General features: G+C 72.9%; 113 protein-coding genes, 3 pseudogenes and 1 riboswitch (2 of these 117 running past the window's edge). Of the genes and pseudogenes, 61 read left to right on the plus strand and 55 right to left on the minus strand.

Annotated features, from left to right (window positions below):
* The 3 genes from ABGB11_RS05360 to ABGB11_RS05370 form a co-directional block, all read right to left on the minus strand.
* Window positions 1-471, minus strand: the start of a protein-coding gene (locus tag ABGB11_RS05360; protein ID WP_347629361.1) for a ferritin-like domain-containing protein. The gene continues 636 nt to the left of window position 1, outside the view; the window shows 471 of its 1,107 coding nt (coding positions 1-471); the start codon lies at window positions 469-471; the stop codon falls past the left edge of the window.
* Between the two features lie 175 nt (window positions 472-646).
* Complete coding sequence (locus ABGB11_RS05365; RefSeq protein ID WP_347629363.1) at window positions 647-1,255, minus strand: hypothetical protein; 609 nt, start codon at window positions 1,253-1,255, stop codon at window positions 647-649.
* 115 nt (window positions 1,256-1,370) lie between these two features.
* Window positions 1,371-1,994, minus strand: coding sequence for a TetR/AcrR family transcriptional regulator (locus ABGB11_RS05370; RefSeq protein ID WP_347629365.1), 624 nt, complete (start codon window positions 1,992-1,994; stop codon window positions 1,371-1,373).
* Between the two features lie 153 nt (window positions 1,995-2,147).
* On the opposite strand from ABGB11_RS05370, the gene ABGB11_RS05375 reads away from it, so the two are divergent.
* The 3 genes and pseudogenes from ABGB11_RS05375 to ABGB11_RS05385 form a co-directional block, all read left to right on the plus strand.
* A complete protein-coding gene (locus tag ABGB11_RS05375; protein ID WP_347629367.1) occupies window positions 2,148-3,455 on the plus strand; it encodes a GH1 family beta-glucosidase in 1,308 nt (435 codons plus the stop codon).
* A gap of 65 nt (window positions 3,456-3,520) precedes the next feature.
* On the plus strand, window positions 3,521-5,269 hold the full coding sequence (locus ABGB11_RS05380; protein ID WP_347629369.1) for a peptidylprolyl isomerase: 1,749 nt from the start codon (window positions 3,521-3,523) through the stop codon (window positions 5,267-5,269).
* A gap of 99 nt (window positions 5,270-5,368) precedes the next feature.
* A pseudogene (locus tag ABGB11_RS05385) lies at window positions 5,369-5,515 on the plus strand (GNAT family N-acetyltransferase); the annotation flags it as partial.
* Here ABGB11_RS05385 and ABGB11_RS05390 read toward each other — a convergent pair.
* Both ABGB11_RS05390 and ABGB11_RS05395 read right to left on the minus strand, forming a co-directional pair.
* A complete protein-coding gene (locus ABGB11_RS05390; protein WP_347629371.1) occupies window positions 5,495-6,727 on the minus strand; it encodes an ROK family protein in 1,233 nt (410 codons plus the stop codon). The pseudogene ABGB11_RS05385 and the gene ABGB11_RS05390 sit on opposite strands and share 21 nt — an antisense overlap.
* Window positions 6,728-6,777: 50 nt before the next feature.
* Complete coding sequence (locus ABGB11_RS05395; protein ID WP_347629373.1) at window positions 6,778-7,728, minus strand: WYL domain-containing protein; 951 nt, start codon at window positions 7,726-7,728, stop codon at window positions 6,778-6,780.
* 83 nt (window positions 7,729-7,811) lie between these two features.
* Here ABGB11_RS05395 and ABGB11_RS05400 point away from each other — a divergent pair, with 83 nt between their 5' ends.
* On the plus strand, window positions 7,812-8,363 hold the full coding sequence (locus ABGB11_RS05400) for a YdeI/OmpD-associated family protein (protein ID WP_347629375.1): 552 nt from the start codon (window positions 7,812-7,814) through the stop codon (window positions 8,361-8,363).
* Here the strand turns inward: ABGB11_RS05400 and ABGB11_RS05405 are convergent.
* Both ABGB11_RS05405 and ABGB11_RS05410 read right to left on the minus strand, forming a co-directional pair.
* Entirely contained in the window at window positions 8,348-8,872 is a 525-nt protein-coding gene (locus ABGB11_RS05405; protein ID WP_347629377.1) for a DUF488 domain-containing protein, read from the minus strand. The genes ABGB11_RS05400 and ABGB11_RS05405 overlap by 16 nt on opposite strands.
* Before the next feature lie 29 nt (window positions 8,873-8,901).
* Window positions 8,902-9,957 (minus strand): MBL fold metallo-hydrolase, encoded by a 1,056-nt coding sequence (locus ABGB11_RS05410; RefSeq protein ID WP_347629379.1) that lies wholly within the window; start codon window positions 9,955-9,957, stop codon window positions 8,902-8,904.
* 66 nt (window positions 9,958-10,023) lie between these two features.
* On the opposite strand from ABGB11_RS05410, the gene ABGB11_RS05415 reads away from it, so the two are divergent.
* Window positions 10,024-10,839, plus strand: coding sequence for an SAM-dependent methyltransferase (locus ABGB11_RS05415; RefSeq protein WP_347629381.1), 816 nt, complete (start codon window positions 10,024-10,026; stop codon window positions 10,837-10,839).
* 13 nt (window positions 10,840-10,852) lie between these two features.
* Here ABGB11_RS05415 and ABGB11_RS05420 read toward each other — a convergent pair whose 3' ends face one another.
* Both ABGB11_RS05420 and ABGB11_RS05425 read right to left on the minus strand, forming a co-directional pair.
* A complete protein-coding gene (locus ABGB11_RS05420) occupies window positions 10,853-11,536 on the minus strand; it encodes a zf-HC2 domain-containing protein (protein WP_347629383.1) in 684 nt (227 codons plus the stop codon).
* The gene (locus tag ABGB11_RS05425; RefSeq protein ID WP_347629384.1) at window positions 11,529-12,074 is read right to left on the minus strand and encodes a sigma-70 family RNA polymerase sigma factor; all 546 of its coding nucleotides are present in this window, start codon (window positions 12,072-12,074) and stop codon (window positions 11,529-11,531) included. Before ABGB11_RS05425 ends, ABGB11_RS05420 begins: the two co-directional genes overlap by 8 nt.
* A gap of 106 nt (window positions 12,075-12,180) precedes the next feature.
* On the opposite strand from ABGB11_RS05425, the gene ABGB11_RS05430 reads away from it, so the two are divergent.
* The 3 genes from ABGB11_RS05430 to ABGB11_RS05440 are packed head-to-tail and all read left to right on the plus strand — an operon-like array spanning window position 12,181 to window position 13,602.
* Entirely contained in the window at window positions 12,181-12,636 is a 456-nt protein-coding gene (locus ABGB11_RS05430; RefSeq protein ID WP_347629385.1) for a hypothetical protein, read from the plus strand.
* A complete protein-coding gene (locus ABGB11_RS05435) occupies window positions 12,626-13,324 on the plus strand; it encodes a cytochrome b/b6 domain-containing protein (protein WP_347629387.1) in 699 nt (232 codons plus the stop codon). Before ABGB11_RS05430 ends, ABGB11_RS05435 begins: the two co-directional genes overlap by 11 nt.
* Entirely contained in the window at window positions 13,321-13,602 is a 282-nt protein-coding gene (locus ABGB11_RS05440; protein ID WP_347629389.1) for a zf-HC2 domain-containing protein, read from the plus strand. Before ABGB11_RS05435 ends, ABGB11_RS05440 begins: the two co-directional genes overlap by 4 nt.
* Here ABGB11_RS05440 and ABGB11_RS05445 read toward each other — a convergent pair.
* The gene (locus tag ABGB11_RS05445) at window positions 13,523-15,145 is read right to left on the minus strand and encodes a ubiquinol-cytochrome c reductase cytochrome b subunit (RefSeq protein WP_347629391.1); all 1,623 of its coding nucleotides are present in this window, start codon (window positions 15,143-15,145) and stop codon (window positions 13,523-13,525) included. The genes ABGB11_RS05440 and ABGB11_RS05445 overlap by 80 nt on opposite strands.
* A 310-nt stretch (window positions 15,146-15,455) precedes the next feature.
* On the opposite strand from ABGB11_RS05445, the gene ABGB11_RS05450 reads away from it, so the two are divergent.
* Complete coding sequence (locus ABGB11_RS05450; protein ID WP_347629393.1) at window positions 15,456-16,664, plus strand: helix-turn-helix domain-containing protein; 1,209 nt, start codon at window positions 15,456-15,458, stop codon at window positions 16,662-16,664.
* On the opposite strand, the gene ABGB11_RS05455 is transcribed toward ABGB11_RS05450, so the two are convergent.
* The gene (locus ABGB11_RS05455; RefSeq protein ID WP_347629395.1) at window positions 16,651-16,905 is read right to left on the minus strand and encodes a hypothetical protein; all 255 of its coding nucleotides are present in this window, start codon (window positions 16,903-16,905) and stop codon (window positions 16,651-16,653) included. The two genes, ABGB11_RS05450 and ABGB11_RS05455, sit on opposite strands and share 14 nt — an antisense overlap.
* A gap of 154 nt (window positions 16,906-17,059) precedes the next feature.
* On the opposite strand from ABGB11_RS05455, the gene ABGB11_RS05460 reads away from it, so the two are divergent.
* The gene (locus ABGB11_RS05460) at window positions 17,060-17,809 is read left to right on the plus strand and encodes a GntR family transcriptional regulator (protein WP_347629397.1); all 750 of its coding nucleotides are present in this window, start codon (window positions 17,060-17,062) and stop codon (window positions 17,807-17,809) included.
* A gap of 7 nt (window positions 17,810-17,816) precedes the next feature.
* Window positions 17,817-18,371 carry an NUDIX hydrolase gene (locus ABGB11_RS05465; RefSeq protein WP_347629399.1) on the plus strand — a complete coding sequence of 185 codons (555 nt, stop codon included), beginning with the start codon at window positions 17,817-17,819 and terminating at the stop codon, window positions 18,369-18,371.
* Here the strand turns inward: ABGB11_RS05465 and ABGB11_RS05470 are convergent.
* The 4 genes from ABGB11_RS05470 to ABGB11_RS05485 form a co-directional block, all read right to left on the minus strand.
* Entirely contained in the window at window positions 18,349-20,202 is a 1,854-nt protein-coding gene (locus ABGB11_RS05470; protein WP_347629401.1) for a DUF4173 domain-containing protein, read from the minus strand. The two genes, ABGB11_RS05465 and ABGB11_RS05470, sit on opposite strands and share 23 nt — an antisense overlap.
* Window positions 20,199-21,248 (minus strand): HAMP domain-containing sensor histidine kinase, encoded by a 1,050-nt coding sequence (locus tag ABGB11_RS05475; protein ID WP_347629403.1) that lies wholly within the window; start codon window positions 21,246-21,248, stop codon window positions 20,199-20,201. Before ABGB11_RS05475 ends, ABGB11_RS05470 begins: the two co-directional genes overlap by 4 nt.
* Entirely contained in the window at window positions 21,245-21,931 is a 687-nt protein-coding gene (locus ABGB11_RS05480; RefSeq protein ID WP_347629405.1) for a response regulator transcription factor, read from the minus strand. The genes ABGB11_RS05475 and ABGB11_RS05480 overlap by 4 nt, the downstream gene beginning before the upstream one ends.
* A gap of 72 nt (window positions 21,932-22,003) precedes the next feature.
* Window positions 22,004-23,479 carry a glutamate--cysteine ligase gene (locus tag ABGB11_RS05485; protein ID WP_347629407.1) on the minus strand — a complete coding sequence of 492 codons (1,476 nt, stop codon included), beginning with the start codon at window positions 23,477-23,479 and terminating at the stop codon, window positions 22,004-22,006.
* A gap of 158 nt (window positions 23,480-23,637) precedes the next feature.
* Here ABGB11_RS05485 and ABGB11_RS05490 point away from each other — a divergent pair, with 158 nt between their 5' ends.
* A complete protein-coding gene (locus ABGB11_RS05490; RefSeq protein WP_347629409.1) occupies window positions 23,638-24,981 on the plus strand; it encodes a HAMP domain-containing sensor histidine kinase in 1,344 nt (447 codons plus the stop codon).
* A 46-nt stretch (window positions 24,982-25,027) separates the two neighbouring features.
* Here ABGB11_RS05490 and ABGB11_RS05495 read toward each other — a convergent pair whose 3' ends face one another.
* Window positions 25,028-25,576: a YceI family protein gene (locus ABGB11_RS05495; RefSeq protein ID WP_347629411.1), complete on the minus strand. Its 549-nt coding sequence runs from the start codon at window positions 25,574-25,576 to the stop codon at window positions 25,028-25,030.
* Window positions 25,577-25,803: 227 nt separating this feature from the next.
* Here ABGB11_RS05495 and ABGB11_RS05500 point away from each other — a divergent pair, with 227 nt between their 5' ends.
* The gene (locus ABGB11_RS05500) at window positions 25,804-26,589 is read left to right on the plus strand and encodes a L,D-transpeptidase (protein ID WP_347629413.1); all 786 of its coding nucleotides are present in this window, start codon (window positions 25,804-25,806) and stop codon (window positions 26,587-26,589) included.
* 67 nt (window positions 26,590-26,656) lie between these two features.
* Window positions 26,657-27,361 carry a hypothetical protein gene (locus tag ABGB11_RS05505; protein WP_347629415.1) on the plus strand — a complete coding sequence of 235 codons (705 nt, stop codon included), beginning with the start codon at window positions 26,657-26,659 and terminating at the stop codon, window positions 27,359-27,361.
* 78 nt (window positions 27,362-27,439) lie between these two features.
* Here the strand turns inward: ABGB11_RS05505 and ABGB11_RS05510 are convergent, their stop codons facing one another.
* The gene (locus ABGB11_RS05510) at window positions 27,440-28,435 is read right to left on the minus strand and encodes a helix-turn-helix domain-containing protein (RefSeq protein WP_347629417.1); all 996 of its coding nucleotides are present in this window, start codon (window positions 28,433-28,435) and stop codon (window positions 27,440-27,442) included.
* Between the two features lie 95 nt (window positions 28,436-28,530).
* Between ABGB11_RS05510 and ABGB11_RS05515 the strand changes: the two genes are divergently transcribed.
* Window positions 28,531-29,337: a dienelactone hydrolase family protein gene (locus tag ABGB11_RS05515; RefSeq protein WP_347629419.1), complete on the plus strand. Its 807-nt coding sequence runs from the start codon at window positions 28,531-28,533 to the stop codon at window positions 29,335-29,337.
* On the opposite strand, the gene ABGB11_RS05520 is transcribed toward ABGB11_RS05515, so the two are convergent.
* Complete coding sequence (locus tag ABGB11_RS05520; protein WP_347629422.1) at window positions 29,334-30,149, minus strand: alpha/beta fold hydrolase; 816 nt, start codon at window positions 30,147-30,149, stop codon at window positions 29,334-29,336. The two genes, ABGB11_RS05515 and ABGB11_RS05520, sit on opposite strands and share 4 nt — an antisense overlap.
* 48 nt (window positions 30,150-30,197) lie before the next feature.
* Window positions 30,198-30,725: an RNA polymerase sigma factor SigE gene (sigE, locus tag ABGB11_RS05525; RefSeq protein WP_347629659.1), complete on the minus strand. Its 528-nt coding sequence runs from the start codon at window positions 30,723-30,725 to the stop codon at window positions 30,198-30,200.
* Window positions 30,726-30,945: 220 nt separating this feature from the next.
* On the opposite strand from sigE, the gene ABGB11_RS05530 reads away from it, so the two are divergent.
* On the plus strand, window positions 30,946-32,520 hold the full coding sequence (locus ABGB11_RS05530) for an acyl-CoA synthetase (protein ID WP_347629424.1): 1,575 nt from the start codon (window positions 30,946-30,948) through the stop codon (window positions 32,518-32,520).
* A gap of 117 nt (window positions 32,521-32,637) precedes the next feature.
* Entirely contained in the window at window positions 32,638-34,242 is a 1,605-nt protein-coding gene (locus ABGB11_RS05535; RefSeq protein WP_347629426.1) for a serine/threonine-protein kinase, read from the plus strand.
* Between the two features lie 41 nt (window positions 34,243-34,283).
* On the opposite strand, the pseudogene rho reads toward ABGB11_RS05535, so the two are convergent.
* A pseudogene (rho, locus tag ABGB11_RS05540) lies at window positions 34,284-35,381 on the minus strand (transcription termination factor Rho); the annotation flags it as partial.
* Window positions 35,382-35,870: 489 nt separating this feature from the next.
* On the opposite strand from rho, the gene ABGB11_RS05545 reads away from it, so the two are divergent.
* On the plus strand, window positions 35,871-36,644 hold the full coding sequence (locus ABGB11_RS05545; RefSeq protein ID WP_347629428.1) for an enoyl-CoA hydratase-related protein: 774 nt from the start codon (window positions 35,871-35,873) through the stop codon (window positions 36,642-36,644).
* On the opposite strand, the gene ABGB11_RS05550 is transcribed toward ABGB11_RS05545, so the two are convergent.
* The 3 genes from ABGB11_RS05550 to ABGB11_RS05560 form a co-directional block, all read right to left on the minus strand.
* A complete protein-coding gene (locus tag ABGB11_RS05550) occupies window positions 36,641-37,507 on the minus strand; it encodes a hypothetical protein (RefSeq protein ID WP_347629430.1) in 867 nt (288 codons plus the stop codon). The genes ABGB11_RS05545 and ABGB11_RS05550 overlap by 4 nt on opposite strands.
* Window positions 37,508-37,607: 100 nt before the next feature.
* A complete protein-coding gene (locus ABGB11_RS05555) occupies window positions 37,608-38,252 on the minus strand; it encodes a response regulator transcription factor (RefSeq protein WP_347629432.1) in 645 nt (214 codons plus the stop codon).
* The gene (locus ABGB11_RS05560) at window positions 38,216-39,514 is read right to left on the minus strand and encodes a histidine kinase (protein ID WP_347629434.1); all 1,299 of its coding nucleotides are present in this window, start codon (window positions 39,512-39,514) and stop codon (window positions 38,216-38,218) included. The genes ABGB11_RS05555 and ABGB11_RS05560 overlap by 37 nt, the downstream gene beginning before the upstream one ends.
* A gap of 224 nt (window positions 39,515-39,738) precedes the next feature.
* Between ABGB11_RS05560 and ABGB11_RS05565 the strand changes: the two genes are divergently transcribed.
* Window positions 39,739-41,970, plus strand: a complete 2,232-nt coding sequence (locus ABGB11_RS05565; RefSeq protein ID WP_347629436.1) for an MMPL family transporter — start codon at window positions 39,739-39,741, stop codon at window positions 41,968-41,970.
* Here ABGB11_RS05565 and ABGB11_RS05570 read toward each other — a convergent pair.
* From ABGB11_RS05570 to ABGB11_RS05595, 6 genes are all read right to left on the minus strand, one after another.
* Window positions 41,924-42,760 carry a polysaccharide deacetylase family protein gene (locus ABGB11_RS05570; protein WP_347629438.1) on the minus strand — a complete coding sequence of 279 codons (837 nt, stop codon included), beginning with the start codon at window positions 42,758-42,760 and terminating at the stop codon, window positions 41,924-41,926. The two genes, ABGB11_RS05565 and ABGB11_RS05570, sit on opposite strands and share 47 nt — an antisense overlap.
* Before the next feature lie 506 nt (window positions 42,761-43,266).
* A complete protein-coding gene (locus ABGB11_RS05575) occupies window positions 43,267-44,088 on the minus strand; it encodes a LuxR C-terminal-related transcriptional regulator (protein WP_347629440.1) in 822 nt (273 codons plus the stop codon).
* A gap of 56 nt (window positions 44,089-44,144) precedes the next feature.
* Window positions 44,145-45,788, minus strand: a complete 1,644-nt coding sequence (locus ABGB11_RS05580) for an AMP-binding protein (protein ID WP_347629442.1) — start codon at window positions 45,786-45,788, stop codon at window positions 44,145-44,147.
* Window positions 45,785-47,467 carry an AMP-binding protein gene (locus tag ABGB11_RS05585; RefSeq protein WP_347629444.1) on the minus strand — a complete coding sequence of 561 codons (1,683 nt, stop codon included), beginning with the start codon at window positions 47,465-47,467 and terminating at the stop codon, window positions 45,785-45,787. The genes ABGB11_RS05580 and ABGB11_RS05585 overlap by 4 nt, the downstream gene beginning before the upstream one ends.
* 307 nt (window positions 47,468-47,774) lie before the next feature.
* On the minus strand, window positions 47,775-48,089 hold the full coding sequence (locus ABGB11_RS05590; protein ID WP_347629446.1) for a hypothetical protein: 315 nt from the start codon (window positions 48,087-48,089) through the stop codon (window positions 47,775-47,777).
* A gap of 298 nt (window positions 48,090-48,387) precedes the next feature.
* Window positions 48,388-49,209: an SDR family NAD(P)-dependent oxidoreductase gene (locus tag ABGB11_RS05595; protein ID WP_347629448.1), complete on the minus strand. Its 822-nt coding sequence runs from the start codon at window positions 49,207-49,209 to the stop codon at window positions 48,388-48,390.
* Window positions 49,210-49,332: 123 nt separating this feature from the next.
* On the opposite strand from ABGB11_RS05595, the gene ABGB11_RS05600 reads away from it, so the two are divergent.
* On the plus strand, window positions 49,333-49,926 hold the full coding sequence (locus ABGB11_RS05600; protein WP_347629450.1) for a TetR/AcrR family transcriptional regulator: 594 nt from the start codon (window positions 49,333-49,335) through the stop codon (window positions 49,924-49,926).
* A 20-nt stretch (window positions 49,927-49,946) separates the two neighbouring features.
* Here ABGB11_RS05600 and ABGB11_RS05605 read toward each other — a convergent pair whose 3' ends face one another.
* From ABGB11_RS05605 to ABGB11_RS05635, 7 genes are all read right to left on the minus strand, one after another.
* Entirely contained in the window at window positions 49,947-50,522 is a 576-nt protein-coding gene (locus ABGB11_RS05605) for a TetR family transcriptional regulator (RefSeq protein ID WP_347629452.1), read from the minus strand.
* A 14-nt stretch (window positions 50,523-50,536) separates the two neighbouring features.
* Window positions 50,537-52,669 carry an MMPL family transporter gene (locus ABGB11_RS05610; protein ID WP_347629453.1) on the minus strand — a complete coding sequence of 711 codons (2,133 nt, stop codon included), beginning with the start codon at window positions 52,667-52,669 and terminating at the stop codon, window positions 50,537-50,539.
* 129 nt (window positions 52,670-52,798) lie between these two features.
* The gene (locus ABGB11_RS05615; RefSeq protein ID WP_347629455.1) at window positions 52,799-53,275 is read right to left on the minus strand and encodes a GNAT family N-acetyltransferase; all 477 of its coding nucleotides are present in this window, start codon (window positions 53,273-53,275) and stop codon (window positions 52,799-52,801) included.
* Between the two features lie 135 nt (window positions 53,276-53,410).
* Complete coding sequence (locus ABGB11_RS05620) at window positions 53,411-53,590, minus strand: hypothetical protein (RefSeq protein ID WP_347629457.1); 180 nt, start codon at window positions 53,588-53,590, stop codon at window positions 53,411-53,413.
* A 101-nt stretch (window positions 53,591-53,691) separates the two neighbouring features.
* Window positions 53,692-54,228 carry a copper resistance CopC family protein gene (locus ABGB11_RS05625; protein ID WP_347629459.1) on the minus strand — a complete coding sequence of 179 codons (537 nt, stop codon included), beginning with the start codon at window positions 54,226-54,228 and terminating at the stop codon, window positions 53,692-53,694.
* Window positions 54,225-54,938: a YcnI family protein gene (locus ABGB11_RS05630; protein WP_347629461.1), complete on the minus strand. Its 714-nt coding sequence runs from the start codon at window positions 54,936-54,938 to the stop codon at window positions 54,225-54,227. Before ABGB11_RS05630 ends, ABGB11_RS05625 begins: the two co-directional genes overlap by 4 nt.
* 78 nt (window positions 54,939-55,016) lie before the next feature.
* Window positions 55,017-55,637 (minus strand): hypothetical protein, encoded by a 621-nt coding sequence (locus ABGB11_RS05635; protein WP_347629463.1) that lies wholly within the window; start codon window positions 55,635-55,637, stop codon window positions 55,017-55,019.
* 104 nt (window positions 55,638-55,741) lie between these two features.
* Window positions 55,742-55,959: riboswitch (cobalamin riboswitch) on the plus strand.
* Window positions 55,960-56,081: 122 nt separating this feature from the next.
* Here ABGB11_RS05635 and ABGB11_RS05640 point away from each other — a divergent pair.
* The 7 genes from ABGB11_RS05640 (at window position 56,082) to ABGB11_RS05670 (ending at window position 64,817) form a co-directional block, all read left to right on the plus strand.
* Window positions 56,082-58,352, plus strand: coding sequence for a ribonucleoside-diphosphate reductase subunit alpha (locus ABGB11_RS05640; protein ID WP_347629465.1), 2,271 nt, complete (start codon window positions 56,082-56,084; stop codon window positions 58,350-58,352).
* Window positions 58,349-59,359 carry a ribonucleotide-diphosphate reductase subunit beta gene (locus ABGB11_RS05645; RefSeq protein WP_347629467.1) on the plus strand — a complete coding sequence of 337 codons (1,011 nt, stop codon included), beginning with the start codon at window positions 58,349-58,351 and terminating at the stop codon, window positions 59,357-59,359. Before ABGB11_RS05640 ends, ABGB11_RS05645 begins: the two co-directional genes overlap by 4 nt.
* Window positions 59,360-59,418: 59 nt before the next feature.
* Window positions 59,419-59,715 carry a hypothetical protein gene (locus ABGB11_RS05650; RefSeq protein WP_347629469.1) on the plus strand — a complete coding sequence of 99 codons (297 nt, stop codon included), beginning with the start codon at window positions 59,419-59,421 and terminating at the stop codon, window positions 59,713-59,715.
* Between the two features lie 96 nt (window positions 59,716-59,811).
* Entirely contained in the window at window positions 59,812-63,204 is a 3,393-nt protein-coding gene (locus ABGB11_RS05655; protein WP_347629471.1) for a DUF4132 domain-containing protein, read from the plus strand.
* A gap of 103 nt (window positions 63,205-63,307) precedes the next feature.
* On the plus strand, window positions 63,308-63,460 hold the full coding sequence (locus tag ABGB11_RS05660; protein ID WP_347629473.1) for a hypothetical protein: 153 nt from the start codon (window positions 63,308-63,310) through the stop codon (window positions 63,458-63,460).
* Window positions 63,461-63,669: 209 nt separating this feature from the next.
* Window positions 63,670-64,272, plus strand: a complete 603-nt coding sequence (locus ABGB11_RS05665) for a superoxide dismutase (RefSeq protein ID WP_347629475.1) — start codon at window positions 63,670-63,672, stop codon at window positions 64,270-64,272.
* A gap of 122 nt (window positions 64,273-64,394) precedes the next feature.
* On the plus strand, window positions 64,395-64,817 hold the full coding sequence (locus tag ABGB11_RS05670) for a thioesterase family protein (RefSeq protein WP_347629477.1): 423 nt from the start codon (window positions 64,395-64,397) through the stop codon (window positions 64,815-64,817).
* Window positions 64,818-64,821: 4 nt separating this feature from the next.
* Here the strand turns inward: ABGB11_RS05670 and ABGB11_RS05675 are convergent, their stop codons facing one another.
* The gene (locus ABGB11_RS05675; protein ID WP_347629479.1) at window positions 64,822-65,112 is read right to left on the minus strand and encodes a hypothetical protein; all 291 of its coding nucleotides are present in this window, start codon (window positions 65,110-65,112) and stop codon (window positions 64,822-64,824) included.
* A gap of 72 nt (window positions 65,113-65,184) precedes the next feature.
* Between ABGB11_RS05675 and ABGB11_RS05680 the strand changes: the two genes are divergently transcribed.
* Window positions 65,185-65,796 (plus strand): TetR/AcrR family transcriptional regulator, encoded by a 612-nt coding sequence (locus ABGB11_RS05680; protein ID WP_347629481.1) that lies wholly within the window; start codon window positions 65,185-65,187, stop codon window positions 65,794-65,796.
* Between the two features lie 7 nt (window positions 65,797-65,803).
* Here ABGB11_RS05680 and ABGB11_RS05685 read toward each other — a convergent pair whose 3' ends face one another.
* Window positions 65,804-66,535 carry a PaaX family transcriptional regulator C-terminal domain-containing protein gene (locus ABGB11_RS05685; RefSeq protein ID WP_347629483.1) on the minus strand — a complete coding sequence of 244 codons (732 nt, stop codon included), beginning with the start codon at window positions 66,533-66,535 and terminating at the stop codon, window positions 65,804-65,806.
* Between the two features lie 86 nt (window positions 66,536-66,621).
* On the opposite strand from ABGB11_RS05685, the gene ABGB11_RS05690 reads away from it, so the two are divergent.
* The 4 genes from ABGB11_RS05690 to ABGB11_RS05705 all read left to right on the plus strand — a co-directional run bounded on the left by ABGB11_RS05690 (window position 66,622) and on the right by ABGB11_RS05705 (window position 71,611).
* A complete protein-coding gene (locus ABGB11_RS05690) occupies window positions 66,622-68,382 on the plus strand; it encodes an acyl-CoA dehydrogenase family protein (protein ID WP_347629485.1) in 1,761 nt (586 codons plus the stop codon).
* A 15-nt stretch (window positions 68,383-68,397) separates the two neighbouring features.
* On the plus strand, window positions 68,398-69,174 hold the full coding sequence (locus ABGB11_RS05695; protein ID WP_347629661.1) for a crotonase/enoyl-CoA hydratase family protein: 777 nt from the start codon (window positions 68,398-68,400) through the stop codon (window positions 69,172-69,174).
* A gap of 81 nt (window positions 69,175-69,255) precedes the next feature.
* The gene (locus ABGB11_RS05700; RefSeq protein WP_347629487.1) at window positions 69,256-70,506 is read left to right on the plus strand and encodes a cytochrome P450; all 1,251 of its coding nucleotides are present in this window, start codon (window positions 69,256-69,258) and stop codon (window positions 70,504-70,506) included.
* Between the two features lie 10 nt (window positions 70,507-70,516).
* On the plus strand, window positions 70,517-71,611 hold the full coding sequence (locus ABGB11_RS05705) for an NAD(P)-dependent alcohol dehydrogenase (RefSeq protein ID WP_347629489.1): 1,095 nt from the start codon (window positions 70,517-70,519) through the stop codon (window positions 71,609-71,611).
* Here the strand turns inward: ABGB11_RS05705 and ABGB11_RS05710 are convergent.
* The gene (locus ABGB11_RS05710; protein ID WP_347629491.1) at window positions 71,608-72,516 is read right to left on the minus strand and encodes a 2-hydroxyacid dehydrogenase; all 909 of its coding nucleotides are present in this window, start codon (window positions 72,514-72,516) and stop codon (window positions 71,608-71,610) included. The genes ABGB11_RS05705 and ABGB11_RS05710 overlap by 4 nt on opposite strands.
* A 189-nt stretch (window positions 72,517-72,705) precedes the next feature.
* Between ABGB11_RS05710 and ABGB11_RS05715 the strand changes: the two genes are divergently transcribed.
* Window positions 72,706-73,446: a tRNA(His) guanylyltransferase Thg1 family protein gene (locus ABGB11_RS05715; protein ID WP_347629493.1), complete on the plus strand. Its 741-nt coding sequence runs from the start codon at window positions 72,706-72,708 to the stop codon at window positions 73,444-73,446.
* Between the two features lie 5 nt (window positions 73,447-73,451).
* On the opposite strand, the gene ABGB11_RS05720 is transcribed toward ABGB11_RS05715, so the two are convergent.
* Window positions 73,452-73,580, minus strand: a complete 129-nt coding sequence (locus ABGB11_RS05720; protein ID WP_347629495.1) for a winged helix-turn-helix transcriptional regulator — start codon at window positions 73,578-73,580, stop codon at window positions 73,452-73,454.
* A 20-nt stretch (window positions 73,581-73,600) separates the two neighbouring features.
* Here ABGB11_RS05720 and ABGB11_RS05725 point away from each other — a divergent pair.
* The 6 genes and pseudogenes from ABGB11_RS05725 to ABGB11_RS05750 form a co-directional block, all read left to right on the plus strand.
* Window positions 73,601-73,912, plus strand: a pseudogene (locus tag ABGB11_RS05725) (RNA polymerase subunit sigma-24); the annotation flags it as partial.
* Window positions 73,913-74,053: 141 nt separating this feature from the next.
* On the plus strand, window positions 74,054-74,743 hold the full coding sequence (locus ABGB11_RS05730) for a maleylpyruvate isomerase family mycothiol-dependent enzyme (RefSeq protein ID WP_347629497.1): 690 nt from the start codon (window positions 74,054-74,056) through the stop codon (window positions 74,741-74,743).
* A gap of 152 nt (window positions 74,744-74,895) precedes the next feature.
* A complete protein-coding gene (locus ABGB11_RS05735; RefSeq protein WP_347629499.1) occupies window positions 74,896-76,188 on the plus strand; it encodes a glycosyl hydrolase family 18 protein in 1,293 nt (430 codons plus the stop codon).
* Window positions 76,189-76,289: 101 nt separating this feature from the next.
* Window positions 76,290-76,787, plus strand: a complete 498-nt coding sequence (locus ABGB11_RS05740; RefSeq protein ID WP_347629501.1) for a MerR family transcriptional regulator — start codon at window positions 76,290-76,292, stop codon at window positions 76,785-76,787.
* The gene (trxA, locus tag ABGB11_RS05745) at window positions 76,669-76,983 is read left to right on the plus strand and encodes a thioredoxin (protein WP_347629503.1); all 315 of its coding nucleotides are present in this window, start codon (window positions 76,669-76,671) and stop codon (window positions 76,981-76,983) included. The genes ABGB11_RS05740 and trxA overlap by 119 nt, the downstream gene beginning before the upstream one ends.
* A gap of 71 nt (window positions 76,984-77,054) precedes the next feature.
* Window positions 77,055-77,444: a YccF domain-containing protein gene (locus ABGB11_RS05750; RefSeq protein WP_347629505.1), complete on the plus strand. Its 390-nt coding sequence runs from the start codon at window positions 77,055-77,057 to the stop codon at window positions 77,442-77,444.
* Between the two features lie 16 nt (window positions 77,445-77,460).
* Here ABGB11_RS05750 and ABGB11_RS05755 read toward each other — a convergent pair whose 3' ends face one another.
* On the minus strand, window positions 77,461-78,294 hold the full coding sequence (locus tag ABGB11_RS05755) for a phosphoribosylaminoimidazolesuccinocarboxamide synthase (RefSeq protein WP_347629507.1): 834 nt from the start codon (window positions 78,292-78,294) through the stop codon (window positions 77,461-77,463).
* A 467-nt stretch (window positions 78,295-78,761) separates the two neighbouring features.
* On the opposite strand from ABGB11_RS05755, the gene ABGB11_RS05760 reads away from it, so the two are divergent.
* The gene (locus ABGB11_RS05760; RefSeq protein WP_347629509.1) at window positions 78,762-79,121 is read left to right on the plus strand and encodes a DUF3140 domain-containing protein; all 360 of its coding nucleotides are present in this window, start codon (window positions 78,762-78,764) and stop codon (window positions 79,119-79,121) included.
* Between the two features lie 75 nt (window positions 79,122-79,196).
* Here ABGB11_RS05760 and ABGB11_RS05765 read toward each other — a convergent pair whose 3' ends face one another.
* Together ABGB11_RS05765 and ABGB11_RS05770 are read right to left on the minus strand one after the other, a co-directional pair.
* Entirely contained in the window at window positions 79,197-79,385 is a 189-nt protein-coding gene (locus ABGB11_RS05765) for a hypothetical protein (protein WP_347629511.1), read from the minus strand.
* Complete coding sequence (locus ABGB11_RS05770) at window positions 79,385-79,936, minus strand: hemerythrin domain-containing protein (RefSeq protein ID WP_347629513.1); 552 nt, start codon at window positions 79,934-79,936, stop codon at window positions 79,385-79,387. Before ABGB11_RS05770 ends, ABGB11_RS05765 begins: the two co-directional genes overlap by 1 nt.
* Window positions 79,937-80,029: 93 nt before the next feature.
* On the opposite strand from ABGB11_RS05770, the gene ABGB11_RS05775 reads away from it, so the two are divergent.
* Window positions 80,030-82,711 carry a LuxR family transcriptional regulator gene (locus tag ABGB11_RS05775; RefSeq protein WP_347629515.1) on the plus strand — a complete coding sequence of 894 codons (2,682 nt, stop codon included), beginning with the start codon at window positions 80,030-80,032 and terminating at the stop codon, window positions 82,709-82,711.
* Here the strand turns inward: ABGB11_RS05775 and ABGB11_RS05780 are convergent.
* The gene (locus ABGB11_RS05780; protein WP_347629517.1) at window positions 82,708-83,583 is read right to left on the minus strand and encodes an arylamine N-acetyltransferase; all 876 of its coding nucleotides are present in this window, start codon (window positions 83,581-83,583) and stop codon (window positions 82,708-82,710) included. The two genes, ABGB11_RS05775 and ABGB11_RS05780, sit on opposite strands and share 4 nt — an antisense overlap.
* Window positions 83,584-83,764: 181 nt before the next feature.
* On the opposite strand from ABGB11_RS05780, the gene ABGB11_RS05785 reads away from it, so the two are divergent.
* The 3 genes from ABGB11_RS05785 (at window position 83,765) to ABGB11_RS05795 (ending at window position 85,863) form a co-directional block, all read left to right on the plus strand.
* Window positions 83,765-84,574, plus strand: coding sequence for a hypothetical protein (locus ABGB11_RS05785; RefSeq protein ID WP_347629519.1), 810 nt, complete (start codon window positions 83,765-83,767; stop codon window positions 84,572-84,574).
* Window positions 84,571-85,203: a class F sortase gene (locus ABGB11_RS05790; RefSeq protein WP_347629521.1), complete on the plus strand. Its 633-nt coding sequence runs from the start codon at window positions 84,571-84,573 to the stop codon at window positions 85,201-85,203. The genes ABGB11_RS05785 and ABGB11_RS05790 overlap by 4 nt, the downstream gene beginning before the upstream one ends.
* Window positions 85,204-85,299: 96 nt before the next feature.
* Window positions 85,300-85,863, plus strand: a complete 564-nt coding sequence (locus tag ABGB11_RS05795) for an ATP-binding protein (protein WP_347629523.1) — start codon at window positions 85,300-85,302, stop codon at window positions 85,861-85,863.
* Here ABGB11_RS05795 and ABGB11_RS05800 read toward each other — a convergent pair.
* Window positions 85,847-85,993 (minus strand): hypothetical protein, encoded by a 147-nt coding sequence (locus tag ABGB11_RS05800; RefSeq protein ID WP_347629525.1) that lies wholly within the window; start codon window positions 85,991-85,993, stop codon window positions 85,847-85,849. The genes ABGB11_RS05795 and ABGB11_RS05800 overlap by 17 nt on opposite strands.
* 591 nt (window positions 85,994-86,584) lie before the next feature.
* Between ABGB11_RS05800 and ABGB11_RS05805 the strand changes: the two genes are divergently transcribed.
* The 4 genes from ABGB11_RS05805 to ABGB11_RS05820 all read left to right on the plus strand — a co-directional run bounded on the left by ABGB11_RS05805 (window position 86,585) and on the right by ABGB11_RS05820 (window position 90,948).
* Window positions 86,585-87,700: a hypothetical protein gene (locus ABGB11_RS05805; RefSeq protein ID WP_347629527.1), complete on the plus strand. Its 1,116-nt coding sequence runs from the start codon at window positions 86,585-86,587 to the stop codon at window positions 87,698-87,700.
* 40 nt (window positions 87,701-87,740) lie between these two features.
* Complete coding sequence (locus ABGB11_RS05810) at window positions 87,741-89,333, plus strand: CocE/NonD family hydrolase (protein WP_347629529.1); 1,593 nt, start codon at window positions 87,741-87,743, stop codon at window positions 89,331-89,333.
* 559 nt (window positions 89,334-89,892) lie between these two features.
* A complete protein-coding gene (locus ABGB11_RS05815; RefSeq protein ID WP_347629531.1) occupies window positions 89,893-90,141 on the plus strand; it encodes a hypothetical protein in 249 nt (82 codons plus the stop codon).
* 12 nt (window positions 90,142-90,153) lie between these two features.
* A complete protein-coding gene (locus ABGB11_RS05820; RefSeq protein ID WP_347629533.1) occupies window positions 90,154-90,948 on the plus strand; it encodes a hypothetical protein in 795 nt (264 codons plus the stop codon).
* Window positions 90,949-91,010: 62 nt separating this feature from the next.
* Here the strand turns inward: ABGB11_RS05820 and ABGB11_RS05825 are convergent, their stop codons facing one another.
* A complete protein-coding gene (locus ABGB11_RS05825) occupies window positions 91,011-91,208 on the minus strand; it encodes a hypothetical protein (protein WP_347629535.1) in 198 nt (65 codons plus the stop codon).
* Window positions 91,209-91,309: 101 nt separating this feature from the next.
* On the opposite strand from ABGB11_RS05825, the gene ABGB11_RS05830 reads away from it, so the two are divergent.
* From ABGB11_RS05830 to ABGB11_RS05855, 6 genes are all read left to right on the plus strand, one after another.
* Window positions 91,310-91,525, plus strand: a complete 216-nt coding sequence (locus ABGB11_RS05830; protein ID WP_347629537.1) for a hypothetical protein — start codon at window positions 91,310-91,312, stop codon at window positions 91,523-91,525.
* Between the two features lie 105 nt (window positions 91,526-91,630).
* The gene (locus ABGB11_RS05835) at window positions 91,631-91,987 is read left to right on the plus strand and encodes a DUF488 family protein (RefSeq protein WP_347629539.1); all 357 of its coding nucleotides are present in this window, start codon (window positions 91,631-91,633) and stop codon (window positions 91,985-91,987) included.
* A gap of 263 nt (window positions 91,988-92,250) precedes the next feature.
* The gene (locus tag ABGB11_RS05840; RefSeq protein WP_347629541.1) at window positions 92,251-92,901 is read left to right on the plus strand and encodes a DUF4360 domain-containing protein; all 651 of its coding nucleotides are present in this window, start codon (window positions 92,251-92,253) and stop codon (window positions 92,899-92,901) included.
* Window positions 92,902-92,943: 42 nt separating this feature from the next.
* Window positions 92,944-93,591 carry a DUF4360 domain-containing protein gene (locus ABGB11_RS05845; protein WP_347629543.1) on the plus strand — a complete coding sequence of 216 codons (648 nt, stop codon included), beginning with the start codon at window positions 92,944-92,946 and terminating at the stop codon, window positions 93,589-93,591.
* Between the two features lie 141 nt (window positions 93,592-93,732).
* Complete coding sequence (gene gdhA, locus ABGB11_RS05850; RefSeq protein WP_347629545.1) at window positions 93,733-95,109, plus strand: NADP-specific glutamate dehydrogenase; 1,377 nt, start codon at window positions 93,733-93,735, stop codon at window positions 95,107-95,109.
* Window positions 95,110-95,134: 25 nt separating this feature from the next.
* Window positions 95,135-95,287 carry a helix-turn-helix domain-containing protein gene (locus ABGB11_RS05855; RefSeq protein ID WP_347629547.1) on the plus strand — a complete coding sequence of 51 codons (153 nt, stop codon included), beginning with the start codon at window positions 95,135-95,137 and terminating at the stop codon, window positions 95,285-95,287.
* On the opposite strand, the gene ABGB11_RS05860 is transcribed toward ABGB11_RS05855, so the two are convergent.
* Window positions 95,259-96,281: a methyltransferase gene (locus ABGB11_RS05860; RefSeq protein ID WP_347629549.1), complete on the minus strand. Its 1,023-nt coding sequence runs from the start codon at window positions 96,279-96,281 to the stop codon at window positions 95,259-95,261. The genes ABGB11_RS05855 and ABGB11_RS05860 overlap by 29 nt on opposite strands.
* A 79-nt stretch (window positions 96,282-96,360) precedes the next feature.
* Between ABGB11_RS05860 and ABGB11_RS05865 the strand changes: the two genes are divergently transcribed.
* The 4 genes from ABGB11_RS05865 to ABGB11_RS05880 all read left to right on the plus strand — a co-directional run bounded on the left by ABGB11_RS05865 (window position 96,361) and on the right by ABGB11_RS05880 (window position 100,664).
* Complete coding sequence (locus ABGB11_RS05865) at window positions 96,361-96,990, plus strand: helix-turn-helix domain-containing protein (RefSeq protein WP_347629551.1); 630 nt, start codon at window positions 96,361-96,363, stop codon at window positions 96,988-96,990.
* 139 nt (window positions 96,991-97,129) lie between these two features.
* Window positions 97,130-99,640: an ATP-dependent Clp protease ATP-binding subunit gene (locus ABGB11_RS05870; protein WP_347629553.1), complete on the plus strand. Its 2,511-nt coding sequence runs from the start codon at window positions 97,130-97,132 to the stop codon at window positions 99,638-99,640.
* A gap of 38 nt (window positions 99,641-99,678) precedes the next feature.
* The gene (locus ABGB11_RS05875) at window positions 99,679-100,230 is read left to right on the plus strand and encodes a CGNR zinc finger domain-containing protein (protein ID WP_347629555.1); all 552 of its coding nucleotides are present in this window, start codon (window positions 99,679-99,681) and stop codon (window positions 100,228-100,230) included.
* Window positions 100,227-100,664, plus strand: coding sequence for a protein-tyrosine phosphatase family protein (locus ABGB11_RS05880; RefSeq protein ID WP_347629557.1), 438 nt, complete (start codon window positions 100,227-100,229; stop codon window positions 100,662-100,664). Before ABGB11_RS05875 ends, ABGB11_RS05880 begins: the two co-directional genes overlap by 4 nt.
* Here the strand turns inward: ABGB11_RS05880 and ABGB11_RS05885 are convergent.
* Complete coding sequence (locus ABGB11_RS05885; RefSeq protein WP_347629559.1) at window positions 100,661-102,262, minus strand: GMC family oxidoreductase N-terminal domain-containing protein; 1,602 nt, start codon at window positions 102,260-102,262, stop codon at window positions 100,661-100,663. The genes ABGB11_RS05880 and ABGB11_RS05885 overlap by 4 nt on opposite strands.
* 463 nt (window positions 102,263-102,725) lie before the next feature.
* Here ABGB11_RS05885 and ABGB11_RS05890 point away from each other — a divergent pair, with 463 nt between their 5' ends.
* Together ABGB11_RS05890 and ABGB11_RS05895 are read left to right on the plus strand one after the other, a co-directional pair.
* Window positions 102,726-103,247 carry a lytic polysaccharide monooxygenase auxiliary activity family 9 protein gene (locus tag ABGB11_RS05890; RefSeq protein ID WP_347629561.1) on the plus strand — a complete coding sequence of 174 codons (522 nt, stop codon included), beginning with the start codon at window positions 102,726-102,728 and terminating at the stop codon, window positions 103,245-103,247.
* Window positions 103,247-103,966: a chitinase gene (locus tag ABGB11_RS05895; protein ID WP_347629563.1), complete on the plus strand. Its 720-nt coding sequence runs from the start codon at window positions 103,247-103,249 to the stop codon at window positions 103,964-103,966. The genes ABGB11_RS05890 and ABGB11_RS05895 overlap by 1 nt, the downstream gene beginning before the upstream one ends.
* A 70-nt stretch (window positions 103,967-104,036) precedes the next feature.
* On the opposite strand, the gene paaE is transcribed toward ABGB11_RS05895, so the two are convergent.
* From paaE to ABGB11_RS05925, 6 genes are all read right to left on the minus strand, one after another.
* Window positions 104,037-105,116, minus strand: a complete 1,080-nt coding sequence (paaE, locus tag ABGB11_RS05900; protein ID WP_347629565.1) for a 1,2-phenylacetyl-CoA epoxidase subunit PaaE — start codon at window positions 105,114-105,116, stop codon at window positions 104,037-104,039.
* A gap of 3 nt (window positions 105,117-105,119) precedes the next feature.
* Window positions 105,120-105,605, minus strand: a complete 486-nt coding sequence (paaD, locus tag ABGB11_RS05905; RefSeq protein ID WP_347629567.1) for a 1,2-phenylacetyl-CoA epoxidase subunit PaaD — start codon at window positions 105,603-105,605, stop codon at window positions 105,120-105,122.
* Window positions 105,602-106,489, minus strand: coding sequence for a 1,2-phenylacetyl-CoA epoxidase subunit PaaC (paaC, locus tag ABGB11_RS05910; protein ID WP_347629569.1), 888 nt, complete (start codon window positions 106,487-106,489; stop codon window positions 105,602-105,604). The genes paaD and paaC overlap by 4 nt, the downstream gene beginning before the upstream one ends.
* Before the next feature lie 7 nt (window positions 106,490-106,496).
* Window positions 106,497-106,781 carry a 1,2-phenylacetyl-CoA epoxidase subunit PaaB gene (gene paaB, locus ABGB11_RS05915; protein ID WP_021596849.1) on the minus strand — a complete coding sequence of 95 codons (285 nt, stop codon included), beginning with the start codon at window positions 106,779-106,781 and terminating at the stop codon, window positions 106,497-106,499.
* Window positions 106,781-107,731, minus strand: coding sequence for a 1,2-phenylacetyl-CoA epoxidase subunit PaaA (paaA, locus tag ABGB11_RS05920; RefSeq protein WP_347629570.1), 951 nt, complete (start codon window positions 107,729-107,731; stop codon window positions 106,781-106,783). Before paaA ends, paaB begins: the two co-directional genes overlap by 1 nt.
* 152 nt (window positions 107,732-107,883) lie before the next feature.
* Window positions 107,884-109,083, minus strand: coding sequence for a transposase (locus ABGB11_RS05925; protein WP_347629572.1), 1,200 nt, complete (start codon window positions 109,081-109,083; stop codon window positions 107,884-107,886).
* Between the two features lie 110 nt (window positions 109,084-109,193).
* Between ABGB11_RS05925 and ABGB11_RS05930 the strand changes: the two genes are divergently transcribed.
* The gene (locus ABGB11_RS05930) at window positions 109,194-109,826 is read left to right on the plus strand and encodes a TetR/AcrR family transcriptional regulator (protein WP_347629574.1); all 633 of its coding nucleotides are present in this window, start codon (window positions 109,194-109,196) and stop codon (window positions 109,824-109,826) included.
* On the opposite strand, the gene ABGB11_RS05935 is transcribed toward ABGB11_RS05930, so the two are convergent.
* A protein-coding gene (locus tag ABGB11_RS05935) for a dihydrolipoamide acetyltransferase family protein (protein ID WP_347629576.1) crosses the window boundary here: on the minus strand, window positions 109,813-110,181 show its 3' portion. It continues 876 nt past the right edge of the window; 369 of the gene's 1,245 nt are visible here — the last part of the coding sequence; its start codon lies beyond the right edge, outside the window; it ends in the stop codon at window positions 109,813-109,815. The two genes, ABGB11_RS05930 and ABGB11_RS05935, sit on opposite strands and share 14 nt — an antisense overlap.

Raw genomic sequence — 110,181 nt, forward strand, 5'->3', positions numbered from 1 at the left:
GTACATGCCGATCTTCTCGTGCACGAACCTCGTGTACAGCTCGACGTGCCGCGCCTCGTCCATGGTCTGCGTGGCGGCGTAGAACTTCGAGTCCAGGTCGGGGACGGACTGGACGATGCGCGCCGACACGTTCAGCGCGCCCTGCTCGCCGTGCAGGAACTGGCTGAACAGCCACGAGCCCTGGTGGCGGCCGAACTCGTCCCGCTCCTTCTGCGACATCTTCTCCCAGATGTCGGACCCGAACAGCGGGTTGAAGTTCTCGGGCAGCCCGGCGACGTTGACCGGATCGACCTCAAGGTCCCAGTCGATGCGCTTCTGCGCGTCCCACTGCTTGTCCTTGCCCTTCTGGTACAGGTTCAGCAGCCGGTCGCGGCCCTCGTCGTACTCCCAGGTGAAGCGGGCGTCGCCCGCCATCGGTACGTTCCACGTCTCGGTCGGCACCGGCGTGGTGTAGAGGTCGTAGGAACTCACGGGGGATCCTCCTCCGGGCAGGACGCCGCGCGATCGCGACGCGGGTGTGCTCCGCCCACGGCTTTACATACCTTCGTAACATGTAAAGCGCGCGGAGGCCAGGGAGTCACGGGAACCGGCACCGCTCGGCCTGACCGGAGGGGCTTCGACGCGACGCGCGTCAGCACGACGCGCGTCAGCGCGACTGGAGCGCGTCCAGGCCGACCGCCTGCGCGATGACCAGGCGGCGGTCGAGCCGCGGGTCGTTGATCTCGACCACGTAGCGGTCGCGGAACCCGAACTTCTTGTCGACGGAGAAGACCACCTGGTCACCGGCGTAGAAGTCGAAGTGGTACGGCCAGGCGAACGGCAGGCTCTCCACGTACGGGATGATCTGCCAGACGCGCCGCAGCACCGCGACGAACTTGTTGCGCTCGCTGCCCGTCGTCACGCCGAGGCCGGGCTGCTCCAGATGCCAGGTCGAGGCGAGCAGCGACTTCTTGAAGTCCTTGCGGAAGACGCCGATCGGCTGCCCGTGCGCGTCGGTGACGTCGTACGCCGACGCCAGGTCGATGCGCTTGCGCGCCTTGAACCCGAGGATCGGGCGGGTCTTGGTGTCGTCGGAGTACAGGGTGACCTGTTCCTTGAACGCCAGCCGCTTCTGCTGCGCGAAGGCGAGCAGCTCGCCCTCCTGGCCGCCGCTGCCCTCGGCGTGCACCTCGTACTGGTTCACCATCAGGCGCAGACGTTGCCGGATCAGCAGCTTGCGCTGCGCCTGCAGTCTCTCTTCGTCCAGCGAACTCACCCGTTCTATTGCGTTTTGCCGTGGGAGTCTGCCACAGCGGCGCCGGATCTTGCGGTGTTTGCGCGGGCGCGCCGGGCCGCGGCGGCCCGGGCCCGCCCACCGCCGGGGGCCGCGCTCAGGACTCCTGGATGTGCGCGGCCAGGTACCCGTGGATCAGCCGTTCCGCCTCGGCCACGATCTCGGGGTCGCCGTCCGGGCTGCGGCGGAACGCCATCTTCAGCACGGCGTCGCCGGCCTCGACCGCGATCGCGAGCGCGGTGGCGAGGCCGGGGGTGTCCTGGACGCCGAACGTGTCCACCACCAGCCTGCGGAGCCGGTCGGCGACCACCGCGTTGTTGTCGGCCTCGTCGTCGAGCAGGTTGACGTCCGCGACGTCCCCGAAGCGCAGCACCCGGAAGCCGGGCACGGTCCGGTGCATCTCCACGAAGATCTCGATGATCGCGCCGACCGTGTCGGACCAGTCGCCGAACTCGCCGGCGGCCAGCCGCGCGGCGACCCGGTCGCCGAACTCCTCCAGGTTGCGCAGCGCGAGCGCCTGCGCCACCGCGCGCTTGTCGGGGAAGAACTGGTAGACCGACCCGATCGCCACCTCGGCCCGCTGCGCGATGCGCGTCGTGGTCAGGCCGTCGTAGCCGTCCTCGTCCAGGATGGCCGCGCAGGCGTCGAGCATCCGCTGGACGCGTTCGGCGCTGCGACGCTGGGCGGGACGGCGGCGGAGCGGGGTGCGGATCTCGGTCACGCTGCCATTCTCCCCCGAACGCACCGGTGCCCGGCATGCTCGGCGGGCCGTTCACCACCCGCGGGCCACGGGAGTCTTCCGCGCACACCACCCCCGCACTAATATCCGAAGGCTATTCGCATTTCGCTGGGGCACGCTGGGGAGGGAAACGCGATGGGGCTACCGGAACGCTTCCGCTGGGGCGTCGCCACCGCCGCCTACCAGATCGAGGGCGCGGCAGGTGAGGACGGGCGGGGACCGTCCACCTGGGACGTCTTCTCCCACACCCCCGGACGCGTCCGGGACGGCCACACCGGCGACGTCGCCTGCGACCACTACCACCGCTGGCCCGAGGACATCGCGCTGATGGCGGGCCTCGGCGTCGACGCGTACCGGTTCTCGATCGCGTGGCCCCGCGTGCAGCCCGCCGGGAGGGGACCGGTGAACGCGAAGGGCCTCGACTTCTACGACCGCCTGGTGGACGGCCTGCTCGCCGCCGGCATCTCGCCCGTCGCCACCCTCTACCACTGGGACCTCCCGCAGCCGCTCGAAGACGCAGGCGGCTGGATGGAACGCGACACCGCCTACCGGTTCGCCGAATTCTCCTACCTGGCCGCGACGCGGCTCGCGGACCGCGTGGACATGTGGATAACTCTGAACGAGCCCGTGGTCGTCACGGCCTACGGGTATGCGTTCGGCGTCTACGCGCCGGGCAGGACGCTCATGCTGGACGCGCTCCCCACCGCGCACTACCAGCTCCTCGGCCACGGCCTCGCCATCCAGACCCTGCGCAGCCGCGGCGCCCGCAAGATCGGGCTGACCAACCACTACTCCCCGGCCTGGGCGGCGACCCCCGGCGACCAGCCCGCCGCGGACGCCTTCGACGGGTTCATGAACCGGCTGTTCACCGATCCCGTCCTGCTGGGCCGCTACCCGGACCTGATGGCGGACGCGCCGTTCGTGCGTCCCGAGGACATGACGCTCATCTCCGCGCCCATCGACTTCCTGGGCGTGAACTACTACAACCCCACCCGGGTGACGACGCCCGCGGAGGGGCCGCTGCCCTTCGACATCACCGACATCACCGAGTACCCCGTGACCGGGATGGGCTGGCCCATCGTCCCGGACGCGTTCCTGTCGCTGCTCCGCATGCTCGACGCGCGCTACGACCTGCCGCCGCTCTACATCACCGAGAACGGCTGCTCGTTCCCCGACGAGCCCGGCCCGGACGGCGCCGTGGACGACACGTCCCGCATCGAGTTCCTGGACGCCCACATCAACGCCATGCGCACCGCCGTCGACGAGGGCGTCGACATCCGCGGCTACTTCGCGTGGTCGCTCCTGGACAATTTCGAATGGGCGGAGGGCTACCGCCCGCGCTTCGGGCTCGTCCACGTGGACTACGAGACGCAGAGGCGCACGCCGAAGAAGTCCTACGGCTGGTACCGCGACCTCATCGCCTCGTCCAGGAACCGGCTGTGACCGCCGCCTGACCGTCCGGCGAGACGCGGATAGTCTGCCCTTCCGGACCGTCGTGGAGGTGGTGAATGCCGGAGACCCGTCCGCTGCGCGTGACCGATCCCCGCGAGCTCGGCGGATACCGGCTGACGGCCCGCATCGGGGAGGGCGCGCAGGGGGTCGTCTTCCTCGGCGAGTCGGACACGGGGGAGCGGGTCGCGGCGAAGGTCCTGCACGCCGACATCGGACGGGACGAGCGGGCCCGCACCCTCTTCGAGCGTGAACTGGCCGCCGCCCGGCGCGTCGCCCCGTTCTGCACGGCCCGCGTCCTCGCCGCCGAGGCGGACGGCGACATCCCCTACATCGTCAGCGAGTACATCGACGGCCCCTCGCTGCGGGACCGGATCGCGGACGGCGGCCCGGCCTCCCCGGACGAGCTGGTGCGGCTCGCCGTCGGCACCGCCACCGCGCTGGCCGCGATCCACGAGGCGGGTGTCGTGCACCGCGACTTCAAGCCCGCCAACGTGCTGCTCGGGCCGGACGGCCCGAAGGTCATCGACTTCGGCATCGCCCGGCCGCTGGAGGCCACGTCCGCCACCCTGACCGGCGCCGTCGGCACGCCCGCCTACATGGCCCCGGAACAGGTGGCGGGGGCCACCGGCGGGGCGCCCCTGGACATGTTCGCGTGGGGCTGCACGATGGCGTTCGCCGCGAACGGCGCCCCGCCCTTCGGCGGCGCCTCGGTGCCGGTCATCATGCAGCAGGTCCTGTACGGGGAGCCCGACCTCGGCGCCCTGACCGGCGACCTGCGCGCGCTCGTCGCGTCCTGCCTGGCCAAGGACCCGGCGGGACGCCCGACCGCGGTCCAGGTGCTGCGGCGGCTACTGGGCGTCGGCGCGGACGCGAACCTGCTCGCGGAGGGCACCTCGGCCGCCACGCGCCCGGCACCGGACGCCACGGCGCCGGGCACGCCCCCGGCCACGGCGCCGGCCGCCGCCTCGCCATCGTCCGCCCCCGCGCCGCCGTTCGCCGCGCCGCCGTTCGCCGCGCCGGCGTTCCCGCCCGCACCGCCCGCGCCGCCACCGGGCTTCCCGCGGCCGGGCGGCCCGCCGCCGGCCCGGGGCCGCACCGCCCGTCCGCTGCTGATCGCCGGGGCGGCCGCCGCCACCGCCGTGGTCCTGGCCGGCGCGCTCGTCACCGCCGTCCTGCTCATGGACGGGGACGGGGAGAGGGCGAAGGGCGGGATCGGCACCCGGTCGCCGGTGGCGGGATCGGGATCGTCCGGCCCGTGCCGGTACCTTCCGGCGACCACCGCGAAGATCAAGCAGTCCGGGACCCCGCCCGCCACGCCGCCCGCGAAGCGCGCGACCCGCGCCGACGTCCACACCAACCTCGGCACGATCGTGATGGAGTTGGACCCGGCGAAGGCGCCGTGCACGGTCAACTCCCTCGCCCACCTCGCGGGCCGGAAGTTCTACGACGGCTCCCGATGCCACCGGCTCACGACGGACTCGTCTCTCAAGGTCCTCCAGTGCGGCGATCCGAGCGGGTCGGGAACGGGCGGCCCGTCCTACCGGTTCGACGACGAGAGCCTGTCGTCCGCGAAGTACACGCGCGGAACCGTGGCCATGGCCAACTCGGGGCCGGACACCAACGGCAGCCAGTTCTTCATCCTCTACGCGGACACCAGGGCGCTGCCGCCCAGCTACACGGTCTTCGGGCGGGTCACCACCGGCATGGAGGTCATCGACCAGGTGGCCGAGTATGGCGTGAAGGACGGCGGCACGGACGGCGAACCGGAGCGGAAGCTCACCATCACCGAATTCCGCACGACTTAGTCCGGCTTGGTGGAGACATGCTGGTCGATCACTTCCCGCTCCTCGGACTGCGGCTGACGAGGTGAGGGCCGCCGTCCTGCACCTGGCGTTCGCCGCGTCGTCCGCGGCGAACTGAGGGTCGAACACCGTATGCGGCTCACCCGGGAGGACGGGGAACGGCACCGCACCGTCCCCGTCACCATGGAGGGGCTCGCCCCGTGCCTCCCCATGTTCGGGCTCCCGGGATCAGGCGCCGAGGACGCCTAGAGGGTCGGCCAGCAGGGCGGCGAAGCCCAGCTCGGCGGCGCCGACCAGGGTGGACTCGTAGCCGAGCGCGGCCGTGCGGAGCTCGACGTGCTCCCGGGAGACGGGCAGGCCGCTCGCCGCCACGCGAGCGCGGACCTGGGACGCCGCGCCCCGGTAGATCTCCTGGAGCATGCCGCCGAAGACGACGACACCCGGGTTGAACAGGTTGATCAGGTTGGTGACGCCGATGCCGAGCCAGTCGCCGACCCGGTCCAGGGCCCGCCGGGCGGCCTCGTCCCCGGCCTCCGCCGCGTCCACCACGGCCCGCACGCCCTCCCGGCCGACCGGGCCGCCGGCGCGCCCGGCCGCCTCCAGCAGTGCCGCCTCGCCCACCTCCGCCTCCAGGCAGCCGCGCGAGCCGCAGTTGCAGGGGCGCCCGTCGTACGGGTTGACGATCATGTGGCCGAGCTCGGCGGCGTAGCCGTCGTCGCCGTGCAGCGGCTTGCCGCCGACGATGATGCCGCCGCCGACGCCGATGTCCCCGTGCAGGTAGACGAGGTTCCGGCTGCCCGCGCCCGCGCCGCGTTCGAGCTCGGCGAACGCCCCCAGATGCGCCTCGTTGCCGACCTTCACCGGCAGGTCCAGGCCCAGCCGCTCGCCGAGGGCCGGGCCGAAGTCGAGATCGGTCCACCCCCGGGTGGGAACCAGCCGCACCTTCCCGTCGGCCGCCCTGACCAGGCCGCAGAACGACGCGCCGACCCCCGCGCACGCCGCCTCCGGCGGGGCGGCGGCCACGAGCGCGCGCCCGAACCCGGCGAGGATGGCGACCACGTCCTCCAGGTCGTCCCGGCCGCGCCGCCGGAGCGCCTCCCTGCGCTCCAGGACCGTCCCGCCGAGCCCGACCCTGGCCGCGACCAGCCGGTCCATCGCGACGTCGAAGGCCAGGACGTACGCCCGCCCGGGGTCGGGACGGACGACGAGCGACGGCCGCCCCGACCGTCCCGTCGCCGCGGACGGCTCCTCCCGGACCAGGCCCGCCGCCGCGAGCTTCGCGATCAGCGCCAGGATCGTGCTGCGGTTCACGCCCATCCGGGCGGCGAGGTCGGTGCGCGACACCGCCCCGTCCCGATGCACCTCGCGCAGGAGGATCCCCAGGTTGCGCCGCCGCGTCGCGGGGGAGACCCGCCCGGTGCCGCCGGTGCCGCCGGTGCCCGGCATCAGCGCGGACGACATGGTTCCTCCTCACGATGCGCTGCGGCCAAATTACCCAAGCCCGTGGAGCCTCAGTCCTCCCCGGCGTAGCGGGCGGCCAGTTCCGTGCCGATCCGCGCCAGCTCGTCGCGGACGGAACGAGGTTCCAGGACGTCGATGCGCCCGCCCCAGCCCGCGAGGTCGCGCGCGATGTCCAGCGGGGTCGGCGCGCCCACCCGGACCCGCACGCGTCCCTGCTCGGCGGCGCCCTCGGTGCGGCAGTGCCGCCCGAACCGCTCACGCAGCACGAACACGAACCGCTCCTCGATGAGCACGGTCGCCCAGGTCCGGGAGCGGCGCCGTTCGATCTCCTCGACGGTCTCCTCCCAGGCGGCGGCGAGGGCGAAGCCGTCCGGGCGCGCGGCACGCGCCTGCGTCGGCTCGGCCCGCTCGATGCGGTCGACGCGGAAGGTGCGGCGCCCGTTCGCGGTCCCGGCGAGGAGGTACCAGACGTCGTCCTTGTCGACCAGCCCCCACGGGTCGACCAGCCGCTCCGTCCGCTCGCGGGTGCGGCCGGCGTAGGTCAGGCGGACCTTGCGGCGGCGGACCACGGCGTCCTGGAGCACGCCGACCAGGGCGGGGCGGGGCCGGTCGCGCCCGCCCCACCGGGCGGGATCGACCATCGTGGCGGCGGTCGCGGCCTCGGCGTCCGCACGGAACGTGCTGGGCAGGGCCCGGACGAGCTTGCGCAGCGCCGCCTTCGCCTCGGCCGACACGCCCGCCGCGGGCCCGGCGAGCAGGAACAGCGCCTGCGCCTCCGCCGCCGTGAGCCCGCTGAGGTCGGTGCGGGCGCCGCCGACGAGCGACCAGCCCCCGCCGCGTCCGGGCCGCGGGTAGACGGGAACGCCCGCGGCCGACAGCGCCTCCAGATCGCGGCGGGCGGTGGCGACGGACACCTCCAGCTCGGCGGCCAGCTCGGCCGCCGTCACCCGGCCCCGGCTCTGCATCAGCAGCAGGGCGGCGACGAGACGGTCGGCGCGCATGGTTCACATTCTCCCTCAAAGTGCGCAGAAGGTGAGCACTTTGAGGGAGAGCATGGAGGTATCGACCCCGAGGGGGACCAGCGATGATGCACTTCCAGGACGCGGCGGCATGGGAGGCGTGGCTCGCCGCGCACCACGACTCGGCGGACGGCGTCTGGCTCAAGATCGCGAAGAAGGCGGCGCCCGTCGCGTCCCTCCGGATCGCCGAGGCGCTGGAGGCCGCCCTGTGCCACGGGTGGATCGACAGCCACCGCAAGGCCCTCGACGAGCACTTCTACCTGCAGCGGTACTCGCGCCGCCGCGCCGGCAGCCCCTGGTCGCGGATCAACGTGGAGCGGGCGGAGGCCCTGATCGCCGCCGGGCGGATGCGCTCGCCCGGCATGGCGGAGATCGAGGCCGCCCGCGCCGACGGCCGCTGGGACGCGGCCTACGCCGCGCAGCGCGACGTCACCGTGCCGCCCGACCTCGCCGCCGCGCTCGACGCCGACCCCCGGGCCGCGGCCGGCTTCGCGGCGCTCGGCAAGACCGGCCGCTACCTGGCGATCCTCCCGCTCCTCAAGGCCCGGACCCCGGCCGGGCGCGCCGCGAGGCTGACGAGGACGCTCGCCGGCCTGGCCGCTCATTCCCCGTCGTAGACGAGGAGGCCGTCCTCTCGCAGTCGCGCGCCCGGTGTGGGCGGGTGCTCGGTCAGGCGGCCGTCGTGGGCGAGGTGCAGTACCGTCCGGCCGCGGGCGAGGACCGCGAAGTCGGCGATGAGGCGGCGGTGGCAGCGCCACCACACCGACTCGCTGCACATCACCGCCGTGCGGTGCTCTCCGGCCTCCCGGAGGAGGGCGTCCATGGCGGCCAGGAACTCGGGCCTGCGGGTGTGCGCGGCGTAGCCGCGGAAGGAGTCGTTGCGCCAGAAGGTGTCGGGCGCGTCCGGCTCCGGCCGCCGGAAGCCGCCGAGCCGTCTCTCCCACCGGTAGCCCACTCCTTCGGCGGGCAGCCACACCTGCAGGGCGTCGCGGTGGACGTCCGGGTTGCGCCGGCTGCCGGGAGCGGTGCGCACGTCCACCACCGACCGGACCTCCGCGTCGCGCAGGAGCCGGGCGAGGTCTTCGCGCTCGGCCCTGCCGTGGCCGAACGTCAGGAGCGCCTCCACCCGGCCACGCTTCCCGTTCGGCGCCGGTCTTATGCGGCGGCGAGCCGATAGGTGGTGCCGCTGCTGCCCTGCACCCAGGCGTCCGGGAGGGCGGCGGCCAGGGCGTGCTGGGCCCGCCAGCCGGTGCAGTGGCCCGGGACGACGAGGCCCGGCGCCAGCTCGGTCAGCGCGGCGACCGTGGGCGGGATGACCGGCTCGAAGGCCGGACCGCTCAGGTGGAGCCCGCCGACGAGCGCGTGCAGCCGGTCGACGCCCGTCAGCCGCAGCGCGTGCCGGACGATGTTGACCGCACCCGCGTGCCCGCACCCCGTCAGCACGACGAGCCCCCGGCCGCGGACGTGCACCACGAGGGCCTGATCGTCGAGCACCAGCGGGTCGTGCTCCCAGCCGGAGCCGGTCCAGGCCTGGTGCGCGGGCGGCATGCCGTGCTCGAACTCGGTCGTGCGGTCCACCTCGCCGGTGATCAGGACGCCGCCGTCCAGGAGGAGGGACGGCTCGCGGCGTTCGATGACCTCGAAGCCCTCGCCGCCCAGGGCCTTCCTGCTGAGCGTCGGCAGCTCCTCCACGGGCTCGCCGGGGACGGCGAGCCGGCGCTTCGTCCACGCCAGCGGGTGCAGCACCATCGGCAGCGACCGGACGCCGCCCCGACCCGCCAGGCCGGCCAGCCCTCCGGCGTGGTCGAAGTGGCCGTGGCTGAGCACGACGGCCTGGACGTCGCCGAGGTCGACGCCGAGCCGGGCGGCGTTGGTGACCATCGCGTCCGGCGACAGGCCGGTGTCGAACAGCAGCCTGGTGGACCGGCCGCCCCGGCGCACCGTGACCAGCGCGGAGAACCCGTGCTCGGCGATCATCCCGGTGGGGGTGCGGCCCTCCTCGAACTGCGGCGCCGTCACCATCCCGGCGCCGAACCCGGCCCGGCGGGTCCGCTCGTCGCTGACGAGCAGGGCGTCGTAGACGTTGTCCACCAGGGTGAGGATCTCGACCTCGTCCACCGGCTCCAGCGCGATGGGATCGACCGCCGCCCCGCGCACCGGACGCGGCATCGACGCCCGTGCCTCCCCGGTTCCACCCGATGTCTCGCACATGGTGGCAGCCTATCTCCGCCGCCGTAGACTAAATGATCATGGTTTGTGCCGTTAAGGAGCCGTGCCGTGGGTGACGCGATGACGGGTTCAGGGGACGACGCCGAGCCGGTTCCCGGCGTGGACGCCGGCACGCCGAGCGTGGCCCGGATGTACGACTACTTCCTCGGCGGCAAGGACAACTACGCCTCCGACCGCGCCGCCGCCGAGGCGGTGGTCAAGGCGCTGCCCACGGTGGAGGGCGTCGCGCGGGCGAACCGCGCGTTCCTCCAGCGGGCCGTGCGCCATGTCGCCGGCCTCGGTCTCGACCAGTTCCTCGACATCGGCACCGGGCTGCCCACGCAGGGCAACGTCCACGAGATCGCCCGCGAGTCGCAGCCGGACGCCCGCGTCGTGTACGTGGACAACGATCCGATGGTGGTCGTCCACGCGCGGGCGCTGGTCGCCACCGACGAGCGCACCGCCATCATCCAGGCCGACGTGCGCGAACCGGACACGATCTTGGGCGACCCGGACGTCCACCGGCTGATCGACGTCGAGCGCCCGGTGTGCGTGCTGTTCGTCGCCGTCCTGCACTTCCTCCCGGACGAGGACGACCCGGCCGCGCTCGTCCGGCGCTTCGTCGACCCGCTCCCGGCCGGCAGCCACGTCATCCTGTCCCACGCGGCCGCGGAGGAGCGGCGCAACGCGCAGGTCGGCGAGACCTACCGGTCGGAGTCGGCGAGCGCTCCCCTCGTGGCCCGCACCCGCGACCAGGTGACCGCGCTCCTGGACGGCCTCACCATCGTCGAGCCGGGCGTCGTCCCCCTCCACGAATGGCGTCCCTACGGCGGCGAGTACATCAGCGACGCCGGCTGGACGGCCGTCGCCCGCAAGCCCGGCTGACGGACGGCCCGGCTCAGCCGAAGCGGGCGAGGAGCTCGCCGGACGGCCCCTGGAACCGCATCACGAGGATGTCGTGGACGGAGACCGGCACCGTCCGTCCCCACGAACCCTGCGCGTCCTCGACGTTCATACTGCCCAGTGCGACGTTGCGGCCCTCGCGGGTGGTCAGGGACACCTGGTAGGCGCCCGGTCGGCGCGCGGCGGTCATCGTGACGAACAGCCAGGCGGGCGAGCCCTGGTAGGCGAACACGTAGCCCGCGGGCTCCGCGCCTCCGGCGCCGCCCGCGTCGACGGGGACCGTGCGCAGGTACCGGCCGTGGGCGACGGAGAGCGTCTGGCGGTAGCTGTCGGCGAGGTTCCGGTCGCTCTCGGTCCGCTGCCAGACCGCACCGCCCGACGCTCCGGCGATGACCACGGCCGCCGCGGCCAGCACGAGGGCGTTGCGCAGGCGCCGGGACCGGCGCCGGCGCAGCATGGGCGCGAGCGCGGCGGCCTCGAACCCGGCGGGCGGCTGCCGCTCCGGGACGAGCCGGAGCAGCTCGTCGACGATCGCCGTCTGGGCCTCCAGCTCGCGGTGGCACCGGCCGCACCCGGCGATGTGGCGCAGCGCCCGCGCGCGCTCCTCGGCCGGCGCGACGCCCGCCGCGAGCTCGGGCAGGAGGCGCCTTGTCTCGGCGCAGGCGGGACTGTCAGTCATGGGTCACCCCCAGCGCCTCGCGGAGTCTGGCGAGCCCCCGGCGGAGCCGGGTCTTCGCCGTTCCCAAGGGTATGTGCTCGCGCTCGGCGATCTCGCCGGCCGTCAGCCCGTAGTACACCGACAGCACGATGGGCACGCTCTGCTCAGGGGGGAGGGCCCGCAGGGCTTCGCGCAGCTCCTCGGCGTCCTCGTAGCTCGTGGTGGCGACCGCCCGCTCGTCGCCGGTGAGCGTGTGGAGCAGGATGTGCGGATCGACGGGCCGGTCGCCGCGCAGGCGCATCGCGTCCACGGCGAGGTTCCGGGTGATGGTCAGCAGCCAGGTGACGGCACGGCCCTTGCGGGGGTCGTAGGCGCCCGCGTGCCGCCAGGCGCGCAGGAACGCCTCCTGCGCCACCTCCTCCGCTATCGCCGAGGATCCGACCAGCGCGTACGCCAGTCCGTAGACGCGGGCCTGGTACCGCCGGACGAAGACGGCCGCCGTTTCGGCATCGCCCGCGGCCATGCCGGTGAGCAGTGACTCATCGGAAAGATCCCACATGTGCAATACGGGCGCGAGGGTCAAAAGGGTTCACGAAACGACGAATCTCTTCGGCGCGCCTCGCCGTATTACCGCGGACATGGATTCCGGAGGCGAGGAGCGACTCGTGCGAACGAAGATCCTTATGGCCGGCGTCGCCGCGGCGGTGCTGGGGCTGGGCGCGTGCGGCGGAAGCCCGGAGACGGGCACGGAGGCCGCGGGCGGGGGCGGCGGCGGTCCGTCGGTGAAGATCGAGGCGCCGGCGGCGGGCGCGGACGTGCGGGCGCCGGTGACGTTGAGGTTCAGCAGCAGCGAGGAGATCGGCCCCGAGGAGTCCGGCAAGGACCACGTCCACGTGATCATCGACGGTAGGACGGACGACTACACGGTCGTGACGTCCTCGCCGTTCCAGATCAAGGACCTGCCGGCCGGGCGGCACACCATCGGCGTGACGCTCCAGCACGCCGACCACTCCTCGGCGGGGGCGAGCGCCAAGGTCGAGGTGAACGTCACGAACGGCGGTTCCGGCGGAGGCGGTTCCGACGGAGGCGGCTCGGGCGGCGGCGGCATCTATGACTACTAGGCCGCAGGACACGCGTGCACCCGGGACGCGCCGGTGCGCCACGGTCGAGCGGTACACCCGGCCCGTGCGGTGGTTCCACGCGGCCGTCTATCTCGGGGTGTTCCTGCTGCTGGTGACCGGCTGGTGGCTGCTCCTCGGGCATGAGGGCCGGCCGAGCCTGGCGGCCAAGCTGTTCCGCCTGCCGGACACCACCCTGCACAAGGACGCGGGGTGGGCGCTGACGGGCCTCGTCGCCGCCGGTCTCGTCCTCGGCATCCGCGCGGTGCGCACGTTCGCGGTGGAGTCGCTGCGGTTCCGCCCGGGGGACGCGCGATGGCTCCTCACGTGGCCCGCGGCGGCCTGGACGGGACGGTTCGCCCGGCATGACGGCCACTTCGATCCGGGGCAGCGGATCGCCAACGTCCTCCTCGTGCTCGGCCTGCTCCTCCTGATCGGGAGCGGGGCGGGGATGGCGACACTGCACGGCGGTCCCACGTTCGCCGTGCTGGTCCGCGTCCACACATGGGCCACGTACGCCTGCACGCTGCTCATCGCGGGCCACGTCCTCGTCGCGTCCGGCGTCCTGCCCGGGTACCGGGGCGTGTGGCGGTCGATGCACCTCGGGGGCCGGCTGGACGCGCGGGTGGCCGGGCGGCTCTGGCCGGGCTGGCTCGAACGCACGCGGGGCGGCCGGCGGGACCGGCCGTGAGCTGCCCGTCGCGGACGGACGCCGGGGCCTACGTCCTCGGCGTCCTGGCGCCCGGCGACCGGTCGCGCATGCGCGCCCACCTGGAGGGCTGCGCGCGGTGCCGGGCAGAGATCGCCGATCTCGCCCCGGTCGCCGACCTCCTCCGGAGCCTGGCCCTCCGGAGGAGCCGGCCCGCCGGAGGCGCCGCCGGCAGAACGGTCAGGGGCGGAGGGCCTTGTGCTCGTCCTCCTCGGCCCGGCTCGGCGGGGAGGCCAGGTCGCGCCGGAAGCGGGCGTTGAGGGCGATGCGCACGCGGCCGAGGCGGGTGCGGGCCTCCGGCGGGGCCACGCCCTCCGTCTCGGGACGGCCGAGGGGCACCGCGGAGGGCGGGCGGGGGTCGGTCACGGGGGCCAGGCCCTCCTCGCCCGCGGGCCGCTCGACCTCGATGTACTCCCCGCTGGGGAGGCGCCGGATGATGCCGGTCTCCAGGCCGTGGTGGGCGAGCGCGACGTCGCGGTGCTGGAGGCCGAGGCAGATCCGGTACGCGGCGATGTAGGCGAGCACCGGGCCGAGGATGATGGCGCAGCGGAAGAACCAGGTCGTCCAGAACAGCGGGATGTCGAAGCGGTCGGCGATCACGTCGTTGCCGCCGGCCGCCCAGAGCACCCCGTAGAAGACGACGCCGGCGCTGCCGATGCCCGTCCGGGCGGGGACGTCGCGGGGACGGTCGAGCAGGTGGTGGATGCGGTGGTCGCCCGTGACCCACCGCTCGACGAACGGGTAGACGGCGAGGCCGGTGAACAGCACGCCCGGCACGACGAGCGCGGGGACGAGGACGCTCATCGGCAGGGTGTGGCCCCAGGCGTTGATCTCCCACGCGGGCATCATCCGCAGCGCGCCCTCCAGCCAGCCCATGTACCAGTCGGGCTGCGAGCCGGAGCTGATCGCCCCCGGGTCGTACGGGCCGAACAGCCAGATCGGGTTGATCTGGAAGAACGTCGCGAGCAGCGCGGTCACCGCGAACACCCACAGGAAGAACGCGGTCGTCTTGGCGATGAAGACGGGGAAGAACGGATAGCCGCGGACGGTCGTGTTCGAGCTGCCCTTGCCCGGGAACTGGGTGTGCGTCTGCCGCCACGTGAGGACGATCGCGTGCAGCGGGATCAGCGCCGCGAGGATGCCCGGGATCAGCAGGATGTGGATGACGTAGAGCCGCGGGATGATGTCCGTCCCCGGGAACTCGCCGCCGAACAGGAACATCACCGCGTAGGAGCCGACCAGCGGGATCGAGGCGATGACGCCTTCGAGGATGCGGATCCCGGTGCCCGACAGCAGGTCGTCCGGCAGCGAGTAGCCGAACAGGCCGTTCACCATGACGAGCATGAACAGCACGATCCCGATGAGCCAGTTCAGCTCGCGGGGCTTGCGGAACGCGCCGGTGAAGAAGTTGCGCAGCAGGTGGATGGCGATCGCGGCCATGAACACGTTCGTCGCCCAGTGGTGGATCTGCCGCATGAGCAGCCCGCCGCGCACATCGAAGCTGATGTGCAGCGTCGACGCGTACGCCTCGCTCATCCGGACGCCCTTGAGCGGCCCGTACGAGCCGTTGTAGACGACCTCGTTCTGGCTCGGGACGAAGAAGAGCGTCAGGTAGACGCCCGTCAGCAGGATGATGACGAACGCGTACATGGCGATCTCGCCGAGCAGGAAGCTCCAGTGGTCGGGGAACGCCTTGCGCAGCGACTTGCGCGCGAACGCGGCGGCGCCGAACCGCTCGTCGACGGCCCGGCCGGCGGCGGCCAGGGACTCGGGAGGTACGCGGTCGGCGGGGTTGGCAGGCACGTGACCACCTCACGGAGTACTCGTCCGTCCCTTCACTGTCGCACCGGAAGGGCGGTCAGGCCAGTGCGTCCGGGAATTGTGGAGGACCGTTCAACCACCCGGCCGGAGCCGGTCGTATATCGACCTAGACTTTGCGCCCGAGCACGTCACGGGTCATGATTTGCCCCACATAGGTCACATAAGTAAGTAATTACCCCGTGTGTCCGGCGCGCAACGCAGGGGGACCGAGCTGGGAGGTTCTGTGGCGGACGACGGTTCGACCACCAGCGGGCGCCCGTGGGCGGATCTGCCGAGAGAACTGGCGGATCACATGCGACCCCACCTCGACGAGGTGGCGGACGACATGATCCAGGAAATCCAGACGCGCGTCAGGGAGTACGACCGGCCGGGCGACGGTTCCTATTCGGGGACCCTCCGCCTCGCCGTCGAGCGCGTGCTCCACTACTTCGTCGACCGGGTGGCCGATCCCGGCCATGATCCGGCACCGGTGACCGACTTCTTCCGCGCCATCGGCCGCGGCGAGGCGGGCGAGGGGCGCAGCCTCGACGCCATGCAGACCGCGATGCGGGTCGGCGGCATGGTCGCCTGGCGCCGGATGACCGAGGGCGCCGAGGCGCTGAAGGTCTCGCCGCGCACGCTCGGCGCCGTCGGCGAGGTCCTCATGCAGTTCCAGGACGAGCTGGCGCACGCCGCCGCCGAGGGCTTCTCCCAGGCCAAGGCGGCCGTCGCGGGCGAGATGCAGCGCCGCCGCAAGCGCCTGCTCGACCTGCTGTTCGCCGACCCGCCCGCCGCCCAGGAGGCCATCGCCGACCTCGCCGCCGCCGCGCACTGGCCCGTCCCGCGGACGATCGCCGCGGTCGCGCTCGGCCGGCACCCCCAGGACACCCGGCAGCCCGCGTTCCCGCCCGACGTGCTCGCCGACCTCACCCGCCGCACGCCCAGCCTGATCATCCCCGACCCGGACGGCCCCGGCCGCGCCAAGCTCGTCGACCGGGCCCTGGCCGGGACGCTCGCGGTCGTCGGCCCGACCGTCCCGCTGATGGAGGCGGCGCGCTCGATCCAGTGGGCGCGCAAGACGCTGTGCCTCGTCCAGCGCGGCGTGATCGAGGCGGAGAGCGGCGTGATCCGGAGCGTGGAGCACATGTCCACGCTGATCCTGTTCCAGGACGAGGGGCTCATCACCTCGCTCGCCGACCTGCGGCTCGCGCCGCTCGCGCACCTGCGGGCCAGCCAGCAGGACCGGCTCGCCGAGACGCTGCTGGCCTGGCTCCAGTCGGGCCGCAACGCCAACGAGGTCGCGATGCGGCTGCACGTCCACCCGCAGACCGTCCGGTACCGGCTGCGCCAGCTGGAGGAGCTGTTCGGCGACCAGCTGCTCGACCCGGACCTGCGCTTCGACCTGGAGATCGTGCTGCGCGCCCGCGCGCTGCTCGCCGACAACGCGGGCGAGCGGATCATCCCGCCCGCCCGGGAGGCGGTCGGCGACTCCGGCGAGGTGGTCAGCCTCAGGCGGAGCTGACCGGCCCCCGCTCGGACCGGGCCAGCCGGGACGACCTCAGCCGCTCGGCGGTGGCGACGCGCTCGGCCAGCCGGGTCTGCGCGTCGCACAGCAGCCACAGCTCGCCCTCGTCCGCGGCGACGATCTCCTCAAGGCAGCCGTTGAGCAGCTGGTAGTCCGACAGCGGCGTGACGCGGGTGGCCCGCAGGCCCCTGCTCGAGCGTTCGCTGTGCCAGCCGGGCATGCACATGGACACCGACATCACGCGGGACTCCCTCGGTCGGCCTATGGTAGGTCTACCATAGGACGACCAAACACCGCCCACAACGCGTTCGGCAGAACCCCAAGAGGACGCCGGCGCGGTGGGGATCTGTACGGTGTGAGGTCAACGCAGTGACCCCGGAGCAGGATCTGATATGCCGCGACCTCCCACGAAGGCACAGGCGATCGGCAACGCGCTCGCCGCCCGCATCGTCGAGGGCGAGCTCGACCCGGGGGCCTGGCTGCCGTCCGAGCGGGAACTGGCGCGCGCCTACGGGGCCGACCGCTCGACCGTCCGGCGGGCGCTGCGGATGCTCGCCGACCAGGGCCTCGTGGAGCTGCGGCACGGCGCGGGCGCGCAGGTGCGGACGGCGCCGAAGGTGCGGCGCGCGGCGGCCGACATCACGCGGCAGGTCGGCGAGTGGCGCGGGTTCCACGTGTCGGCGCAGAAGGACGGGCACAGGCCGTTCACCCGCACGACCGTCCGGGAGATCGAGGCGTGCGAGCGGCTCGCGCCCCGGCTGGACGTCCCGCTCGGCACCCGTGTCCTGGAACGCGGCCGCCTCCAGGGGGTCGAGGGCGGGCCGCCCGTGCAGACGGCGACGACCTGGGTGATCCTCGACGTCGTCGAGCGGATCCCGGTGCTGCGGGAGGTCGACACCGGGCCGGGCGGCATCTACTCCCGCCTGGAGGAGGCGGGCTTCCGGATCACCTTCGAGGAGTCGGTGACGTGCCGGCTCCCCCGCGCGGACGAGCAGGAGCGGCTGGAGATCGGTTCCGACCAGCCCGTCCTGACGCTGTGGCGCCGCGCCTACGACCAGGAGGACCGCGTCGTCGAGGTCACCCACCGGGTGGTGGTCGGCGACCGGCACGAACTCGTGTACCGCTACGGGTCGGGAGCGTGAGCACCAGATGAGCGAAGGGGACGGGCCCGCGGTCCGCCGGGTCGGCACGCGGGTGGTGTACGAGAACCCGTGGATGGTCGTCCGGGAGGACGAGGTCGAGCGGCTGGACGGCTCGCGCGGCATCTACGGCGTCATCGACAAGCCCGACTTCGTGCTGGTCATCCCCATCGAGGGCGACGGGTTCCACCTCGTCGAGGAGTACCGGTACCCGATCGGCAGGCGGACGTGGAGCTTCCCGCAGGGCTCGCTCCCCGGCCGGCAGGACGCCGATCCGGAGGAGCTCGCCCGGCTGGAGCTGGCGCAGGAGACCGGCCTGCGCGCCGGGACGCTGAGGCATCTCGGCTACCTGAACTGCTCGCACGGGACGAGCGGGCAGGGCTTCAACATCTTCGTCGCGTCCGACCTGGAGGCGGGCGAGACCGACCGCGAGCCCGAGGAGCAGGACATGCGGCAGAAGTGGGTGTCCCGGGAGGAGTTCAAGGCGCTGATCCGGGACGGCCGCATCACCGACGACTCGACGGTCGCCGCGTACGCCCTCCTCACGATCGAGTCGAAATGGTAGAGCAGTCCGCCGTGTTGCTGGACGGACGGCTCTCCAGGATGGTGCGGGCCCGCTCCCGGGCCAGGTTCGTGCTCATCGCCGCGTCGTCCTCCCGCAGGTCGAAGGCGATCGAGCGCAGCGCGCACGACCGCATCGGCTCGGGCAGCCGGTCCAGGGCGGGGACGGCGTCGGCGGACAGGTTCCGCAGGTAGCCGACGTCGATCTTCCCGGTGTCGGAGTACCGGGCGACGTTGTGCTCGGCGATGAACCCGTCCGGGTTGACCCCCGCCAGGGCGATCATCGCGACGGCACCGCTGGCGGCGACCGCCCGCGGCAGCCAGGCGACGCGGCCCTTCACGATCCCGGCGACGGCCACCAGCACCACGACGAAGCCGAGCCACAACTCGAACGCGTGCACCCACAGGCGCAGCCTCGTCCAGCCGTACGTCTCCTCGTACAGGTACAGGCGGCGCAGGGCGACGGCGACGACGACCAGGGTCAGCACGCAGAGCAGCCCCAGCAGGGTCCGGACGGTGATCCGGTCGGCGCGGGTCGCGGAGGGCGCGTACCGCTTCGCCACGGCGACGACCACGAGGACGAGCACGGTGACGACGACGAGCTGGAAGAACCCCTGCCGCGCGTACTCGGCGTAGGTGAGGCCGGTGGAGCGGAGCAGCTCGTCCTTGTCGTCGGCCAGGAAGATGCCCGCCTGGATCGTGCAGAACACCAGGAACAGCAGGTCGAGCGCGGCGATCGGCACCGCCCAGGACCAGCGGCCGGCGGGCTTGGCCCGCTCGGGGATCAGGATGTGCAGCGGCGGAGGCGCCTGCCCGAGGAACGCGCCGGCGCACGCGAGCATCAGCGTGACGGCGCCCGCGAACCCGTAGACGAAGACGGTGCCCGGCGAGACCTCCGGGACGAGCCCTTCGGCGAGGCTCCCGAACGCCGCGTCCGCGCCGACGAACAGCGCGCCGAACACCGCGATCAGCCCGGTCGCGATGAGCCCGGTCCGGATGACCGGCCAGGTGTTGCGCCGCCCGGACGTCGCCGCCCCGTAGGCGCCGCGCGCCGTCCACGGCACCATCAGGGCGCCCGCCGGCAGGACGGCGAGCCCGCCGCACAGCACCTCCGCCCAGGACCGCCCGCCGGCCGTCCCGTACGAGCCGACGGCGACCGCGAGCAGGAGCGCCGGGGCGACGACCCACTGCGCGTCCCGGACGGCGGCGGTCGCGGACAGCGCGACCGCCAGCGGCACGAACGCGAGGGCGGTCCGGTTCAGCCGCGCGAACCGCCCGTACTTCGCGGAGGCCGGGCGCGTCATCCGTCCCGCCGACCACGTCGACGCGCCCGCCAGGTAGGCGACGGCGGCCGCGGCGATGAGCACGCCGACGCCGAGGCCGTCCATCAGGGCGGGGCCGAGCGCGGCCGCCCCGATGACCGCCGTGATGACCGCACCCGCGACGAGCGCCGGCGGCATCGCCTGCGAGGGCTGCTTCCAGGCGGTGAACGCCTTCTCCAGCTTGGTCGGCGTGTAGACGAACGGCTGCGCCGGGGGATACCCGGGCCGCTGCGCGAACGGGTTCACGCCGGGCGGCGGCGGCACCTGGGGCGCGCCGGGCGGCGGCACCCGGGGCGCGCCGGGCGCCAGCTGAGGCGCGGCCCAGCCCGCCTGGGGTGCGCCGGGCGGCGGCGCCCCGGGCGCGCCGGGCGCGTTCCCGGTGCCGGCGGCGGGCCGGGCGGACGCGTCCGCTCCGACCTTCGCGGGAGTGCCGGGCGCCTCGGCGGAGCCGTCCGCCGGGGGTTCGCCGGGTCCGGGTGACTTCCCGGGCGGGTCCTGTGGTGGGTTCGTCATGTGGGTTCTCCGGAGATCGGGGGGATCACGACGCGGATGCGGCAGCCGGTCGGGGTGTCGAGGACGGTGATGTCGCCGCCGTGCAGGTCGGTGGCCCAGCTCGCGATGGTGAGGCCGAGGCCCGTCCCGCCGCCGGGCGTGCCCGTGCCGGACGCCGCGCCGCGGGAGAAGCGCTCGAAGACGCGGTCGCGCTCTTCGGGCGGGATGCCAGGACCCTCATCGGTGACTTCGATGACCAGACCGCCCTGCGAGTTCCCGGGCGGCCGGGCCGTGACGGTGACGGGCTTGCCGGCGCCGTGCCGGGCGGCGTTGTCGAGCAGGTTGGCGACCACCTGGTGGAGGCGGTCGCGGTCGGCGGCGGCGCGCAGGCCCGGGGTGACGTCGGACTCGAAGACCGCCTCCGGGTGGCCGCCGCCCGCCTCCGCGACGACGTCGGCGATGAACGCGGCGACGTCGATGTCGGTGACGTCCAGCACCGCCGCCCCCGCCTCGACCCGCGACAGGTCGAGGAGCTGGGTGACGAGGCGGCCGAGCCGCTCGGTCTGGTCGAGCGCGGTCTGCAGGACGTCCGGCGTCGCGGGCGTGACGCCGTCCGCGACGTTCTCCAGGACGGCCCGCAGCGCGCTGATCGGGGTGCGCAGCTCGTGCGAGACGTTCGCGACGAACTCCCGGCGCTGCCGGTCGACCTCGGCGAGGTCGGCGGCCATCCGGTTGAACGCCTGCGCCAGCTCGCCGACCTCGTCCCGGGACGTGGCCCGCACCCGGCGGCTGTAGTCGCCGCGCGCCATGGCCCGCGCCGCCGCCGTCATCTCGCGCAGCGGCGCGGTCATGCCGTGCGCGAGCAGCTGGATGACGACCAGGGAGATGAGGACGCCGACCGGCAGCGTCTGCCGGGCCCGGAACCCCAGCGGGTAGCCCCACAGGACGATCAGCACGGCGACGCAGGCGGTGACGACCACCACGACGCCGAACTTCACCTTGATCGAGCGGAGCGGGTCCAGCGGGCGGGGCAGCTTCGCCCACAGCCTGTGGATGACGGCGGTCACGGGGCCGCCTCCATGCTGTATCCGACGCCGTGCACGGTCCGGATCAACCCCTGGCCGAGCTTGCGGCGCAGGGCCTTGACGTGGCTGTCCACGACGCGGGTGCCGGACGCGTCCGCCCAGTCCCAGACCTGTTCGAGCAGGACGGCGCGGGTCAGCACCGCCCCGCGGTTGCGCAGGAAGCAGGCGAGCAGGTCGAACTCGGTGGGCGTCAGGTGCACCTCGCGGCCGTCCCGGCGGACGCGCCGCGCCCGCTGGTCGACCTCCAGGCCGCCGAGCCGCACCGGCCCGTCCGCGGCGTCGATCGCGGGCCGTTCCACGCGCCGCAGCACGGCGCGGATGCGGGCGACCAGCTCCCGCATGCTGAACGGCTTGGTCACGTAGTCGTCCGCGCCGACGCCGAGGCCGACGAGCAGGTCGGTCTCGTCGTCGCGGGCCGTCAGCATCAGCACCGGCACGGGACGCTCCGCCTGGACGCGCCGGCACACCTCCAGCCCGTCGAAGCCGGGCAGCATCACGTCCAGGACGATCAGGTGCGGCCGGTACCCGCGGGCGCGCTCGACCGCCGAAGGGCCGTCACCGGCCACCTCGACGGCGAAGCCCTCGGCCGCGAGCCGGTCGGCCACCGCGCGCGCGATGGTCGGCTCGTCCTCCACGACGAGGACGCGCGTCTCGTTCTCGGTCACGGAACCAGACTCTAGAAGCCCGGTATGCATGCCCCGAGTGCGATTTGTGCAGGACCTGTGAAGATCTCCGGGTCAGATCTCCCACGTGTGGACGGGTTCGTTGTCGCGCAGGTGTTCCGCGTAGGAGCGGGTCATCATGCGCAGCGCGTCGTGGCGGGACACGCCGTGCTCCTCTTCGAGGTGGCCGACGGTGCCGATCTGCCAGGCGGCGCCGGTCCGCCCCGTGACGCAGCGCCGCTCGATGATGCCGAGGAGGTGGTCGCGGCGGACCGGGTCGACGCCCCAGCGGTCGAGGCCCTCGTGGGCGAGGGGGAGCAGCTTGCGCAGGATGAGCTCGGGCGCGGGCACCTCGCCCATGCCGGGCCAGTAGAGCGTCGAGTCGAGGCCGTCGCGGGCGGCGCGGTGCAGGTTCTCCTCGGCGGTGGCGAAGGACATGCGCGTCCAGACGGGACGGTCCGCCTCGGCGAGCATCCGGACGAGGCCGTAGTAGAAGGCGCCGTTGGCGACGACGTCGGCGACGGACGGCCCGGCCGGCAGGACGCGGTTCTCCACGCGCAGGTGCGGCCGGCCGTCCACGACGGCGTAGATGGGACGGTTCCAGCGGTAGATCGTGCCGTTGTGGAGGGTCAGCTCGCCGAGCTCGGGGACCCCGCCGTCGTCCAGGATCTCGCGCGGGTCCTCCTCGTCGCACAGCGGCAGAAGGGACGGGAAGTAGCGGGCGTTCTCCTCGAACAGGTCGAAGACGGAGGTGATCCAGCGCTCGCCGAACCACACGCGCGGCCGGACGCCCTGGGTCTTCAGCTCGTCCGGGCGGGTGTCGGTGGCCTGCTCGAACAGGGTGATGCGGGTCTCGTGCCAGAGCCGGTGCCCGAACAGGAAGGGGGAGTTGGCGCCGACCGCGACCTGGGCGCCCGCGATGGCCTGCGCGGCGTTCCAGTAGGCGCCGAACTGGTCGGGGCTGACCTGGAGGTGGAACTGGACGCTGGTGCAGGCGGCCTCGGGGATGATCGTGTCGGCGTGCATGCGCAGCGGCTCGGGGCCGTCGATCGCGATCCGCATCTCCTCGCCGCGCGCCGCGAAGATCTGGTCGTTGAGCATCTTGTAGCGGGCGTTGGCCGACAGCGACTCCTCGCCGATGTCGGTCTTGCGCAGCGTCGGCAGGATCCCGATCATCACGAGCCGGCCGCCGACCTCGCGGGCGCGGCCGTCGGCGTGCACGAGGTGCTCGCGGACCTCGGTCTCCAGTTCGCCGGTGTTCTCGCCGCCGAGGATCCGGGGCGGAATGTTGATCTCCAGGTTGAACTGGCCCAGCTCGGTCGCCCAGGCCGGGTCGGCGATGGCCTTGAGGACGTCCGCGTTGCGCATCAGCGGGTCGCCGAGCGAGTCGATCAGGTTGAGCTCGATCTCCAAACCTATGTGGGGCCGTTCGAAGTCGAACTGGGATTCGCCCAGCATGCGGGCCAGCACGTCAAGACACCGTCGTACCTTGTCGCGATACCGCCGCCGATCCTCGCCGCTGATGGTGACCGAGGCCACGTCCCTGCCCATGTGTCCGTCCCTGGTGCTCCGGAGGAACCGTCATAAAACGGGATGTCCCGGTGAGCGAAGGTGAAAACCCGGCGCGGAATTTCGGCCTCCCCGTTTCGTGACCGCCCGGTAGCGTGTGTCCTTGTGCCGGGAGACCGGGACGTCGGCCAGGAGGGTCCATGCGCGTGCGCCCCCGTTCCATCCGGGCCAGGGACACACTCGTCGCCGCCGTCATCGCCGCCCTCGTCCTCGGCGTCACCGCGATCGGCGCCGACTACGCCGTGCGCAGCGCGGTCAAGGCCGATCTTCTCCGCGAGACCCAGGTGGACGCCCGGCGAGTCAGCGGCGCCGTCCGCGACGGGACGCTGGAGGGCCCGATCCGGGACGACAGCCGGGGGCGCGTCCTCGTGCAGGTCGTCGAGCCCGGCGGGCGGGTGGCCAACGCCACGCCCGCCGCAACGGACATGCCGCCGGTGAGCAGACTCTGGCCGTCGAGCAACCTGCGGGTCCGCGACTTCACGACGTGCCACGGGTCCTGGCCGGGCCGCGAGTGCTTCGTCGTGGAGGCCATCCGCGTCAGCACCGCGGCCGACTCCGTCGTGGTGTACGCGGCGAACCGGCAGCCGTCCTACCTGGTCAACGGCCTGCTGGAGGCGGTCCTCGCGGTCGCCGTGCTGCTGCTCGCCGGGTTCGCCGCGTGGGTCACCTGGCGGGTCGTCGGCCGCACCCTCGGCCCGGTCGAGGCGATCCGCGCGCAGCTCGCCGAGATCAGCGCCACCGACCTCAGCCGCCGGGTGCCCCAGCCGGCCGGGGAGGACGAGATCGCCCAGCTCGCCCGGACCGCGAACGAGACGCTCGACCGGCTGGAGCGCGCCGTCGGGCGGCAGCGGCAGTTCGCCTCCGACGCCTCCCACGAGCTGCGCACCCCGATCGCCGGGCTCCGGGCCAACCTGGAGGACGCGACCATGCACCCGGAGGACAACGACCTGCGGGCCGTCGTCGCCTCGGCGCTGCGGGACACCGACCGGCTGGAGTCGATCGTCACCGACCTGCTGCTGCTCGCCCGCATCGGCACGGGCGGGACCGCGTCGCAGCGCCCGGTCGACCTGTCCGAGCTGGCGGACGCCGAGATCCGCCGCCGCGCCTTCACCCTGAAGATCGACACGGAGATCGCCCGCGGCGTCACGGTCCGCGGCGTGCGCATGCAGCTCGTCCGCCTGCTCGGCAACCTGCTGGACAACGCGGAGCGCTACGCCGACACGCGGATCACGGTGGAGCTGTCCGCGGCGGACGGCGTGGCGCTGCTGACCGTCACCGACGACGGTGTGGGCATCGCGCCCGCCGACCGGGAACGCGTCTTCGAGCGCTTCACCCGCCTGGACACCGCCCGCAGCCGCGACGCCGGCGGCACTGGCCTCGGCCTCGCGATCGCCCGCGAGATCGCCCAGGCGCAGGGCGGGACGCTGACGGTCGAGGACAACCCGTCCGGCGCCCGCTTCGCGCTCCGGCTGCCCCTCGAATAGCGCGAAGGGCCGCCCGTGAACGGACGGCCCTTTGCGGCGGGGAGGCTCAGGCGCGGACGGCCTGGACCTCGAGCTGGATGTCGACCTTGTCGCTGAGCAGCGCCTTCTCGCCCTTCAGCGGCACGTTGAACTCGATGCCCCAGTCCTTGCGGTTGATCGTGGTCTCGGCGGAGAACCCGGCGCGCGTCCCGCCCCAGGGGTCCTCGGCGACGCCGTTGAACTCCACGGACAGGGTGATCGGGCGGGTCACGTCCTTGATGGTCAGCTCGCCGTCCAGGAAGTACTCGCCGCCCTCGGCCCGGACGCCCTTGGTCGCGAACTTCATGACCGGGTACTTCTCCACGTCCAGGACCTCGGAGGCGCGCACGTGCGCGTCCCGGTCGGCGTGGCGGGTGTCGATCGAGGCGACCTTGATCTCCGCCGCGGCGGTGGACTCGGAGAGCTCCTCCGTGATCTGCACGGTGCCGCTGAAGTCGGTGAACACGCCCCGCACCTTGGTCATCAGGTGCCGGATCACGAAGGTGACCTCGGAGTGCGCGGGGTCGATGTTCCAGGTACCGGCGGTCAGCTCGGGGGTGACGGCGGCGATGCTCATGCTGGCTCCTCAGGGAAGGATACTTGAAACTTCAACGACTTGTCGAAGGTTAGTTGAGGGTTCAAACACGTGTCAATCCCGGATTGTTCCGGACACTCCACCCCATGAGGTGGATCACACCCCGCGACTCGCTCCGCACACCGTGCAACCCTGGCGGGGCCTCGTGCGTAGACAGCGGGCACAGAGGCGAGCCGGAGCCCCCCTCCGGCGGATCACTTGGAGTCTTCGTGAGCGACGAACCACCGCGCGCCGCCCGGACGGCGGCCCCGGCACTGCTGGTGACGGCCCTGCTCGTGACCGGATGCGGAGGTGGCGGCAACCCCGGTTCGGGCGGCGGAGCGTCGCCCGCGGGCGGCTCGGACAAGCTGCCGCAGGCGACCACCTACACGACGCTGAACGACCTGCCGCACGACACGGCGCCGTCCGGCACGACGGACGGCACGGTGGTGCACCCGGACGCCGCCGTCCCGGTGTCCGCCAAGCCCGGCGCGCCCGCCGTGGCGGAACTGCCCAGCACCCAGCTGAAGGGCCCCACCTGGGTACCCGTCCTCGAGTCCCGGCCCGGCTGGCGGCGCGTCCTGCTGCCGAGCCGCCCGAACGGCGTGACGGGCTGGATCCCCGACTCCGGCCTCAAGGCCGCGCGCAGCTCCGGCGTCATCGAGGTCGACCTCAGCGACCGGCGGCTGACCCTGTCCCGCGACGGCCGCAAGACCGGCGCCTGGTCGGTGGCCGTCGGCGCGCCGAAGACCCCCACCCCCACCGGGCGGACGTTCCTGCTCGCCTCCCTGGCGCCCGAGAAGCCGACCTACAGCCCGCTGATCCTGCCGGTCGGCGCCCACTCCGCCACCCTCGACACCTTCGGCGGCGGCCCGGGGACGGTCGCGTTCCACGGCTGGCCGTCCAAGTCCGTCTTCGGCAAGGCCGTCACGCACGGCTGCGTGCGCGTCCCCGCGGACGCGCTGAAGCAGCTCGCGGAGGTGCCGCTCGGGACGCCCGTCCACATCACCGAATGAACGTCCGGCCGCCCGGCCGGTCCCGCTCCACCCCCTGAGATCACCAACCCCCCGAAGGAGAAATACCGTGCGTTTGCAGGCACTCACCAAGTGCGCGGCCGTCGCCGGCGCGCTCGCCCTGCCGTTCACGCTGGGCGTCCCCACCGCGTCCGCCACCGGCAGCGCCGGCTCCGCCTCCGCCATCTCCGCCAGCGGCCCGGTCGCCCTCCCCGCGATCCCCGCGGTGACGTCGGCCGCCCAGCAGCCGGAGCGCAAGAGCGTCGCCGAGCTCCCCGCCAACCCGCTGCTCGAGGCGCGGCTGCTCAACGCCGCCGCCGGGTCCGGGTACGCGCGGGCGTCCGTGGCCGACCTGAAGGCCGTCAAGCTCGGCCTTTCCGCGCACCTCGTCACCGCCAAGTGCAAGGACGGCACCGGCGTCTCGAACCTGGTCAAGGCGAGGCTGAACGGCCGGACGCTGAAGGCCGCCGCGACGCCCAACACGACCGTCCACGTCAACGTGCCCCAGGTGGGCAACGCCACCGTCACGCTGAACCGGCAGGTCCGCGCCGCGGACGGCACCCTCACCGTCACGGCCATCGAGGTGAGCGCGACCATCGCCGGCAAGACCCAGACCGTCAGCATCGCGTCCGCCACCTGCGGCAAGGGCACCCCGTCCCAGCCGGGCCAGCCGTCGGAGCCGTCCGACCCGGGCACCCCGTCCTCCCCGGCCACCCCGCCCGGTGAGGCCCCGACCCCGACCCCGATCCCCGGCGACCTCCCCGTCACCGGCTGACCGGCCGCAAGGGCCCGCGCATTCCGGGGACGCGGGCCCTTGCACGCCACCCCCGCCGGGTTGCGGTACCGCCCGGCGTCAGACGTCCGGTCCGCGCTCCGGGACGCGGGCGTCGCGGCGGAACGTCGTGCGGTAGTCCCTTGGGCGCTTGCCGGTGTGCCTCGCGAAGAGAGCGGCGAAGGTTCCGGCGTCCCGGTAGCCGACCGTGGCGGATATGGAGGCGATCGACCGGTCCGTGGTCTCCAGCAGGTGGCGGGCGCGGCGGACGCGGGACGACTGCAGGTAGTCGAGGGGGCTCCGGCCGGTCTCGCGGGCGAAGCGCCGCAGCAGCGTCCGCGGGCTGACGTTGAACGCGGCCGACAGCGCCGCGAGGTCGTAGCGGGAGGCGAGGTTCTGGTCGAGCCACCGCATCACCCTGCGGGAGAACTCGTCTCCGGGCTGCGGGAGGACCCGGGTGTCGACGTACGGGGACTGCGACGCGCGCGCGTCGTCCACGAGCGCCATGCGCGCCGTCGTCCGCGCCACGCCGGCGCCGCTGTGGCGGCGGATCAGTTCCAGCGCGAAGTCGTACATCGCGCTGAAGGCGGCCGTCGTCGTCACCCCCGTGTCGGTGACGACGATGTGGTCGGTGCCGACGTCGGCGTCCGGGCAGCGGCGGGCCAGCTCGTCCGCGAAGAGCCACGCGGTCGTGGCCCGGCGCCGGTCGAGAAGCCCCGCCTCGGCGAGGAGGAACGCGCCGACGCAGATCGAGACGACGGCGTCGCCCCTCGCGGCGTGCGAGCGGATCGCGGCGATCTCGGGGGACAGGGACGCGAGCATGGCGTCCACGTCCAGACCCGGATGGAGCTCGAACCCGGGCACGACGAGGACGTCGACCTCCCGCACGGGAGCGACCGCCAGCGCGACTCCGCCGGACGCGACGACGCGGCGGCGGGGCGAGACGATCGACACCTCGTACCCGGCGCGGTCCGGGCCGGCGACGTGGGCCGCCATGGTGAGCAGGTCGGGGACGCCGAACACCTCGGACGCGAAGCAGCCCGGATAGGCCAGCACACCGACCCGAAGCGCGCTCACACGTCCTCCCCACCGTCCTTGGTGGCGAGATTACCCCTGTATATGGCGATCTGGCCCATCGCCGGTGCGGGGTGCCCGGGGCCACGCTGGTCGCCATGAGCGAGAAGAGCGATGCGATCACGGACTTCAGCCGGCGGCTCGTCGATGTCGACGGGGTGGTGAAGACGGTCTACTCCGCAGGGGCGGGGCCGGCTGTGGTGGTGATGCCGGAGATGCCGGGGATCAGTCCGGACGTCCTGCGACTGGCGCGGTGGGTGCGGGACGCGGGGTTCACCGTCCTCGTGCCCTCGCTGTTCGGGGTCGACGGTGCCTATCCGACGGCCGAGGACGGCGAGAAGATCGTGCGGCGGGTGTGTGTCAGCGCGGAGTTCCGGGCGTTCGCCGGGGGCGGCACGAGTCCGGTCACGGCGTGGTTGCGGGGGCTCGCGCGGCAGGCGCACGCCGAGTGCGGCGGTCCGGGGGTCGGCGCGATCGGGCTGTGTTTCACGGGGAACTTCGCCCTCACCATGGCGCTCGAACCGGCCGTGATCGCGCCGGTCGTGAACCATCCGTCGCTTCCGCTGGACGATCCCGCCGGGCTGGAGCTCAGCGACGAGGACGCCCGCGCGGTCAGGGACCGGGTCGAGCGCGACGGCGTGAAGGTGCTCGCCTACCGCTTCGACAACGACCGCTGGTGCACCGGCCAGCGGTTCGCCGCCTACCAGGCGCTGCTCGGTGACGCCTTCGACGGGCGGGTCCTGCCGGGTGAGGCCGCCAACACCGAGCCGCCGCCGTTCTTCCGCGATGTGGTCGGGACCCCGCACAGCGTCGTCACCGCCCACCTCGTCGACGAGGACGGGCATCCCACGGTGAAGGCCAGGGACGAGATCCTCGCCTTCCTGACCGAGCGCCTGGCGTCCTAGGACGCGGCGGCCTCCGGGTGGGCGGTGAGGAGGGGGTGGGCGCTGCCGTCGAGGAGGACCTTCGCCACCAGGTGCGGGTCGTCGGCCATGGGGACGTGGCCGCAGCCCTCCAGCCAGACGAAGCGGGCGTGGGGCAGGCGGCGCTGGGCGCGGATCGCCTGGCTGCGCAGGAGCAGGCGGTCCTTGGTGCCCCAGGCGATCGTGACGGGGACGTCCGCGCAGGAGCCGAGGAACCGGGTGGTGCGGCCGGCGCGGAGGGTGGGCTCGAAGCCGGGGGCGTTCCGCAGGGCGCGGGCGTCGCCGGTGAGGGCCTCGACGTCCATCCGGTCCGGGCGGCCGTAGATCATGCCGAACATCAGGGCGCGGCGGCGCGGCGAGCGGGCCAGCCGGGTGAGGAACGTCTCCGGGACGCGGGCGCCGGGCCGCGAGGCGCGCAGCACCGACATGCCGTAGCGGAATTCGAGGGCGTTGAAGAAGCCCGCCGGGGACAGGGCGGTCGCGGAGCTGGCGAGGCCGCGGTCGGCGGCTTCGAGGGCGAACAGGCCGCCGAGGGAGTTGCCCGCGATGTGCGGGCGGTCCAGGCCGAGGGTGGCGAAGGACTCCGCGAGGGCGGAGACGGCGGCGTCCAGCGTGTAGGGGGTTCCCGGCGGGAGGGGCGGGGAGTCGCCGAAACCGGGCAGGTCGACGGCGATGACCTCGCGCTCGGCGGCGAGCAGGTCCATGACGGGCGCCCAGCCCTGGCGGCGGTGGCCGATGCCGTGCAGCAGGACGAGGGGCGGCCCCTCGCCGAGGCGCTCGAAGACGATGTCCACGGCCGCAGGGTAGGCCGGAAGTTACTCAACGGTCACTAGTGATGCTCGTCACTGCGTGCACTCGGCGGGCCTGCGGTGTTCGAGGGCGGTGCGGAGCTGGGCGCGGCCGCGGTGGATCCGGGAGCGGACGGTGCCGAGCTTGACGTTCAGGGACGCGGCGATCTCCTCGTACGAGAGGCCCTCGATGTCGCAGAGGACGACCGCGGCGCGGTACTCGGGGGCGAGCCCGTCCAGCGCCTTCTGGATGTCGTGGTCGAGATGCCGGTCGTTGTAGGCCTGCGCCGGGGACGGCTCGCGGCCCTGGAGGCGCTCGGCGGCGTCGTCGCCGAGGGCGTCGAACCGGATGCGCTGCTTGCGGCGGGCACGGTCGAGGAAGAGGTTGGTCGTGATGCGGTGCAGCCAGCCCTCGAACGTGCCGGGGCTGTAGGACGACAGTGAGCGGAAGACCCGGATGAAGACGTCCTGCGTCAGGTCCTCGGCGTCGTGCCGGTTGCCGGTCAGCCGGTACGCCAGCCGGAACACCCGGGTCGAGTGCTCGCTGACGATCTCCTCCCACGTCGGCGGGGTCCACGCCATCGCGCCTGCGCTCACCACTACCCCCGTCTGATACTGAATCGTTACGGCCAAGCATGCCGGTACCCGGATAAGAGCCGTGTAAGGACCGCCCGGGTGGCCAGATGAGGGCATCGGGTGTGTTATTCATCTCATTGGACGCGGCGCCAATAGGGATTGAGTTCGCCGGCCGTTCGTGGAGAGGATCGGGACGGTCCCCACCCCGACATCGCGAGGACGCGGCATGGCGCGAAGCTACAACCTGGCCGATCTGCTCGAAATCCTCGCCGAGGCGGGGCCGGACCGCCCCGCCCTGGTGGCCGGGGACGAGCGGCGGACCTACCGGCAGCTCGACGAGCGGGCGAGCCGGGTCGGGCACCATCTCGCGGCGGCCGGCGTCCGGCCCGGGGAGCATGTCGCGATCCTCGCCCACAACCGGGCCGAGTGGGTCGAGGCGATGTTCGGCGCGTTCAAGATCCGCGCCGTGCCGGTCCCGGTGAACTTCCGGTACGTCGCCGCCGAGCTGCGGCACGTCCTCGCCGACTCCGGCTCGGTCGCGCTGATCGGGGAGCGGTCCCTGCTGGCGAAGGTGGAGGAGATCCGCGCCGAGCTGCCGGGGCTGCGGTACGTCGTCGTCCTGGAGGACGGGGAGGGGGACGGGATCCCTGACGCGGTCGAGTACGAGAAGGCGCTCGCCGCGGCCGGCCCGGGCGCCGGCTTCCCGGAGCGGTCCAGCGACGACCGCTACATCATGTACACGGGCGGCACGACGGGCTACCCGAAGGGCGTCGAGTGGCGCTGCGAGGACATCTTCTTCGGCGCGCTCGGCGGCGGGAACGTCCTCGGCGACCCGATCGGCGGCCCGGAGGAGATCGCCGCCAACGCCGACCAGCCCGCGATGGCCGTCCTGGACTGCGCGCCGGTGATGCACGGCGCCGGGCAGTGGGTCGCGTGCATGGGGTTGTTCAGCGGCGCGAAGGTCGTCCTTTACACCGACCGCGCGTTCGACGCGGACCGGGCGCTGCGGCTGCTCGCCGAGGAGCAGGCGAACGTGCTGATGCTGGTCGGGGACGTCATGGCGCGGCCGGTCGCGAAGGCGCTCGCGGGCGGCGGCCACGACACGTCCTCGCTGATGGCGATCGCGTCCGGCGGCGCGCCGCTGACGGAGGGCGCCAAGGCGGCGCTCCAGGAGCACCTGCCGCACATCATGTTCCTCGACAACTACGGCGCCTCGGAGACCGGAGCGTGCGGGCCGTCCGTCGGCGGCAGGGAGGGGACGGCCCGGTTCATGATGAAGCCGGAGATCACCGTCCTGGACGACGATCTGAACCCGGTGAAGCCCGGCGAGATCGGCAGGCTCGCGCGCAGCGGCCACATCCCGCTCGGCTACTACAACGACCCGGAAAAGACCGCGTCGACGTTCTTCACCGACACCGGCGGCACCCGCTGGTCGATCCCCGGCGACTACGCGAGCCTGGAGGAGGACGGCACGATCACCCTCCTCGGCCGCGGCTCGCTGGTCATCAACACCGGCGGGGAGAAGGTCTACCCGGAAGAGGTCGAGGTCGCGCTGAAGGACCATCCGGCCGTGGACGACGCGGTCGTCGTCGGCCTGCCGGACGAGCGTTTCGGGCAGCGCGTCGCCGCCGTCGTCGCGCCGCGTCCCGGCAGCACGATCACGCTCGAGGAACTGACCGAATACTGCCGCGGCCGCCTCGCCGGCTACAAGCTGCCGCGGCAGATCACGCTGGTCGGCGAGGTGCAGCGCACGGCCGTCGGGAAGTCCGACTACACGTGGGCGAAGAGCGTCCTCGCGTGAATTGCAGGGGCGCGGCTTATACCACGCTCCCGGACCTTTTCCCGGGCAGGGACCGGTCAAGAATCAATTGATGCCGAGGGAGCGTGCCTTGGGTGCGTTCCGGCGATTACCTCCGGCATGAGTGGGGATCGGCTGATTCCGCTCGCGCGACGGTATCGCCTGCTCTCCGTGGTCGGCAGGGGCGGCATGGGCACCGTTTGGCGGGCCTACGACGAGATGCTGGACCGGTACGTCGCCGTCAAGGAGGTGCAACTCCCCTCGCGCATCACCGAGAGCGAACGCAGGGTGATGTGCCGGCGCCTCCTGTGCGAGGCCCGCGCCACCGCCGCGCTCCGCCACCCGGGCGTCGTCGCCGTCCACGACCTCATCGTCGAGGACGGCCGGCCGTGGATCGTCATGGAGTTCCTGGAGGCGTGCTCGCTGAACCGGCTGGTCACCGAGGGCGGGCCGGTCGGCGTCCGGCGGACCGCGGAGGTCGGCGCCGCCGTGCTGTCGGTGCTCCGCGCGTCGCACGCGGCGGGGATCCTGCACCGCGACGTCAAGCCCAGCAACGTCCTGATCTGCGACGACGGGCGGGTCCTGCTCAGCGACTTCGGCCTGGCCGTCCACAACGGCAAGGGCCCGGAACCCGCCGACACGCTGCTCGCGGGCATCGAGGGCTCTCCCGCGTACCTCCCGCCGGAACGGGTGAACGGCCAGCCGAGCGTGGAGGCGTCCGACCTGTGGTCACTCGGAGCGACGCTTTACATGGCGGTCGAGGGTTTCTCGCCGTTCTTGCGCTGCCATGCTCTCGCGTCCATGGTGGCCGTCCTATTGGGCGACTATGCCCGCCCGGTAAGGGCCGGACCGCTCACTTCCGTCATCGAGGGGCTGCTGCGGCAGAATCCGGAAGACAGATTGACGGCCGAAGCGACCGCGGAAATGTTGCGGAACGTCATCGGAACCGTCCCCGAATCGGGTCTCACCCGGGCGGTGATCCCCCGCCCGCGCCGTTTCCCCGCGCCCCGGAACCCTTTCCGCGGCAGGGCCTCCCGGCCGGCGGCGGCGCGGGCGCGGACCTTCCGGGGCCCGCGCGTCCCGTGGACGCTGCGTGACGGGAGGCGGCCCGGCGGCGCTCCGCCGTGCGGGTCGCGCTGGACGGTCCCGGTCCTGCCGCGGGGACGGCGCCTGCGCCCGGGGGCGGTCGCCAGCGTGGCGGTCCTCGCGGCGCTCGCGGCGGGGGCGGGCACCTGGACGGCCCGGTGGACGTCGGTCGGCAAGGGCGACGCGGTCGCGCTGCGCCCGGCGGCGGGCGTGACGGCGAAGACGGCGCGCTACCACGAGACGGGGGCGTACTCGGTGCGCGTGCCTGCGGGGTGGCGGGCCGAGCGGCGCGGCAACGTCATGACCTGGAAGGACACCGGCTCGAAGCGGGGGCTGCGCATCGCCCCGGCCCCCGGCGACCCGTTGGTGGGCCTGCGCGCGGAGGAGGACGGCGCGCTGGCGGAGCATCGCTACCCCGGCTACCGGCGGCTGCGGCTGGAACCGGCGCCCGAGGTCGCCGCGGGCGCCGCCGAATGGGAGTTCACCTGGCGCGAGGGCGCCCGGGAGGTCCGGCACGTGCTGTGCGGGCGCGCGGCGGGATACCAGTTCTGCTTCTCGGCGCCCGATCCGGACTGGACGCCGGGCCAGCGCCTCTACGACAAGATCCTCAGATCGTTCAAGCCGGAGAAGAACGAGTAAGGACGAGTGACGCCGAGGACGAGTGACGGGGCGCGGCCCGGTCAGGTCGTCTGCTGGAGGCGGAGCAGGAACTCGGCGTTGGACGAGGTCCCCTTCATCTTCTCCAGGAGCTGCTCGACGGCCTGCTGGCGCTCCAGCCCCTGGAGGGCGCGGCGCAGGCGCCACGACAGGGCGAGCTCCTCGGGCGACATGAGCAGCTCGTCGCGGCGGGTGCCGGACGCCTCGATGTCGACGGCGGGGAAGACGCGGCGGTCGGCGAGGCCCCGGTCGAGCTTCAGCTCCATGTTGCCGGTGCCCTTGTACTCCTCGAAGAAGACGTCGTCCATGCGGGATCCGGTCTCCACCAGCGCGGTGGCGAGGATGGTGAGCGAGCCGCCGTTCTCGATGTTGCGGGCGGCGCCGAAGAACTTCTTCGGCGGGTAGATGGCGGTGGTCGCGACGCCGCCTGCGAGGATGCGGCTGCTGGAGGGCGCCGCGAGGTTGTACGCCCGGCCGAGCCGGGTGATCGAGTCGAGCAGCATGACGACGTCGTGGCCCTGCTCGACGAGGCGCTTGGCCCGCTCGATCGCGAGTTCGGCGAGCGCCGTGTGGTCCTGCGCGGGCCGGTCGAACGTCGAGTGGATCACCTCGCCGCGGACCGACCGCTGCAGGTCGGTGACCTCCTCGGGCCGCTCGTCGATGAGCACGACCATGAGGTGCACCTCGGGGTTGTTCTGCGCGATCGCGTTCGCGACGGCCTGCAGGACCATCGTCTTGCCGACCTTGGGCGGCGACACGATCAGCCCGCGCTGGCCCTTGCCGATCGGCGCGACCAGGTCGATGACGCGGGTCGCGAGCGGCCCGGTGTCGAGGCGCAGCCGCTCGTCGGGGTAGAGCGGGGTCAGCTTGCCGAACTCGGGCCGGTGCGCCGCCTCCGCCGCCGGGAGGCCGTTCACGGTCTCCACGCGGGCGAGGGAGGAGTACTTCTCCCGGCTGGACTTCGGCGGCCGGGCGGTGCCGGCGACGGCGTCGCCGGGCCGCAGGTGGTGCGCCTTGACCTGGGCGAGGGAGACGTGCACGTCGTCCTGCCCGGCGAGGTAGCCGGACGTGCGGACGAACGCGTGCTTGTCCTGGACGACGAGGAGGCCGTGGAACGGGACGGCGGGCGCTTCTTCGGCGGCGCGCCGCCCCTGCCCGCCCTTGCGGCCGCTCTGCGCGGGCACGCCGTGCGACTGCGCCTTGCGTCCGGTGGCGGGGGGTTCGGAGGTGAGGGTGGAAGTGGACATGCGGGTCCCTTCTCAGGCCGGCGCGGAACGCTCCGCGCCGCCCGGGGTCGAAGCCCGCGCACGGCGGCGGAACCCGCGGCGCGTACGCGAGGGGAATGCGAGGAATGCAGCTCGGTTCACCGGGCTGACGTGGCTCCCTTGGTGCGGCGATCCCGCACGCCTTGCCGCGTGCGGAACGGAGAATCACCGGGCTCTCAGATGGCCCGGGCGGGGAAGAAGCGCTCCCGATGCAAGTCGCGGACATCCGGAGTCGCTGCCTCGACAGTACAGCACCGGAAGGCCCTTCCGCATTCCCCAAGGTCAGTGACGGCGGTGCCGGACCCGGTCGCTAGCATCGCGGTCGCGGCAGAGCGAGGGAGGACGATGGGCGAGGGACTGGTCTGCGAGGTCGCCGGAGGCGTCGGGACGGTCACGATCGACCGTCCGGCCAAACGGAACGCCATGTCGGCGGACATGTGGCGGGCGCTCCCCGGCATCCTGGACGGCCTCGCCGCCGATCCGTACGTCCGGGTCGTGGTGCTGACGGGCGCCGGCGGGAACTTCTGCGCGGGCGCCGACATCTCCGAGCTGGCCGACATCCACCGCGCCGACGACTCGCACCTGTCGACGGTGGCGGAGCAGGCGCTCGCGGCGTTCCCGAAGCCGACCCTCGCCGCGATCGAGGGGTACTGCGTGGGCGGCGGCTGCCAGCTCGCGGCGGCCTGCGACCTGCGGTTCGCGGCGGAGGGCGCGCGGTTCGGCGTCACGCCGGCCAGGCTCGGCATCGTCTACCCGGCCGCCGCGACGGCGCGGCTCGTCGGGCTCGTCGGGGCGGCCGCCGCGAAGTACCTGCTGTACTCGGCCGACCTGGTCGACGCCGCGCACGCCCTGCGCGTCGGGCTGCTGGACGAGGTCGTCCCGGCGGGCGGGCTGGCGGAGCGCGTGGCCGCGTTCGCCGCGACGCTCGCGTCCCGGTCCCTGCTGACCCAGCAGGCGACCAAGGACATCGTGGACGCCATCGTCGCCGCCGGCCCCGTCGAGGAGAAGGCGCGGCGGTGGCACGCGGAGGTCGCCGCGAGCGGGGAGGTCGAGGAGGGCGTCGCCGCCTTCCTCGAACGCCGCGCGCCCGCGTTCACCTGGACGTCCCCGCGGAGTTAGGGCGCCTCGCAGAACCGGCCGAGCGGGAGGCTGCGCAGGCGCGCGGCCGTGCCGGCCGGGTCGTCCAGCAGCCGGGCGGCCTCGGGGCGGACCAGCTCGGCGAGCGGCAGCACCCCGCACACGAGCGCCTCCGGCGTCCGGACGATGACGAGCGGCCCGACCTGCGCGCCGCCGCGCTCGGTGTCGCGCAGCGCGCCCATCAGGCTCCGCGCCTTCCCGGTGGTCTCCGTGCAGTTCTCCCGGATCGCGGCGACGAGGTCGAGGAAGTCGCTCTCCAGGCCGCGCGGACTGCGTCCGGACAGGTAGTAACGGTCGCGGTCGGTCAGCTCGACGCGGAGCCCGTGATGCTCGGCGAACCGCTCGTAGGGGCCGGCCAGCGCGGGCCGCGCCTCCGCCGGGACGACCGTGAGGGCACCGGCGACCAGGTCGCCGGGGTCGGCGCCGAGGGACGCGGCCACGGCCCCGTCGAGCCGCCCGGCGAGGTGCGCGCGGAGCCCGGCGACCTCGGCGGCGAGCCGGTCCACGGCCTCCCGCTGGTCCTCGGCGGCCTCCCGCTGCCGCTTGAGCCGGTCGCTGACGTCCGGCACCAGCCGGTCGTTGATCTGCGTGATCAGCGACCTGATCCGGGCGTCGGTCTCGGCGAGCGCCTCCCGGTCGCGGTCCTGCTCGGCCGTGAGCCGGTCGAGGCGCTCCCGCTGCGACGTGCGGAACGACTCCAGCTCGTCGCGGGTGCCCTTGAGCGCGCGCAGCTGCGTGCGGATGTCGGCGATCTCGGGCGCGCCCGGCGTTCGCCGGCGTTCGAACGCCAGGTAGAGCTCCCGCCCGGCGATGGCCAGGCACAGCAGAACCAGAATCACCGTCATAGCGCCCTCCCGGGGCCTGCTCGCCGGGCAGACTATGCCACCCGGCGTGGCCCCCGGTACCCGTGGGACGAGCGGGGCGACCGTCAGCGGGTACGCCCTGTCAGCGATTGAGGAACGCGAGGACGGCGAGGACGCGGCGGTTGTCGTCGCCGGTGACGGGCAGGTCGAGCTTGGCGAAGATGTTCGCGGTGTGCTTGGTGACGGCGCGCTCGGTGACGACGAGCTTCTCCGCGATCGCGGCGTTGGAGCGTCCCTGCGCCATCAGCTCCAGGACCTCGGTCTCGCGCGGGGTGAGGCGGGCCAGCGGGGTGTCGCGGGTGTTGCTGGCGACGAGCCGGGAGATGACCTCCGGGTCCATCGCGGTGCCGCCCGCGGCGACCCGGCGGACCGCGTCCACGAACTGGGCCGCGTCGAACACCCGGTCCTTGAGCAGGTAGCCGACGGCGCCGGTGCCGTCGGCGAGCAGCTCCCGGGCGTACAGCTGCTCGACGTACTGCGACAGCACGAGGACGGGCAGGCCCGGAACCTGCCGCCGCGCCTCCAGCGCCGCCTGCAGCCCCTCGTCGGTGAAGGACGGCGGCAGGCGCACGTCGACCACCGCCACGTCCGGGCGGTGGTCGAGCAGCGCCTTCAGCAGGGACGGGCCGTTGTCGACGGCGGCCGCGATCTCGAAGTCGTGCGACTCCAGGAGGCTGACCAGGCCCTCCCTCAGAAGGGCGAGGTCTTCGGCGAGGACAACGCGCACGGCAGCTCCATGGTCACGATCGTCGGGCCGCCCACGGGGGAGTTGAGGGCGAGCACCCCGTCGAATGTACCGATCCGCCGTTCGATCCCGCGCAGCCCGCTGCCGCGGTCGAGGGACGCGCCGCCGCGGCCGTCGTCGGTCACGCTGATCCGCAGCATCCCCCGCTCGTACCGCATGTCGACCCACACGCGGGACGCGCCGGAGTGCTTGGCCGCGTTGGTGAGGATCTCCGACACGGCGAAGTAGGCGGCGGACTCGACCGGCGGCTCGGGACGGGCCGGCAGGTCCGCCGACACCTCGACCCGCAGCGGGTGGTCGAGCGCGAGGGCCTTGACCGCGTCCCCGATGCCGCGGTCGGCCAGCACCGGCGGGTGGATGCCGCGGACGAGGTCGCGCAGCTCGTGCAGCGCCTTCGCCGACGACTCGCGCGTCTCGGCGAGCAGGATGCGGGCCTTCTCCGGGTCCTTGTCGAGCAGGTGCTCGATCGCGCCGAGGCTCATCCCCATCGCGACGAGCCGGGCCTGCGCGCCGTCGTGCAGATCGCGCTCGATGCGGCGCAGCTCGGCGGCGGACGCGTCCACGGCGTCGGACCGGGACTCGGTGAGGTGCTGGACGCGCAGGGCCAGCTCCGACTTGCGCGTCGGGCCGAGGATGGCGCGGCCCCAGTGCCCGTAGGCGTTCATCATCTTCGGGCCGAGCAGGGACCCGGCGGTGATGCAGGCGGTGGCGACGACCACCGTGGACAGGATCCGCCCGGCGTCCTGGTCATAGCCCTCGGTGACGTGGATGTAGGTGTACCACTCGCTCCCGCCGTAGTGGCCGATCATCCCGCCGGCGAACGCGGCGAGGACGTACCCCCAGATCCCGTACAGGATCAGCAGGCCGGGCAGCGCGGCGGTGAAGATCGCCACGAACGGGTCGGCGACCACCCAGAGGTAGTCACGCCAGGTCGCCGGGTCGGAGATCAGCGCGATGAACCGCTTGAACATGCCGTTAAGGCCGGGTTCCTGCTCGGGTTCCGGCAGGTACGGGCGCTCGATGCGGACGTCCGTCCACTTGTTGATGCGCTCCCGGTAGGCGTCGAGCTGGGTGCGCAGCAGCATCGTCGCGGACGGGAACAGCAGCACCCCGACGAAGCTCGTGATCATCGAGATGACCGTGATGAACCACAGGCCGACGAGGGTCGCCGGGACGCTCAGCAGCCACAGTGCCAGGCCGCGCCAGGGCGCCCGGACATGCCGCTGCAGCCGAGTCTCTTTCACCAGTTCACCGTCCACCGGGTCCTCCACGGGTCGCTTGCCGTCTGGCGTCCAGTCTTCCGGCGGGCGTCCCTGTGCACAGTGTGCCCGTCACCCGGCCCGGCGGTGTAGTTGAGTACACCCCCGCACGCCAGCCAGTCCCATGTCGCCCCGGGTGCGGGCTTCCTAGCTTCATGGGTGCCACCTCGCATTCGACCCGCCCCGCACTCGACCACTCAGGGGACCCCATGAAACGGAATCTCGCCGCGGCGCTCGGAGGCTGGAGCGCGCGGCACCGCATGACCGCCATCCTCGGCTGGCTGCTGTTCGTCGTCCTCGCCTCGGTTCTCGGCGGGGCGGCCGGCCAGGTCACGATGGAGGACCACGAGCAGGGCACCGGGCAGTCCGCGCGGGCCGAGCAGATCCTCACCGACGCCGGGGTCGAGGACCCCGACCACGAGACCGTGCTGCTCTGGGGGGCCGCGGCGGGCTCGCCCGAGATGCGGCGGGCGGTCGCGGCGGTGCGCGCGAACGTCTCGGCCACCGGGGTGATCACCGAGCTCCGGCCGGACGTGACGTCCAAGGACCGCCGCCACGTGATCGTGCAGTTCACGGTCAAGGAGACGCCGGACGATCCGCTGCCCGCCATCCGGGGCGCGGTGGAGAAGGCGCAGCGCGACAACCCGTCCGTCCGGATCGGGGAGTTCGGCGGCGCCACGGCCGACGCCTGGTTCGACAAGGCGCTCGGCGACGACTTCCGCCGGGCCGAGATGACGGCCGTGCCCCTCGCGCTCGGCATCCTGCTGGTCGCGTTCGGGGCGCTGCTCGCGGCGGTGCTGCCGGTCGTGCTGGCCTTCACCGCGTTCCTCGCCGCGGGCGGGCTGCTCGCGTTCACCAGCCACGCGCTGCACGTCGACCAGACGACGAACTCGGTGATGCTGCTGATGGGCCTCGCCGTCGGCGTCGACTACTGCCTGTTCTACCTGCAACGGGAGCGGGAGGAGCGGCGCCGGGGCCGCGACCGGGAGACGGCGCTGGCGATCGCCGCCGCCACCTCGGGACGCTCGGTGCTGGTCTCCGGCCTCGCGGTGATGGTCGCGATGTCCGGGATGTTCCTGTCCGGTCTGCTGCTGTTCAAGGCGATGGCGGTCGCGACGATCCTCGTGGTGTTCATCGCGATGCTCGGCTCGGTGACCGTCCTGCCGGCCCTGCTCTCCCTGCTCGGGGACAAGGTCGACTTCGGCCGGATCCGCCTTCCCCGGCGCCGCGAGGGGCGTGCCGGGCTGGTCGGGACGATGCTGAAGCCCGTCCTCGCGCGTCCCGGGATCGCGGCCGTGCTGTCCGCGGGGCTGCTGCTCGCCCTGGCGGCGCCCGCGCTCGGCATGAAGACCGAGCGGCTCCGCATCGACCAGCAGATCCCGCCCGGCGAGGAGATCGCGCAGACCTACACGCGGCTGAACGAGGCGTTCCCCGGCAACCCGGAGCCCGCGCTCGTGGTGGTGAAGGCCCGCGACATCGACGCGCCGCAGGTCAAGGCCGCGATCGCGGACCTGAAGCGGCGGGCGGTCGCGTCGGGCGAGATGAACGAGCCGATCGACGTCACCGTGCACGGGCGGGAGAACATCGCCGAGATCGAGGTGCCGCTCGCGGGGACGGGCTCGGACGCGGCGTCGAAGCACGCGCTGGAGACACTGCGCGAGCAGATCGTCCCGCAGACCGTCGGGAGGGTCGGCGAGGCGCCGGTCAGCGGACAGCTCGCCTGGTCGGTCGACTACAACGACCAGCTCAAGTCGAGCATCGTGCCGGTGTTCCTGTTCGTCATGGGCATCACGTTCCTGCTGATGCTGGTCTTCTTCCGGTCGCTGCCGGTCGCGCTGTGCTCGATCGTCCTCAACCTGCTGTCGGTGGGCGCCGCCTACGGGGTGATGGTCGCGGTCTTCCAGCACGGCTGGGGAGACGGGCTGGTCGGGACGAAGGGCGCCGGGGCGCTGGAGTCCTGGATCCCGCTGTTCGTCTTCGTGGTCCTGTTCGGGCTGTCGATGGACTACCACGTGTTCGTCGTCTCCCGGATCCGCGAGGCCTACGACCGGGGCCTGGACACCACGCGCGCCGTGCGGGAGGGCATCGGCGCCACGGCCGGCGTCGTGACCGGCGCCGCGGTCATCATGATCGCCACGTTCGGGATCTTCGGGACGCTGTCGATGCAGGACTTCAAGCAGCTCGGCGTCGGCCTCGCCGTGGCGGTGCTCATCGACGCGACGATCGTCCGGGTGGTCCTGCTGCCCGCCGTCATGTCCCTGCTCGGACGGGCGAACTGGTACCTGCCGCGCTGGCTGGGGTGGCTGCCCGGCGTCTCCCACGGCGAGGGACCCCGCCCCCGCCCCGGCGCCCAGGCCGCTCGTCCCGCGGATCTAGTGCGCCGCCTGACCTTCGTCAGAGGGCGACGAAGGTCAGGCCGCGCTTCTTCATCTTCGGGATGACGGTCTTCAGGGCCTTGAGGGTCTGGGAACGGTCGCCGCCGCCGTCGTGGACCAGCATGATGTTGCCCGCCTTGCCCTTGAGGAGCGAGCGGCGGATGTGGCCGACGCCGGGCCGGGCCCAGTCGCGCGGGTCGACCGCCCAGTCGACCGGCAGCATGTCGTGCTCGGCGACGAGCTCCAGGATCGTCTTCGACCAGGCGCCGCCGGGCGACCGGAAGAACTGCGGGACGACGCCCGTGATGTCGGCGATCCGGTCGTGCGCCTCGACGATCTCCTTGCGGACCCGCTTGCGCGAGAGGCCCGCGATGGAGATCGGGTGCGTCTCGGTGTGGTTGCAGATCTGGTGGCCCGCGTCGGCGATCCGGCGGGTGAGCTTCGGGTACTCCTTGACCTGCTCGCCGATGATGAAGAACGTCGCGTGGACCTGGTGCTCGGCGAGCAGGTCCAGCATCCGCGGCGTGTACATCGGGCTCGGGCCGTCGTCGATGGTGAGCGCGATCGACTTCGGGGGCGGCGGCGGGTACAGCTCCGACAGCTCGCGGATGGGCTTCTCCGACGCGGTGAGCTTCGCCGGCGTCCACGCCGCCGGCCGCGGCGTCGGGGTCGGAGTAGGGGTCGGCGTCGGATGGATGACCGGTCGCGCGCGGGGCGTCGCCGTCGCCCAGCCGGGGCCCCGGGTGGGGTCGGACGTGCGCGCGGAGTCCGCGCCGAGTGCGGCGAGTCCGGCGGCCGCGCCCATCAACCAGAGAGCTTTGCGGCGGGACGCCCCACCTGAGTCCTCAACCTCCACAAGTCCAACGCTATCGGGGTTTTGCGGGGGTAGGAGAGGCCTATGGGATCACAATCGGCTCACCCGCGGGGAAGGTCGCGGGCGTGAACGCGGCGCCGCAGGCCGGGCCCCTCCCGGCGTTCGCCCCGCACGGGAAGACGACGGCTTCTACCGCGACATCTCCCCGTTCGCGCGCGAGGCGGCCGGACCCGTCGTCGTCGGCTACGTCCGGACCTACTTCTAGCGGTATCCGATTTACCTGAACATTCGTGTTCGCCTAGGTGTTACGGTTTCCAATGCATTTCGGGGGCCGGACGTCCCAGCCCGGAACGAGGCGGGACGGCCGTGCGATCACGGCCCGGCGCAGCCGGCGAGCGGTGCCCGTTGTCCAGGCAGTGCGCCACGGGGGCCGATCTGTACTGGACGACACCCGTACCGCGCGTCGCTGACCCCGTCGCCGGGCCCGATCCACCGGAAGAAACCGCGCGGCCCCGCGGTTCCCCCCGGCCCGTCGGCATGCCCGGCGGTCAGGGGAGCAGGCCGGCGCGGCGGGCGGTGGTGACCGCTTCCAGGCGGGTGTGGCTGTCCAGCTTGCGCATCGCCGAGCGCAGGTAGCTCTTCACCGTCTCCGGCAGCAGGCCCAGGTGATCGGCCGTCTCCGCGTTCGTGCAGCCGAGCGCGACATAGGACAGGACGTCCAGCTCGCGCGGCGACAGGACGGGACGGGGCGACCCGTCGGGCTCGTCCAGGCCCGCCGCCGCGAGGCGCAGCGACGCCTCCCGCAGCCGGTCGCGGGTCGGCGCGTCGCCGACCTGCTCGGCGAGCGCCCGGAGCTCGGCGTGCACCGCCCGGACCTCCTCCCAGCGCGCCGCCGACGTGGCGGGCCGCGCCCGCGCCAGCGCCTCGTCCGCGCGGTCCTGGACGGCGAGGTCCTGTTCGAGGTCGCGGGCGACCTGGACGGCCGCGCCGACGACGCGGTCGGCGAGCGACAGGGGCTCGCGCAGCGCGCCGTAGATGACGCCGCGGCACCGCCGCCGCACGACGATCGGGACGGCCACGATCGACAGCAGCCCCTCGCGCCCGACGGGCTTGTCGTAGTCGTGGCTGATCGACGCCGCGCACGGGTAGTTGCTCACCCACGCCGGGCGCCCCATCGCCATCGCCTTGCCGCCGAGCCCGTTGCCCTGCCGGACGACGAGCCCGTCCAGCGAGTCGGTCGTGTTGCCGACGAGCTCGGTGATGCGCAGCCGGTCCTGGCCGCTGAGCGCGCCGCCGAACACCATGGGCAGTCCCGTCGTGCGGTGCAGGGTCAGCACCGCCGACCGGACGGCTCCCGCGTCATCGCCCATGCCTCCGAGCATGCCCTGCGCGACCCCCGTGACGAAAGGCTCCGGTGCCCGGAAAGTCAGGCGTGTCGGGTCGCGGCGGCGTCCTCCAGCCCGAGGATGTCGACCGCCTCGGCGCGCATCTGCACCTTGCGGATCTTCCCGGTGACCGTCATCGGGAACTCGTCCACGACGTGCACGTAGCGCGGGATCTTGTAGTGCGCCAGCTTGCCCTCGCAGAACGCGCGCAGCTCGCCGGCGGTCAGGCCCGGCACGCCCTCGCGCAGCCGCACCCACGCCATCAGCTCCTCGCCGTACTTCTCGTCAGGCACGCCGATGACCTGCGCGTCCACGATGTCGGGGTGGGTGTAGAGGAACTCCTCGATCTCGCGCGGGTAGATGTTCTCGCCGCCCCGGATCACCATGTCCTTGATCCGGCCGGTGATGTTGACGTAGCCGTCGCCGTCCATCACGGCGAGGTCGCCGGTGTGCATCCAGCGGGCGGCGTCGATGGCCTCGGCCGTCTTGTCGGGCTGCTCCCAGTAGCCGAGCATCACCGAGTAGCCGCGCGTGCAGAACTCGCCGGGCACCCCGCGCGGGACGGTCACGCCCGTCTCCGGGTCGGCCACCTTGATCTCCAGGTGCGGCAGCACGGTCCCGACCGTGGACACCCGCCGGCCGAGCGAGTCGCCCGCGCGGGTCTGCGTCGACACCGGCGACGTCTCCGTCATGCCGTAGCAGATCGCGACCTCGCTCATCCCGAGCCGGTCGATGACCTGCTTCATCACCTCGACCGGGCACGGCGACCCGGCCATGATCCCGGTCCGCAGGGTGGAGAGGTCGAGCCCGTCCAGCGACGGCTCGTTCAGGACGGCGATGAACATCGTCGGGACCCCGTACAGCGACGTGCAGCGCTCGGCCGCGACCGCCTCCAGCGTCGCCTTCGGGTCGAACGCCGGCGCCGGGATCACCACGCACGCGCCGTGGCTCGTCGACGCCAGGTTGCCCATCACCATGCCGAAGCAGTGGTAGAAGGGGACGGGGACGCAGATACGGTCCTCCTCGTCGTAGCCGCACAGCTCGCCGACGAAGAACCCGTTGTTCAGGATGTTGTGGTGCGACAGCGTCGCGCCCTTGGGGAAGCCCGTCGTCCCGGACGTGTACTGGATGTTGATCGGGTCGTCGGCGGTGAGCGTCCGCCCGATCTCGACCAGGACGGCCGGGTCGCCCGCCTGGCCCGCCTCGACGAGCGCGTCCCACTCGGGGGTGCCGATGAGCAGGACGTCCCGCAGCGCGGCGCACTTCGGGCGCACTTGCTCGATCATCGCCGCGTAGTCGGACGTCTTGAACGACGCCGCCGCCACCAGCGTCCGGATGCCCGCCTGGTTGAGGACGAACTCCAGCTCGTGCACCCGGTAGGCGGGGTTGATGTTGACGAGGATCGCGCCGAGCTTGGCCGTCGCGTACTGGACGAGCATCCACTCCGCGCAGTTCGGCGCCCAGATCCCGACCCGGTCGCCCTTGACCACACCGAGGTCGTGGAGGCCGACCGCGACGGCCTCCACGTCGTCCAGGAACTGCTCGTACGTCCAGCGGCGGCCGGACGCCCGGTCGACGAGCGCGTCCCGCTCGGAGAACGCGGCGACCGTCCTGTCGAGGTTCGCGCCGATGGTGTCACCGAGCAGGGGGGTGGTCGATACGCCCGATGCGTAGGAGAGTGTCATCGCAGGTCCTCCTCCCGGAACTCGCCCTCGGGCCGGTCGTCCGGACCGGCGTGCTTGCCGAGCTCGCTCGTCCGCAGCTCGACCCGGCGGATCTTCCCGGAGATCGTCTTCGGCAGCTCGCCGAACTCCAGCAGCCGCACCCGCTTGTACGGGGACAGCTGCGCCCGGCTGTGCGCGAAGATCGCCCTGGCCGTCTCGGCGGTCGGCTCCCAGCCGTTGGCGAGCGTGACGTAGGCCTTCGGGACGGCCGCCCGGACCGGGTCGGGCGACGGCACGACCGCGGCCTCCGCGACCGCCTCGTGCTCGATCAGCACGCTCTCCAGCTCGAACGGCGAGATCTTGTAGTCGGACGCCTTGAACACGTCATCGGCACGTCCGACATAGGTGATGTATCCGTCTTCGTCGCGGGAGCCGATGTCGCCGGTGCGGTACAGGCCGCCGGCCATCGCCTCGTCCGTGCGCTCCTCGTCGCCGTGGTAGCCGGTCATCAGGCCGAGCGGCCGGTCCTCCAGGTCGAGGCAGATCTCCCCCTCGTCCGCGGGCTCCCCGGTCAGCGGGTCGACCAGCACCACCTGGTAGCCCGGCACGGGGCGTCCCATCGAGCCCGGCTTGACCGGCTGGCCGGGCGTGTTGGCGATCTGGACGGTCGTCTCGGTCTGCCCGAACCCGTCGCGGATCGTCCGGTCCCACGCGTCCCGCACCCGCTCGATCACCTCGGGGTTCAGCGGCTCCCCGGCCGCGACCACCTCGCGCGGCGGGGTGCCGAGCCGCCCGAGGTCGGCCTGGATCAGCATCCGCCACACGGTCGGCGGCGCGCAGAAGCTCGTCACGCCGCACCGCTCCAGGGTGTCGAGCAGCCGGTCGGGGTCGAACCGCGTGTAGTTGTAGATGAACACGCACGCCTCGGCGTCCCACGGCGCGAAGATGTTGCTCCACGCGTGCTTCGCCCAGCCCGGCGACGAGATGTTCAGGTGGACGTCCCCGGGCCGCAGGCCGATCCAGTACATCGTCGACAGGTGGCCCGCCGGGTACGACGCGTGCGTGTGCTCGACCAGCTTCGGCTGCGCCGTCGTCCCGGACGTGAAGTAGAGGAGCAGGGTGTCCCGCGACATCGTCAGCCCGTACGGGGTGAAGGTCTCGGCCTCCTCGTAGGCGTCGGCGTACCGCAGCCACCCCTCCGCCGGCTCGCCCACGGCGATCCCGGTGTAGTCGCCCTCGACGCCGTCGAACTTCCCGGTGTCGGCCGAGCCCACCACCACGTACCGGGCCTTGCCGCGGGTCAGCCGGTCCTGGAGGTCGGCGGTGCCGAGCAGCGGCGTGCACGGGATCAGGACCGCGCCGATCTTCATCGCGGCCAGGACCGTCTCCCACAGCTCCACCTGGTTGCCGAGCATCAGGATGATCCGGTCGCCGCGCCGCACGCCCGCCCGGCGCAGCAGGTTCGCCGCCTGGTTGGACCGCCGCGCCATCTGCGCGAACGAGTACTTCGCCTCGGAGCCGTCCTCCTCGACGATCCACAGCGCGGGCGAGTCGTTCCCCTGGGCGATCTTGTCGAACCAGTCGAGCGCCCAGTTGAAGCCGGTCAGCACCGGCCAGCGGAACTTCTCGTAGGCCGTCGCGTAGTCGTCGCGGTGCGCGAGCAGGAAGTCGCGCGCCGCCCGGAACTCGACTGCGGGCATGGTCTCTCCTCGTAGCAGCCACGGACACCCGGTCAGAAGGATCGTTGGCCATCCGAGTGACCTACGCCACCCCCGAACGGGGGTGGCAGGAGTGGTCTTACCCGCTCGTGACGAACGTCGACCGCGGCGAGTGCCCCCTGTGGTCACCCGTTTGCCCCGGGTCCGGCCGATGCGGTTTCGGGAACCCGGCCCGCCGTCGTGCACCGCCGTGCTTCGATGCTGCTTTACTGCTTTGTCCGAAAAGTGTGACGGGTGACCCCGCCCGTCGGCGAGCAGTTCGAGCAGGCGCCGGGCCCGTCGCCGGCCGTCATGCGGGGGTCCCGAGGTATCCCTTGATCACCACCAGGGCGTCGGTGATGCGCTCGGCCTCGGCGATGGGCTGCCGCCAGGACGTGTAGTACCAGTAGCGCCCTTCGTCCCCGTCGTGCGGGCGGCAGGTGATCGTGTCGCCGGACCCGCCCCGCTCCCCGCAGACGCTCCGCGCGGTGGACGTCTCGTTGCGGACGACCAGCCCTCCGGCCACGGACTCGACGGTGAAGCCGTGCGCCGTGAGGTGCATGCCCAGGGCCTTCAACCGGACGTACGACTCGGCGCCCGGCGCCTCGTGCTCGGGAACGCTCACGGCCGTCCCCTCATGGCCTCGGCGAGCGCCCCCCGCTCGGGCAGCCGCGTCCGCGCGTCGCACGGCACGCCATGCCGACCGGGCCTGAGGGGCATTATTCTCACTCTCCCTGAATTGGTGCATAGCGGCGTCTTTGTCATGGGGAGACCTCGTTGTCCGTCGCGGAGCCGGAATGCTTGCGATCAGGTTCACACGCCGGGTCAACGACGCCCAGTGACCATTCCACACTGACAGTCAAGGCGGGCCTGGGACGCCCTCACCGTCGACACCGATTCCGGCGCACGCGCCCTGCTCCGACTCAGCCCGGCGCCTTGCGGCTGAGGTGCTCCCAGGCCTGGTACTCCGCGGTGCGGGCCTCGGTCATCTGCTGGACGAGGTCGTAGGAGGTGCCGCCGACGATCAGGCGCAGCGGTGGTTCGGGCAGGTCGACCAGGTCCAGGAGCACCGGGGTCGCGGTGCTCGGGTCGGGGCCGGCGTCGTCGCCCCACATCTCGGCGAGCCGGGCGCGCAGCGGCTCGTACTCCGGGCGCGGCTCCGCCATCGTCAGGCCGCGCGTGAACAGGTCCGTGCCGTACCCGCCGGGCTGCACGATCGTCACCTTGATCCCGAACGGCGCGACCTCCATCGCCAGCGCCTGGCCCAGCGAGTCGAGCGCGGACTTGCTCCCCGCGTAGAAACCGGCCGACGCGACCCCGCCGCCGGTCCCCATCGTGGTGACCTGCAGGATGTGGCCGGAGCCCTGCGCGCGCAGGTGCGGCACCACGGCCTGGGTCACCCAGACCGCGCCGAAGAAGTTGACGTCGAACTGGGCGCGGATCTGCTCCTCGGTCGCCTCCTCGACCATGCCGAGCAGCATGGCGCCCGCGTTGTTGACGACGATGTCGAGGCGGCCGAACGCCGCGGCCGCCTCGTCCACGACCCGCCGTACCGCCTCGCGGTCGGTGACGTCCAGCGTGAGCCGGACGAGGCCGTCCGGGTGGGCGGCGGCCAGATCCGCGAGAGGCGTGAGGTCGCGCGCCGCGGCGACGACGCGGTCTCCGGCGGCGAGCGCCGCCTCGGCGAGGGCCCTGCCCAGGCCCCGCGACGCGCCGGTGATGAACCACACTCGGGCGGTCGTCATGTGATGTCCTTCCGTCTGTGGCTAGACGAGACGTTTCGTCTCGCTGCCTTCGCACTCTAGGCGGCGCCGCCGGCTTTGGCAAGACGGATCGTCTCGTCTCGGCACGGTGATAGGCTCCCGGACGTGTCGCAACCCAGAAGGCCGGATCCCGCCCGGCGGAGCGAGCGGTCCCGGCGGGCCGTCCTGGGCGCCGCGCGCGAACTGGTCTCCGAGCTCGGGTACGCGAAGGTGTCCATCGAGGCCATCGCCGCCCGTGCCGGGGTGGGCAAGCAGACGATCTACCGCTGGTGGCCGTCCAAGGGCGCGGTGATCTTCGACTCGTTCCTGGAGCTGAGCGAGGGCGGGGACGGGGTGCGGCTGCCCGACACCGGTGACCTCGAGGCCGACCTCAAGACCGTCATGCGGGCGACCGTCGCCGAGTTCGCCGACCCGGCGTTCGAGGCGCCGATCAGAGCGCTCAACCTGGAGATCATCGGCGACCCCGCGCTGGCCGCCCTCTACCGGGAGAAGCTCGCCGGCCCGGTCGACGAGGGCAAGAAGGAGCGGCTGCGGAAAGCGCAGCGCGCGGGGCAGTTGGCGGACGACGCCGACCTCGACCTGGTGCTGGAGTTCCTGTACGCCCCGCTCCACCAGCGCTGGCTGCACCGTGCCGGGCCGCTCACCCCGGAGTACGCCGACGCGCTGGTGGAGGCGACCCTTCGCGCGTTCGCTCCTTGAGTACCGGCCGGCCGGCTCGGTCAGTCGATGGGGCCGAGGGTGGCGAGGGCGTCGTCGATGGCCGCGAGGAGGTCCAGCGACGGGTCCTCCTCCCAGCGGAGCATGACGTCGAGCATGATGCCGAAGGCCGCGCCGATGAGGGTGCGGACGTCGCCGGGGGCGCGGCCCTCCCGCTCGGCGAGGATGGCGGTCACCGTGCGCATCGTGTCGACGAAGTTGGCGAACGCGGCGCCGCGCAGCGCGGGGACGGACAGGATGAGGACGGCCCGGTCGCGTCCCGCGGCGAGGTCCTCGGAGGTGAACCCGCCGAGGACGTCCCGCAGCGCGGCGCGCAGGGCCTGGACCGGGGTCAGCTCCGGCGGCTGGGCGCGCAGCGACGCGAAGATCAGGGGATCGGCCTCGTCGCTGATGACGAGGTCCTCCTTGGTCGGGAAGTAGCGGAAGACGGTGGTGTGCGCGACCTCGGCGGCCTGCGCGATCTGCTCGACGGTCGTGGCCTCGTAGCCGCGCTCGCGGAACAGCCGCAGGGCCTCGCGCTGGATCGCGGCCCGGGTCCTCGCCTTCTTCAGCTCTCGCAGGCCCTGCTTCGGCGGCATCCTCGGCCCTTTCGCTACCTCGTCCCGACCGAGGAGCCTACTGTCACCTCCGCCGGGGCGTCCCGGAGCCGCTCGCCCTCCACGTCCACGTGCGGCAGGACGCGGGCGAGGCGGGCGGGCAGCCACCAGCCGGCGCGGCCGAGCAGCGCCATCACGGCGGGGACGACCGTCATGCGGACGAGGAACGCGTCGAAGAGCACGGCGGCGGCCAGCGCGAAGCCGAACGACTGCACCATCGGCGTCGCGGACAGCAGGAACCCGGCGAACACGCAGACCATGATGATCGCGGCGGCGGTGACGACGCGGGCGCCGTGCGCCAGCCCGGCGACGGCGGCGCCGGTGGGTGAGGCGCCGCGGACGTGCTCCTCGCGCATCCGGGTGACGAGGAAGACCTGGTAGTCCATGGCCAGCCCGAACACCATGCCGATCAGCATGACCGGCAGCACGTTGACGATCACGCCGGAGGCGTGGACGCCGAGCGGTCCCTCCAGCCGGCCCTCCTGGAACACGGCGACGACCGCGCCGAACGTGGCGGCCACGCTGAGCAGGAAGCCGAGCGTGGCCTTCAGCGGCACCAGGAGCGAGCGGAACACCAGCGTCAGCAGCAGGAACGCGAGGCCGACGACGACCGCGAGGTAGGGGACGAGCGCGCCGGCGAGCTTCCCGGACGTGTCGATGTCGATCGCGGTCTGCCCGGTGACCGCGACGGTCGTCCCGTCCCAGGAGCGGTCGCGGATGGTGTGGATGAGGTCCTCGGTGGCCTCGGCCGTCGGCCCGGTGTCGGGGACGACGCCGACCAGCGCGGTGTCGCCGGCCGGGCTCACCACGGGCGGGTCGACCGCGGCGACGCCGTCCAGGGCGCTGACCGTCGTCGCGACGCGCTCGGCGGCGGCCTTCGTGTCGCCCTCGGCCTGCACGACCAGGGTCAGCGGCCCGTTGATCCCGGGGCCGAACCCGTCCGCGAGCAGGTCGTAGGCCTGGCGCTGGGTCGTCCCGGGAGGGGCGGTGCCGTCGTCGGGGAATCCGAGCCGCAGCCCGAGCGCGGGCGTCGCCGCCGCGAGCAGCCCCGCCACGGCCACGACCAGCACCGGGACGGGGTGGGAGGTGACGAACCGCCCCCAGCGCAGCCCGGCGGAGCCGCCGGGACGGCGGCGGGCCGGCGCGCGGCGGCCCGCGAACCCGAGCAGGGCCGGGAGCAGCGTGAGCGCGACCAGCACCGCGACGGCCACGGTGAACGCGGCGGCGAGCCCGAGTTTGGTCAGGATGGGGATGTTCACGACGGCGAGCCCGGCCAGCGCGATGACGACCGTCAGACCGGCGAACACCACGGCGGATCCGGCGGTGCCGGTGGCCCGGCCCGCCGCGTCGGCGGGCTCCCGGCCGTCCAGGACCTCCTCGCGGTAGCGGGAGATGATGAACAGCGCGTAGTCGATCGCGACGGCGAGGCCGAGCATGAGCGCGAGCGCCAGGATGTCGGAGCTCAGTTCCACGAACCCGGACGCGGCGCCGATCGCCGACAGCCCGATGACGATGCCGACGGCGGCCGTGAGCAGCGGCAGCCCCGCCGCGACGAGAGAGCCGAGCGTGACCAGCAGGACGACCGCGGCGGCCACCACGCCGAGCAGCTCGCCCGCGCCCTCCTCGGGGGGCGCGACGGCGTCGCCGCTCAGCTCCGTGCGGACGCCCGGGACGGCGGCGGCCTCGCGCAGCGCGTCGCGTTCCGCGCCGGTCAGCTCCGTGGCCCGGACGCGGTAGGCGACCTCCGCGAGCGCGACGCGGCCGTCGGGCGAGACGGTGTGCCGGGCGTAGGGGGAGGCGACCTCGGCGACCTTCGGCGCGGCCTCCATCCGGGCGACGGCCTGCTCGACGGCGGCCCGGGTCGCGGGGGCGGTCAGCGACCGTCCGGCCGGGACCGCGAACACGACGCGGGCGGACGCCCCACCGGCCGCGGCCTGCGGGAACCGCTCCGCGACCAGGTCGTTCGCGCGTTGCGCCTCGGTGCCGGGGACCGAGAAGGCGTCGGGTGCCGGCTCCGACAGGAGGGCCGCGCCGGACACGCTGAGGACGAGCAGCCCGGCCCACAGCAGGACGACGAGCCTGCGCCGCCGGAAACAGAAGCGCCCGAGCCGGGCCAGGACGACCGCCACGACACCCCACCACCAATCACTAGTAGAGTAGGAAGTGTTAGTGAGCTAGCGCGATCTGTCAACCGTGCCCGGAAACGTGAACGTGCCGCCCTCCCCGTGGGAGGACGGCACGTTCGGTGCTGCGAAGGATCAGTCGGTGGCGTACTCGGCCGTCTCCGCGCCGGTGGTGACGCGGCGCAGGCCGGCGTTCTCCAGCACCCGGGCGGACGCCGGGTTCGCCAGCTCCACGGTCGCGACGACCGTGTCCACGTCAGGCGCGGCCAGGGCGAACGCCACGATGGCGCGGGCGGCCTCGCTGGCGTAGCCGCGGCCCCGCCGGGACTCCACGACGCCGTAGCCGAACTCGACGCGGCCGTCGCCGGGCGGCCAGAACAGGCCGATGGCGCCGACGACCAGCCCGGTGGACCGCTCGATGATCTGCCGCTGGCCGTACGCGCCGAGCGCGTCCGGGTCGCGGGCGATCACGCCGGCGATGACGCGGTCGCCCTCGGCGGGGAAGTCGTCCGCCCAGTGGGCCTGCCGCAGGCCGTCGACGACGGCGGCGACCTCGGCCGCGGTCCACGGGCGCAGGACGAGACGATCGGTGATCAGGTCGGATGAAGACAAGCGTGGCTCCTGCTCGAACTGGACGTCCGGGCCGCGCTCAACGGCGCGCGCACCGGACAAGGGCATGCTGACGAAGGGCCGCGCGGGCCATATTCATCAACCTCCCTCGTCGCAGGAACGCGATGCAGGCTACTACTACCGGATGTAGGGCGGCGCGACGCCCCAGCCCCAGTGCGGCATGGGCGCTTCCAGGGGCGGCTTGGCGTCCGGCTGGGAGTTGGCGAGCGCGATGCGCGTCCCCCACTCGATGTAGGACGCGAACGCGGCGCGGAACTCCGGGTCGTCCGGGAGGCCGGTCTCGTCGGCCGCGTTCATCGATGCTGTAGCGGATGTACTCGACGATCATGACGGCCCCCACGTGCCTCCGGTCGGGTAATCACCGTAATCCTGTAATCACCCGACCGGAAGGCGGTGGGTCAGTCCGCGGGGGCGGAGGAGCGGCGGAGCCAGGCGACCACGCCGGCCGCCGCCGCCAGGACCAGCGCGATCAGGCCGATCCAGAGCCAGCCCGACGACCCGCCCGACTCCTGCGCGGACGCGGCCTTCGTCGCGGACGGCGCCGGCGCGGCGGGCCGGGCGCCGCCCGATGACCCCCGCACGGTGAACGCGTAGGAGCCGCTCACGGGGTGGCCGTCCGCCGACACGACACGCCAGCCCACCGTGTACTCGCCGTTGGGCAGCGCCCCGGTGACCGCCTGCGTGACCTTGTTGTCGACCGCGCGGGGCGGCCCCGCCTGATACTGCCGGTCCGCGGCGTCCGTCAGCACGACGCGCGGCAGCCGGATCGGATCGGAGTAGGTGAGGACGATCTCCGACGGCGCCGCGACCGTCGCGTCCTTCGCCGGGCTGGCGCCGGTGAGCGCGGCGTGCGCCGAGGCGGGGGGCGCGGTGAGCGCGAGCACCGTCCCGGCGGCCGCGGTGCCCGCGGTGACCCGGAGCGCCGCCCGGGTCATGCCCGGCTCCGCGCCCTGGTCACGCCGTACGCGCCGACGCCGATGCCGATCACGCCCACCGCGAGGCCGGCGCCGCCGAGCAGCCGCGCCGTCCCGTCATCGGCGGACGCCGCGGGCCCGCTCGCCGAGACGGGCTTCACCTGGGCGCTCAGGCCGGTTCCGGTCGCGGTGCCCTCGGGGAGCAGCTTCAGGACCGGCGACGGGTGCTCCGGCTCCGCGGCCCCCTCGGCCGGAGGCTCCTCCCACTTGACGACCTCGCCGCCCGTGTAGGTCTGGTCGGCCTTGAAGACGAGCTGGCCGGTGTCGGTGGGCAGCGGTCCGAGCGAGACGTCGAACTCCTGGAACCGGCCGGGCTCGATCTCGCCCCCCGACCAGGTGATCTCCGTGATCGCCTCGGTCAGCTCGGCGCCGTGCGCCTGGATCGGCTTCGGGAGCTTGGACTTCTTCGTCTTCACCGTCCAGCCCGGGGTCGGGCGGACCGACACCGACGCCAGCGGATGGTCGGCGGGCAGGTGCACCACGACCTTGGTCGTGGACGCGTCGTCGCGCTCGTTCGGCACGCGGAACGAGACCTTGGCGTACGAGCCCTGCTCGGCCGCCTTCGGGTTGACGGTGACGTGCGCGGACGCGGCCGCGGCGAACCCGATCACGGCCATGGAGGCGAGCGACGCGACGGCGCCTGCGCGCCGGGCGCCTGGAAGGAAACGCATGGAGGAACTCCGTTCGAGTCGTACGGGAAAGGCCGGACGCGCCAGGAAGCGGCGTCCGGTGATGTACTGCGCTCGGGCTCAGAGGTGAGCGAGCGCCCTCGAACGCGGCGGGGGACCCCGCCGGACCACCTGGTGCCGCAGGGACCGGCCGGTGGCCGTGATGGCGGCCGGTGCTCGCGCCGTCCGGCGGGGACGCGCCGGCGGCTCGGCCGGCTCGACGGCGAGGAGGGCCAGGAGCAGCCGGATCGGACGGTTCGCCAGCGCGGCGACCTGCCGCGCCAGCGCCCACGCGGCCCGCTCGCCGCGGCGCAGCCACCAGGCCGCGACCAGCGCGGCCACGCAGTGCGCGAGCGTCATCGCGAGGCCGCTCCCGGCGCCGCCCTGGGCCGCCCCGCCGGCCATCGCGGCGTGCGCCTCCGGCATGTGATGCCCCGCCGGCCCGGACGCGGCGGCGAAGAGCGTGTGCAGCGCGAACTGCCCGCCGAGCAGCCCGCCGAAGATCGTCGCCAGCGAGCGCTCATGGCCCGCCAGCACCGCCGTCACGCCGAGGACCGCCGCGAACCCCGCCAGCGCCGACCAGGCCGGGACCGGCACCCCGCTCGCCAGGACGTGCCCGAGGGTCGCCAGCGTGACGCACACCGTGGCGAACACCACGGCGCGCGCGGTCCTGAACAGCGGCTGCGAGGCGGGCGGGGGCATGGCGCCACCATCGTCCCACCCCGGGCCGGGGTCGCGCATCCGACCCGGCGAATCCGCGACACACCCAACATCTTGGGGTTGTGCAAAGATCGTCGACTACATGTAGGGTTCAATCCCGTGCTGGTACGCCCCCGCCGCACGTGCGGCGGGGGCGTCGTAAGAGGGAACCCGGTGCGAGTCCGGGACTGCCCCGCAGCGGTGAGCGGGAACGACCGCCGTCATCACGCACTGGGCCACGCGGCCTGGGAAGCGACGGCCAGTAGGACGCCTTTCGAGGCGGCGCCCGCGAGTCCGAAGACCTGCCCGCACGACCGGTTCGGGGTCCGTGGTCGGCCCCCGGATCGCCACGTCCAGGCCTCGCGGGTGGGCCGGGGGCGGAGCGCGGCATGCCGCCGCGTCCCCGTTCGCATGCCTCCGCGAGGCGGCTTGCGAGGGGAGATGCACGTGACACAGGCTCTGGCCGCGCCGCCTTCGGCGCCGATCGCCGCCGAGGTCGAGGCGGCCTGCGACGGGGTTCCCGGCGTGGACGCCGGACGGCTGCTCGCCGCCGTCCGGGCCGCCGGCGGCGACGACGCCGGCGCGCTGCGGGACCTGGCGATCGGCGAGGCCGCCGCCCTGGTGCCCGCCGAGCCCGGCTACTCCAGGGTCGCCGCCCGGCTCCTCGGCGGCCGGATCCGGGACGAGGCCGCGTCCGCGGGGGTCCGGACGTTCGCCGAGTCGGTCGCCGCCACGCACCGGGAGGGCCTGCTGGCGGACGCTCCGGCGGCGTTCGTCGCCGCGCACGCGTCCGCGCTGGACGCCCTCGTCGACGAGTCCGCCGATGACCGGTTCGAGTACTTCGGGCTCCGGACGCTCTATGACCGGTACCTGCTGCGGCATCCGCGGTCGCGGCTCGTGCTGGAGCGCCCGCAGCACTTCCTTCTGCGGGTCGCGTGCGGGTTGTCCGAGACCGTTGGCGAGGTCGCGGAGCTGTACGGGCTGCTCAGCACGCTGGCGTACCTGCCCAGCTCGCCGACGCTGTTCAACTCCGCGGCCCGCCGCCCGCAGCTGTCGTCCTGCTTCCTGCTCGACTCCCCGCGGGACGAGCTGGAGTCGATCTACGAGCGGTACGGGCAGATCGCGCGGCTCAGCAAGTACGCGGGCGGCATCGGCGTCTCGTGGACGCGGGTGCGGTCGCGCGGCTCCCTGATCCGCGGGACGAACGGGCACGCGAACGGGATCGTCCCGTGGCTGCGCACGCTCGACGCGTCCGTCTCCGCCGTCAACCAGGGCGGCCGCCGCAAGGGGGCGGCCTGCGTCTACCTGGAGCCGTGGCACGCCGACGTCGAGGAGTTCCTGGAACTGCGCGACAACACCGGCGAGGACGCGCGCCGCACCCACAACCTGAACCTGGCCAACTGGATCCCGGACGAGTTCATGCGCCGCGTCGAGGCCGACGGGACGTGGTCCCTGTTCGACCCGAAGGAGGTCCCCGAGCTGGCCGACCTCTGGGGCGAGGCGTTCGACGAGGCGTACCGGGCGGCGGAGAAGGAGGGGCGGTTCGTCCGGCAGATCCCGGCCCGCAAGCTCTACGGCCGGATGATGCGCACGCTTGCGGAAACGGGCAACGGGTGGATGACGTTCAAGGACGCCGCCAACCGCGCCTGCAACCAGACCGCCGAGCCCGGCCAGACCGTCCACCTGTCCAACCTGTGCACCGAGATCCTTGAGGTGACCGCGGACGGGGAGGCGGCCGTCTGCAACCTAGGCTCGGTGAACCTGGCCGCGCACGTGGACGCCTCCGGGATCGACTGGGAGCGGCTCCGCTCGACCGTGCGCACCGCCGTCCGGTTCCTGGACCGCACCATCGACAGGGGCTTCTACCCCACGCCGGAGGCGGAGAAGGCGAACCGCAAGTGGCGGCCGGTCGGTCTCGGCGTGATGGGCCTCGCGGACGTGTTCTTCACGCTCCGCCTGCCGTTCGACTCGCCCGAGGCGCGCGAGCTGTCCACGCGGATCGCGGAGGAGATCGCGCTCGCCGCCTACACCGCGTCCGCCGACCTCGCCGCCCTGCACGGACCGCTGCCCGCCTACGGCATGACGCGGACGGCCCGCGGCCGGCTTCACCCGGACCACTTCCCGGAGGCGGTGCCGTCCCGTCCGGACGCCTGGGAGGCGCTCCGCGCGCGCGTCGCCGACGTCGGGCTCCGCAACTCGCTGCTGATCGCGATCGCCCCGACGGCCACGATCGCGTCCATCGCGGGCTGCTACGAGTGCATCGAGCCGCAGGTGTCCAACCTGTTCAAGCGCGAGACCCTCTCCGGCGAGTTCCTGCAGATCAACCGCTACCTGGTGGACGACCTGAAGGCGCTCGGGCTGTGGACGCCCGCCGTCCGAGAGGCGATCAAGAAGGCGAACGGCTCCGTCCAGGGCCTGCTCGACCTGCCGGACGAGATGCGCGCCCTCTACCGGACGGCCTGGGAGCTGCCGCAGAAGGCCCTGATCGACATGGCCGCCGGCCGCACCCCCTACATCGACCAGGCGCACTCGCTGAACCTGTTCATGGAGACGCCGACGATCGGCAAGCTCTCCTCGATGTACGCCTACGCGTGGCGCAGCGGGCTCAAGACCACCTACTACCTGCGGTCCCGTCCGGCGACGCGGATCGCGCAGACGACGGTCGCCGCGGCCGTCTGCTCCCTGGAGAACCCGGAGACGTGCGAGGCGTGCCAGTGAACGAGCGAGCGATGCTGCTGGACCCGGGCATGGACCTGACCCTGCGTCCTATGCGCTATCCCGGCTTCTACGAGCGGTACCGGGCCGCGATCCGCAACACGTGGACGGTCGAGGAGGTCGACCTCGCGTCCGACCTGGCCGACCTGGCGCGCCTCACCCCCGCCGAGCTGCACCTGGTCAACCGGCTGGTCGCGTTCTTCGCCACCGGCGACTCGATCGTGGCGAACAACCTCGTGCTCAACCTCTACAAGCACGTCAACGCGCCCGAAGCACGGCTCTACCTGTCGCGGCAGCTCTTCGAGGAGGCCGTCCACGTCCAGTTCTACCTGACCCTGCTGGACACCTACCTGCCCGACCAGGACGAGCGCGCCAAGGCGTTCGCGGCGATCGAGCACATCCCGTCCATCCGGTCGAAGGCGCGGTTCTGCTTCCGCTGGATCGACTCGCTCGGCGCCCTGGACGAACTTCGTACCGCCGACGACCGCCGTGCGTTCCTGCTGAACCTGATCTGCTTCGCGGCCTGTATCGAGGGGCTGTTCTTCTACGGTGCCTTCGCCTACGTGTACTGGCTGCGGTCGCGGGGCCTGCTGAACGGTCTCGCGTCGGGGACGAACTGGGTCTTCCGTGACGAGTCCATGCACATGGAGTTCGCGTTCTCCGTCGTCGACACCGTCCGGGCCGAGGAACCCGAGCTCTTCGACGCGGACCTCACGGCCCAGGTCACCACGATGCTGGAGGAGGCCGTCCAGGCGGAACTCGACTTCGCCCGCGACCTGTGCGGCGACGGCCTGCCCGGGATGAGCGCCGGCGACATGCGCGCCTACCTGGAATACGTCGCCGACCAGCGTCTCGTCCGCCTCGGGCTCCCGCCCCGCTACGGCACGGCGAACCCGTTCGCCTTCATGGAGTTGCAGGACGTCCAGGAGCTGTCCAACTTTTTCGAGCGCCGGGTCTCGGCCTACCAGATCGGAGTGGAGGGCAGTGTCACCCTCGACGAGGCGTTCTGACGAACTTCCCCGCCGGGACGCGCGTTGAACTGGGAGACGCTAGGCGGAGGAGACAGAACGTGGCTTCACTCATAGACCGGATCATGAAGTTCGTCCGGGGCCCGCAGGGGCAGAAGGCCCGCGCGAAGGCGGACCAGTTCGCGCACAGCCCGCAGGCTCAGAAGGCGCGGGCCAAGGCCGAGCAGTTCGCCCACGGCCCGCAGGGCCAGAAGGCGCGGGCGAAGGCCGAGCAACTGGCCCGAAGTCCGCAGGCCCAGAAGGCGCGGGCACGGGCGGAGCGCATCATCAACGACCCCCGCAACCAAGAGAAGGCCCGCAACCTCCTCTCCCGCCTCCGCGGCAGCCCTCGCCGCTGACCGCGAGGACCGACGGCCCGCCCGGACCGGGCGGGCCGTCGGTCTGCCCGGCACGATCCCCGGACCGGTGTCACCCCCGGGCACTACGTTCTCGGCATGATCAAATCCAGCCCCCCGCTCTCCGACGAGGACGCCCTGGAGATCCCGCGATCCTGGAAGCGGCATCTGCATCCCCGGCGCGGCGGACACCCCGGCCCGAAGATCACGGTGGCCGGCGTGCGCGAGGACGAGCTCTTGGCGCCCTACGCGGCCGAGATCGAGACGGCGCTCGGCCACCGCGCCACCGACCCGGCCCTCGCCGCGGCGGCGCGCGAGCACCTCGCGGGCGGGGCCGATCCGCTCGGCGCGGCGGTGATCGCGGCCATCCCGGAATCGGTGTACCGCAACGGCGAGATGGCCGTCCGGTTCCTGGACGCGTGGATCACGACGTACGGGCCGGCGTTCGCCGTCCACGCCTTCGTCGAACGGTGCGATGTCGGGGCCGGCGGTCCCTACGGCGCCGCCAAGGGCGGCGTGGTCTCGCTGCGGGGACGCGGGTACTGGGGCGACGACGCGGCCAAGCGGCTCCGCTCGATACTCGCCGCGGCGGACGACGCCGCCTACCGGGAGGCCGTCGCGCTGCTCTCCGGTCTGCGCACGACACCGTCGAGGCGGATGGTCGCCGCCTATCTCGTCCCGACCGAGCTGGAGTGGGTCGCCGAACGCTGCGCCGCACCCGCGAACACGATGCCGAGGGAACTCCTGCTGCGGTCCCTGGGATCGGCCGAACACCTGGAGATCCTGGGCACCGAGGCGCGCATCTCCGTCTCCGACTGCTACTACATCGAGAACCTCCTCACCCTGGCCGAGGGAGTGGGGCCCGCCATCGCGCCGTTCATGGCCGACGCGTTCGACCGGCACCACGACAGCGCCCCGCGCCGCAAGGGCCTGCTGGAGGCGCTGGGCCGGCTGCCCGGTGACGAGACGTTCCGGTTGATGCTGGAACGTGCCGGGAACTCGCACATGCGGGCCGCGCTGCGCGAGACCATGCGGCGCACTCCGATCCGGGCGACGCGCGTCCTGGCGACGGCCGTGACGGCCGGGGACGCCACGGCGGAAGAGCTGCTCGCCGACCATGTGCGCGCCGACACCGGATCGGTGGCGCGCGCCCTGCCGGACCTCCCGGCGCAGGCCCGCGCGGTCGTCGAGAAGCTGATCACGGCGGACGGCCGCCTCCCCGAAGCCTCGGCGGACGAACTGCCGCGCCTCCTGGTCGACCCGCCCTGGGCGCGGCCGGAGCCGAAGCGCAAGCCGGTCGTCCTCAAGGGCCTGGCCCTGCCCGAAGAGCGGGCCATGGCGTGGGAACCCGGTGAGCGCGACGCCTGGCTGCGCACGGAGATCGCCGACCCGAGCGGAGGCGGTGTCACGATCCGGTCCGTCCGGCCGTCCGCCGCGCCGGACGCGACCTGGGAGAAGCGGATCGCGAACATCCGCGCGGGCGTGACGCTCGACCCGGTCGAGCGGGAACCCTACTGGCAGGCCGCGATGCTGGCGAAGGGGCCCGAGGAACTGGTCCGCCCTGCAGTGCGCGAGTGGCGGCCCGACTGGAACCGCCGAGGGCTCGGTACCCGCAACGCGTGGGCACCGGACCATTGGCTCAGGCCCCTCATCGCCCGCTTCGGCCTCGACGCGCTCCCCGTCACGCTGAGCTTCGCCAGAGCCAGGCCCGCCCGCGGCACCGAGCTGCTGCTGCCGTTCCTCGACGGTGAGGTCGCCAGCGCGATGGCCGACTGGCTGCTGCGCGTCGCCGGGGCTCGCGACGGCGCCGCCGCCTGGTTCACCCGCCACGGCCGGGCGGCCCTGCCCTATCTGCTCCCGGTCGCCCTCGGAAAGGCCGGGCGGGCCCGCAAGGCCGCCGAGTACGCGCTGCACTTCCTCGCCGGCGCGGAGGGGAAGGACGCGGTGCTCGACGCCGCCCGCCCGCACGGCGAGCAGGCCGTCGCCCTCGCGACGACGCTCCTGGACGGGGACGCGGAGGAGCTGCTGCCCCGGAAGAAGGCCCGCGAGTTCTCCACCGCGGACGCACCGGCCCTTCCGCAGGTGCTGCTGCGCGGCGGAGAGCGCGCCCTGCCCGTGCCCGCCGTCCGCCACCTGCTCACCCTCCTGGCGCTCTCCGCGTCAGGGGAGCAGGACCCCGGCCTCGACGGCGTCCTGGACGCCTGCGATGAGCGGTCGCTGGCCGGGTTCGGCCGGGCGCTGTTCCGCCACTGGCGGGAGGACGGCGCGTCCCCCGACGACGCCTGGCGGTTCCGTGCCCTCGGCCGGCTCGGGGACGACGACACCGTACGCGAGCTCGTCCCCCTGATCCGCGCCTGGCCGGGAGAGGGCGGCCACCACCACGCGGTGCGCGGGCTCGACGTGCTCGCCGAGATCGGAACCGATCTCGCGCTGCGCGAGGTGCACGCCATCGCCCAGAAGGTCAGGTACAAGGGCCTGAAACAGCGCGCGCAGGACAAGGTGGACGAGATCGCGGCGGCTCGGGGCCTCACCCGGGAGCAGCTCGGCGACCGGCTGGTCCCGGACTTCGGCCTCGGCGCCGCCGGCACCCTCGTCCTCGACTACGGGCCGCGGCGGTTCACCGCCGGTTTCGACGAGATGCTGAGGCCTCATGTCGTCGGCGAGGACGGCAGGCGGCGGGCGAACCTCCCCAAACCCGGAGTGCGCGACGACGCCGATCTGGCATCCGCCGCCTACCGGCGCTTCACCGACCTGAAGAAGGACGTCCGGGCCATCGCGGGCGTTCAGCTCCAGCGCCTGGAGCTGGCGATGACGACGGGCCGCCGATGGTCGCCCGCCGAGTTCCGCGAGTTCTTCGTCCGGCACCCGCTGGTGTGGCACATCGCCCGGCGCCTGGTATGGCTGGCCGAGCACGGCGGCACGGCCACGGCGTTCCGGATCGCCGAAGACCGCACCTTCGCCGATGTCACCGACACCGCCGTCGCGCCGCCCGGCGAGGCCGCCGTCGGCATCGCCCACCCGCTGCACCTCGCGGGCACGCTGGACGCCTGGTCGACGATCTTCGCCGACTACGAGATCCTGCAGCCGTTCCCCCAGCTCGGACGGACGGTGCACGCGCTGACCGAGGACGAGAAGGCCGGCGGGAGGCTGACCCGCTTCGAGAACGTGACCGTCCCCTTCGGCAACGTGCTCAGGCTGGAGCGGCGCGGCTGGCACCGCGGGCCCGTGAACTCCGACGGCGGAATCGACTGCCTGGTCCGGCCGGTCGAGGGAGGGCGGTATGTCGTCGTCACGCTGAAGACCGGCCTGTTCGCGGGCCATGTCAGCGCATCGGGCGACCAGACGTTCGAAGCCGTCTGGATCGGCGCCGACCCGGCTCCGGACGTCTTCTCCCATCCTCCCCTCCAGGGCGCGCCGTACAGGTTCGGCGAGCTGGCCCCGGTGACGGCCTCGGAGGTGATCGCCGACCTCGAGTGGGCGGCATCGCCCTGACCGGCCGGCGGCCGGCGGAGGAATGCAGTACGCCCGCGATGTTCCGAACTTTCTGGAGTGGGCATGCGTTGAACTGTCAAGGCTAGGCCGAGGAGGAAGAACGTTGGCTTCTCTCATCGACCGGATCAAGCACTTCATGCGGAGCCCGCAAGGGCAGAAGGCGCGGGCGCGGGCGGAACGGCTCGCCCGGGACCCGCGTACCCAGGCCAAGGCGCGCGGGCTGCTGGCCCGGGTGCGCGGAGGCCGCCGGCACTGACGCCCGCGACGGCCCGCCCCGCATCGGGACGGGCCGTCCGGCGCGGGGTCAGCCGGTGTCCAGGTTGGCCAGGTAGGCCTCGTTGCCCTGGGCGCCGGCGGCCGCGTCCGGTGGGACGGTCTCTTCCAGCCGCGCGAAGGCCGAGGCACGCCCCCGGCCATCTTGTTGCCTACTAGACGTAACTGCAAATCATTTGCAATAGTGGCCGCATGGCCGAGTACACGCTTCCCGACCTGCCGTACGACTACGCCGCCCTGGAGCCGGCGATCACCGGCGAGATCCTGGAACTGCACCACTCCAAGCACCACGCCGCCTACGTGAAGGGCGCCAACGACACGTTGGAGAGGCTCGCCGAGGCACGCGGCAAGGAGCGGTTCGGCGGGCTGGTCGGTCTGGAGAAGACGTTCGCGTTCAACCTGTCCGGGCACGTCCTGCACTCGATCTTCTGGGACAACCTGTCGCCGGACGGCGGCGACCGTCCCGACGGGGACCTCGCGGCGGCCATCAACGAGCATTTCGGGACGTTCGAGGCGTTCCAGGGGCAGCTCACGGCGGCGACGTCCACGGTGCAGGGGTCCGGGTGGGGCGTCCTCGCGTGGGAGCCCTTGGGCAAGCGCCTGGTCGTCGAGCAGGTCTACGACCACCACGGCAACGTCGGCATGAACACGACCCCGCTGCTGGTCTTCGACGCCTGGGAGCACGCCTATTACTTGCAGTACCGCAACGTGCGTCCCGACTACGTCGAGAAGCTCTGGTCCCTTGTGAACTGGACGGACGTGACGGCGCGCTTCGACGCGGCCCGCACGTCCTGAGAGCGGCGGCGTCCTCGCGGGCGCTGCTCAGGGGCGGCGTTCACCTGGCCGGGATCGTGCTCAGAACCCTTCCTCGCGGCCTGGTGAACGCCGCTTCTCTGGACGCGCCTAGTCTGCTCTCCATGACCGGCGAGTATCTGCACTGGGAGACCGTCCCGACGCGGTGGAAGGACAACGACGTCTACGGGCACGTCAACAACGTCGTGCACTACTCGCTGATGGACACCGTCATCAACGCGTGGATGATCCGGACCGCCGGCTTCGATCCGGCGGCCTCCGAGGCCATCGGGCTCTGCGTCGAGTCGCACTGCGAGTACAAGGCCGAGGTGTCGTTCCCGGACGCGATCCGGGTCGGGCTCCGCGTCGGGAAGCTCGGCCGGTCCAGCGTGCGCTGGGAGGTCGGCATGTTCCGTGACTCGGACGGCGCGCCCGTCGCCGAGGGGCACTTCGTGCACGTCTTCGTCGACCGCCGCAGCCGGCGTCCGGCCGAGATCACCGGGTCCCTCCGCGCCGAGATGGAGAAGATCCTGGCGGCGGACGCCTGACCGGTCATCGGAAGCCGTACGAGCCCACCTCGTCCAGCATGGTCAGCTCCGGCGGATCCTCGCAGAACTCGTCCAGGGCCGCGCGGTAGCGCTGGAAGGCCTCCAGCGGGCGCAGCACCTCGGGCCCGCTCATCTCCGCGAACGCCACGAACGTGACCTTGTCGTCGAGCTGGTAGGACGCGTAGCGCAGCCCCTCCGGCCGCACCCGGTCCAGCTCGGCGTAGACCTCGCGCAGCAGTTCCAGGCTGCGCTCCACATGCTCGGCCCCGACCTTGCTCCGGATCATCACGTGCATCGCGACCTCCTTTCAGACAACAGCCTGTATTCTGAAAGACAGACTGTCAACTCAATTCGGTATCCTGGCGGCATGGTGCGCAAGTACGAGCAGCGCCTCCGCGCGGAGGCCGCCCAGGAGACCCGCCGGCGCATCCTGGACGCCGTCCACGCGCGCCTGCGCGAGGCGCCGTCGGAGCCCGTCAGCATCGACCGGATAGCGCGGCTCGCACGCGTGGCGCGGCCGACCGTCTACCAGGTCTTCGGCTCGCGCGCCGGACTCTTCGAAGCGGTCGGCGCCGACCTCCTGGACCGCGGCGGCTTCCAGGACATGCTCCGCGCGTCCGCGCACCCCGACGCCCGCGAGGCCCTGCGCGGCGGCATCCGCGGTGTCGTCGCCATCTACGCGTCACAGCGCGACGTCCTCCGCGCCCTGCACTCGATGGCGATGCTGGACGCCGCCGCGGTCGGCGGCGCCGTCCAGAGGCTGGAGGCGCGCCGTGCCCGGGGCATGGAGCAGACGGCCCAGCGCCTGGCCGCCGCGAACGCCCTGCGCCCCGGCGTCACCGCCGCCGAAGCCACCGACGTCCTCTGCCTCCTGACGAGCTTCGACAGCTTCGACCACCTCCACACCGCCCGCTCCCGGCCGCCCGAAGAGGTCGCACGGATCCTCACCGAGACCGCCGAACGCACGCTCTGCTCCTGAGGCGGCGCTACGTGAGGACGTGGGTGGTGAGGAGCCGCTCGAAGTCCGTCTCGAACGCCTCGTACCGGGCGCGGAGTTCCGGGCCGGGCCAGCCCGCCGGGAGGAGGTCCGGCGGGAGCAGGGGATCGTTCAGGAGATGGCGCAGGATGGCGGCGGCGTAGGTGAAGCGCTCGGCGATCGTGGTCGCGCCGGCGAGGGCCGTGCTGAGGGCGCCGGCCTCGGCCGTCCAGGCGTCCAGGTCCCAGAGGGCGGCGGCCAGGGTCGCCGGGTCCTCTTCGGGGCGGCCGACGAGGAAGGTGCACTGGCGGACGACCGGGCCGGGCCGCGGCCGGGTCAGGTTGGCCGGGCGCAGCCAGGTGCCCTCGCGGAGTTCGGCGAGCCGGAGCGTCGACATGGCCTGGCGGAGCGCGGCGCGGTCGGCGGCGGGACGGCGCTCGGCGGTGATGACGGCGATCTCCCAGGTGCCGTCCCAGGGCCGGGTCGGGGGGAGGCGGGCCTCGTCCTGGCGGGCCTGGCGTTCGAGGAGCCGCTCGGTGAGGGCGTAGGTGCCGCCGGACTGGACGAGGTCGCCCGCGGTGACCATCCGGGAGAGCGCGACCCGGATCGTCCCCTCCGCGATGCCGAACAGCTCGCCGACGCGGACGAGGTACCGGGCGGGGAGCCGGGGCGGGTGAACGCCGAGCAGCGTGCTCAGGACGACGGACCGGGCGGTGAGCGGGCGGATCTCCAGGCTGTCCATGTCTGGTCAGGAGCCTATCGGCCCCGCGGGGCGGGGATGGGATTACGTTCTTCCTTCAGATGATAGAGAAGTGTAATGTCGTGAGCATGACCTCCTACCTGACCGAGTCGTTCGACCGGCTGCCGTTCGGGAGCGCGGAGAAGGCCCGCCGGTACGCGACGGAGCGCTACCAGGGCGCCGCGGGCCTCAACTGGTACGACTGCGACCCCACGCTGCGGTTCCTCATGCGGCGCCATCTGGGGGACGGCTTCGGCTGGGCGGAGCCGCGGCTCAGGGAGATGGGCGCGCTGATGGGCGGGCCGGTCGCCGCGTGGGCCGAGGAGACCGACCGGAACCCGCCGCGCCTGGAGAAGTACGACCGGTGGGGGCGGGACGTCAGCGAGGTCGTCATGCCGCCGTCGTTCGAGGCGGCGCGGCGGGAGATCGTGGCGACGTCGTTCACCCGGCCCGGCTTCGTCGCGGAGGCGAAGCGCGCCGGGGTCGACCCCGCGCCGATGGGCGTCGCCTGGAGCTACCTGCTGGACCAGGCCGACATCGGCATGGCGTGCGCGCTCGGCACGGGCGGCGACATGGTCGTGCGGCTGGCGGAGCTGTTCGCGCCCGAGGACGTCAAGGCGCGGGTGCGGGAGCTGTTCGCGGCCGGGGAGATGTCGGGAGAGGCCGCCCAGATGCTGACCGAGCGCTCCGGCGGCTCGGACCTCGGCGCCCTGGAGTCGACGGCCTCCCGGGACGGGGACGCCTGGCGCCTCAACGGGTTCAAGTGGTTCGCGTCCAACGCCAACGGCTCGGCGTTCGTGGTGCTGGCCAAGCCGGAAGGCGCCGTGGACGGCGTGCGGGGCATCGCACCCTTCCTCGTGCTCAGGGAACGGCGGGACGGGTCGCGCAACGGCGTCCGGATCCGGCGGCTCAAGGACAAGCTGGGCACGCGGTCGGTCGCGTCGGCGGAGATCGAGTTCACGGACGCGGAGGCGTTCCTGCTGGCCCCGGGGTCGAGCGCCGGCGAGGGCGGGGACGGCAAGGGCCTCGCCCGCATGATGGAGCTGACGAACGGCGCCAGGCTCGGCATCTCGATGATGGGGCTCGGCTGCGCGCGCAGGGCCCTCGTCGAGTCGCTCTGCTACGCGCGGGCACGGGAGGTGTTCGGCACCTCCCTCATCGAGCAGCCGCTCATGCGCAGGAAGCTCGCCGAGCTGATCGTGGAGACCGAGGCCGCTCAGGCCCTCGTCTTCGACGGATACCTCGGGCGGCCGCGGCTCAGGATCGGGGCGGCGCTCATCAAGCTGAGGGCGGCCAGGCTGGGGGTGACGGCCGCCAGCGACGCCATCGAGATCCACGGCGGGAACGGCTACATCGAGCAGTGGCCGGTCGCGCGCATCCTGCGCGACGCGCAGGTCAACCCGATCTGGGAGGGCGGCGACAACATCCTGTGCCTGGACGTCCGCCGCGCCATCGAGCGGCAGGACGCGCACGAGCCGTTCCTCGAAAGGCTGACCAGCGCCGTCCAGCAGGCACCGGCCGGGGACGATGCCACGGCCGGGTTGGTCAGCGAGCGCATCGGGCATCTCAGGGAGGCCATAGACAGGTGGCGCGGGCTCGACAGGACCGTCGCCGAGGCACGGCTCTACCCGCTCGCCCAGTACATGGCGGACGTGTACGCGGCGGCGCTGCTGCTCGAGCAGGCGGGCTGGGAACGCGCCGATTCGGGGGAAGACCGCAAGGCGCTGGTCGCGCGCCTCTACGCTCGGACCCATCTCGCCGACGCCGGCCCGCTGCGCGCGATCGACGCCCCCGCGGAGGACCTCGACCGCTTCAAGGACCTGGCGGACGGCGCGTTCATCGGCGTCTAGGAGGCCCTGTTGGCGGTGCCATCCGAACATGTGCGGATCGAGCGGGACGGTCCGGTCACGACGGTGGTCATGTCCCGTCCCGAGACCCGGAACGCCGTGGACGGGCCGGCGGCGCGCGAGCTCGCCGCCGCGTTCCGCGCGTTCGACGCCGACGAGGGCGCGAGCGTCGCCGTCCTGTGGGGCGAGGGCGGGACGTTCTGCTCCGGCGCCGACCTGACGTCCATCGGCACCGAGCGCAGCCCGCGCGTCGACCCGCCCCCGGCGGACGGCCCGCTCGGCTGCACGCGGATGCGCCTGTCGAAGCCGGTCATCGCGGCGGTCGCCGGCCACGCGGTCGCGGGCGGGCTGGAGCTGGCGCTCTGGTGTGATCTGCGCGTCGTGGAGGAGACGGCGACCTTCGGGGTGTACTGCCGCCGCTGGGGCGTCCCGCTCGTGGACGGCGGCACGTTCCGGCTGCCCCGCCTCATCGGCGCGAGCCGCGCGATGGACCTGATCCTCACCGGGCGCCCGGTGCCGGCGCGGGAGGCGTTCGAGATCGGCCTGGCGAACCGGCTCGTCCCGCCGGGGGAGGCGCGGGAGGCGGCCGAGGCCCTCGCGGCCGAGCTGGCGAGGTTCCCGCAGGCGTGCCTGCGCAACGACCGGGCCTCGGTCCTGGAGGCCGAGGGCCTTCCAGAGGACGAGGCGATCGCCGTCGAGCACCGGCACGGGACCGGGTCGCTGGAGGACGCCCTGCGCGGCGCCGCCCGGTTCGCCGGCGGGCACGGCCGGCACGGCGATTTCGCCGACATCTGATGCGCGCAGATCATTGACCGTGCAACTATCGGAATCGTAGGTTTCCCATGGGCGACCGCCGAGACCGAGGGAGCGAGAGCGATGACGCTGACGGTGGACGAGGCGGGCCGGGCGCTCGCCGACCCCAAGGCCTACGCCGACGACCGGCGGTTCCACGAGGCGCTGGCGCTGCTCCGCCGCGAGGCTCCCGTGCACTGGGTCGACGACGCGCCCGACTACACCCCGTTCTGGGCGATCACCCGGCACGCGGACGTCCTGGAGATCGAGCGCAACCACCAGGTCTTCCTCAACGAGCCCCGCCCGATTCTCGGCACCGCCGAGTTCGACGCGTTGAACCGGGAGCGGGCCGAGCAGGGCATCGCGCTGCGCACGCTCATCCACATGGACGACCCCGACCACCGGGTCATCCGCGCGATCGGCGCGGACTGGTTCCGGCCGCGCGCGATGCGGGCGCTGGAGCCGCGCGTCCGCGAGCTGGCGAAGCGGTACGTCGACCGGATGGTCGACCTCGGCGGCGAGTGCGACTTCGCGCGGGAGGTCGCCGTCCACTTCCCGCTGTACGTGATCCTGTCGCTGCTCGGCCTGCCCGAAAGCGACTTCGACCGCATGTTGAAGCTGACCCAGGAGCTCTTCGGCGGCGATGACGACGAGTTCCAGCGCGGGACGACCAACGAGGAGAAGCTGCAGGTCCTGCTCGACTTCTTCGCCTACTTCCAAGGGCTGACCGAGGCGCGCCGCAAGGACCCGACCGACGACCTCGCCTCCGCCATCGCCAACGCCCGCGTCGACGGCGAGCCGCTGAACGACTTCGACACCGCGTCCTACTACGTCATCATCGCCACGGCCGGGCACGACACGACCAGCGCGACGATCGCCGGCGGCCTGCACGCCCTGATCGAGCACCCCGACCAGCTCGACCGGCTCCGCGAGAAGCCCGAGCTGATGCCGCTGGCCGTGGACGAGATGATCCGCTGGGTCACGCCGGTCAAGGAGTTCATGCGCACGGCGAACGAGGACTACGAGCTGCGCGGCACCACGATCCGCAAGGGCGAGGCGGTGCTGCTCTCCTACCCGTCCGCGAACCGGGACGAGGACGTCTTCGACGACCCGTTCCGCTTCGACGTCGGGCGCGACCCGAACAAGCACCTGGCGTTCGGGTTCGGCGTCCACTACTGCCTGGGCGCCGCGCTGGCCCGCATCGAGGTCCGCGCCTTCTTCGAGGAGCTGCTGCCCCGGCTGGACGCGATCGAGCTCGCCGGGACGCCGGAGAGCATCGCCACCACGTTCGTCGGCGGCCTCAAGCGCCTTCCCGTCCGCTACTTCATCGCCTGAAGGAGCCCGGGTGCAGGTCGACGCAGCGGTGCTCCGCGCCGCGGACGCCCCCTACTCGATCGAGCCGCTCGACCTGGCCGACCCGGGCCCCGGCGAGATCCTCGTGAAGATCGCGGGGGCCGGGATGTGCCACACCGACCTGCTCGGCCGCGTCCCGGGGGACCTGGTCGCCAAGCCGGTCGTCCTCGGCCACGAGGGCTCCGGCACGGTCGAGGCGGTCGGGCCGGGCGTCACCGGGGTCGCCGAGGGCGACCACGTGGTCATGTCGTTCGACTCGTGCGGGACGTGCGAGAGCTGCCGCGCCGCCCTCCCCGGCGCCTGCCCGCGGATGACCGAGCTCAACATGCTCGCGATGCCGCCGGACGGGACGCCCCGCGCCACCGGGCCCGGCGGCGAGCCCGTCCACACCCGCTGGTTCGGGCAGTCGTCGTTCGCGAGCCACGCGCTCGGGACCGTCCGCAACGTCGTGCCGGTCCGCCGGGACGTGCCGCTGGACGTGCTCGGGCCGCTCGGCTGCGGCGTCCAGACCGGGGCCGCGTCCGTGCTGGTCTCGCTCGGCGTCCGCGCCGGCGAGGACATCGCGGTGTTCGGCGCGGGCGCCGTCGGGCTGGCCGCCGTGATGGCCGCCCGCGTCGCGGGCGCCACCACGATCATCGCGGTCGACTTGCACGAGTCACGGCTCGACCTGGCCCGCGAGCTGGGCGCCACCCACGTCCTCAACGGGGCCGACGACGACATCGCCGGGCGGATCCGGGCGATCTCCGGCGGCGAGGGCGTGCGGTACTCCTTCGACACCACCGCCGTGCCCGAGGTCGTCTCGGCGGCGGTCGCGTCGCTGCGCACCTCCGGCGTCTGCGGCCTCGTCGGCGTCGGCGCCGCCGAGTACCGGCTGGACGCGAACCTGCTGCTCATGGGCCGGACGGTCAAGGGCATCATCGAGGGCGACGCCGTCCCGCACACCTTCATCCCGAAGATGATCGAGCTGTGGCGGCAGGACCGGTTCCCGTTCGACCGGCTCGTCACGTCCTACCCGCTCGACCAGATCAACCAGGCGGAGGCGGACGCGACGTCCGGCAAGGTCGTCAAGCCCGTACTGATCCCCTAGACCACGCGGTGGAGGAGGTCGTCGCCTCGCGCGAGGCGGCGGCAGTTCTCCGCGGCGACCGTGAAGTACCGGTCCCACGTCTCGCCGGTCAGCCACGCCACGTGCGGCAGGACGACGACGTTGTCGAGGGCGAGCAGCGGGTTCCCGGCGTCGACCGGCTCCTTCTCGAAGACGTCCAGCCCGGCGCCGCCGAGATGCCCCGACTCCAGCGCCGCCACCAGCGCCGGCTCGTCGATCACCGCGCCGCGCGCCGTGTTCACCACGATCGCGCCCTCCGGCAGCAGCGCGAGCCGTCCGGCGTTCAGGAGGTGGTGCGTCTCGTCCGTGAGCGGGATGTGCACGGACACGATGTCGCTGGCGCGCAGCAGCTCGTCCAGCTCGCGCCAGGCCGGGTCGCCCGGACGCCGCGTCCGCGACGTGTAGACGACGTTCGCCCCGACGGCCTCCAGCATGCCGCGCAGCAGCGTCGCGATCTCGCCGCCGCCGAGGAGGCCGACCGTCCGCCCGGCCAGCTCGCCGCCCACCAGGGACCGGTCGGCGGGCCAGCCCTCACCGCGCCGCGTCCGCGCGTCGAACGCGACGACCCGCCGCAGCGTCGCCAGCATCAGCAGCAGCGACGTCTCCGCCACGGCCTGCGCGTTCCGGCCGGGCATGTTCGCGACCGCGATCCCGCGCTCGCGCGCCGCGTCGAGGTCGATCGTGTTGACGCCGGTGCCGAGCTTCTGGATCAGCTTCAGCTTCGGCGCCCGGTCCATGTCGGCGGCCCCGAGCGGGCGCAGCACGTGCCAGATCACCTCGGCGTCCGGCAGCAGCTCCGCGAAGCGCTCCTCGTCCTGTTCCGAACAGGACACGATGTCGAGGCCGGGCTCCTCGTGATCCATGTCGTAGTGCAGCAGCACCCGCATCCTGGTGACCCCTTTCGTCCGTCCATGGAACCCCGCCGCGCGGGCCGGGTGTTCCCGGGGGACCATCGTGCCGATCATGTGGAGGCCGGGCGCCACCGCCCCGGGACGGCCGGCGGAAAATCGCGTGCCGGACGGTGGCCCGTGTGGCACGCTCAAGCGCCTCCGCCGCCGTCGACGAGGAGACCCCCGATGAACGAGCTCGAGGAACGGATGCGCGCCCGCGAGTACTTCCACTCGCTGACCCTGCTCCCCGGCACCTGGGCGATCGTTCGCGTGGACGGCCGCTCCTTCTCGCGCTTCACCGAGGCCCGCTTCGACAAGCCCTTCGACCCGCGCTTCTCCGCGCTGATGGAGGAGACCGCGACGGCTCTCCTCACCGAGCTGGGCGGGCGCTACGCCTACACCGAGAGCGACGAGATCTCCGTCGTCCTCGACCCGGCCTTCGACCTGTTCGGCCGCGAGGTGGAGAAGCTCGTCTCGCTGTCGGCGGGCATCGCGACGGCCGCCTTCACCCATGCCGCCGGTGAACCGGCCGTCTTCGACGGACGCGTCTGGATGGGCACCGGCCTCGACGACGTCGTCGACTACCTCACCTGGCGCCAGGACGACGCGGCCCGCTGCGCCCTCAACGGCTGGTGCTACTGGACCTTGCGCCACGAGGGCCTCTCCCCGCGGCAGGCGACCCGGGAGCTGGACCGCACGTCGGTCTCCGCCAAGAACGAGCTGCTGTTCGCGCGGGACATCAACTTCAACGAGGTCCCCGCCTGGCAGCGGCGCGGCGTGGGGCTGTGGTGGGAGACGTACGAGAAGAAGGGCCACGACCCGATCCGCAACGTGGACGTGACCGCCACCCGCCGCCGCGTCCATGTCGAGCGCGACCTTCCCATGAAGGACGCCCACCGGGACCTCGCCCGCACCATCCTGGAATGACCGCCCTACCCGGCCTGCGCTTCGGCGCCCCAGTCCCAGAGGGCTTGGAGCACCGGGCCCAGACGCCGGCCCCGCGGAGTCAGCGTGTATCGGGTCCGGGGCGGCCAGCCCGGCTGCCTGCGCCGTTCGAGCACGCCCGCCTGGAGAAGACGCGACGGACTGGGAGCGGATCGTCCTCATCTACGGGGCGCTCGGCCGCCTGGCGCCCTCGCCCGTGGTCGACCTGAACCGGGCGGTCGCGGTCTCGATGGCCCACGGACCGGCCGCGGCCCTCCCCATCGTGGACGCCCTGGTCACCGCCGAGGCGCTGCCGAACTCGCACCTGCTGCCCGGCGTCCGCGGCGAACTCCTCACCCGCCTCGGCCGCACGGACGAGGCGCGCACCGAACTGCGGCGCGCCATCGACCTGTGCACCAACGACCGCGAGCGCACGGTCCTGCGCCGCAAGCTCGCCGCCCTCGGCTGAACGGCGAACGCCAGGGGTCCTTGAACCAAAAACAATCTTGTGACCAGCGGGAACAGGCGATGGTGGCGATGAGTTCTGGTCGTTCATGGAGTCGGTTCTCCGACACCATCTCGATGTCGGACCGGCGAGGGAGTGAACCGGATGGCCGCCGAAGTGCGGAGAGAGCAAGCACCCCAGCGGGACATGGTCGCGCTGGGCGAGGACCAGATCGAGGACGCGGTGAAGGCTGAGCGGCGGCGGCTCTCCGACTTTCTCGAAGACCTCGACGAGGCCGAGTGGGGCGTGCGGTCGCTGTGCGCCTCCTGGACGGTGCGGGAGGTCGTCGCCCACCTGACGCTCAGCACGCGCGCCACGTTCGGATCGGTGATCCTGCCCGCGATCAAGGCGCGCGGCGACCTCGACCGGATGGCCGCGATGATGGCCCACGACCGGGCGGTGAGGTACACGCCGGACGAGCTGGTGCGGCAGCTGCGCGAGAGCGCCGAGTCGTCCCGGCGGATGCCCGGCAGCTCCCCCATGGACCCGCTGATGGACCTGCTCGTGCACGGGCAGGACATCGCCCGCCCGCTGGAGCGGCACCATCCGGTGCCGATCGCGCTCGCGGTGCCGGCCCTGGCCTACGTCGCCGCCAGCCGGTTCCACGGCGGCAGCGGGCGGGTGGCCGGCCTGACGCTCGTGGCGACCGACGCGGACTGGTGGTCCGGCCTCGGGCCGCAGGTGCGGGGGAACGCCGAGGACCTGCTGCTCGCGGTCTCCGGCCGGCCGGCGGGGCTCGCGGGGCTGACGGGTCCCGGGGCCGGGCTGCTGGCTGCACGCCTGGGCGGAGGCTGAGCGCTTCCCGGTTCGGTTCCGTCCGGTTAGTCTGCTTGTGGCGTCCATGCCGGTTGTTCGTGCCTTGCGCCTGGGAGGGTCCCGTCCGCGGGATCCGTACGGCTCTTGCACCGGCTCCTCTGTGTCCCCCGCTCAGCTGAGGAGTCGTCCCCATGAAATCCCCCCGCAAGCGATGGCCCGCGCTGGTCGCCGCGCTGGCCTCGGCCCTCGTCGCGGCCGCCGTGTCGCTGGTCGCGCTGTCCGTCCCGTCGTCCGCCCGGCCCGTCCCCCTGATCGCCTGCACGTATCCCGCGTGGGCGGAGGGGGCCTCGTACAAGGTCGGCGACAAGGTCGTCCACGATGGTCGCGGGTACGAGGCGATCGTCGCGCACACCGCCCACCCGGGTGCCGGCTGGAATCCGGCGTCCACACCGACGCTCTGGCGCGGGCTGGGCGCCTGCGACGGAACGACGCCGCCCACGACGCCGCCCACGACGCCGGCCGAGGACGAGGTCTGCGCCGTGAAGCCGAAGCCCGCCGGGAAGGTGCTGCAGGGCTACTGGGAGAACTGGGACGGCGCGTCCAACGGCGTCCACCCGCCGTTCGGCTGGACGCCGATCGGTGATCCCGCCATCAGGCAGCACGGCTACAACGTGATCAACGCGGCGTTCCCCGTCATCCGGTCGGACGGCACCGTCCTGTGGGAGGACGGCATGGACGCCACGGTCAAGGTCGCGACACCCGCCGAGATGTGCGCGGCGAAGGCGGCGGGGGCCACCATCCTGATGTCGATCGGCGGCGCGACCGCGGGCATCGACCTCGGTTCCAGCGCCGTCGCGGACCGGTTCGTCGAGACGGTCGTGCCGATCCTGAAGCGGTACAACTTCGACGGGATCGACATCGACATCGAGACGGGCCTGACGGGCAGCGGGAACATCGGCCGGCTGTCGGCGTCGCAGGCCAACCTGATCCGCATCATCGACGGAGTGCTCGCTCGAATGCCGTCCGGTTTCGGGCTCACCATGGCTCCGGAGACGGCGTACGTGACCGGCGGCAGCGTCACCTACGGCTCCATCTGGGGCGCCTACCTGCCGATCATCAAGAAATACGCGGACAACGGCCGGCTCTGGTGGCTCAACATGCAGTACTACAACGGCAGCATGTACGGCTGCTCCGGCGACTCCTACTCCGCCGGAACGGTCGAGGGATTCGTCAAGCAGACCGAATGCCTGAACAACGGCCTGACCATTCAGGGGACCACGATCCGGGTGCCCTACGACAAGCAGGTGCCGGGCCTTCCCGCACAGCAGGGCGCCGGCGGCGGATACATGTCGCCGAGCCTCGTGGGCCAGGCCTGGAACCATTTCAACGGGCAGCTGAACGGCCTGATGACCTGGTCCATCAATTGGGACGGGTCGAGGGGCTGGACGTTCGGCGACAACGTCCGAGGTCTCCAGGGACGTTGATCGCGCGCCGCGGGGCGGGCGCCCGGCCCGCCCCGCGGCTTGACCTTGACGCCGGTGTCAGGGGTTACCGTCGTCACCGGCCATGAAGGCGAGGAGGGCCGATGCTGATCGGGGAACTGGCCGCGCGGGCGGGCGTCAGCACCCGCACGCTGCGCTACTACGAGCAGCAGGGGCTGCTGCCGGCGCGGCGCGCGGCCAACGGCTACCGGGAGTACGAGGAGTCCGACGTCCGGCTGGTCGCGGAGATCCGCGGGCTGCTGGCGTCCGGGTTCTCGCTGGACGACACCCGCCCGTTCGTGGACTGCCTGCGCGCCGGGCACGCCGACGGCGCGTCCTGCCCCGAATCGGTCGCGGTCTACCAGCGCAAGCTCGCGGAGATCGATGCCGAGATCCGCACCCTCATCCGCCGCCGCGCCGACATGGCCGGCCAGCTCGAGCGGGCCTGCCCGGGCTGCGCGCTGACTCCCGAGGAGGAGACGAATGATCACGCTGACGGCCGAGAACTTCGACGAGCAGGTGCTCCGCGCCGGCAAGCCGGTACTGGTCGAATTCTGGGCGGACTGGTGCCCTCCCTGCAAAATGATCGCGCCGATCCTTGAGCAGATCGAGGCCGAGCACGGCGACCGCCTGACGATCGCCAAGCTCAACGGCGACGATCACCCGCAGATCGTGTCCCGGTACGGCGTCATGGGCTTTCCCACGATGAACCTGTTCCGCGACGGCGAGGTGGTCCGGCAGATCGTCGGCGCCAAGCCGAAGCGCGCCCTTCTCGCCGATCTGGACGGCCACTTCTGAGCCGAGGGAACGCAATCCTCTGATCCGTCGTCCTATTGACTGAACGTGACGACCGGTATCTGGAGGGTTTAGTGCGAACGTTGTTGAATGTCGTGTGGCTGGTGCTCGCGGGGTTCTGGATGGCCCTGGGCTACGTGGTGGCCGGGATCATCTGCTGCGTTCTCATCGTCACGATCCCGTTCGGCGTCGCCGCGTTCCGCATCGCGGCGTTCACGCTGTGGCCGTTCGGCAGGACGGCCGTCCCGAAACGGAGCGCGGGCCTCGGTTCGATGCTGGGGAACATCATCTGGATCATCGTCGCCGGCTGGTGGCTCGCGCTCGGGCACCTGGTCACGGGCGTCCTGCTGTGCATCTCGATCATCGGCATCCCGTTCGGCATCGCCAACTTCAAGCTGATCCCGATCTCGCTCACCCCGCTCGGCCACGAGGTCGTCCGGTCGGACGGCCGCTCCGGCTTCTGACCGAGGTCCCGCTCCGTCAGGACGTCCAGGCCTGACCGGTGAGGCGTTCGTAGACCTCGATGTAGCGGGCCCGGGTGGCCTCGACGACGTCGTCGGGGATGGCCGGGCCCGGCGGCGTGCGGTCCCAGTCGAGGGTGCTGCTCCAGTCCCGGACGTACTGCTTGTCGAGCGAGTGCTGCGGACGGCCCGGACGCCACTGGTCGGCCGGCCAGAAGCGGGACGAGTCGGGCGTGAGCACCTCGTCGGCGAGGACGAGGGCGCCGTCCGGGGCGCGGCCGAATTCCAGCTTGGTGTCGGCGATGATGATGCCGCGCTCGGCGGCCAAGGCCGCGCCGCGCCGGTAGATCTCCAGCGTGACGTCCCTGAGCCGGGCGGCCGTGCCGGCGCCGATCTCGCGGACGACGTCGTCGTAGGTGATGAACTCGTCGTGGCCCTCGGTGGCCTTGGTGGTCGGGGTGAAGATCGGCTCGGGCAGCCGGGACGCCTCGACCAGGCCGTCCGGCAGGGAGATGCCGGAGACCGCGCCGGACTTCCCGTACTCCTTGAGGCCCAGGCCGGTGAGGTAGCCGCGGGCGATCCACTCCACGGGGAGCATGTCGAGCCGCCGGCAGCGGATGGCGCGCCCTGCCCACTCGTCCGGCACGTCGGTCGCGGACACGATGTGGTTCGGGACGATGTCGGCGAGCCGCTCGAACCACCAGAGGGACAGCTGCGTGAGGATCTTGCCCTTGTCGGGGACCGGTGTCGGCAGCACGACGTCGTAGACGCTCACCCGGTCGGACGCGACGAGGACCAGCTCGTCGCCGTCCGCGTAGACGTCCCTGACCTTGCCCGAGTGGACCAGCTCCATGAGGCTCCCTATCTCGCACTCCCGCCGGACAGGAGTTTCGCACAGGGCGTCCCGCCCGCCCGCGGCGGCACCTCACTCCTCGATGTGCACCCGGACGCCGCCGAGCGACGCGTCCGCCGCGTCCAGCGGCTTCCCGCGCTCGTGGCAGGCGGCGGCGATCGCGGCGAGGTCGGCGCACGTCCCGCCCGACCAGCAGCTTCTCGCCGGGACCCGCCACCGACAGCATCGCGCTCCTGACCGAGAGGGAGCTGCCGCAGGTGGAGAAGAAGGTCCGCTCGGCGTGGACGGCGTCCGCCATGAGCTCCTGTGGCGCGTTGGAGCACCCCGTTGCCCGACTCGCGGTCGTCCAGGCCGGAGATCGCGAGGACGTCCGACCGGAACACCGCGTCGTGGGGGTGCCTCCGTAACGCGAATGGGCGCGTGGCCATCGGGTAGGGCGGGCGTGAACGGCCGACAGGGAGTGAGGGATGAACGATCGAGTACCGGCCGAGGCGGAGCTGGCCTGGGAGGACTTCCACCGGCTCGTCAACATGACGTCCGACGAGCTGCGCGTGTGGCTGCTCACGGACGCCTCCGGCGAGGAGGCCTTCCCGGCGGACGGCGCGGGCCCGGGGGTGTCGGAACTCGGCGCCCGCGTGGTCGACGTGCTGCGCAAGCGGAAGGTCGACCTCACCGAGAACGACGCGGAGGTCATGCAGGAGGTCGTCGCCTTCGTCGAAGACCGCCTGGAGAACCGCCCGCCGAACGCGGAACGGGACGAGGAGTGGCGGCACGCGCTGATGAGCGTGGGCCACGACCCGCTGCGTCCCGAACCGTTCAGCGCTTAGGAGGCGAACACCCCTGAACGACGTGGAGGCCGCCCCGGGGACGTCCCGGGGCGGCCTTCGTATCGGTGCAGAAGGTCAGGGGACCTCGGTCTGCGGGCTGTAGCCGTCGTCCTCGCCGCCGGGCGTCTCCGCCTCCGCGACCGGCGGGTCGGTGGGGCCGGGGGCGTGCTCGTCGGCAAAGTCGGCGTCGTCCTCCTGGGGTGCGTTCGCCTCGGCGCGCCGGTCGGCGAGCGGCTTGTCCTGGTCGTTCCTGCGGTCGCCCATCAGCCGCGCATCCTCTCGATCGCGTCGCGGACGCGGTCGGTGACGGACGCCATCGGGCCGACCGCGAAGTTCTTGGTGGGCGACTCCACGCCCTGGTGGGGGTGCGTCGGCGCGACCGCCTCGGCGGCCCGGACGGCCTTGGCCATGCCCCGCATCTGCTCGGGCGTCGCCTCGCGGGCGATGCGCGGGAACTCCTCCTTCTCCTCGTGCGAGGCGTGCGCCTCCAGGTCCTTGTGGAACCCGGCGAACGTCTCGTGGAAGTCGGCGGACTCGGGGTCCATCTTCTCCAGCTCCGACAGAACGCCCTTGGCGTCGTGCTCCTCCCGCAGCCGCTCGTCCACGATGGACGAGCCGTCGCCGATGGCGCGCCGCGCGAACGGATGGACGATCTGCTCCTCCGCGGTCTCGTGCACCGCGAGGAGTTCGCGCAGCCGGTCGAAGGCGTCCTTGCGCACCTGCCCGTGGTTCTTCTCCACCGTGGACGCAAGCCGGCGGATCTCCTCGTGCTGCGCGAGCAGCAGGTCCACGACGTTCTCGGCCTCTGCGGCCATGATCGACCTCCTCCACTGGGTTCGAACGGGCCGATACCCGGAGGGCGGGGTTCAACCCTCGGGGCCGCGGGTGGCGCTGAGTAGGCTGACCCCATGCTTTACGGGCGGGACGGGGAACTGGCCGCGATCGACGGGCTTCTCCGCCGGGCCCGTGACGGTCACAGCGGCACCCTCGCCCTGCGCGGCGAGGCCGGGATCGGCAAGTCCGCGCTCCTCGACCACGCGGCCGCCGCGGACGGCATGCGCGTCCTGCGGGCGACGGGCGTCGAGAACGAGAGCGCCATGCCGTACGCGGGTCTGCACCTGCTGCTCGGGCGGTTCGCGGACCGCTTCGGCGGCCTGCCGGAGCAGCAGGGCCTGGCGCTGTGCGCGGCGCTCAACATGGGCGGGCGGCCCGGGGAGGGCGACCGGTTCCTGGTCGGGCTCGCGGTGCTGACCCTGCTGTCCGACCTGGCCGAGGAGCGCCCGCTGCTGGTGCTGGTCGACGACGCGCACTGGATGGACGCCCCGTCCGCCGGCGCGCTGCTGTTCGCCGCCCGCCGCCTGGAGGCCGAGCCGATCGCGATGATCTTCGCGGCGCGCGACGCGGACGCGCCGGAGTTCGCCGCGGAGGGGATACCGGAGCTGCGCCTGCGCGGCCTCGACCGGGACGCCGCGCGGCGGCTGCTCGCCGAGCGCACCGCGACGCTGCCGGGGCGGATGGAGCAGGAGGTGCTGGTCGCGGCGATGGGGAACCCGCTCGCGCTGCTCGAACTGCCGGCGCGGGGCGGCCACGGGTCGGCGTACGAGCGGATCCGCCGGTCGTACGCCGAGCGGATCGCCGCGCTGCCGGAGCGGGCGCGGCGGCTCCTGCTGCTGGTGGCCTCGGACGACCTCGGCGACGTCGGCGTGATCGTGGCGGCGGCGGGGCGGTGCGGCGCGTCCGTCGACGACGCGGCCCCGGCCGAGCGGGCGGGGCTGCTGCGCACGACGGCCGACGGGCGGCTGGAGGTGCGGCATCCGCTGATCCGCACCGCCGCCGTCGAGGAGGCGCCGCTGAACGCGCGGCTGGCGGCACACCGGGCGCTGGCGGAGGCGTACCGGGAGCGCGGCGACGACTGCCATCACGCGTGGCATCTGATCAGCGGGGTCACCGAGCCGGAGGAGCGCATCGCGGCCCTCCTGGAGAAGACCGCCGAGACGGAGCGCGACGCGGGCGGCAACGCGTCCGTCGCCGCGATGTACGAGGCCGCCGCCGAGCTGAGCGAGGACCGGGCGGAGCGCGGGCGGCGGCTGGCGGCGGCGGCGCGCGCCGCGGCCGACGCGGGCCTGCCGGAGCGGGCGGTCCAGCTGGCGGCCCGCGCCGAGCCCGACCTGCCCGATCCGGTGGCACGGGCGGAGCTGACGCTGACCCGGGCCTCCCTCGCCGACGAGCAGGACCGGACGCGGGACGCCTACCGGCTGTTCGCCGAGACGGCCGCGTCCGTCGTCGATCTCGACCCGCAGACGTCGGGCTACCTGTACTTCCAGGCGGCGTCCGCGGCGGCCAACGCCGGGGACTTCGCGGCGCTGGACGACATCGTCGCCGAGGGGGTCCGCGCCGGCGTCCCGAACGCGTCCCACCTGCGGGCGCTGAGCCGGGTGTTCGCGGGGCAGCGGCCGCTCGCCACCGGCGCCGAGCTCGCGGACGGCGTGGCGGCGCTGCGGGAGCTGATGGAGGCGATGGGCACCTGCTACGGGCCGCGCGACCGGATCCGCGCCGGGCTGTGGCATCTGCTGGTCGGGGACCTGCGGGGCGCCGCGGAGGCCGCCGCCGCGCTGGAGCGGCGCCACCGCGAGGAGGGCTCGATCGGGCTGCTCGCCGCGGTGCTGATGCTGCGCTCCCGGACGGACCTGCTGCTCGGCCGGCACCGCGACGCGCTCACCGCCGCCTCGGAGGGCAGGCGGATCGCCGCCGACACCGGGCAGCAGCGGATCCGCGTCTACCTCGACACCGTGCTGGCGCAGCTCGCCGCGATCGGCGGCGACGAGCGCCGGTGCGCCGAGCTGACGGAGGAGGCGCTGGCGCGTGGCGTCCCGCCGAGCAGCGTGCACGCGGCGTCGGCGCGCGCTCTTCTCGACCTGGGCCTCGGACGGTACGAAGCCGCCGTCGAACGCCTTTCGGACGTCCTGTCGGGCCCGAACCGGCAGGGCGCCATCGCGGCCCTGCCGGACCTGGTCGAAGCGGCCGTCCGGGCCGGTGTTCCAGAGCGCGCGCGGGAAGCCGGTGAGTGGTACGGCACGTGGGCCGCGCATGTAGGGCGGCCATGGGCCGAGGCCATCGCGGCGCGCTGTGCCGCTCTTCTCACCCCGGACGACCCTGACGCGCTGTACTCGCGTGCCCTGGAGCTGCACCGTGAGGGCGGGACGCCGTTCGAGCAGGCGCGTACCGAGCTGCTGTACGGCGAGTGGCTGCGAAGGTCGCGGCGCCGCAACGACGCGCGGGCGCGGCTGCACTCCGCGCTGGAGGCGTTCGACCGGCTCGGCGCGGCACCGTGGGTCGAGCGCGCCCGCGCCGAGCTGCGCGCCGCCGGGGAGAGCCTCACCGACGGCGGGGACGGGCGGGACGTCCTCGCCGGCCGCCTCACCCCGCAGGAACTCCAGGTCGTCCGGCTGGCGGCGACGGGCCTGAGCAACCGGGAGATCGGCGCCCAGCTCTTCCTCAGCCCCCGGACGGTCGGCTACCACCTCTACAAGGCCTACCCGAAGCTCGGCGTCGCCGGCCGCGCCGAACTCGGCCGGCTCGACCTGAACTAGCTCCTGTCCCGCACGAACGAGACGAGGCCGGGCGCGTCCTCACCTTCGAGGACGATGCCGAAGTCGGCGGCGAGCGTCGCCGGCAGGTCGGCGGGGGTGAGCGTGCGGGTCTCGACCGTGCCGTCCGGGCGGGTGAGGGTGTGGGTCGTCCCGTCCAGCACGTGGAGGACGTCCGGCGAGAACCTCTGTACGAACGGGCGGGCCGTGAAGGGCGAACGCGCGTTGGTCGAGACGTAGTAGTTGAACACCTCGAAGTCGATGCGGAACGTCTCGTTCAGCGGGAACGTGTGCCGCTGGACCCATCCGTCCGGGCCGCGCTGGTGCATTTCCCAGCCCGCTGTGCTGGGCGTCCACGTCTCGACCGTGCGGCCCCGCTGAAGCCGGAAACCCCAGCCGTCCTGGACGGCCTCCTCCCCGTCGACGAGCCGCAGAGGCTCCAGCGGCCCGGCGCCGAAGCCCACGTCGCAGAGCCACGCGGGCTCGTCCCGCGACCCTCCCGGCGGGCGGACGTGCAGGAGCGCGTGCGTGGACGGCCGGAGCTTCGGCGAGCCCAGCGTCACCCGCGCCGCCAGCGCGATCACCTCGAAGCCGAGCCGCTCCAGCACGGCCGCGAACAGCCGGTTGTGCTCGAAGCAGTAGCCGCCGCGCGGGCTGCCGACGAGCTTCGCCTGGACGGCGTCCAGCGACATCTCCACCGGCCGCCCGAGCATGATCTCCAGGTTCTCGAACGGGATGGACGTGACGTGCGCCCGGTGCAGGGCGCGCAGCGTCTCCACTGTGGGGGCCAGGTCGCCGTCGTGGGCGACGCGCTTCAAATAGGCGGGCAGGTCCAGCAGGTCGCCCTGCCACCCGTAGCCGAGATCCTCGCTCATGCACGTCGTAACAACGGACGAGGCGCGGATCTTTCCGTGCGCCGCACGGTGCCGATGTTCATGACCCGGCGCAGAAGTGCCCGCCCGGATGCTTTGCCGTTCAGGTACCCGCCCGGCGTATTAGTGCGGTTCTCGCCGGGGCAGCCCCACAGCGCCGGGGATCTTCGGGGAAGGGGCAGGCATGGAGAAGAAGGGCAGACGGCCGTCCGCCTGCGTCGCGGGGTTCGTGCTCGCCTGCGCCGCCGCGACGCCGGTCATGGCCGCGCCGGCGTCCGCCGCGGACGGCACCGCCTCCCGGAGCGTCACCTACCAGGCCGCGCTGGAGCCGCTCAACCACCAGAACGCCTCCGGCTCGCTCACCCTGCGGCTGGACGGCCGCCGCGCCACGATCGACGAGCACTTCGAGGGGCTGACCGGCACGTCGGAGGGCATGCCCTACCCGCACCTCCAGCACATCCGCGGCGGCGGGCGGGGCGACTGCCCCACCATGGCCGCCGACGAGAACGGCGACGGCATCGTCAGCGCCACGGAGGGCGCGCCCTTCTACGGGCCGGTCCAGACGACGCTGTCCGTCACCGGGAGCACTTCGGCGGAGGCCGGTACCGACGTCGAGACCGCGCCGACCGGGGCCGAGACCGACTACACGCGCGTCACCACCCTGGACGCGGCCACGCTGCGATCGCTGCGCGCGGGCACCGCCGTCGTCGTGGTGCACGGGGTCGACCCGGCCCTGCTCAGCCCCCGCATCCAGAAGAAGCGGAGCGAGCTCGTGCCGTCGCTTTCCCTGGCTGCGACGTCGCCCGTTCTCTGCGGCGTCCTGAGAGCCATGCCGGACGGCGGCGCCGTGACGGGCACCGGGTCCACCGCGGCCCACGACGCGCCGAGCAAGATCGTGCAGGGGGCGTGGGTTCTGGGCGGCGCCGCCGGGCTGGCGGCCGTGGCGCTGCTGGCGCGCCTTCTCCTGCGGCGCCGAGGGCGGACGCGGGGGTGACCGCGAGGGGGCTCGCGGCCGCCCTCTGCGTGGCCGCGGCGATGGTGGCGGCGGCCTCGGGGGTGGACGGCCGGGCCGCCGGGGACGATCCCGCCGCACGGGCGGTGGCCGTGTCCCGGACCTCGCCCCCTCCGCGTCGAGCCGTGCCGCCCGCCCGGCTCCCCGCGTCCCCGCCGGTCCGCCTGGTCATCCCGGCCGCGGGCGTCGACTCGCCCGTCGCGCGGGCCGGGCTGCGCCCGGACGGCTCGCTGGAGCCGCCCCGGCCGCCGAACGAGGACGAGGCGGCCTGGTACACGGGCTCGGTCACCCCCGGGCAGCCCGGCACGGCGGTGATCGAGGGGCATCGGGACTCGGCCTCGGGTCCGTCGGTGTTCTACCGGCTCGGCCGGCTCCGGCCGGGGGAGCGGGTGAGCGTGCTGCGCGCCGACCGCGCCACCGCCGTCTTCACCGTGGACGCCGTCCGCACTTTCCCCAAGGACGGCTTCCCCTCGCGGGCCGTGTACGGCGACACGCGGGAGCCGTCCCTCCGGTTGATCACGTGCGGCGGGGACTTCGACGCGCGTGCCGGGCATTACCGCGCCAACGTCGTGGCGTTCGCGCGGCTGACCGCCGTCCTCGGCGACGGGTAGTGCGGCGCGCGGGGCCGCCGCCCTGAACGGGACGCGGGCCCCGGGCCGTACTTCGAGGTGACGGGCGACTTTCCGGAGGGCGAAGGAGCCGTCGCGGTGGGCGTCGAGGACGTGGTGCGAGCGGCCGGCCGGGTGCCGGGCGGTGCGGGCCCCGTGCCCGGTGCCCGCCGGCGCGGGGGAGGCGGTGCTGTGGAAGGGACGCGGGACCGCGTGGTGATCGGCGAGATCATGCTGCCGGGCGTGCGGCGGGCGGTCGGGTGCGCGCGGAGCTTCGTCCGGAACGTGGCGGCCGGCCATCCCGCGCTGGACGACATGGTCATGGTGGCGAGCGAGACGGTCGCGAACGCGATCGCGCACACCGCGTCCGGGCGCGAGGGCGGGCTGGTGACGGTCGTCCTCGCCGTCGAGGCCGGCGCGTACCGGCTGGAGGTCGGCGACGACGGCGCGGCCGGCGGGCGCCCGCACGTCAAGCCGGAGGCCGGGGCGGAGACCGGCCGCGGGATGCGGATCGTGGACGCGCTGGCGGAGCGCTGGGGGTTCCGGGCGGACGGCGCCCGGACGGTCGTGTGGGCCGAGTTCCCGGCCCCGCCCGCCGCGGAGCGGGGCCGGGGCCGGGGCCGGGATACGGACGGGGAGACGCCGGTCAGCGGCCCCGGTTGAGCTGCCGGGTCGGCATCTGCCGGACGTTGCGGCGGTTGTTGTTCGCGAGGTTCGCCTTGAAGTCGGAGTTCTTCCGCCGCTGCTTCTTCTTTCCGTTTTTGGCGAACGGGTCGTTGTTAATGGCACGCATGAAGAGACCACCTCCGGGCACGGATGAATTCGGCCGTGAAAGGGCGGATGAAAAGGGAATGAGGGTGCGCGGCGACGTCGCAGGTCACACGAGGGGTGTGCCTGCGATACGGGAGCGCCGAGGAAGCGACGGGAGTGGGCCCGCGGCGGTGCCGGGGGCGGCTCGACCGGAGAAGGATCAAAGCTTCATGCGTAAGAGTTAGCCACAGTCGCGCCGGAGTGTCAACCCGGAAAATTGCGTTTCCGTGGACCTCTTTTCTGTCGCGGGGTGGGGGGTGACCCCAACCCCGGAACCGCCCGGATGGCGCGATCGGTGGGGTACCCATCGTTGACGCCATGGACGCCGGGTGGACAGCCTGGAGGCATGCGCGTGGTGTCGCGTCGGTGTGCAGCGGCGCGCTCCTGCCGGCCGAGGCCGGAGTGCTGGACGTCCGCCGGCGTCACGGCCGGGATGGACCTGGTGCTGGCGCTGTGTGCGCCGCTACATCCAGTACGAGCCGGCGCCGCCGTACATGGCCGGCGAACCCGGGTGATCGCAACGAACATTCCGCCATACCAGTGATGATCTTCGCTTATCGGCATAATCACGCGAATGGCGCTATCGCTTCCGGTGAGGTTCCGCAGCGACGGCGTGCGGGTGGCCGTGGAGACCGACCCCCTGCACGCCCCGCTGCGCGACTTCCTCATCAACGACCTGGGCGAGGACCTCTCCGCGATCGCCCGCGCGCAGGGCCGGCTGAACGGCGACCCCGCCCGGCCCTGGCAGGAGCACTACCGCTACCACCGCCTCGACTTCGACGGCACGATCGTGCACGTCCGGGACGTCGCCGGATGGGCGTCCTGCGACCTCGACCCGGCCGTCCTCCGCCAGTGCCTGGACGAGTACCTCCAGGAGGTCGGCGCCCTCAAGAGCCGCCGGAGCCTCGAACGCGGCCTCGGCCAGGCCCGCGAGGGCGAGCCCGTGGCCACGTCGCTCGCCCTCGGCGCGGTATCGCCGCGCACCCAGGGCTGGGGCCTGATCCAGACGCCGCGCGCCGTCCTGGAGGACCTCGCGGGGCTGACCCCGCACCCGGACGCCTGCCTGCCGCACGGCGTCCTCGGAACCGGCTCCGGCGCGTGCTGGGCCGACCTCGCCGTGCTGGACGAGACGGGCACGCGCCTGCGCGGCGGCACCAAAACGTTCATGCCGAGGGGGATCGACCCTGAGCGCCTCATGGGCGAGCTGGGCAACGCCCTGACCCAGGCCCGCTTCCTCAAGTCCATCCCGGGAGCGTGGTCGGGGGTCGTCGCAGGGGTCCCCGTGCACGGCTACGTCGACCCGGAGACCGTCCTGCGGCTCCCCTGCGAACCGATCGAGATCGGCGGCGTCGTCCGGCGCGTCAGGGTGTTCTTCCCGGAGCTGGCCGATTCGGGTGTCGACCTGGAGTCCGCGGCGTCCGCCGCGAGCGAGCTCACCGCGTCGGTGAACGGGCCGCGGCACGTCCTCACGGCGTTCCTGCTCCACGACCTGCAGAGCCATCGGCACCACCTGGAGGTCCTCCGCGCGGCCCGTCCCGGCTGGGAACACACGGGCAACGCCTGCCACCTGCGCCTGGACGTCCAGACCGTCCGGCTGGAACACCTGTGGCTCCCCGGCCACGCCTGCGAGATCCCCACCGGAGAGTTCGGCGGCATCCTCTACGAGTACGAACGGCTCCTCACCTCCTGACGCTATCCTTCGCAGCCGGGAGAACGGGGGAGGGACGTCCATGGTCGTTGCGGGACGACTCGTCGACCGCCTCCTCGGCCTTTCCGAGTCGCCGTCGCCGCACGCCGAGGTCGTGCGCGACCTGCGCGTCCCCATGCCGGACGGGATCGCGCTCGTCGCCGACCTCTACCGCCCGCGCGGTGCTGGCCCGCTCCCGGCCGTCCTGATCCGCACCCCGTACGGCAAGCGGCAGGGCGCCGTCCGGCTGTTCGCGGGCGTCCTCACCCGGCGCGGGTTCCAGGTCGTGGTCCAGAACGTGCGCGGTGTCCTCGGGTCTGAGGGCGAGTTCCACGCCTTCCACGACGAGAAGGACGACGGCCTGGCGACGCTCAGGTGGCTCCGTGCCCAGCCCTGGTGCGACGGCAAGGTCGCCATGGTCGGCGCCAGCTACCTGGGGTTCGCCGAATGGGCGGCCGCGCCCTATGCGGACCCGCCCTTGGAGGCCATGGGGCTCGGCATCACCGCGTCCGAGTTCGTCAGTTCCTTCTACCCGGGCGGTGCGCTCGCCCTGCACAACACGCTCGTCTGGTCGTCGCTGATGGGCACGCAGGACGAGAGAAGGCGGCCGCTCCACAACAGGCGCGTCCGGCAGGCGATGCGGCACCTGCCGCTGGACGAGGCCGACATCGCGGCCATCGGACGTCCCGAGACCTTCCTCCGCGAGGTCGCGGCCCATGCCGAGCCAGGCGACGGCTTCTGGGAGGGCACCGACCACAGCGCCGCCGTCCCGCAGACGACCGCGCCCACCACGATGGTGGCGGGCTGGTGGGACCTCTTCCTGCGCCGCCAGCTCAAGGACTTCACCGCCCTCCACGCGGCCGGACGGGACGTCCGCATCACCATCGGCCCATGGGGACACGACCTCAGAGCGCTCCGCGCGACGCTCTCCGACCAGGTGTCCTGGCTGAACGCCCACCTCAACGGAGACAGGGCCCAACTCCGCAAGGCGCGAGTGAGGCTGCACCTGCAGAAGGCCAATACGTGGCTGGACTTCGACCAGTGGCCCCCACCCGAGACCCGGACCACGCCGCTCTATCTCTCCCAAGGCCTCACCTGGGACGTGCCGGACGAGGACCCCGCCACGTTCACCTACGACCCCTACGACCCCACGCCGAACGTCGGAGGCCCGCTGCTGTCGCCCGGCAAGGGCGGGCAGCGCGACAACGCGCCCCTCGAACGCCGCGACGACGTGGTCGTCCTCACCGGGGCGCCGCTGACCCGTGACCTCGACCTCATCGGTCCCGTCTCGGCGACGGTCCACGTCCGCACCAGCACCGGCCAGGGCGACCTCTTCGTCCGCCTCTGCGACGTCGACCGCGACGGCGTCTCGCGGAACGTCACCGACGGCATCGCGCGCATCGCGGCGGACGGCGTCGTCCGCGCCGAGATCGAGATGCACCCGACCGCCTACCGCTTCCGGCGCGGCCACCGCCCGCGCGTCATGCTCGCGGCCGGCGCGTTCCCCCGCTTCGCCCGCAACCCCGGCACCGGCGAGCCCGCGGGCCGGGCCGTCGCGTTCCGCCGCACCCGCTTCGAGATACTCCGCACCAGGAGCCGCCCCTCCGCCCTCCACCTGCCCGTTTGGGACGGCTAAGTCCGCTTCCGCGACGGAGCGTCATCCGTTCGTCGCACACGGTGTCCCGTTCGTCGACACGGGCGGGCAAAGCCTCGATCCTCCCGCGGGTGCTCGCTACGTTCTTCACGTCCGCGGAACGGCCGGTGCGAAACCGCTTCGGGGGGAGCGGTCGGTCCTGTGAGCGCACCGGGCCGGCATGGCGGAACGGGGAGAGAGGGGTCACTTCGGGGGGAGTGGCCCCTCCGTCCGTTTCACGGACCCTCCCGCTCGGCCGCGCGGCGTGTCGCGGCGTGTCGCGGCGTGGCGCGGAAATCCCAGCTCCAGCTCTCAAGATCGGCGTCCGGCGGGCGCCGCCGCACCAAGAGCGATCTCCCTGCGGCGGGTTACCGGAATTCTTCGCAAAGGAATTGCCGGGGCCGTGAAAAAGGTCCGGGACACGTGTCAATCAAGCGGAGATCGCGGCGTCATGCGGGATGTTTCCCCTTGTGCTGCCAAATGGCCGATCCGCGGCGCCGGGCCGGAAAACTTGACCCGGAGGAAGTCGACTTCGGGGAGCGCCTGCGAAATGGTTCTCCCCATGCATTCACGTATTCGAAACACCGGGCCGTCCGGTCCCACCGGATGGCTGCTGGCCTTTCTCGGCGCCCGCGAGCAGGCGCTGCGCACGCACACCGGGGTCGCCGCCGGACCGGCCGAATGGCTGCTGGTCTTCCTGGAGGTCGAGCGCGCGGAGCTCGCCGCCCGGCAGCGTCCGGCCGCCCTGCTGTCGCGGCGCGGCAGGTCCGAGGAGTCCCCGTTCGGCCGGCTCACCGCCCGCAGCGCCTGAAGGAGCGGCCCCGTGACCATCGAGATGCTCCTCGCCGCCGTGATCGGCGGCGCGCTCGGCCTCGCCGAGCTCCTCACCCGTTACCGCGACAAGCCCGTCGCGGCCCTGCTGTCCCCGGGCGGGCTGCTGTTCGTCTTCGTCAACGCCAGCGCGTCCGTCGTCGCGCTGATCGCGATGACCGCGTCCGGCTGGACGTTCGGGCTGCCCCCCACCACGCCCCCGGCGAGCCTCATGATCGTCCGGGTGATCGCGGCGGGGATCGGCTCGGCGGCCGTGCTGCGGATGTCGTTCGGCCCGGCGCACAGCGGAGGCACCGGCCCCGTCGCCCTGCTCGGCGGCATCCTGCGGGTCGCCGACGGCGAGCTGGAGCGCAAGCGCGCGCTCAGCCGGCTGTCGCACAACGACCTGTCGGGCCTGTCGTTCGAACGCGACCACGCGGCCCTCGCCGAGCTGTGCTGCCACCTCCTGCGCGAGTTCGACCTCGCCGAGGCGCAGCGGCTCGGGGGCCTCGCGGCCGAGCTGAGCAGCCGCGACGACCTCACCGACGCCGACAAGCTCGACTGCTGGGGGCTGGAGCTGACCCGGCTCGTCGGGGAGCGCGCCCTCCGGCAGGCGGCGCGGCGGCTGCGCGACCGGCCTCGCGACGAGCTCCGCCCGGCCGCCGGCCAGGCGGCGGCCCAGGCCGCCCCAGCGCCGGACGACCACCTGCTGGAGACCGCCCCGGCCCGCCCGTCGGTGGCCAAGACCTCCCGCCTCGCCCCGAGCGCCAACGGCAGGACGGAACGCAAATCGTTCAGCGACGCGTGACACCCCGGGAAATACCGGTGCGCCCCCTTCCGGGTGCACCGGTATTTTCGCTGGGCCGGCCGCTACCGGGGCCGGACGGACAGCGGCGGGGCGCCGTCGGCCTCGTCCCGCTCCTCCAGGGCGGCCGCGATGCGGTGCAGCGCCTCCGCCATCGAGACGAGCGCCTGCACCTGTGCGGCCGCCATGAGGTTCGCGGGCGAGGGGTCGGCGGCCTGGGCCTCCGCGGCCGCCTCGCAGGCCTGCTGGCTCCACCAATGCACGCCGCGATCCTAATCGAGGGCGCGAACGCGGCTCCCGCCGCCGCGCCGCCCGCTGCCCGCCCCGGCGGTTCTTTGCCGGCAGAGACGAGAGGGCCCCGCCCGTGAACACAGAGCAGCGCACCGCGCCGGCCGCCCGGCTCCCGCGCTGGGCCGGGAAACCGGTCCGGCGGCTGACCGCGGGAGAGCTCGCCGAGGCGCTCGCCTACCTGGAGCGGCACCGGCCCGAGGACGACGTCCTCGGCCGCGCGCTCGCCGGCGAGTTCGCCCGCCGCACCGCCGCCGCGGAGTTCGCCCGCCGAGCCGCCGCCGGCCGCTGACCGCCACCCCGGCGTTTCCGGCACCGGCGTGCCGGGCGAATCCACAGCGCGGCACCGGCGGGTCCCAGGGCGCTTCGAGGCCGCAGAGAGGGTATACGTGCGGGCATGGAGGTACGACTGCGCAGGGTGTACGAGCCGCCTTCGTCCGATGACGGGAAGCGGATCCTGGTCGACCGCGTCTGGCCGCGCGGGCTGTCCAAGGAGGACGCGCGGCTGGACGAGTGGCTGAAGGACGTCGCCCCGTCCACCGAGCTGCGCAAGTGGTACGGGCACGACGCCGAGAAGTTCGAGGAGTTCGCCCGCCGCTACGACGCCGAGCTGGCCGAGCCCGAGCGCGCGTCCGCGCTCGACCACCTGCGGGAACTCACGAGCGAGGGCACCGTCACCCTCCTCACCGCGACCAAGGACGTCGAGCGCAGCCAGGCCGCCGTCCTCGCCGACCGCCTCCGCGGCAAGGGCTGACACCGCGGCAAGGGCTGACACCGCGCCTTCTACGCGTACTGGACGGGCCGCTTGAATTTCCCGGCCGGTTGAATGGAACGCTCCTTCCAGCGCCCATGCCGGCCGTTTTCACATTGGACGTTCCAATGTGCCTGCTCTCGCCCGTTCAGAAGAGGGTCTTTTGCTGTTTTCAGTGGGTCATGAAAAGTGAAAAACGGCGATTGACCCTTCTGACCTGGGAAGTTTACGCTCCCTTTGCGCAGGTCCCAGCGAGGAGGAATCGCATGCGTAAAGGGATTGCCGTTTCCGCTGCCGCCGCAATTTCCGCGGGCGTCCTGTCCGCCACGCCGGCGTCCGCGGCGCCGCTGCGGGCGCCCGGACCGGACGGGGTGACGATCGAGATCGCGACCGTCAACGGGTCGGGCTGCCCGGCCGGGACGGCCGCCGTCGCCGTGTCGGACGACAAGGAGGCGTTCACCGTCACCTACAGCGACTACACCGCCCAGGCGGGCGGCTCCTCCGGCCCGACGGACTTCCGGAAGAACTGCCAGATCAGCATGAAGGTGCACGTCCCGCAGGGGTTCACCTACGCGATCGCGTCCACCGACTACCGCGGCTTCGCGTGGCTGGAGCCGGGCGCCGGCGGCATCGAGAAGGCGAGCTACTACTTCCAGGGCATGCCGCAGACCGCCGCGGTCTCGCACAGCATCCAGGGCGAGTACGCCGACAACTGGCAGTTCACCGACACCAACGACGTCGCGCAGCTGGTCTACAAGCCGTGCGGCGAGGAGCGCAATTTCAACGTCAACACCGAGCTGCGCGTGCTCAAGGGCACCTCGGACCCCGCGAAGACCAGCTTCATGTCGATGGACTCGACCGACGGCAGCATCAAGACCACCTACCACTTCGCCTGGAAGAAGTGCCCCCCGTGGTGACGGCCGCCGGACGAGAAGGCACCGAGTAAAGGAGAACCCCCGATGCGAACTCGACTGACCGCCGCGGCGGCGTGCGTGGCCGCCCTGGCGCTGCCGCTGTCCGCCGCCCCCGCGTCCGCCGCCGCGGATCCGCCGCCGCCCGACCGGATCGTCATCGACGTGCTGACCGTGAACGGGTCGGGCTGCCACGCCGGGACGGCCGCGGTCGCGACGGCGAGCGACAACACCTCGTTCACCGTCACCTACAGCGACTACCTGGCCCGGGCGGGCGGGAACTCCGACCCGACCGACTTCCGGAAGAACTGCCAGATCAACCTGGGCGTGCACGTCCCGCAGGGCTTCACCTACGCGATCGCCGGCGCCGACTACCGGGGCTTCGCGCACCTGGAGGCCGGGGCGAGCGGCATGGAGAAGGCGAACTACTACCACCAGGGCATGGCGCAGACGACGCCCGTCAGCCACACGATCCGCGGCGGCTACTCCGACAACTGGCAGTTCTCCGACCGGACGGACGTCTCCGAGCTGGTCTTCAAGCCGTGCGGCGAGGACCGCAACTTCAACATCAACACCGAGCTGCGGGTGTACAAGGGCACCTCGGACCCGTCCAAGACCAGCTTCATGACCTTCGACTCGACCGACGGCAGCGTCAAGACCACCTACCACTTCGCCTGGAAGAAGTGCCCCGCCTGACCGGGGCCCCGAACGCCGGGCCGCGTCCCCGACCCAGGGCGGGCGCGGCCCGTGCACATGCCGGGACCTGCGGCGAGGCGCGTCCGGGCCGGTGGAGATGAGGTTTTACAGTGGAGGTGACGCGAGGAAGGGATCTTCACCATGCCGTTGGCCCCCCGCCTGCCCGCACCGCCCGAGACCCTGGAGCTCCTGGAGGAGTCCTACGCGAGGGTGCTGAGGCGCGATCCGGGTGAGCCGGAGTTCCACCAGGCCGTGCACGAGGTGCTGGAGTCCCTCGGCCCGGTGCTGGCCGCGCGGCCCGCGCTCGCCACCGCCAAGCTGGTCGAGCGGGTGATCGAGCCGGAGCGGCAGATCATGTTCCGCGTCCCCTGGCAGGACGACCGGGGCGAGATCCACGTCAACCGCGGCTTCCGCGTCGAGTACAACGGCGCGCTCGGGCCGTTCAAGGGCGGGCTCCGCTTCCACCCCACCGTCAACCTCGGCATCGTCAAGTTCCTCGGCTTCGAGCAGATCTTCAAGAACGCGCTGACCGGGCTCGGCATCGGCGGCGGCAAGGGCGGCAGCGACTTCGACCCGCACGGCCGCTCCGACGAGGAGGTCATGCGGTTCTGCCAGTCGTTCATGACCGAGCTGCACCGCCACGTCGGCGAGCACACCGACGTCCCCGCCGGCGACATCGGCGTCGGCGCCCGCGAGATCGGCTACCTGTTCGGCCAGTACCGCCGGGTCACCAACCGGTGGGAGGCCGGGATGCTGACCGGCAAGGGCATGCTCTGGGGCGGGTCCGCCTGCCGGACGGAGGCGACCGGGTACGGCAACGTCATGTTCACGGCCGAGATGCTCCGCCACCGCGGCGAGGACCTGGACGGCCAGCAGATCGTCGTGTCCGGCTCCGGCAACGTCGCGATCTACACGATCGAGAAGGCGCAGCAGCTCGGCGCGAACGTGATCACGGTGTCCGACTCCGGCGGCTACGTGGTGGACGAGAAGGGCATCGACCTCGACCTGCTCAAGAAGGTCAAGGAGGTCGACCGCGGCCGGGTGGCGGACTACGCCGACCTGCGCGGCTCCTCGGCCCGGTTCGTCGCGGGCGGCCGGGTGTGGGACGTCCCCGCCGACATCGCGCTGCCGTCCGCGACGCAGAACGAGCTGGACGCCGACGCCGCCGCGATCCTCGTCCGCAACGGCGTGAAGGCCGTGTCGGAGGGCGCGAACATGCCGGCGACGCCGGAGGCCGTCGCCGCCTTCCGGGAGGCGGGCGTCGCGTTCGGCCCGGGCAAGGCCGCCAACGCGGGCGGCGTCGCGGTCAGCGCGCTGGAGATGCGGCAGAACGCCAGCCGCGCCGCCTGGTCCTTCTCCCGGGTCGAGGAGGAGCTGTTGGCGATCATGACGAACATCCACGCGACCTGCTACGAGACCGCCGAACGCTACGGCGCCCCCGGCGACTACGTCGTCGGCGCCAACATCGCCGGCTTCGAGCGCGTCGCCGACGCCATGCTGGCCCAGGGCCTCGTCTGACCCGGCCCCGCAGCGGCGGATCGACGTGCGCGACCGACCGGTCAGCGCGATCGCCGCGCGCTGGGGCTTCGCCGACGCGGCCGCGTTCAGCCGGGTGTTCCGCGCCGCCTACGGGCTGCCGCCGGGGGAGTTCCGGCTGGCCGTGTCGGTCACATCCGGAGCGGCACCGCCTCGATGACGCCGAACGCGCCGGCGTCGTGGTCGACGGCGACCCGGGTGAGGTGCAGCCCGGCGCGGTTGAGCAGGTCCGCGTACTCGGCTCCGGTCCGCTGCCGGGCGCCGCGCGCCATGATCAGCATCTCGAGGTCGATCCACTTGGCGCGGGACGGACGGATGTCGTCGGGCAGCACCGCCTCCAGCAGCAGCACCCGCCCGTTCGGGTTCATGGCGCCGCGGCAGTTCGCGAGGATCCGCACGGCGCTGCCGTCGTCCCAGTCGTGCACGATGTTGGACAGCACGTAGGCGTCCCCGCCGGACGGGACGGACTCGAAGAAGTCCCCGCCGATGTACTCGCACCGGTCGGCGACGCCCGCGTCCTCCGCGGCCCGGCCCGCGCCGTCGACGACGTGGGGCAGGTCGAACACCACCCCGTGCGCGTCCGGATCGCCGGCCAGGATCGCCGCGAGCAGGGCGCCGTGCCCGCCGCCCACGTCCACGATCTTCGAGCCGGGCTCGAACTCGCACGCCGCCACGACCGGCGCGATCACCAGGCCGGACACCGCGGTCATCGCGGCGTTCAGCACCTGGCCGTCGGCGGGGTGGTCGCGGAAGTGGTCGAATCCCATCGCGCCGTGCACGTGCTCGAACGCCGGCTCGCCCGTCCGGACGCTGTGGGCGAGCGCCGTCCACGCCTCCCGGTGGAACGGCCGCCCCGTCATGATCGCCCAGTCGCGGAGCGAGCCCGGGACGCCGGTGCGCAGCACCTCGCCGAGCGGGGTCGAGGCGAACCGCCGGCCCTCCAGCTCCCGGAACAGGTCCAGGTCGGCGAGCGCCCGCAGCAGGCGGTACAGCGCGTCCGCGTCCGCGCCGACCGCCCGCGCGATGTCGTCCACGTGCCGCGGGCCGTCGGCCATCGTGTCGGCCACGCCCAGTTCGGCGGCGACGCTGATGGCCTGGGACACCCAGGTCCGGGTGGTGAGGTCCATCATCTGGGCGGTGAGTTCAGGATCCATGGTCGTGCCTCCCCGTAGGTGTTCAGCCCGATTCTGCTGCGGGGACGCGCGGAGGTCCTTGGCACTGGGCGCACGACCATTGACGACCGGTGCACGGCAGGACCCCGGCGTCTTCCCGCGCGCGCTGCTGCCCCTGCGTGACCGGGACCTCGGCACGCTCACCGGCACCCGCGTCCCGGGCACCGGCGGGCCCGGCGCGCTGATCTCCTCGCTGGCCCGGCAGCTGCCCGGCCAGCTCGACGGCATGGGCGCCGCCGCGCACCGGCTGGGCGGAGCCGCCCTCGACCTGCTGACCGCGGTGTTCGCGGCCCGCCTCGACCGGGCCGGCGACGTCTCCCGGGACGCCCGGCACCGCGCCCTGCTCCTGCGCGTCCACGCCTACATCGACGCGCGGCTCGGCGACCCCGGGCTGACCCCCGGCCGCATCGCCGCGGCCCATCACATCGCCGTCCGGCACCTGTACACGCTGTTCGAGGCGCAGGGGACGAGCGTGGCCGAGTGGATCCGGCTCCGCAGGCTCGAACGCGTCCGTGCCGACCTGCTCGACCCGGCGCTGCGGGCCCGCCCGGTCAGCGCGATCGCCGCCCGCTGGGGCTTCCCGAACGCCGCGCACTTCAGCCGGGTGTTCCGGGCCGTCCACGGCGAGCCGCCCGGCGAGTTCCGAGCGCGGACGGGCAACGGCCCCGCCGACGCGGTCAACGACCGCTGACCTCGGGCGGAGCAGGACGACCCCGCTCCGCGTCCGGTCCGCCTTTCGGCAGGCCGTCCTCGTGTTTTCGGCAAGTCTGCACGGGCAGGGACTCGACCGTTGCTATGACGTGTCCTTGGACGACCGGGGGGTTTCTGAGATGACCGCGGGGTGGTACGGGTCCGAAGGGATGGACCCCTTCGAGGAGATGCTCGCCCGCTACTTCGGGGCGCGGGCGCACCGCCGCCCGATGGAGCGGATCAGCATCGCGCGGCTGATGAGCGAGCCGGCGCGCGAGCTGGTGCGCGACGCGGCCGCGCAGGCGGCGCAGTGGGGCAGCCACGACCTGGACACCGACCACCTGCTGTGGGCGGCGACGCGGCAGCAGGGCACGCGGCAGTGGATGGCGCGGGCGGGCGCCGACCCGGACAAGATCAGGGCGGAGATCGAGGGGCACGCGCGGCGCGGCGACCCGCGGGAGGTGCCGCCCGAGCTGACCCCGTCCGCCAAGCGGGCGCTGCTCGACTCGCACCAGGTGTCGCGCGCCCTCGGCTCGTCCTACATCGGGCCCGAGCACCTGCTGTTCGCGCTGGCGCTCGACCGCGGGTCCACCGCGGGACGGATCCTCGACCACGAGCACGTCACGCCGGATTCCCTGCAGCAGGCGGCGGCGGGCGGCGGCCAGCCGCCCGGCGGGCCCGGCGGCGGGCAGCCGACCGGCACGCCCACGCTGGACGAGTTCGGCCGCGACCTCACCGCGCTCGCCCGGGAGGGCCGCATCGATCCCGTCATCGGGCGCGAGGACGAGATCGAGGAGACCGTCGAGGTGCTGTCGCGGCGCACCAAGAACAACCCGGTGCTGATCGGCGACCCGGGCGTCGGCAAGACCGCGATCGCCGAGGGGCTCGCCCAGCGGATCGTGGACGACGACGTCCCGGAGACGCTGCGCGGCACGCGGCTCGTCCAGCTCGACCTCGGCGGCGTCGTCGCCGGCACCCGCTACCGCGGCGACTTCGAGGAGCGGCTGAAGAAGCTCGTGGACGAGATCCGCGAGCACGCCGACGAGCTGGTCGTGTTCATCGACGAGATCCACACGATCGTCGGCGCGGGCAGCGCGGAGGGCGCGATGTCGGCGGGCAACATGCTGAAGCCGCCGCTGTCGCGCGGCGAGCTGCACGTGGTGGGCGCCACCACCATCGACGAGTACCGCCGCAACATCGAGAAGGACGCCGCGCTCGAACGCCGGTTCCAGCCGATCCTCGTGCCGGAGCCGAGCGCCGACGACAGCATCGAGATCCTGCGCGGCCTGCGCGACCGGTACGAGGCGCACCACCAGGTGCGGTTCACCGACGAGGCGCTGGTCGCCGCCGTCGACCTGTCCAGCCGCTACCTCACCGACCGCTTCCTGCCGGACAAGGCGATCGACCTGATCGACCAGGCGGGCGCCCGCGTCCGGCTGCGGTCCGGGACGCGGGACGGCGGGCGCCGCGGGCTGGAGCAGCGCCTGGACCGGCGCCGCCGGGAGAAGGACCAGGCCGTCGCGGACGAGGACTACGAGAAGGCGTCCGAGCTGCGCGACGAGATCGGCCGGCTGGAGAAGGAGCTCGCGGAGACGGAGGAGAACGGCGGGCCCGCGGCCGTCCCCGAGGTGACCACCGAGGACATCGCCGAGGTCGTCTCCCGGATCTCCGGCGTGCCCGTCACTCAGCTCACCCAGGCCGAGCGGGAGCGCCTCGTCGAGCTGGAGGAGCACCTGCACCAGCGCGTCGTCGGGCAGGAGGACGCGGTGGCGGCGGTGGCGCGGGCCGTCCGGCGGTCCCGCGCGGGGATGGGCGATCCGGACCGGCCGATCGGCGGGTTCCTGTTCCTCGGCCCGACCGGCGTCGGCAAGACCGAGCTGGCGAAGGCGCTGGCCGAGGCGCTGTTCGGCAGCCGCGACCGGCTGCTGCGGTTCGACATGAGCGAGTTCCAGGAGCGGCACACGGTCAGCCGCCTGATGGGCGCGCCTCCCGGGTACGTCGGCTACGAGGAGGCGGGCCAGCTCACCGACGCCGTCCGCCGGCAGCCGTACTCGGTGATCCTGCTGGACGAGATCGAGAAGGCGCACCAGGACGTGTTCAACGTCTTGCTCCAGCTGCTCGACGACGGCCGGCTCACCGACGCGCAGGGCCGCACCGTCGACTTCCGCAACACCGTCGTGATCATGACGAGCAATCTCGGCTCGGAGCTGATCACCGGCACCACCGAGATCGGGTTCGGCTCGGCCGACGGGGAGGGCTCCGCGCTGAGCGACCGGATCATGCGGCGGCTGCGCGAGTCGTTCCGGCCCGAGTTCCTCAACCGGATCGACGAGATCATCGTCTTCCGGCGGCTGGAGTCCGGGCAGCTCCGCCAGATCACCGACCTGCTCCTGGACGAGACGCGCCGCCGCCTCCGCGCGCAGGACGTCACGGTGACCTTCACCCCGGAGGCGGTGGACCTGCTCGCCGAGCGCGGCTACCAGCCCGAGTTCGGCGCCCGCCCCCTGCGCCGCACGATCCAGCGCGAGGTGGACGACGAGCTGTCCGATCTGCTGCTCGCGGGCGACCTCCGGCACGGCTCGCACGTGGAGGTGTCGGCGGTGGACGGCGGCCTCCAGTTCGACGTGAGCACCGCACCCGACGCTAGGTAAGGGTTATAGTCCTCCTGTAACCCTTACAGGAGGAACGGGTGCACATCCCTCTCGCCGACTACACGCCCGGCATCGAGCTGGCGAACGAGCTGGTCAGTACGTCTCCGACCGTCCGCGGTACGGAGGCGCTCCCTGACGCCGAGGCATTGGCGGCCCTGCTGGCGGGGCACGGGCTCCGGCCGTCCGCCGAGGACGTCTTCCCGGTCCAGCTCCTGCGCCGCGAGGTCCGCGGGATCATCGAGACCGAGACCGCCGAGCAGGCGGTGGCGGGCGCCGCCGTGCTGACCCGGCGCGCCGGCCGCGCGCCGGTCCTGCGCCGCGACCCGTCGGGGCGGTGGCGGTGGCACGTCCCGGCCGACCCGGACGCGCCGCTCGCCGACCGGCTCGCCGCGATGATCGGCGTCGCGCTGGCGGGGGTCGTCCGGGCGCTCGGGCACGAGCGCTTCCGCGCCTGCGCCGCCCCCGGCTGCCGAGGGGTGTTCGCCGACGCCAGCCGGGCCGGACGGCGCCGCTACTGCATGCCCGAGCGGTGCGGGAACCGCCTCAACGTCGCCAACCACCGCGCCCGCCGCCGGGAGGTGACCCGATGACGCTCACCGGCGCCATCCGCCTCCCGGACGGCACCCCGATCCGGGGCCGCGGCCTGCGCGCCCCCCTGCCGGACGGGCCGCTGCCCGAGTTCGGCCTCTACCTGGGCTCCGGCCGCCTCCGCCGCAAGCACGAGCCGGACCTGCGCTGGCCGTCCGCCTGGATCGTGTGGCCCGACTTCCTGCTTCCCCGGGACCGCGACGACGCCGTCCGGCGGATCCGCGCCCTGCACGAGAAGGCCCGCTCGGGCGCCGCCGCCGAGGTCGCCTGCGGCGGCGGCGTCGGACGCACCGGGACCGTCATCGCCTGCCTGGCCGTCCTGTCCGGCCTGGACCCGGCCGAGGCCGTCGCGTGGACGCGCGAGCACCACCACCCGCGGGCCGTCGAGACCCCGTGGCAGCGCCGCTGGGTGGCGTCCTTCCCGCCGCCCGCCTAGCCGAGGATCAGCGCCGCGCCGTGCTCGCCGATCATCATGCTCGGGGCGTTGGTGTTCCCCCCGGTGATGCTCGGCATGATCGACGCGTCCGCGACGCGGAGTCCCTCGACGCCGCGCACCCGCAGCGCCGGATCGACGACGGCCCGCTCGTCGGTTCCCATCCGGCACGACCCGACCGGGTGGTAGACGGTCGTCGCGCGGTTCGGCAGCTCCTTCACCAGCGCGGCGCGGTCCGGGAACTCCGGGCCCGGCGACAGCTCCTCCTTGACGTCCCCCGCGATGGCCTTGCCCGCCATCACCTCGCGGACCAGCTCGATGCCGTCCAGCAGCAGCCGGGCGTCGTCCGGGTCGGACAGGTAGCCCGGGTCGATGACCGGCGCGGCCAGCGGGTCGGCCGACGCCAGCCGGACCGTGCCGCGGCTCTTCGGGTAGATCAGCGTCGGCATGACCGTGAGCGCGGGCCGCTTGTCGACGGCGTGCCGGACGGGCGCGTCCTGGTTCGGGAACGGGTACGACCACGGCAGGGCGTGCAGCTGGATGTCGGGGACGTCCCCGGCCTGGCCGCTGCGGACGAACCCGACCGCCTCGAAGACGGAGCGGGCCACCCACGTCCCGCCCCGCGTCCACTCCTTGACGACGCCCCGGGCGAAGTAGGGCGCGGTGCCCTTGTTGCGGGCGGTGTCCATGACGAACGTCATCGGCACGAACATGTGGTCGTGCAGGTTGTCCCCGACCGGCAGGTCGGCGCGCACCTCGATGCCGTGCTCGCGCAGGTGCGCGGCCGGGCCCACGCCGGACAGCATCAGCAGGTGCGGCGAGCCGAACGCCCCGGCCGCCAGCACCACCTCCCTGGACGCCCGGACGGTCCCCTTCCCCTTCTTGGTGACGACCTCGACGCCCGTCGCGCGCCCCTTCTCGATCACCACGCGGGTCACGGTCACGCCGGTCAGCACGGTCAGGTTCGCCAGGCCGTGGTCATCCAGGTAGCCGACGGACGAGCTGTAGCGCAGCCCCCCGTCGACGCTCTGCTGGAAGATCCCGACACCCTCCTGCTCGGCGCCGTTGTAGTCGTCGTTGCGCTTCACTCCAACGGTGTCGGCGACCGCCTCGATGAACGCCTGCGACGCCGGCGTGAGGTCCTTCTGCCGCGTCACGTGGATGGGCCCGCCCGCGCCGCGCAGGTCGGTGGCGCCGCCCTCCCAGTTCTCCAGCCGCTTGTAGCTGCCGAGCACGTCGTCGAAGGCCCAGCCCTCGCACCCCTCGGCGGCCCAGTCGTCGTAGTTCCTGCGGTGCCCGCGCACGAACAGCATCCCGTTGATCGACCCGGACCCGCCGAGGACGCGTCCCCGCACCTGCGGGATCTTCCGGTCGAGCGCGTTCTGCTGCGGCGAGCTGTAGAACCCCCAGTCCAGCCGCTTCTTGAGCTGCGGGACGTTGTGGAAGACGGCGATCAGCCCGGGCTTGCGCACCAGCGGCGACCGGTCCGGCCCGCCCGCCTCGACCAGGACGACGCTCGCCCCGGACTCCGCCAGCCGCCTGGCCAGCACGCACCCGGCGCTCCCGGCCCCCACCACCACATAGTCAGCGCTCTGGTCCATGACGTCCTCTCAGCGGCCGGTCAGGCGACGGGTCGAGTGCGGCGATCGTAAGAGCGCCCGCGAGCCCCGCGGACCCCAAGTCCCGATCACCGGAACCTTCGCGACGGGAGGCCCCGGACGAGTCCGCCACGGCTTTCGGCCTGCACCGACCGTGGCGGGGCGGTCGGGCTTTTGGTGGATAGTGCCGATGGTTCGGGCTGATGGTCGGGTGATGCTGCCAATCTTCGTGGCCGGATGCGGCTGGTTCGGTTCCCGGCCTGCGCTGGTCTTGTCCGGACGGATCGCGTGTCACTCCGGTGGTCTTGCCCGTCATCCGCGGGGGAGTTACCGTTCCACCAATTCGATAGGAAAGTTTCCTATCCGATGGAGCCGCCATGCCCCGCTCCCCGCCGCCCGCTCCCCTCGCGGCCGCTCCCCGCCGCGCCGAACGACAGACCACCCCAGCACGCAAGGACCCCCCGCTATGAAGAAATCACGGCGCAGGCTCGCCGCTCTCGCGGCCGGCCTCGGCATCGCCCCCCTCGTCACGGTCCTGCTCCCGGCGACCGCGGCCTACGCGCACGGCTACGTGTCGGCTCCGCTGAGCAGGCAGGCCCAGTGCGCCCAGAAGATCGTCCAGTGCGGCGACATCCAGTGGGAGCCGCAGAGCGTCGAAGGGCCGAAGGGCCTGACGAGCTGCAGCGGCGGCAACGCGCGGTTCGCCGAGCTCGACGACGACGGCAAGGGCTGGCGGGCGACCACCGTCGGCCGCCAGGTCACCTTCACCTGGACGTTCACCGCCCGGCACCGCACCACCAACTTCGAGTACTACGTCGGCGGCCGGAAGGTCGCCGACATCGACGGCGGCGACCAGCAGCCCCCGGCCACCGTGTCGCACCCGGTCGACCTCGGCGGGGTCTCCGGACGGCAGAAGGTGCTGGCCGTCTGGAACATCGCCGACACGCCCAACGCGTTCTACGCGTGCGTCGACCTCCAGGTGCAGTGATGGCGCGCCGGAGGGTGAGGCACGCCCTGATCGGCCTCGTGGCGGTCATGGCCGCCGCGCTGTCGGCCGTCCTGCCGACGGCGTCCGCGGCGAACGCGGCCGCGTTCGTGGTCAGCGAGGCCCAGTTCAACCAGATGTTCCCGAACCGCAACGCGTTCTACAGCTACGGCGGGCTGACCGCCGCCATGGACGCGTTCCCCGGGTTCGCCAACACCGGCAGCGACACGGTGAAGAAGCAGGAGGCGGCGGCCTTCCTCGCCAACGTCAGCCATGAGACCGGCGGGCTCGTCCACATCGTCGAGCAGAACACCGGCAACTACCCGCACTACTGCGACGCGAGCCAGCCCTACGGCTGCCCCGCCGGGCAGGCCGCCTACTACGGGCGCGGTCCCATCCAGCTGAGCTGGAACTTCAACTACAAGGCGGCGGGCGATGCCCTCGGCATCGGCCTGCTGAACAACCCGTGGCTGGTGGAGCAGGACTCCGCGGTGGCCTGGAAGACCGGGCTCTGGTACTGGATGACCCAGCGCGGTCCCGGCACCATGACCGGGCACGACGCCATGGTCAACGGCCGCGGGTTCGGCGAGACGATCCGCAGCATCAACGGCAGCCTGGAATGCGACGGCCGCAACCCGGCCCAGGTGCAGAGCCGGGTGAACGCCTACCAGAGGATGACCCAGATCCTCGGTGTCCCCGCCGGTGACAACCTGACCTGCTGACGCGGGCACCGGCGCACCGCCCCGGCGGAGGTCCGCCATCCTCCGCCGGGGCGGTGTCACCTATCGGGGGTCACGCGTCGTAGTCGATGGTCAGCTCCGGGGTGGCCGGGACCGACTGGCAGGTGAGGACGTACCCCGCGTCGACCTCGGCCGGGTCGAGCGCGAAGTTGCGGCGCATGTCGACCGCGCCCTCGACGACCCGGGCCCGGCACGTCCCGCACACGCCGCCCTTGCAGGCGAACGGCAGGTCGGGGCGCACCCGCTGCGCCGAGTCGAGGACGGTCGCGTCCCGCCGCTGCGTCAGCGTGGTGGAGCGCCCGTCCAGGACGATCGTGACCTCGGTGGCCGGGCCGGACGGCGCGGACCGCGTGCGGTTCGGCTCGGGCGGCACCTCGTCCACGTGGAAGAGCTCCTGGTGGACGCGCTCGCGCGGCACCCCGAAGCCGCGCAGGACGTCCCGCGCGCCCGTGACCATGCCCAACGGCCCGCACACCCACCAGTGGCCGACGTCGGCGACGGGCACGAGGAGCGGCAGGAGGGCGCGCAGCCGGTCCGCGTCCAGCCGGCCGCTGAACAGCTCGGCCTCGCGGGGTTCCTGGGACAGGACGTGCACCAGCTCGAACCGGTCCGGGTGGGCGTCCTTCAGATCGGCGAGCTCGTCGGCGAACATGACGGTCCCGCTGCGCCGGTTGCCGTAGAGGACGGTGACGCGGGCGGCGGGGTCGGCGAGGGCGGACGCGGCGATGGACAGCACCGGGGTGATCCCGGAGCCGGCCGCGATCAGCACGTGGTGCTCGGCCCCGGGGGCGTCGAGCACGAACGTGCCGGACGGCGGCAGGACCTCGATCACGTCGCCCGCCCGCACCTCGTGGACCAGCCAGGACGAGAACAGCCCGTCCGGGATCTCGCGGACCCCGATACGCGGCGCCGCCCCGGCCGGGGCGCAGATCGAATAGGAGCGGCGCTCCTCCCGGCCGTCCAGGACGCGGCGGAGCGTGAGGAACTGGCCGGGCCGGAACGCGTACGCGTCCGCCAGCTCGGGCGGGACGTCGAAGGTGACCGCGACCGCGTCGTCGCAGAGCGGCTCGACGTCCGCGACGCGCAGCGCGTGGAAGCCGGCGCGGCGCGGTGCGACCTCGGTGAGCGTCACGGCTCAGATCTCCTTGAAGTGCTCGAACGGCTCGTGGCAGGCGGCGCAGCGCCGCAGCGACTTGCAGGCCGTGGACCCGAACCGGGACAGCTCGGCCGTGTCGGCGGACCCGCAGCGGGGGCAGGCGATCCGCCGGGTCGGGCCCAGCGTGAGCGGGATCGGGCCGGACGCGCGGAGCGGCGCGGGGCCGGGCGGCGAGACCCCGGCGGCGGCGAGCTTCCGGCGGCCCGGCTCGCTGATCCAGTCGGTCGTCCACGGCGGGTCGAGCACGGTGCGGATCCGGACCTCGGCGTACCCGGCCTCGGCGAGCCGGTTCCGCAGGTCGTCGCGCATCGCGTCCAGCGCCGGGCAGCCGGTGTAGGTGGGGGTGATGGTCACCTCGACGCGGCCGGGCCCCTCGGTGACGTCGCGCAGCACGCCGAGCTCGGCGAGCGTGAGCATCGGCAGCTCGGGGTCGGTGACGGTCTCGGCGATCGCGCGGGCGCTCACCACTCCGCCCCCGGATGCTCGCGGGCCAGCCCCTGCAGCTCGGCGAGCAGGGCGGTCATCGCGGCGGGATGCTCGCCGTCCCGCCCAGCCACGCGGGACGGGACGGGCCCCGGACGCTGGAGCGTCGCCGCCGCCAGCACCTCGTCGACCACCGCGTCGAACTCCGCGCGGACGGTGGACGGGTCCACCCCCGCGCCCGCGTCGGCCATCCGCCTCTCGACCTCGTGGACGCCGAACAGCTCGTCCGTGTGCGGCCAGACCTCGTCCACCGCGCGCTGGGCGCGCTCGTGGGAGAGGTCGGTGCCGTCGCCGAGCCTGATCGTCCACATCGCGGCGTGGTCGCGGTGGTAGGCGACCTCCTTCACGCTCTTCGCGGCGATCGCGGCCAGGACCGGGTCGCCGGACGCGGTGAGCCGGTCCAGCAGCGCCAGCCGCCACGTCGCGAACAGCAGCAGCCGGACGGTCGACCGCGCGAAGTCGCCGTTCGGCAGCGCGGTGAGGCCGACGTTGCGGAACTCGGGCGCGTCCCGGAAGTAGGCGAGGTCGTCCTCGCCCCGGCCCTTGTCCTCGGCGACGCCGGCCCGGGCCAGCAGCAGCCGGGCCTGGCCGAGCAGGTCGAGCGCGATGTTGGCGAGCGCGACCTCCTCCTCCAGCTCGGGCGCGTGCGTGCACCACTCCTGGAGCCGGTGCGACATGACCAGCGCGTCGTCGCCGAGCATCAGGCAGTAGGCGGCGAGGTCGGCCCGGTCGAGGCCGTCCGGGACGGAGGCGTCGATCCCGGCGAGCGGGTCGTGGAACCCGGTCCCGAACGCCCAGCGGGGATCGCCGTCGTCGCGGGTCAGCGCGTGGAACGGGTTGTCGGAGTCGTAGTCGTCGTGGCCCATCGGAGCCTCACATGTGCGGGACGTCGTCGGGGATCTCGTAGAACGTCGGGTGCCGGTAGACCTTGTCGCCGCTCGGGTCGAAGAACGCGTCCTTCTCGTCCGGGCTGGACGCGGTGATGTCGCGCGCCTTGACCACCCAGATGCTGACGCCCTCGTTCCGCCGCGTGTACAGGTCGCGGGCGTTGCGCAGCGCCATCGTGTCGTCGGCGGCGCGCAGCGACCCGACGTGCACGTGGTTCAGGCCCCGCTTGCCCCGGACGAACACCTCGTACAGCGGCCAGTCCTTCTCCATCAGGACGCCTCCCTCTCGACCGGCCGCCCGGCGTCGCGCGCGGCCTGCTTGGCGGCGTACGCGGCGGCGGCCTCGCGGACCCAGGCGCCGTCCTCGTGGGCGGCCTTGCGCACCGCGATCCGCTCCGCGTTGCAGGGGCCGTCGCCGCTGATGACGCGCTTCAGCTCGGACCAGTCGATCTCGCCGAAGTCGTGGTGGCCGCGCTCCTCGTTCCACCGCAGGTCCGGGTCGGGGAGCGTGACGCCGAGCGCCTCGGCCTGCGGGACGGTCATGTCCACGAACCGCTGCCGGAGCTCGTCGTTGGTGTGCCGCTTGATCTTCCAGGCCATGGACTGCGCGGTGTGCGTCGAGTCGGCGTCGGGCGGGCCGAACATCATCAGGGACGGCCACCACCAGCGGTTCACGGCGTCCTGCACCATCTCCCGCTGGGCCGGCGTGCCGCGCATCAGCGTCATGAGCAGCTCGTAGCCCTGCCGCTGGTGGAACGACTCCTCCTTGCAGATCCGGATCATCGCGCGCCCGTAGGGGCCGTAGGAGCTCCGGCACAGCGGCACCTGGTTGCAGATCGCGGCGCCGTCCACCAGCCAGCCGATCACCCCGACGTCGGCGAACGTCGGCGTCGGGTAGTTGAAGATCGACGAGTACTTCTGCCGGCCGGAGATCAGCCGCTCGGTCAGGTCGGTGCGGTCGGCGCCGAGCGTCTCGGCCGCCGAGTACAGGTACAGGCCGTGGCCCGCCTCGTCCTGCACCTTGGCGAGCAGGATCGCCTTGCGGCGCAGCGACGGCGCGCGGGTGATCCAGGCGCCCTCCGGCTGCATCCCGATGATCTCGGAGTGGGCGTGCTGGGCGATCTGCCGGACCATCGTGGACCGGTACCTGTCGGGCATCCAGTCGCGCGGCTCGATCCGCTGGTCGCGCTCGATCGTCCGCTCGAACCGCTCCGGCGACATCGGCCCTCCCATGAATTACCAACCGTCCGTTCAGTCAGTATTTTAGCCCGGTACCGGCCCGCCGGGAAAGGCCGCGGACCCCGCGGACGCTGCGATAATGACCGCCTTGACGTCCTCCCCCGCCTGAAGGCGGGGGATTCCAAACCATCGACCTACGAGAGGCGGATGGGGTGAGGTTCGCGGTTCGTGGCCCCGCCTGGTGGCTGGAGGGCTCCCCGCGCTGCCACCGTGCGTCCCACGGCGGTGTCTTTGATGTTGCGTGCGGCGTTGACGTCGGCGTGGGCCCGGTGCCCGCAGGCCACGCACCAGAACACCGCTTGGCTCTCACGGTTTTCCGATGCGCGGTGCCCGCAGGCATGGCAGGTCTGCGAGGTGTAACGCGGGTTGACCTTGATGACGCGGCCGGGCGCCTTGTCCTCCAGCCGTGCGACCAGCACACCCCACCCGCTGGCCAGGATCGCCCGGTTCAGCCCGGCCTTGGCGCCCACGCCCGCGCCGGGAGCGTCGATGGTGCCGCGTGCCGAGCGGGTCATGCCCCGCACGTTCAGGTCCTCGACGGCGATCACATCGAACCCGGCGGCCAGTCCGGTGGTGGCCTTCTCCACCCAGTCGCGGCGCCGGTCGGCCTCGCGGGCCTTCACCCGGGCGATGGCGGCCTTGATGCGGGTGCGGCGGTTCGACCCCTTGGCGGCGCGCGCCAGCCTGCGTTGCAACCGCCGCAGCCGTTCGGCCTCCCGGCCGGTCAGGGCGGGGGCGTGCAGCAGTTCCCCGGAGGACAGCGCCGCCGACACCGCAACGCCCCGGTCCACACCCACCACCGCACCGTTGCCCGGCCCCGGGATCGGGTCGGGGACCGTAGCGAACGCCACATGCCAGCGCCCGGCACGGTCACGCCTGACCCGGAACGACTTCACGCCGCCGGGGACGGGGCGGGACCAGCGGAACCGCACCCACCCCACCTTCGGCACCCGCACCTCACCCACCCGCCGCGACAGGCGCCGCACATCCCACTGCCGCCCGCGCTTCCCCACGATACGGAACCCCTCGTGCACACCGGCTTTACGCCACCCCGGCCGCCGGTGCGTCCCGCCGAAGAAGTTCGCCATGGCCTGGGCGAAGTCCTTGAGCGCCTGCTGCTGAACGATCACCGACCCGCCGGCCAGCCACCGAAACGCGGCGCGGGCCTCGGTGAGCTGGCGGCACTGCGCCGCGAACGAGGGCGCCGGACCGCGCCGCGGCGTCCACCAGGCGTGCTGCTCAACGGCAAGGTTCCACACAAAACGGGCATGCCCGCAATGCTCCAGCAACCCCGCCTCCTGGACGGGGGTCGGGCACAGCCGGTACCGGGACACGCAGCCGACCGTAACGGCCACCACCGACAGAGCCAGGAGACCACCGTGCCGCATCGTTCCGCGTTTCCTCCCCGCCCTCAAAAACGGGGCATCCACGCTGAAGGTCTCGGGTGACCAACGAGGGCGGCAGGCGGGCGAACCGGCGCGGCCGGCCGGGCTACGACAAGGAGTCGCTGCTGCGGGTCGCCGTCACGGTGTTCAACGAGCGCGGCTACGACGGCACCAGCATGGACGACCTGGCGAAGCGGCTCGGCATCAGCAAGTCCGCGATCTACCACCACGTCTCCGGCAAGGACGAGCTGCTCCAGCTCGCCGTCGACCGCGCGCTCGACGGGCTCTTCGCCGCCGCGGACGAGGCCGTCGCCCTGCCGGGCCGCGCGATCGACCGGCTGGAGCACCTCGTGCGCGCCAGCGTCGCCGTCCTCGTCGCCGAGCAGCCGTTCGTGACGCTGCTGCTGCGGGTGCGCGGCAACACCGCCGTCGAGAAGCGGGCGCTGGCGCGGCGCCGCGAGTTCGACCGCCTCGTCTCCGGGCTCGTCGCCGAGGCCGAGGCCGACGGCGACATCCGACCCGACGTCGACCCGGCGATCGCGGCCCGGCTGCTGTTCGGCCTGGTCAACTCGCTGATCGAGTGGTACCGGCCGCGCGGCGGCGCGGGCGCGGCCGAGATCGCCGACGCGCTCTGCAAGGTCGCGTTCGACGGCCTGCGCCGCCGCCCCGCCGGTGACGCTACAGATTCGTGACGAGGACCTCGGGACGCTCCACGCAGTCGGCCACGAACCGCAGGAACCCCCCGGCGACGCCGCCGTCGCACACCCGGTGGTCGAAGGTGAACGACAGCTGCGTCACCTTGCGGAGCCGGACCTTCCCCTTGTGCGCCCACGGCTTCTCGACGATCCGCCCGACGCCGAGCATCGCCGCCTCGGGATGGTTGATGATTGGGGTCGAGCCGTCCACGCCGAACACGCCGTAGTTGTTCAACGTGAACGTGCCGCCGGTCAGGTCGGCCGGGGCCAGCCGCCCCTCGCGCGCCGCGTCCGTCCGCTCCCGGAGCGCGGCGGCGAGCTCGGCCAGCGTCATCGCGTGCGCGTCGCGGAC

Origin of the sequence: Actinomadura sp. B10D3 (assembly GCF_039871695.1) — a bacterium.
In the GTDB taxonomy this organism is placed as follows: Bacteria; Actinomycetota; Actinomycetes; order Streptosporangiales; family Streptosporangiaceae; genus Spirillospora; species Spirillospora madurae.

Bases quoted from the DNA above. Each gene is read 5' to 3' on its own strand.
- ABGB11_RS05375 (WP_347629367.1), top strand. From the start codon at position 2,148: ATGGGGCTACCGGAACGCTTCCGCTGGGGCGTCGCCACCGCCGCCTAC.
- ABGB11_RS05380 (WP_347629369.1), top strand. From the start codon at position 3,521: ATGCCGGAGACCCGTCCGCTGCGCGTGACCGATCCCCGCGAGCTCGGC.
- ABGB11_RS05390 (WP_347629371.1), bottom strand. From the start codon at position 6,727: ATGTCGTCCGCGCTGATGCCGGGCACCGGCGGCACCGGCGGCACCGGG.
- ABGB11_RS05395 (WP_347629373.1), bottom strand. From the start codon at position 7,728: ATGCGCGCCGACCGTCTCGTCGCCGCCCTGCTGCTGATGCAGAGCCGG.
- ABGB11_RS05400 (WP_347629375.1), top strand. From the start codon at position 7,812: ATGATGCACTTCCAGGACGCGGCGGCATGGGAGGCGTGGCTCGCCGCG.
- ABGB11_RS05410 (WP_347629379.1), bottom strand. From the start codon at position 9,957: ATGTGCGAGACATCGGGTGGAACCGGGGAGGCACGGGCGTCGATGCCG.
- ABGB11_RS05420 (WP_347629383.1), bottom strand. From the start codon at position 11,536: ATGACTGACAGTCCCGCCTGCGCCGAGACAAGGCGCCTCCTGCCCGAG.
- ABGB11_RS05425 (WP_347629384.1), bottom strand. From the start codon at position 12,074: ATGTGGGATCTTTCCGATGAGTCACTGCTCACCGGCATGGCCGCGGGC.
- ABGB11_RS05435 (WP_347629387.1), top strand. From the start codon at position 12,626: ATGACTACTAGGCCGCAGGACACGCGTGCACCCGGGACGCGCCGGTGC.
- ABGB11_RS05450 (WP_347629393.1), top strand. From the start codon at position 15,456: ATGCGACCCCACCTCGACGAGGTGGCGGACGACATGATCCAGGAAATC.
- ABGB11_RS05455 (WP_347629395.1), bottom strand. From the start codon at position 16,905: ATGTCGGTGTCCATGTGCATGCCCGGCTGGCACAGCGAACGCTCGAGC.
- ABGB11_RS05460 (WP_347629397.1), top strand. From the start codon at position 17,060: ATGCCGCGACCTCCCACGAAGGCACAGGCGATCGGCAACGCGCTCGCC.
- ABGB11_RS05465 (WP_347629399.1), top strand. From the start codon at position 17,817: ATGAGCGAAGGGGACGGGCCCGCGGTCCGCCGGGTCGGCACGCGGGTG.
- ABGB11_RS05470 (WP_347629401.1), bottom strand. From the start codon at position 20,202: ATGACGAACCCACCACAGGACCCGCCCGGGAAGTCACCCGGACCCGGC.
- ABGB11_RS05485 (WP_347629407.1), bottom strand. From the start codon at position 23,479: ATGGGCAGGGACGTGGCCTCGGTCACCATCAGCGGCGAGGATCGGCGG.
- ABGB11_RS05490 (WP_347629409.1), top strand. From the start codon at position 23,638: ATGCGCGTGCGCCCCCGTTCCATCCGGGCCAGGGACACACTCGTCGCC.
- ABGB11_RS05495 (WP_347629411.1), bottom strand. From the start codon at position 25,576: ATGAGCATCGCCGCCGTCACCCCCGAGCTGACCGCCGGTACCTGGAAC.
- ABGB11_RS05515 (WP_347629419.1), top strand. From the start codon at position 28,531: ATGAGCGAGAAGAGCGATGCGATCACGGACTTCAGCCGGCGGCTCGTC.
- sigE (WP_347629659.1), bottom strand. From the start codon at position 30,725: ATGGCGTGGACCCCGCCGACGTGGGAGGAGATCGTCAGCGAGCACTCG.
- ABGB11_RS05530 (WP_347629424.1), top strand. From the start codon at position 30,946: ATGGCGCGAAGCTACAACCTGGCCGATCTGCTCGAAATCCTCGCCGAG.
- ABGB11_RS05535 (WP_347629426.1), top strand. From the start codon at position 32,638: ATGAGTGGGGATCGGCTGATTCCGCTCGCGCGACGGTATCGCCTGCTC.
- ABGB11_RS05545 (WP_347629428.1), top strand. From the start codon at position 35,871: ATGGGCGAGGGACTGGTCTGCGAGGTCGCCGGAGGCGTCGGGACGGTC.
- ABGB11_RS05550 (WP_347629430.1), bottom strand. From the start codon at position 37,507: ATGACGGTGATTCTGGTTCTGCTGTGCCTGGCCATCGCCGGGCGGGAG.
- ABGB11_RS05565 (WP_347629436.1), top strand. From the start codon at position 39,739: ATGAAACGGAATCTCGCCGCGGCGCTCGGAGGCTGGAGCGCGCGGCAC.
- ABGB11_RS05575 (WP_347629440.1), bottom strand. From the start codon at position 44,088: ATGGGCGATGACGCGGGAGCCGTCCGGTCGGCGGTGCTGACCCTGCAC.
- ABGB11_RS05580 (WP_347629442.1), bottom strand. From the start codon at position 45,788: ATGACACTCTCCTACGCATCGGGCGTATCGACCACCCCCCTGCTCGGT.
- ABGB11_RS05585 (WP_347629444.1), bottom strand. From the start codon at position 47,467: ATGCCCGCAGTCGAGTTCCGGGCGGCGCGCGACTTCCTGCTCGCGCAC.
- ABGB11_RS05595 (WP_347629448.1), bottom strand. From the start codon at position 49,209: ATGACGACCGCCCGAGTGTGGTTCATCACCGGCGCGTCGCGGGGCCTG.
- ABGB11_RS05605 (WP_347629452.1), bottom strand. From the start codon at position 50,522: ATGCCGCCGAAGCAGGGCCTGCGAGAGCTGAAGAAGGCGAGGACCCGG.
- ABGB11_RS05620 (WP_347629457.1), bottom strand. From the start codon at position 53,590: ATGAACGCGGCCGACGAGACCGGCCTCCCGGACGACCCGGAGTTCCGC.
- ABGB11_RS05625 (WP_347629459.1), bottom strand. From the start codon at position 54,228: ATGACCCGGGCGGCGCTCCGGGTCACCGCGGGCACCGCGGCCGCCGGG.
- ABGB11_RS05630 (WP_347629461.1), bottom strand. From the start codon at position 54,938: ATGCGTTTCCTTCCAGGCGCCCGGCGCGCAGGCGCCGTCGCGTCGCTC.
- ABGB11_RS05635 (WP_347629463.1), bottom strand. From the start codon at position 55,637: ATGCCCCCGCCCGCCTCGCAGCCGCTGTTCAGGACCGCGCGCGCCGTG.
- ABGB11_RS05655 (WP_347629471.1), top strand. From the start codon at position 59,812: ATGATCAAATCCAGCCCCCCGCTCTCCGACGAGGACGCCCTGGAGATC.
- ABGB11_RS05665 (WP_347629475.1), top strand. From the start codon at position 63,670: ATGGCCGAGTACACGCTTCCCGACCTGCCGTACGACTACGCCGCCCTG.
- ABGB11_RS05670 (WP_347629477.1), top strand. From the start codon at position 64,395: ATGACCGGCGAGTATCTGCACTGGGAGACCGTCCCGACGCGGTGGAAG.
- ABGB11_RS05675 (WP_347629479.1), bottom strand. From the start codon at position 65,112: ATGCACGTGATGATCCGGAGCAAGGTCGGGGCCGAGCATGTGGAGCGC.
- ABGB11_RS05680 (WP_347629481.1), top strand. From the start codon at position 65,185: ATGGTGCGCAAGTACGAGCAGCGCCTCCGCGCGGAGGCCGCCCAGGAG.
- ABGB11_RS05685 (WP_347629483.1), bottom strand. From the start codon at position 66,535: ATGGACAGCCTGGAGATCCGCCCGCTCACCGCCCGGTCCGTCGTCCTG.
- ABGB11_RS05690 (WP_347629485.1), top strand. From the start codon at position 66,622: ATGACCTCCTACCTGACCGAGTCGTTCGACCGGCTGCCGTTCGGGAGC.
- ABGB11_RS05700 (WP_347629487.1), top strand. From the start codon at position 69,256: ATGACGCTGACGGTGGACGAGGCGGGCCGGGCGCTCGCCGACCCCAAG.
- ABGB11_RS05710 (WP_347629491.1), bottom strand. From the start codon at position 72,516: ATGCGGGTGCTGCTGCACTACGACATGGATCACGAGGAGCCCGGCCTC.
- ABGB11_RS05715 (WP_347629493.1), top strand. From the start codon at position 72,706: ATGAACGAGCTCGAGGAACGGATGCGCGCCCGCGAGTACTTCCACTCG.
- ABGB11_RS05730 (WP_347629497.1), top strand. From the start codon at position 74,054: ATGGCCGCCGAAGTGCGGAGAGAGCAAGCACCCCAGCGGGACATGGTC.
- ABGB11_RS05735 (WP_347629499.1), top strand. From the start codon at position 74,896: ATGAAATCCCCCCGCAAGCGATGGCCCGCGCTGGTCGCCGCGCTGGCC.
- ABGB11_RS05740 (WP_347629501.1), top strand. From the start codon at position 76,290: ATGCTGATCGGGGAACTGGCCGCGCGGGCGGGCGTCAGCACCCGCACG.
- trxA (WP_347629503.1), top strand. From the start codon at position 76,669: ATGATCACGCTGACGGCCGAGAACTTCGACGAGCAGGTGCTCCGCGCC.
- ABGB11_RS05755 (WP_347629507.1), bottom strand. From the start codon at position 78,294: ATGGAGCTGGTCCACTCGGGCAAGGTCAGGGACGTCTACGCGGACGGC.
- ABGB11_RS05760 (WP_347629509.1), top strand. From the start codon at position 78,762: ATGAACGATCGAGTACCGGCCGAGGCGGAGCTGGCCTGGGAGGACTTC.
- ABGB11_RS05765 (WP_347629511.1), bottom strand. From the start codon at position 79,385: ATGGGCGACCGCAGGAACGACCAGGACAAGCCGCTCGCCGACCGGCGC.
- ABGB11_RS05770 (WP_347629513.1), bottom strand. From the start codon at position 79,936: ATGGCCGCAGAGGCCGAGAACGTCGTGGACCTGCTGCTCGCGCAGCAC.
- ABGB11_RS05775 (WP_347629515.1), top strand. From the start codon at position 80,030: ATGCTTTACGGGCGGGACGGGGAACTGGCCGCGATCGACGGGCTTCTC.
- ABGB11_RS05780 (WP_347629517.1), bottom strand. From the start codon at position 83,583: ATGAGCGAGGATCTCGGCTACGGGTGGCAGGGCGACCTGCTGGACCTG.
- ABGB11_RS05785 (WP_347629519.1), top strand. From the start codon at position 83,765: ATGGAGAAGAAGGGCAGACGGCCGTCCGCCTGCGTCGCGGGGTTCGTG.
- ABGB11_RS05800 (WP_347629525.1), bottom strand. From the start codon at position 85,993: ATGCGTGCCATTAACAACGACCCGTTCGCCAAAAACGGAAAGAAGAAG.
- ABGB11_RS05805 (WP_347629527.1), top strand. From the start codon at position 86,585: ATGGCGCTATCGCTTCCGGTGAGGTTCCGCAGCGACGGCGTGCGGGTG.
- ABGB11_RS05810 (WP_347629529.1), top strand. From the start codon at position 87,741: ATGGTCGTTGCGGGACGACTCGTCGACCGCCTCCTCGGCCTTTCCGAG.
- ABGB11_RS05815 (WP_347629531.1), top strand. From the start codon at position 89,893: ATGCATTCACGTATTCGAAACACCGGGCCGTCCGGTCCCACCGGATGG.
- ABGB11_RS05835 (WP_347629539.1), top strand. From the start codon at position 91,631: ATGGAGGTACGACTGCGCAGGGTGTACGAGCCGCCTTCGTCCGATGAC.
- ABGB11_RS05840 (WP_347629541.1), top strand. From the start codon at position 92,251: ATGCGTAAAGGGATTGCCGTTTCCGCTGCCGCCGCAATTTCCGCGGGC.
- ABGB11_RS05845 (WP_347629543.1), top strand. From the start codon at position 92,944: ATGCGAACTCGACTGACCGCCGCGGCGGCGTGCGTGGCCGCCCTGGCG.
- gdhA (WP_347629545.1), top strand. From the start codon at position 93,733: ATGCCGTTGGCCCCCCGCCTGCCCGCACCGCCCGAGACCCTGGAGCTC.
- ABGB11_RS05860 (WP_347629549.1), bottom strand. From the start codon at position 96,281: ATGGATCCTGAACTCACCGCCCAGATGATGGACCTCACCACCCGGACC.
- ABGB11_RS05870 (WP_347629553.1), top strand. From the start codon at position 97,130: ATGACCGCGGGGTGGTACGGGTCCGAAGGGATGGACCCCTTCGAGGAG.
- ABGB11_RS05880 (WP_347629557.1), top strand. From the start codon at position 100,227: ATGACGCTCACCGGCGCCATCCGCCTCCCGGACGGCACCCCGATCCGG.
- ABGB11_RS05885 (WP_347629559.1), bottom strand. From the start codon at position 102,262: ATGGACCAGAGCGCTGACTATGTGGTGGTGGGGGCCGGGAGCGCCGGG.
- ABGB11_RS05890 (WP_347629561.1), top strand. From the start codon at position 102,726: ATGAAGAAATCACGGCGCAGGCTCGCCGCTCTCGCGGCCGGCCTCGGC.
- ABGB11_RS05895 (WP_347629563.1), top strand. From the start codon at position 103,247: ATGGCGCGCCGGAGGGTGAGGCACGCCCTGATCGGCCTCGTGGCGGTC.
- paaC (WP_347629569.1), bottom strand. From the start codon at position 106,489: ATGGGCCACGACGACTACGACTCCGACAACCCGTTCCACGCGCTGACC.
- paaB (WP_021596849.1), bottom strand. From the start codon at position 106,781: ATGGAGAAGGACTGGCCGCTGTACGAGGTGTTCGTCCGGGGCAAGCGG.
- paaA (WP_347629570.1), bottom strand. From the start codon at position 107,731: ATGTCGCCGGAGCGGTTCGAGCGGACGATCGAGCGCGACCAGCGGATC.